The 115,343-nt window shown below is 45.6% G+C and carries 104 protein-coding genes, 1 tRNA gene and 6 pseudogenes (2 of these 111 running past the window's edge); 50 read left to right on the top strand and 61 right to left on the bottom strand.

Translation table 11 applies throughout. The features are described 5' to 3' along the window. The 6 genes and pseudogenes from ACT6PV_RS06640 to ACT6PV_RS06615 form a co-directional block, all read right to left on the bottom strand. Positions 1–171, bottom strand: partial view of an arylsulfatase gene (locus tag ACT6PV_RS06640; RefSeq protein ID WP_445115639.1) — the start only. Its footprint begins 1,509 nt before the window's first position; only the first 171 of its 1,680 coding nucleotides appear in the window; it begins with the start codon at positions 169–171; its stop codon lies off the left edge, out of view. A gap of 162 nt (positions 172–333) precedes the next feature. Next, a pseudogene (locus tag ACT6PV_RS06635) lies at positions 334–498 on the bottom strand (integrase core domain-containing protein); the annotation flags it as partial. 483 nt (positions 499–981) lie between these two features. After that, the gene (locus tag ACT6PV_RS06630) at positions 982–1,584 is read right to left on the bottom strand and encodes a nitroreductase family protein (RefSeq protein WP_445115638.1); all 603 of its coding nucleotides are present in this window, start codon (positions 1,582–1,584) and stop codon (positions 982–984) included. A 176-nt stretch (positions 1,585–1,760) separates the two neighbouring features. Continuing rightward, entirely contained in the window at positions 1,761–2,252 is a 492-nt protein-coding gene (locus tag ACT6PV_RS06625; protein WP_445117048.1) for a hypothetical protein, read from the bottom strand. 90 nt (positions 2,253–2,342) lie between these two features. Then, the gene (fumC, locus tag ACT6PV_RS06620; protein ID WP_445115637.1) at positions 2,343–3,737 is read right to left on the bottom strand and encodes a class II fumarate hydratase; all 1,395 of its coding nucleotides are present in this window, start codon (positions 3,735–3,737) and stop codon (positions 2,343–2,345) included. 169 nt (positions 3,738–3,906) lie between these two features. Continuing rightward, positions 3,907–4,911 (bottom strand): SDR family NAD(P)-dependent oxidoreductase, encoded by a 1,005-nt coding sequence (locus ACT6PV_RS06615; RefSeq protein WP_445115636.1) that lies wholly within the window; start codon positions 4,909–4,911, stop codon positions 3,907–3,909. Between the two features lie 72 nt (positions 4,912–4,983). On the opposite strand from ACT6PV_RS06615, the gene tusD reads away from it, so the two are divergent. The 6 genes from tusD to ACT6PV_RS06585 all read left to right on the top strand — a co-directional run bounded on the left by tusD (position 4,984) and on the right by ACT6PV_RS06585 (position 9,054). Then, positions 4,984–5,352: a sulfurtransferase complex subunit TusD gene (gene tusD / locus ACT6PV_RS06610; RefSeq protein WP_445115635.1), complete on the top strand. Its 369-nt coding sequence runs from the start codon at positions 4,984–4,986 to the stop codon at positions 5,350–5,352. Between the two features lie 43 nt (positions 5,353–5,395). Next, positions 5,396–5,746: a hypothetical protein gene (locus ACT6PV_RS06605; RefSeq protein WP_445115634.1), complete on the top strand. Its 351-nt coding sequence runs from the start codon at positions 5,396–5,398 to the stop codon at positions 5,744–5,746. A gap of 15 nt (positions 5,747–5,761) precedes the next feature. Continuing rightward, the gene (locus ACT6PV_RS06600) at positions 5,762–6,046 is read left to right on the top strand and encodes a DsrH/TusB family sulfur metabolism protein (protein ID WP_445115633.1); all 285 of its coding nucleotides are present in this window, start codon (positions 5,762–5,764) and stop codon (positions 6,044–6,046) included. A gap of 61 nt (positions 6,047–6,107) precedes the next feature. Continuing rightward, on the top strand, positions 6,108–6,419 hold the full coding sequence (locus ACT6PV_RS06595; protein ID WP_445115632.1) for a TusE/DsrC/DsvC family sulfur relay protein: 312 nt from the start codon (positions 6,108–6,110) through the stop codon (positions 6,417–6,419). 338 nt (positions 6,420–6,757) lie between these two features. Further along, positions 6,758–8,095, top strand: a complete 1,338-nt coding sequence (locus tag ACT6PV_RS06590; RefSeq protein ID WP_445115631.1) for a sphingomyelin phosphodiesterase — start codon at positions 6,758–6,760, stop codon at positions 8,093–8,095. A 14-nt stretch (positions 8,096–8,109) separates the two neighbouring features. Next, entirely contained in the window at positions 8,110–9,054 is a 945-nt protein-coding gene (locus tag ACT6PV_RS06585) for a lipase secretion chaperone (RefSeq protein ID WP_445115630.1), read from the top strand. A gap of 127 nt (positions 9,055–9,181) precedes the next feature. Here the strand turns inward: ACT6PV_RS06585 and ACT6PV_RS06580 are convergent, their stop codons facing one another. After that, positions 9,182–9,781 (bottom strand): YidB family protein, encoded by a 600-nt coding sequence (locus ACT6PV_RS06580; RefSeq protein WP_445115629.1) that lies wholly within the window; start codon positions 9,779–9,781, stop codon positions 9,182–9,184. Between the two features lie 116 nt (positions 9,782–9,897). Further along, positions 9,898–10,368: a DUF6231 family protein gene (locus tag ACT6PV_RS06575; RefSeq protein ID WP_445115628.1), complete on the bottom strand. Its 471-nt coding sequence runs from the start codon at positions 10,366–10,368 to the stop codon at positions 9,898–9,900. A gap of 34 nt (positions 10,369–10,402) precedes the next feature. Between ACT6PV_RS06575 and ACT6PV_RS06570 the strand changes: the two genes are divergently transcribed. Continuing rightward, a complete protein-coding gene (locus ACT6PV_RS06570; protein WP_445115627.1) occupies positions 10,403–11,272 on the top strand; it encodes a DUF2797 domain-containing protein in 870 nt (289 codons plus the stop codon). Here the strand turns inward: ACT6PV_RS06570 and lpxB are convergent. Next, positions 11,255–12,451 carry a lipid-A-disaccharide synthase gene (gene lpxB, locus ACT6PV_RS06565; RefSeq protein ID WP_445115626.1) on the bottom strand — a complete coding sequence of 399 codons (1,197 nt, stop codon included), beginning with the start codon at positions 12,449–12,451 and terminating at the stop codon, positions 11,255–11,257. The genes ACT6PV_RS06570 and lpxB overlap by 18 nt on opposite strands. 228 nt (positions 12,452–12,679) lie before the next feature. Here lpxB and ACT6PV_RS06560 point away from each other — a divergent pair, with 228 nt between their 5' ends. From ACT6PV_RS06560 to ACT6PV_RS06535, 6 genes are all read left to right on the top strand, one after another. Then, the gene (locus ACT6PV_RS06560; RefSeq protein ID WP_445115625.1) at positions 12,680–14,836 is read left to right on the top strand and encodes a TonB-dependent siderophore receptor; all 2,157 of its coding nucleotides are present in this window, start codon (positions 12,680–12,682) and stop codon (positions 14,834–14,836) included. 322 nt (positions 14,837–15,158) lie between these two features. After that, positions 15,159–16,715 (top strand): PepSY-associated TM helix domain-containing protein, encoded by a 1,557-nt coding sequence (locus tag ACT6PV_RS06555; protein WP_445115624.1) that lies wholly within the window; start codon positions 15,159–15,161, stop codon positions 16,713–16,715. Next, the gene (locus ACT6PV_RS06550) at positions 16,712–17,008 is read left to right on the top strand and encodes a DUF1634 domain-containing protein (protein ID WP_445115623.1); all 297 of its coding nucleotides are present in this window, start codon (positions 16,712–16,714) and stop codon (positions 17,006–17,008) included. The genes ACT6PV_RS06555 and ACT6PV_RS06550 overlap by 4 nt, the downstream gene beginning before the upstream one ends. 135 nt (positions 17,009–17,143) lie before the next feature. Then, on the top strand, positions 17,144–18,025 hold the full coding sequence (locus ACT6PV_RS06545; RefSeq protein ID WP_445115622.1) for a sulfite exporter TauE/SafE family protein: 882 nt from the start codon (positions 17,144–17,146) through the stop codon (positions 18,023–18,025). A 128-nt stretch (positions 18,026–18,153) separates the two neighbouring features. Beyond that, complete coding sequence (locus tag ACT6PV_RS06540; protein WP_445115621.1) at positions 18,154–19,245, top strand: 3-deoxy-7-phosphoheptulonate synthase; 1,092 nt, start codon at positions 18,154–18,156, stop codon at positions 19,243–19,245. 57 nt (positions 19,246–19,302) lie between these two features. Next, entirely contained in the window at positions 19,303–19,827 is a 525-nt protein-coding gene (locus tag ACT6PV_RS06535) for a protein tyrosine phosphatase family protein (RefSeq protein WP_445115620.1), read from the top strand. 32 nt (positions 19,828–19,859) lie between these two features. Here ACT6PV_RS06535 and ispF read toward each other — a convergent pair whose 3' ends face one another. Then, complete coding sequence (gene ispF / locus ACT6PV_RS06530) at positions 19,860–20,357, bottom strand: 2-C-methyl-D-erythritol 2,4-cyclodiphosphate synthase (protein WP_445115619.1); 498 nt, start codon at positions 20,355–20,357, stop codon at positions 19,860–19,862. Positions 20,358–20,456: 99 nt separating this feature from the next. Here ispF and ACT6PV_RS06525 point away from each other — a divergent pair, with 99 nt between their 5' ends. Together ACT6PV_RS06525 and ampC are read left to right on the top strand one after the other, a co-directional pair. Continuing rightward, complete coding sequence (locus tag ACT6PV_RS06525) at positions 20,457–21,122, top strand: A1S_1983 family putative colistin resistance protein (protein ID WP_445115618.1); 666 nt, start codon at positions 20,457–20,459, stop codon at positions 21,120–21,122. Positions 21,123–21,153: 31 nt separating this feature from the next. Next, the gene (ampC, locus tag ACT6PV_RS06520; protein WP_445115617.1) at positions 21,154–22,344 is read left to right on the top strand and encodes a class C beta-lactamase; all 1,191 of its coding nucleotides are present in this window, start codon (positions 21,154–21,156) and stop codon (positions 22,342–22,344) included. A gap of 82 nt (positions 22,345–22,426) precedes the next feature. On the opposite strand, the gene fba is transcribed toward ampC, so the two are convergent. The 3 genes from fba to ACT6PV_RS06505 form a co-directional block, all read right to left on the bottom strand. Then, positions 22,427–23,464, bottom strand: coding sequence for a class II fructose-bisphosphate aldolase (gene fba, locus ACT6PV_RS06515; RefSeq protein WP_445115616.1), 1,038 nt, complete (start codon positions 23,462–23,464; stop codon positions 22,427–22,429). Between the two features lie 129 nt (positions 23,465–23,593). Beyond that, positions 23,594–23,869 carry a hypothetical protein gene (locus ACT6PV_RS06510; RefSeq protein ID WP_445115615.1) on the bottom strand — a complete coding sequence of 92 codons (276 nt, stop codon included), beginning with the start codon at positions 23,867–23,869 and terminating at the stop codon, positions 23,594–23,596. A 143-nt stretch (positions 23,870–24,012) separates the two neighbouring features. After that, positions 24,013–25,200, bottom strand: a complete 1,188-nt coding sequence (locus tag ACT6PV_RS06505) for a phosphoglycerate kinase (protein WP_445115614.1) — start codon at positions 25,198–25,200, stop codon at positions 24,013–24,015. Between the two features lie 141 nt (positions 25,201–25,341). On the opposite strand from ACT6PV_RS06505, the gene ACT6PV_RS06500 reads away from it, so the two are divergent. The 3 genes from ACT6PV_RS06500 to ACT6PV_RS06490 are packed head-to-tail and all read left to right on the top strand — an operon-like array spanning position 25,342 to position 27,517. Further along, positions 25,342–25,725, top strand: a complete 384-nt coding sequence (locus ACT6PV_RS06500) for a DUF2237 family protein (protein ID WP_445115613.1) — start codon at positions 25,342–25,344, stop codon at positions 25,723–25,725. After that, on the top strand, positions 25,725–26,321 hold the full coding sequence (locus tag ACT6PV_RS06495; RefSeq protein WP_445115612.1) for a Maf family protein: 597 nt from the start codon (positions 25,725–25,727) through the stop codon (positions 26,319–26,321). The genes ACT6PV_RS06500 and ACT6PV_RS06495 overlap by 1 nt, the downstream gene beginning before the upstream one ends. Positions 26,322–26,353: 32 nt before the next feature. Next, positions 26,354–27,517 carry a ribosomal protein uL16 3-hydroxylase gene (locus ACT6PV_RS06490; RefSeq protein WP_445115611.1) on the top strand — a complete coding sequence of 388 codons (1,164 nt, stop codon included), beginning with the start codon at positions 26,354–26,356 and terminating at the stop codon, positions 27,515–27,517. A gap of 79 nt (positions 27,518–27,596) precedes the next feature. Here the strand turns inward: ACT6PV_RS06490 and ACT6PV_RS06485 are convergent, their stop codons facing one another. Beyond that, positions 27,597–27,815, bottom strand: coding sequence for a hypothetical protein (locus ACT6PV_RS06485; protein ID WP_445115610.1), 219 nt, complete (start codon positions 27,813–27,815; stop codon positions 27,597–27,599). Between the two features lie 205 nt (positions 27,816–28,020). Here ACT6PV_RS06485 and ACT6PV_RS06480 point away from each other — a divergent pair, with 205 nt between their 5' ends. Then, the gene (locus tag ACT6PV_RS06480; RefSeq protein ID WP_445115609.1) at positions 28,021–29,691 is read left to right on the top strand and encodes an FMN-binding glutamate synthase family protein; all 1,671 of its coding nucleotides are present in this window, start codon (positions 28,021–28,023) and stop codon (positions 29,689–29,691) included. Positions 29,692–29,848: 157 nt separating this feature from the next. Here ACT6PV_RS06480 and ACT6PV_RS06475 read toward each other — a convergent pair whose 3' ends face one another. The 9 genes from ACT6PV_RS06475 to ACT6PV_RS06435 all read right to left on the bottom strand — a co-directional run bounded on the left by ACT6PV_RS06475 (position 29,849) and on the right by ACT6PV_RS06435 (position 40,752). Beyond that, entirely contained in the window at positions 29,849–30,877 is a 1,029-nt protein-coding gene (locus ACT6PV_RS06475) for an alpha/beta hydrolase (RefSeq protein WP_445115608.1), read from the bottom strand. Further along, positions 30,878–32,047, bottom strand: coding sequence for a YdcF family protein (locus tag ACT6PV_RS06470; RefSeq protein WP_445115607.1), 1,170 nt, complete (start codon positions 32,045–32,047; stop codon positions 30,878–30,880). Between the two features lie 9 nt (positions 32,048–32,056). Further along, a complete protein-coding gene (gene murB, locus ACT6PV_RS06465) occupies positions 32,057–33,091 on the bottom strand; it encodes a UDP-N-acetylmuramate dehydrogenase (protein WP_445117047.1) in 1,035 nt (344 codons plus the stop codon). Between the two features lie 11 nt (positions 33,092–33,102). Then, entirely contained in the window at positions 33,103–33,642 is a 540-nt protein-coding gene (locus ACT6PV_RS06460) for a low molecular weight protein-tyrosine-phosphatase (RefSeq protein WP_445117046.1), read from the bottom strand. Positions 33,643–34,190: 548 nt separating this feature from the next. Continuing rightward, positions 34,191–36,446 (bottom strand): DNA polymerase III subunit gamma/tau, encoded by a 2,256-nt coding sequence (dnaX, locus tag ACT6PV_RS06455; RefSeq protein ID WP_445115606.1) that lies wholly within the window; start codon positions 36,444–36,446, stop codon positions 34,191–34,193. A gap of 68 nt (positions 36,447–36,514) precedes the next feature. After that, the gene (locus ACT6PV_RS06450; protein ID WP_445115605.1) at positions 36,515–36,979 is read right to left on the bottom strand and encodes a copper resistance protein NlpE N-terminal domain-containing protein; all 465 of its coding nucleotides are present in this window, start codon (positions 36,977–36,979) and stop codon (positions 36,515–36,517) included. A 96-nt stretch (positions 36,980–37,075) separates the two neighbouring features. Further along, a complete protein-coding gene (locus tag ACT6PV_RS06445) occupies positions 37,076–38,326 on the bottom strand; it encodes a serine hydrolase domain-containing protein (RefSeq protein WP_445115604.1) in 1,251 nt (416 codons plus the stop codon). 109 nt (positions 38,327–38,435) lie between these two features. Then, complete coding sequence (locus tag ACT6PV_RS06440; protein WP_445115603.1) at positions 38,436–39,290, bottom strand: MaoC/PaaZ C-terminal domain-containing protein; 855 nt, start codon at positions 39,288–39,290, stop codon at positions 38,436–38,438. Positions 39,291–39,360: 70 nt separating this feature from the next. After that, positions 39,361–40,752, bottom strand: a complete 1,392-nt coding sequence (locus tag ACT6PV_RS06435) for a 3-oxoacyl-ACP reductase (protein ID WP_445115602.1) — start codon at positions 40,750–40,752, stop codon at positions 39,361–39,363. 242 nt (positions 40,753–40,994) lie between these two features. Between ACT6PV_RS06435 and ACT6PV_RS06430 the strand changes: the two genes are divergently transcribed. Continuing rightward, positions 40,995–42,524, top strand: coding sequence for an acetyl-CoA C-acetyltransferase (locus ACT6PV_RS06430; protein WP_445115601.1), 1,530 nt, complete (start codon positions 40,995–40,997; stop codon positions 42,522–42,524). 81 nt (positions 42,525–42,605) lie between these two features. On the opposite strand, the gene aceI is transcribed toward ACT6PV_RS06430, so the two are convergent. Further along, positions 42,606–43,028, bottom strand: a complete 423-nt coding sequence (gene aceI / locus ACT6PV_RS06425) for a chlorhexidine efflux PACE transporter AceI (RefSeq protein ID WP_445115600.1) — start codon at positions 43,026–43,028, stop codon at positions 42,606–42,608. Between the two features lie 89 nt (positions 43,029–43,117). Here aceI and ACT6PV_RS06420 point away from each other — a divergent pair, with 89 nt between their 5' ends. The 3 genes from ACT6PV_RS06420 (at position 43,118) to leuE (ending at position 45,856) form a co-directional block, all read left to right on the top strand. After that, on the top strand, positions 43,118–44,008 hold the full coding sequence (locus tag ACT6PV_RS06420) for a LysR family transcriptional regulator (protein WP_445115599.1): 891 nt from the start codon (positions 43,118–43,120) through the stop codon (positions 44,006–44,008). Positions 44,009–44,097: 89 nt separating this feature from the next. Beyond that, the gene (tal, locus tag ACT6PV_RS06415; protein WP_445115598.1) at positions 44,098–45,087 is read left to right on the top strand and encodes a transaldolase; all 990 of its coding nucleotides are present in this window, start codon (positions 44,098–44,100) and stop codon (positions 45,085–45,087) included. A gap of 109 nt (positions 45,088–45,196) precedes the next feature. After that, positions 45,197–45,856 (top strand): leucine efflux protein LeuE, encoded by a 660-nt coding sequence (gene leuE, locus ACT6PV_RS06410; RefSeq protein ID WP_445115597.1) that lies wholly within the window; start codon positions 45,197–45,199, stop codon positions 45,854–45,856. A gap of 142 nt (positions 45,857–45,998) precedes the next feature. Here the strand turns inward: leuE and ACT6PV_RS06405 are convergent, their stop codons facing one another. The 8 genes from ACT6PV_RS06405 to efp form a co-directional block, all read right to left on the bottom strand. Further along, the gene (locus ACT6PV_RS06405; RefSeq protein WP_445115596.1) at positions 45,999–46,916 is read right to left on the bottom strand and encodes a hypothetical protein; all 918 of its coding nucleotides are present in this window, start codon (positions 46,914–46,916) and stop codon (positions 45,999–46,001) included. Positions 46,917–47,403: 487 nt separating this feature from the next. Beyond that, a tRNA-Val gene (locus ACT6PV_RS06400) sits at positions 47,404–47,480 on the bottom strand. An 18-nt stretch (positions 47,481–47,498) separates the two neighbouring features. After that, positions 47,499–49,538, bottom strand: a complete 2,040-nt coding sequence (locus tag ACT6PV_RS06395; protein WP_445115595.1) for a transglutaminase family protein — start codon at positions 49,536–49,538, stop codon at positions 47,499–47,501. A 4-nt stretch (positions 49,539–49,542) separates the two neighbouring features. Beyond that, entirely contained in the window at positions 49,543–50,499 is a 957-nt protein-coding gene (locus tag ACT6PV_RS06390) for a DUF58 domain-containing protein (protein ID WP_445115594.1), read from the bottom strand. Positions 50,500–50,502: 3 nt separating this feature from the next. Then, positions 50,503–51,417: an AAA family ATPase gene (locus ACT6PV_RS06385; protein ID WP_445117045.1), complete on the bottom strand. Its 915-nt coding sequence runs from the start codon at positions 51,415–51,417 to the stop codon at positions 50,503–50,505. 130 nt (positions 51,418–51,547) lie between these two features. After that, on the bottom strand, positions 51,548–51,850 hold the full coding sequence (locus tag ACT6PV_RS06380; protein WP_445115593.1) for a YbdD/YjiX family protein: 303 nt from the start codon (positions 51,848–51,850) through the stop codon (positions 51,548–51,550). Continuing rightward, positions 51,847–53,955, bottom strand: a complete 2,109-nt coding sequence (locus tag ACT6PV_RS06375) for a carbon starvation CstA family protein (protein WP_445115592.1) — start codon at positions 53,953–53,955, stop codon at positions 51,847–51,849. The genes ACT6PV_RS06380 and ACT6PV_RS06375 overlap by 4 nt, the downstream gene beginning before the upstream one ends. A gap of 184 nt (positions 53,956–54,139) precedes the next feature. Then, on the bottom strand, positions 54,140–54,709 hold the full coding sequence (gene efp, locus ACT6PV_RS06370; protein WP_445115591.1) for an elongation factor P: 570 nt from the start codon (positions 54,707–54,709) through the stop codon (positions 54,140–54,142). Between the two features lie 356 nt (positions 54,710–55,065). Between efp and epmB the strand changes: the two genes are divergently transcribed. The 3 genes from epmB to ACT6PV_RS06355 are packed head-to-tail and all read left to right on the top strand — an operon-like array spanning position 55,066 to position 59,988. Further along, positions 55,066–56,082: an EF-P beta-lysylation protein EpmB gene (gene epmB, locus ACT6PV_RS06365; protein ID WP_445115590.1), complete on the top strand. Its 1,017-nt coding sequence runs from the start codon at positions 55,066–55,068 to the stop codon at positions 56,080–56,082. Between the two features lie 13 nt (positions 56,083–56,095). Continuing rightward, a complete protein-coding gene (locus ACT6PV_RS06360; RefSeq protein ID WP_445115589.1) occupies positions 56,096–57,847 on the top strand; it encodes a GTPase in 1,752 nt (583 codons plus the stop codon). After that, the gene (locus tag ACT6PV_RS06355) at positions 57,829–59,988 is read left to right on the top strand and encodes an EAL domain-containing protein (RefSeq protein ID WP_445115588.1); all 2,160 of its coding nucleotides are present in this window, start codon (positions 57,829–57,831) and stop codon (positions 59,986–59,988) included. The genes ACT6PV_RS06360 and ACT6PV_RS06355 overlap by 19 nt, the downstream gene beginning before the upstream one ends. Positions 59,989–60,265: 277 nt before the next feature. Here ACT6PV_RS06355 and rpmE read toward each other — a convergent pair whose 3' ends face one another. The 4 genes from rpmE to ACT6PV_RS06335 all read right to left on the bottom strand — a co-directional run bounded on the left by rpmE (position 60,266) and on the right by ACT6PV_RS06335 (position 64,527). Next, positions 60,266–60,493, bottom strand: a complete 228-nt coding sequence (rpmE, locus tag ACT6PV_RS06350; RefSeq protein WP_445115587.1) for a 50S ribosomal protein L31 — start codon at positions 60,491–60,493, stop codon at positions 60,266–60,268. A 232-nt stretch (positions 60,494–60,725) separates the two neighbouring features. Continuing rightward, the gene (locus ACT6PV_RS06345) at positions 60,726–61,712 is read right to left on the bottom strand and encodes a bile acid:sodium symporter family protein (RefSeq protein WP_445115586.1); all 987 of its coding nucleotides are present in this window, start codon (positions 61,710–61,712) and stop codon (positions 60,726–60,728) included. A 205-nt stretch (positions 61,713–61,917) separates the two neighbouring features. After that, on the bottom strand, positions 61,918–62,319 hold the full coding sequence (gene gloA, locus ACT6PV_RS06340) for a lactoylglutathione lyase (RefSeq protein WP_445115585.1): 402 nt from the start codon (positions 62,317–62,319) through the stop codon (positions 61,918–61,920). Between the two features lie 15 nt (positions 62,320–62,334). Further along, positions 62,335–64,527 (bottom strand): AmpG family muropeptide MFS transporter, encoded by a 2,193-nt coding sequence (locus ACT6PV_RS06335; RefSeq protein ID WP_445115584.1) that lies wholly within the window; start codon positions 64,525–64,527, stop codon positions 62,335–62,337. A 181-nt stretch (positions 64,528–64,708) separates the two neighbouring features. Between ACT6PV_RS06335 and ACT6PV_RS06330 the strand changes: the two genes are divergently transcribed. Continuing rightward, on the top strand, positions 64,709–67,273 hold the full coding sequence (locus ACT6PV_RS06330; RefSeq protein ID WP_445115583.1) for a Lon protease family protein: 2,565 nt from the start codon (positions 64,709–64,711) through the stop codon (positions 67,271–67,273). Between the two features lie 202 nt (positions 67,274–67,475). On the opposite strand, the gene grxD is transcribed toward ACT6PV_RS06330, so the two are convergent. Beyond that, positions 67,476–67,817 carry a Grx4 family monothiol glutaredoxin gene (gene grxD / locus ACT6PV_RS06325; protein ID WP_445115582.1) on the bottom strand — a complete coding sequence of 114 codons (342 nt, stop codon included), beginning with the start codon at positions 67,815–67,817 and terminating at the stop codon, positions 67,476–67,478. A 177-nt stretch (positions 67,818–67,994) separates the two neighbouring features. Here grxD and ACT6PV_RS06320 point away from each other — a divergent pair, with 177 nt between their 5' ends. After that, positions 67,995–69,212 (top strand): aspartate aminotransferase family protein, encoded by a 1,218-nt coding sequence (locus ACT6PV_RS06320; RefSeq protein ID WP_445115581.1) that lies wholly within the window; start codon positions 67,995–67,997, stop codon positions 69,210–69,212. A 118-nt stretch (positions 69,213–69,330) separates the two neighbouring features. Here the strand turns inward: ACT6PV_RS06320 and ACT6PV_RS06315 are convergent, their stop codons facing one another. From ACT6PV_RS06315 to surE, 3 genes are all read right to left on the bottom strand, one after another. Then, entirely contained in the window at positions 69,331–70,263 is a 933-nt protein-coding gene (locus ACT6PV_RS06315) for a LysR family transcriptional regulator (protein ID WP_445115580.1), read from the bottom strand. 94 nt (positions 70,264–70,357) lie between these two features. Beyond that, the gene (locus ACT6PV_RS06310; RefSeq protein ID WP_445115579.1) at positions 70,358–71,191 is read right to left on the bottom strand and encodes a peptidoglycan DD-metalloendopeptidase family protein; all 834 of its coding nucleotides are present in this window, start codon (positions 71,189–71,191) and stop codon (positions 70,358–70,360) included. Between the two features lie 123 nt (positions 71,192–71,314). Beyond that, positions 71,315–72,094 carry a 5'/3'-nucleotidase SurE gene (gene surE, locus ACT6PV_RS06305; protein ID WP_445115578.1) on the bottom strand — a complete coding sequence of 260 codons (780 nt, stop codon included), beginning with the start codon at positions 72,092–72,094 and terminating at the stop codon, positions 71,315–71,317. A gap of 386 nt (positions 72,095–72,480) precedes the next feature. On the opposite strand from surE, the gene ACT6PV_RS06300 reads away from it, so the two are divergent. The 9 genes from ACT6PV_RS06300 (at position 72,481) to ACT6PV_RS06260 (ending at position 80,934) form a co-directional block, all read left to right on the top strand. Continuing rightward, on the top strand, positions 72,481–72,879 hold the full coding sequence (locus ACT6PV_RS06300) for an MCR_0457 family protein (protein ID WP_445115577.1): 399 nt from the start codon (positions 72,481–72,483) through the stop codon (positions 72,877–72,879). A 123-nt stretch (positions 72,880–73,002) separates the two neighbouring features. After that, positions 73,003–74,151: a D-alanyl-D-alanine carboxypeptidase PBP5/6 gene (gene dacC / locus ACT6PV_RS06295; RefSeq protein WP_445115576.1), complete on the top strand. Its 1,149-nt coding sequence runs from the start codon at positions 73,003–73,005 to the stop codon at positions 74,149–74,151. A gap of 111 nt (positions 74,152–74,262) precedes the next feature. Next, positions 74,263–74,811: a gamma carbonic anhydrase family protein gene (locus ACT6PV_RS06290; protein ID WP_445115575.1), complete on the top strand. Its 549-nt coding sequence runs from the start codon at positions 74,263–74,265 to the stop codon at positions 74,809–74,811. Positions 74,812–74,907: 96 nt separating this feature from the next. Then, positions 74,908–75,393, top strand: coding sequence for an NUDIX hydrolase (locus tag ACT6PV_RS06285; RefSeq protein ID WP_445115574.1), 486 nt, complete (start codon positions 74,908–74,910; stop codon positions 75,391–75,393). A 4-nt stretch (positions 75,394–75,397) separates the two neighbouring features. Continuing rightward, entirely contained in the window at positions 75,398–76,531 is a 1,134-nt protein-coding gene (gene mnmA / locus ACT6PV_RS06280; protein ID WP_445115573.1) for a tRNA 2-thiouridine(34) synthase MnmA, read from the top strand. A 12-nt stretch (positions 76,532–76,543) separates the two neighbouring features. Further along, positions 76,544–77,275: a high frequency lysogenization protein HflD gene (gene hflD, locus ACT6PV_RS06275; protein ID WP_445115572.1), complete on the top strand. Its 732-nt coding sequence runs from the start codon at positions 76,544–76,546 to the stop codon at positions 77,273–77,275. 57 nt (positions 77,276–77,332) lie between these two features. Next, positions 77,333–78,730, top strand: a complete 1,398-nt coding sequence (purB, locus tag ACT6PV_RS06270; RefSeq protein ID WP_445115571.1) for an adenylosuccinate lyase — start codon at positions 77,333–77,335, stop codon at positions 78,728–78,730. Positions 78,731–78,897: 167 nt separating this feature from the next. Then, positions 78,898–79,599, top strand: coding sequence for a VIT1/CCC1 transporter family protein (locus tag ACT6PV_RS06265; protein ID WP_445117044.1), 702 nt, complete (start codon positions 78,898–78,900; stop codon positions 79,597–79,599). Positions 79,600–79,893: 294 nt separating this feature from the next. Next, a complete protein-coding gene (locus ACT6PV_RS06260; RefSeq protein WP_445115570.1) occupies positions 79,894–80,934 on the top strand; it encodes an NAD(P)H-dependent flavin oxidoreductase in 1,041 nt (346 codons plus the stop codon). A 97-nt stretch (positions 80,935–81,031) separates the two neighbouring features. Here the strand turns inward: ACT6PV_RS06260 and ACT6PV_RS06255 are convergent. Continuing rightward, a pseudogene (locus ACT6PV_RS06255) lies at positions 81,032–81,886 on the bottom strand (peptidase domain-containing ABC transporter); the annotation flags it as partial. Between the two features lie 102 nt (positions 81,887–81,988). Between ACT6PV_RS06255 and ACT6PV_RS06250 the strand changes: the two are divergent. After that, positions 81,989–83,136 (top strand): IS3 family transposase gene (locus tag ACT6PV_RS06250; RefSeq protein WP_445114756.1). Its coding sequence is split into 2 segments (ribosomal slippage): positions 81,989–82,235 and positions 82,235–83,136, totalling 1,149 coding nucleotides; the frame shifts between segments, so codons are not numbered across the junction. Positions 83,137–83,286: 150 nt separating this feature from the next. Then, positions 83,287–84,395, top strand: a protein-coding gene (locus tag ACT6PV_RS06245) for an IS3 family transposase (RefSeq protein WP_445115569.1) whose coding sequence is annotated in 2 segments (ribosomal slippage) — positions 83,287–83,539 and positions 83,539–84,395 — 1,110 coding nt in all. Because the reading frame shifts where the segments join, the coding sequence is not laid out codon by codon here. A gap of 12 nt (positions 84,396–84,407) precedes the next feature. On the opposite strand, the pseudogene ACT6PV_RS06240 reads toward ACT6PV_RS06245, so the two are convergent. The 10 genes and pseudogenes from ACT6PV_RS06240 to ACT6PV_RS06195 all read right to left on the bottom strand — a co-directional run. Further along, positions 84,408–84,730, bottom strand: a pseudogene (locus ACT6PV_RS06240) (IS3 family transposase); the annotation flags it as partial. Next, positions 84,726–85,888: pseudogene (locus ACT6PV_RS06235) on the bottom strand (IS3 family transposase). The pseudogenes ACT6PV_RS06235 and ACT6PV_RS06240, both read right to left, overlap by 5 nt. 288 nt (positions 85,889–86,176) lie before the next feature. Beyond that, positions 86,177–87,481 carry a carbohydrate porin gene (locus tag ACT6PV_RS06230; protein ID WP_445117043.1) on the bottom strand — a complete coding sequence of 435 codons (1,305 nt, stop codon included), beginning with the start codon at positions 87,479–87,481 and terminating at the stop codon, positions 86,177–86,179. 73 nt (positions 87,482–87,554) lie between these two features. Further along, positions 87,555–88,802 carry a sugar MFS transporter gene (locus ACT6PV_RS06225; RefSeq protein ID WP_445115568.1) on the bottom strand — a complete coding sequence of 416 codons (1,248 nt, stop codon included), beginning with the start codon at positions 88,800–88,802 and terminating at the stop codon, positions 87,555–87,557. A gap of 18 nt (positions 88,803–88,820) precedes the next feature. Continuing rightward, complete coding sequence (locus ACT6PV_RS06220) at positions 88,821–89,162, bottom strand: L-rhamnose mutarotase (protein WP_445115567.1); 342 nt, start codon at positions 89,160–89,162, stop codon at positions 88,821–88,823. Positions 89,163–89,199: 37 nt separating this feature from the next. Next, positions 89,200–89,976: an SDR family oxidoreductase gene (locus ACT6PV_RS06215; protein ID WP_445115566.1), complete on the bottom strand. Its 777-nt coding sequence runs from the start codon at positions 89,974–89,976 to the stop codon at positions 89,200–89,202. A gap of 42 nt (positions 89,977–90,018) precedes the next feature. After that, on the bottom strand, positions 90,019–90,843 hold the full coding sequence (locus tag ACT6PV_RS06210; protein ID WP_445115565.1) for an amidohydrolase family protein: 825 nt from the start codon (positions 90,841–90,843) through the stop codon (positions 90,019–90,021). Between the two features lie 101 nt (positions 90,844–90,944). Then, positions 90,945–92,228 (bottom strand): L-fuconate dehydratase, encoded by a 1,284-nt coding sequence (locus tag ACT6PV_RS06205; protein ID WP_445115564.1) that lies wholly within the window; start codon positions 92,226–92,228, stop codon positions 90,945–90,947. A gap of 131 nt (positions 92,229–92,359) precedes the next feature. After that, positions 92,360–93,202 (bottom strand): fumarylacetoacetate hydrolase family protein, encoded by an 843-nt coding sequence (locus ACT6PV_RS06200; protein ID WP_445115563.1) that lies wholly within the window; start codon positions 93,200–93,202, stop codon positions 92,360–92,362. A 27-nt stretch (positions 93,203–93,229) separates the two neighbouring features. Then, positions 93,230–93,982, bottom strand: coding sequence for an SDR family oxidoreductase (locus ACT6PV_RS06195; protein ID WP_445115562.1), 753 nt, complete (start codon positions 93,980–93,982; stop codon positions 93,230–93,232). Between the two features lie 129 nt (positions 93,983–94,111). Here ACT6PV_RS06195 and ACT6PV_RS06190 point away from each other — a divergent pair, with 129 nt between their 5' ends. The 5 genes and pseudogenes from ACT6PV_RS06190 to ACT6PV_RS06170 form a co-directional block, all read left to right on the top strand. Then, positions 94,112–94,834 (top strand): FadR/GntR family transcriptional regulator, encoded by a 723-nt coding sequence (locus tag ACT6PV_RS06190; RefSeq protein WP_445115561.1) that lies wholly within the window; start codon positions 94,112–94,114, stop codon positions 94,832–94,834. A 152-nt stretch (positions 94,835–94,986) separates the two neighbouring features. Next, positions 94,987–95,133 (top strand): annotated as a pseudogene (locus ACT6PV_RS06185) (IS1595 family transposase); the annotation flags it as partial. A gap of 55 nt (positions 95,134–95,188) precedes the next feature. Further along, positions 95,189–95,566, top strand: coding sequence for a helix-turn-helix domain-containing protein (locus ACT6PV_RS06180; protein WP_445114631.1), 378 nt, complete (start codon positions 95,189–95,191; stop codon positions 95,564–95,566). Beyond that, the gene (locus ACT6PV_RS06175; protein WP_445117042.1) at positions 95,563–96,093 is read left to right on the top strand and encodes an IS630 family transposase; all 531 of its coding nucleotides are present in this window, start codon (positions 95,563–95,565) and stop codon (positions 96,091–96,093) included. The genes ACT6PV_RS06180 and ACT6PV_RS06175 overlap by 4 nt, the downstream gene beginning before the upstream one ends. A 52-nt stretch (positions 96,094–96,145) precedes the next feature. Then, positions 96,146–96,625: pseudogene (locus ACT6PV_RS06170) on the top strand (IS1595-like element ISAbe5 family transposase); the annotation flags it as partial. A gap of 150 nt (positions 96,626–96,775) precedes the next feature. On the opposite strand, the gene ACT6PV_RS06165 reads toward ACT6PV_RS06170, so the two are convergent. Both ACT6PV_RS06165 and dusB read right to left on the bottom strand, forming a co-directional pair. Then, entirely contained in the window at positions 96,776–97,282 is a 507-nt protein-coding gene (locus ACT6PV_RS06165; RefSeq protein WP_445115560.1) for a DinB family protein, read from the bottom strand. Positions 97,283–97,326: 44 nt separating this feature from the next. Next, positions 97,327–98,352: a tRNA dihydrouridine synthase DusB gene (gene dusB, locus ACT6PV_RS06160; RefSeq protein ID WP_445115559.1), complete on the bottom strand. Its 1,026-nt coding sequence runs from the start codon at positions 98,350–98,352 to the stop codon at positions 97,327–97,329. A gap of 83 nt (positions 98,353–98,435) precedes the next feature. Between dusB and ACT6PV_RS06155 the strand changes: the two genes are divergently transcribed. Together ACT6PV_RS06155 and ACT6PV_RS06150 are read left to right on the top strand one after the other, a co-directional pair. After that, entirely contained in the window at positions 98,436–99,644 is a 1,209-nt protein-coding gene (locus ACT6PV_RS06155; RefSeq protein WP_445115558.1) for a DUF1615 domain-containing protein, read from the top strand. Further along, on the top strand, positions 99,611–100,258 hold the full coding sequence (locus ACT6PV_RS06150) for an HAD-IB family hydrolase (RefSeq protein WP_445115557.1): 648 nt from the start codon (positions 99,611–99,613) through the stop codon (positions 100,256–100,258). Before ACT6PV_RS06155 ends, ACT6PV_RS06150 begins: the two co-directional genes overlap by 34 nt. 78 nt (positions 100,259–100,336) lie before the next feature. Here the strand turns inward: ACT6PV_RS06150 and proB are convergent, their stop codons facing one another. The 3 genes from proB to ACT6PV_RS06135 all read right to left on the bottom strand — a co-directional run bounded on the left by proB (position 100,337) and on the right by ACT6PV_RS06135 (position 103,235). Continuing rightward, complete coding sequence (gene proB, locus ACT6PV_RS06145) at positions 100,337–101,470, bottom strand: glutamate 5-kinase (RefSeq protein ID WP_445115556.1); 1,134 nt, start codon at positions 101,468–101,470, stop codon at positions 100,337–100,339. A gap of 29 nt (positions 101,471–101,499) precedes the next feature. Then, positions 101,500–102,720, bottom strand: coding sequence for an Obg family GTPase CgtA (gene cgtA / locus ACT6PV_RS06140; protein WP_445115555.1), 1,221 nt, complete (start codon positions 102,718–102,720; stop codon positions 101,500–101,502). A gap of 140 nt (positions 102,721–102,860) precedes the next feature. Next, positions 102,861–103,235, bottom strand: coding sequence for a winged helix-turn-helix transcriptional regulator (locus ACT6PV_RS06135; RefSeq protein WP_445115554.1), 375 nt, complete (start codon positions 103,233–103,235; stop codon positions 102,861–102,863). Between the two features lie 110 nt (positions 103,236–103,345). Here ACT6PV_RS06135 and ACT6PV_RS06130 point away from each other — a divergent pair, with 110 nt between their 5' ends. Next, the gene (locus ACT6PV_RS06130) at positions 103,346–104,197 is read left to right on the top strand and encodes an SDR family oxidoreductase (protein WP_445115553.1); all 852 of its coding nucleotides are present in this window, start codon (positions 103,346–103,348) and stop codon (positions 104,195–104,197) included. A gap of 182 nt (positions 104,198–104,379) precedes the next feature. On the opposite strand, the gene ACT6PV_RS06125 is transcribed toward ACT6PV_RS06130, so the two are convergent. The 4 genes from ACT6PV_RS06125 to uvrB all read right to left on the bottom strand — a co-directional run bounded on the left by ACT6PV_RS06125 (position 104,380) and on the right by uvrB (position 109,956). Next, positions 104,380–105,825 (bottom strand): glyceraldehyde-3-phosphate dehydrogenase, encoded by a 1,446-nt coding sequence (locus ACT6PV_RS06125; protein ID WP_445115552.1) that lies wholly within the window; start codon positions 105,823–105,825, stop codon positions 104,380–104,382. A 330-nt stretch (positions 105,826–106,155) separates the two neighbouring features. Then, complete coding sequence (gene rarD, locus ACT6PV_RS06120; protein ID WP_445115551.1) at positions 106,156–107,094, bottom strand: EamA family transporter RarD; 939 nt, start codon at positions 107,092–107,094, stop codon at positions 106,156–106,158. Positions 107,095–107,230: 136 nt separating this feature from the next. Then, positions 107,231–107,818, bottom strand: a complete 588-nt coding sequence (locus ACT6PV_RS06115) for a lipocalin family protein (RefSeq protein WP_445115550.1) — start codon at positions 107,816–107,818, stop codon at positions 107,231–107,233. Between the two features lie 116 nt (positions 107,819–107,934). After that, a complete protein-coding gene (uvrB, locus tag ACT6PV_RS06110; protein ID WP_445115549.1) occupies positions 107,935–109,956 on the bottom strand; it encodes an excinuclease ABC subunit UvrB in 2,022 nt (673 codons plus the stop codon). A 170-nt stretch (positions 109,957–110,126) separates the two neighbouring features. Between uvrB and ACT6PV_RS06105 the strand changes: the two genes are divergently transcribed. The 3 genes from ACT6PV_RS06105 (at position 110,127) to ACT6PV_RS06095 (ending at position 113,175) form a co-directional block, all read left to right on the top strand. Then, positions 110,127–110,609: a hypothetical protein gene (locus tag ACT6PV_RS06105; protein ID WP_445115548.1), complete on the top strand. Its 483-nt coding sequence runs from the start codon at positions 110,127–110,129 to the stop codon at positions 110,607–110,609. An 87-nt stretch (positions 110,610–110,696) separates the two neighbouring features. Next, entirely contained in the window at positions 110,697–111,476 is a 780-nt protein-coding gene (locus ACT6PV_RS06100; RefSeq protein ID WP_445115547.1) for an A1S_2505 family phage non-structural protein, read from the top strand. Between the two features lie 259 nt (positions 111,477–111,735). Continuing rightward, positions 111,736–113,175 carry a diguanylate cyclase domain-containing protein gene (locus ACT6PV_RS06095; protein ID WP_445115546.1) on the top strand — a complete coding sequence of 480 codons (1,440 nt, stop codon included), beginning with the start codon at positions 111,736–111,738 and terminating at the stop codon, positions 113,173–113,175. Between the two features lie 362 nt (positions 113,176–113,537). On the opposite strand, the gene tkt is transcribed toward ACT6PV_RS06095, so the two are convergent. Next, positions 113,538–115,343, bottom strand: the 3' portion of a protein-coding gene (tkt, locus tag ACT6PV_RS06090; protein ID WP_445115545.1) for a transketolase. Its footprint extends 183 nt past the window's final position; the window shows 1,806 of its 1,989 coding nt (coding positions 184–1,989); its start codon lies beyond the right edge, outside the window; its stop codon occupies positions 113,538–113,540.

The following is a 115,343-nucleotide window of genomic DNA, read 5'->3' as shown; positions in this document are numbered from 1 at the left end:
CGGAGTTTTAATTTCACTTCCATACGCACTGATGTCGGAAAAACCTAAATCATCGGCCAATATAATCATGACATTAGGTGACTGTTTAATTGGTTCCGCTGCATGAAGTATAGAAGTTGTCGTTCCGACGAAAAATAAACTTAAACCGAAGAAGCTTAGTTGTTTAAACATGACTCAATCAATCCTTTGAAATGTGAACGCACCTTGCGTTGTAATGAAATATATTGAAATTATCCTGAGAAGAGGAAAATCCATTCCCCCTTAAAAAACATAAATGATTTTATTAATTGGATCGGTAATCCTCCCGTAAATAACCGAAGTTAAAAGTAAGGATTAAGCAGCCATCAGAGGTGGCCTTCCTTTGTTTACCTGGTGTGGTCTTTCATGGTTGTAATGCCACAACCACCGAGTCGCATAATCCTGTACTTCATCCAGAGTATCAAATAAATGCTTACTCAGCCAGCTATAATGTACGGTTCGATTATAGCGTTCTGAATAGCCGCCCATTTTTATAGTCAACCTGTCAAAAAACTCATACACATGAATATAATTTCTCTTGATTCATATTTTAAATTAAATCAATTGCATGAGGAAATGGGTTGTTTGATTATAAAAAGCTTTCATTGCCACATTTTGCTTTGAAAATTTGAATAAAATCAAGTGTATGAATAATTAGGTGGTTTGACTATAGGCCTTTATTTATCAAAATCTGATTATTTTGTTAAATTATAATCAAATAATTCCTATATATCGGCACTTTTATGTCTTTAGTTGTAGTCTTTAACCTGGATAACTATGCCATTCTCGCAACAGACAAAAGAGGCGTCCTACCTTACATTGATGAAAATAAAGAATCATGTACTAAGGACAGATGATACCTGCAAAAAATCAGGAAAAATCCCTTTTGGATTCAAGGACGCTCTTTGAACTGTAGGTTTCAGTGGTTCAATGGAATCAATCTGAATGTTTTTGATGTTGCTGTTATTTAAAAACTTTAAAACGTGCAGCATTGTCAATAAAGGATTTCTCACCTGCCGGTGCTTCAACTGAACCAAATACCAATTCAGCGCGTAGTTTCCAGCTGGTTGGAATTTGCCATTTTTCATGAACATAATCATCGATAATCGGATTGTAGTGCTGTAAGGATGCACCGACTTCATTCTCAGCCAATGCAGTCCATACTGCAAATTGTGCAATACCTGTTGAATGTTCAGACCATACTGGAAAGTTTTCAGCATACAGCGGGAATTGATCCTGCATCGATTTTACAACATCCATATCTTCAAAAAACAAAACTGTCCCGACACCGGCAGCAAAACTGTCAATTTTACCTTTGGTGCCTGCTTTGGCCTCGTCCGTCGGTAAAAATTCCTGTAACTTATCAAAGACTGCAGCCCAGAACGCTTCATGTTCTGTATTAAACAACAGGACTGCCCGGGAGGTCTGGGAGTTAAACGCTGAAGGCGAATGAACAATGGCATTTTCAATAATTTCTGTGAGCTGTTCAGGGCTCTGTTTCAGTTTTCTTCCAATGGCATAAATGGAACGACGGTTTTCAATTAAAGTCTGAAAAGTATCTGGCATTTTTTTACCCTGCTTTTTGGTTTATGACTTCATGACTATAAAACGCCATGTCCCATATTAATATGACAGTTACCATAATTTTTGTTTGTTATTCTTATCTGCGCTTTTTACATCGCTCTCACTGAGCAGGACAGCGCATGTGCATGTCTACCACTGAACTGTCTGACAAAGGCCCATTAAAACCGGGCATGCAATACACTGGCAGAAACTTCATCTTTCCATAAATCACGCAGTACAGGCAGATAGAACTTTTCCCCCAGATTCACCAGTTCGGCATCAATCAGTCCATGAATTTCATGCATGAATAAATAATCCAGATCCACCGTGGTTAAATGGATCTGCTGACTGGAAAACTGCTGACGCTTTGCCTGAGCCTGTTTCACCAGCTGATCTGCAAAATTCCGGTCTTTGTATTGACTGATCGCCTGTAAGCGTAATTCAATCACACCCCAGCCACTCAGCAGTTTCTTAAAGGTTTCAAAATCCTGACTTGTTGACTCCCAGCCCATGTTTTCCAGATCTTCATCTGCGGGTAAAACCGGCAGCAGCAGTTCCATAACACTGGGGAAAATCTTTTTAAAATTCAGAATAAATTTAACAGGGTGCTCACCAGGATAGTCCTTAAACTGCACAGTGTCCTGAACATCCGTCAAATATACATCCAGCATAATCATATCATTCATCAAAAACCTGGGCGTATTGTACGCATATACACCCAGGATAAAAACCATTGCCTGCTATTTATTGCAAAGCTGCGGTTATTTCACGTTCGGATAAACCATTTTCTCCGGTTTCACCACTTCATCAAATTGCTCTGCTGTCACCAGTTGCAGTTCAACAGCCACTTCTTTCAGGGTTTTGCCCTGCTTATAGGCCGTTTTTGCAACTTTTGCTGCATTTTCATAACCAATGACCGGATTCAGCGCTGTCACCAGCATGAGTGAATTATGCAGGAAGTAATCAATCTTTTCCCGATTCGGTTCAATACCCACCGCACAGTGTTCATTAAAGCTGTTGCAGGCATCCCCCAGTAACTGGATGGACTGAATCAGGTTGTAGGCAATCACCGGCATGAATACATTCAGTTCAAAATTACCGGAAGCTCCGGCAATATTAATGGTGGTGTCATTGCCCATCACCTGAGCAACTACCATGGTCATGGCCTCGCATTGAGTCGGATTAACTTTACCAGGCATAATGCTTGAGCCGGGTTCATTTTCTGGAATATGCAGCTCTCCCAGACCACAGCGTGGACCACCAGCCAGCCAGCGAACGTCATTGGCAATCTTATTCAGACTTGCAGCAAGCGTTTTCAGAGCGCCGGAGGCAAATACAGCGGCATCACGCCCAGCCAGTGCTTCAAATTTATTCGGTGCAGTAATAAAAGGTAAATCGGTCAGGTTTGCCAGTTGCGCTGCTGCATTTTCAGCATAATCGGGATGTGCATTTAATCCGGTGCCCACTGCGGTACCGCCCAGTGGCAGCTCATATAACCAGACCAATGCCTGATCCAGTCGTTTTAAACCATGATCCAGTTGAGAAACATAACCGCTGAATTCCTGTCCCAGCGTCAGTGGCGTGGCATCCTGTAAATGAGTCCGGCCGATTTTGACAATATCCTTAAATTCCTCAGCTTTCTGATTCAGGGTATCACGCAGCTGGGTTACCGCCGGAATCAACAGCTCATTCATCTGTAAGGCCGCTGCAACATGAATCGCCGTGGGAAAGGAGTCATTAGTGGACTGAGCACGGTTAACATGATCATTGGGATGTACCGGTTTTTGTGACCCCAGTGGGTTTCCCAGCTTCTGATTGGCAATATTGGCGATCACTTCATTACAGTTCATATTACTCTGGGTACCGGAACCGGTTTGCCAGACCACCAGTGGAAACTGTGAATCCCACTGACCTGAAATGACTTCATCGGCTGCATTCACAATATAACCGGATAATTCATCCGGGATCTGCTTTAACTCAGCATTGGCGATTGCAGCGGCCTTTTTGACCAGGCCCATGGCACGAATCATTGGACGTGGCATATGCTCATGACCAATTTTAAAATTCTGAACACTACGCTGAGTCTGTGCGCCCCACATTGCATCACCGGGAACTTCCACATCTCCCATGGTGTCATGTTCAATACGTGTTTGCATATCAACCTCTTGCTTTTAAATACTTGCTTTCAACTAAGATGATTGCAGGTCTGATACAGCAACTGTTGACAGCTCATTCAGGCTATCAGAAGTCCCTGTAACTGCTATCGCGGATGTTATTAGATAGTAATCAAAGCGGTTGTTTATGTAAATAATTATCATTATCAAACTAGCTGAAATTCAGCATGTTCTGATAAAAGCGCCACTCATCTTCAATCATTTGTTTCAATGGTTTCCGGGCTTTCCATTGAAGGACATTCAGTGATTTTTCACTGATTGAGCCCAGTTGAGCCATTTCTTCAAATTCGTAAGCTGCCGGGACCGTTTTAATTTCGGTTCCGGTAACCTGTGTGGTCAATTTCAGCAATTGTGCAATAGAGGTAACTTCGCCGCTGATATCGAAACTTTCACAGACATTCTGCTGTTCCTGTAACCAGAAAAATGCGGCATGAATTGCCTCACAGACATCCAGTACATGCACAAAACTGCGCTCTGCACTCTGGTCTTTATTGTCTGCGTGTTGCTGCAATTCAATATATTCCCTTTGCAGCGCCGCCACCTGCATGGCCAGTGGCACAATATTCTTAGGCAAGGGACTGACCAGTTCGCCGAGTATGCCATTTTCAAAGGCACCAGCGACATTGGCCACCCTTAATATGGCAATGCGCCATTCGCTGTCAGTTTTGTAGGTGTCCCGGATAATTTCTTCCATCATCTGCTGGGATTTAATATACGGATTCGGATAGGTGTAATTCAGCGCCAGCTCTTCCTGTAATTCCAGACTGGACTGACCATACACGGTAAGACTTGAAATATGGACCAGATTACGGATTCCGGTACGTTGCATGGCACGGAGTAGACTCATGATACAGCTGACATTGTCATTGTAATATTCAAGTGGTTTGAGCCGGGATTCCTCCACCGCCTTAAAACCGGCACAGTGCACTACGGCATCGATGGAATACTGTTCAAAAACCTTATTTAAAGCCGGTGTGTTGCGTATATCAATTTTGACAAATGGAATATACATACCTGCAATATATTCAAGTCTTTCCAAAGTTTGTAAACTGGAGTTGGCTAAGTTGTCAACAATAACAACCTCCTGGCCCCGGGCAAGCAGGCTTAACACCATATGCGAGCCAATAAAGCCTAAACCACCAGTCACTAAAATCATTGTATACTACCTACCTGTTATCAAACTTTCATCACGCATCATAAGTGTGCGTCTGTCTTAAGCGAAGTTTACATGAGCACTCTGTTACTGATCACTTCTGCACCTGTTTCAATTCATGCCTGGCATGCACTTGGACTTGCACAGGCGCTGAAAGAGAAAAAGGAAGATTTTCGTGTATTCTTCTACCAGGATGCTGCCTCTGTTGCCAGTCATTTGCAATGGTTACCGGATGACCAGCGGGATCTGACCCGGGAGTGGCAGGAACTGTCCATCCGTTTGCCCGTCTGTGTCAGTGCTGCGCTGGCCCGTGGTATCACTGATCAGGAAAATGCACATCGACATCAGCTAGCCACCCATAATCTTGCTCAGGGCTTTGAACTGACTGGCCTTGGCGAACTGGCTGACGCAATTCAATCCTGTGAGCGTTTGATTCAATTCTAAATCGCTATTTTTTTTAGACTGTTGCAATTCAAAGGAAAATTGTTTGAAAACTGTACTCGTCATTTTGACCCAGCCCAACCTGAACAGTTTACAGGTACATGAAAGCCTGTCTGCAATTATGGTGCTTGCTGCTTTTGGCAATGAAGTCAGGGTTTTATTGCAGGATGCCGCACTCAGTCTTTTAAAACCGGGATTACCCTTTGATCCAGTACAACAGGCCTTTAAGGTTGCCTCCAATCTGGTGGACAGTTTCGAGTTTTATGATCTGACTCCCATTCTGATTGAAAATAAACACCGCAATGACAGTTTTGTACTCAAATCACAGCAACCGCTTGAGTTTGTCGACTTTAACAGTGGACTGATTCAATCTTTCGATCATGTTTTATATTGGTAAACTGAGTCTTGTCATATGTCTGAACCCACCCTGTATTTAATTCAGTCCGGTTTTAACGCCACGGATGGCATGCTCAGAAAACTTGAGCAGATTCACGCAGCGGATGATGCCATTGTCCTGATGGGTGATGCAGTACTTTATGCTGACGACAATCGAATCATGCATTTAAACCATATTTACGTATTGGAAACGGATGCAGTCATACGGGTCACTCCCCTGCCACCTCATATACAATCAATCAATTATGCTGAATTTGCAACACTGGTACTTAATTTCAGACGTTGTATCAGTTTAAAATAATGCTGTATGGCAGGCGATAATTGTCAACCTTATTTTTGGTTATTATTCAGGCGGTGCTGTTATGAATGTGGAACTGGATCAGGAAGGTCATCTGATCGACTACACCTGCTGGAATGAAGACATTGCCCAGCAACTGGCAGACAGCCTGGAATTACAGCTGACGCCCTGGCATCTGGAAATCCTGCAGGCAGTCCGTCAGTTTTATACACAGTTTGGACATTCTCCTGCCACACGACCATTGATTAAATTTCTGATGAAATCTGTTCATCCTGAAATAAATAACGCCGTTTTACAGGAAAAATTTAAAACCGGACTGGTTGCCCGTCACCTCAGTCGTCTGGCCGGAATTCCCAAACCGGCAAATTGTCTGTAACCGTACCCACTGTTAATGTTCTGTTCCATTTCCAATTCACTGTTGAAATCACTCATATGATGTCGGTACTTTCGTCAAAATCAGCCTGACAGTTTTCTGCATGTCAGATCATTTCCTATTTTTCTGGCTTTATCTGCACCTCAGATCACAATTCTTAAACAAACCATCTTTATCATCAGCTAACCACTCCTGTTGCTTTTTAAGAATTAAACCCCAGGGTTCCACATCCTTAATCAAACAACACAGGACAAAATCAGACAAGCCTCCATACATTGCTGACTTTCAGCACCAGAATGAAAATAGTTCAGAGGCGTTAAAAATTACCGGGTGATCAAAATATGAATTTTTTAAAGCAGGCAGCTGCAATACTCGCCTTATTTGCAGGTATATTCACCGCACAACAGGCGCTCGCAGACTCTTCAGTTTATGTCACCAATACTACACCGGAAACAGTGTCAGTCAGCGTCAGACATAGCAGCAATGGCCAGACACTGGAACAGGGCAGCCAATGGGGCCAGGACGTTACCGAGATTGGTCCTTATGAAACGAAAAAAATCTTACATTTTAACCGTTATCAGGGACTGAAATCCGGGACAACCTATAATTTTGACACCACACTGACTTCCGGTGATTCAACTGTTACCCTGAAACAGAGCATGACCGGTACATGGACAGGCAGTAATATTCAGCATGCTGCTGAAGGCAAGGACTTTTCCTCTGAGTGGATGAGTGATCGTGATGTTCATCGCTATGATACCGAGTACTTAAAGAAAGCTTCAGAAATGGCTTTTAAGGCTGAATTCACCTGGGGTTATGATGATTTTCATTACACCATTCACCAGAAAACTGTAAATGAACCGGTTTCAACAGACAAAAATGAATTTAAGGTACTTGCATATAACATCTATGCGCTGCCTCTTGTTGCATCTAAAATTGATGAGCGGTTGAACGAACTGCCGAAGCACTTAAAAGGCTACGATGCCATTGTTTTTGAAGAAGCCTTTGCACCAAAACGTACCGATCTGCTCAGTGCGCTCAGTGATGAATATCCTTACCAGACGCATATTCCAAAAGGTGGGTTCAACGTATTTGACAGTGGCGTGGTGATTGTCAGTCGTTATCCGATTGCCAATACCTCTGACTATATTTACCCGGAATGCAGTGGTACCGACTGTTTTGCCAATAAAGGCGTGATTTATGCTGAAATCATCAAGGATGGTAAGGCCTATCATGTGGCAGGAACCCATACAGCGTCTTTTGATACCACAGAAGCTCGTGATTTACGTCAGAAACAATTCAAACAGATCCGCAGTTTCATTGATGCAAAAGAGATTCCAGACTTTGATGCCGTGCTGATCGGCGGTGATCTGAACGTCAACAAACTACTATGGCCGGATGACTATGCATCCATGCTGAAAAATCTGAATGCCACAGCACCTGTCAGTACCGGTTATACTGCATCCACCTTTGATCCACGGGTCAATAAACTGGCCACGGCCCCGGGCTCCGGTGGCACTGAAGTGGAATATCTGGATTATGTTCTGTCATCCAATACACATCGGCAACCAGTAAAATCCAGCAATGATGTGCGGGTTCTGCGTTCAACAGCTGACCCATTGTTCATGGTATGGGATTTATCAGATCACTTTTCGGTGATGGGACATTTTAACTTTTAAACACAGGCAATACGATGAAACCTCTCTGGATGGGCGTTATTGCCATTGGACTGGTGGGTATGATCACAGGAGTGTGGATGGAGAGTACTTCATCTACGCCGGTTCCGGCACCACAGACTTCCTCCGCTGCTCTATCAGGGGCAGCAGCAACCTCACAGCATGCGAATGCATCTGCCATGGAAAATAAATTTTCACCTCAGCAGTTACAGCAACAGATTCATGATCGGCTTAAACAGTTTCAGCAGAAACCAGGTAATATTTACGCTTTTTTGAACGCCCTTCAGGATATTTGCCCGGACCAGACAGAATGTCAGAATCTGCTGAAAAAGGTACTGGCGCAATATCCTGATCAGGCTTTTGCTGAAACCATGTTGAAACTGGTTGAACGCCTGCCTGCCTATGAGCAGAAAATGCAGTCGACCATTATGTCAACCTCTATGGATCCGAAGCAGCGCTATGATGCACTGTGGAAATTGCGTGAGCAACTGCTTGGCGCAAAGGAAGCCGCACTTGGGTTTTCTGAAGAACATCACAATGCAGACTATCAGTTTGCAGTGAATGATCTGATGCAACAGGCTGCTCAGATGCCACAGCAACAGCGACTGGAAAAGCTAAACCACCTGCAGCAGCAGTTCAGCATTGACCCTCAGGCCGAAAGTCAGACTGTTCAATATGAACAGGCCCTGCAATTGTCGCTGGTCGGTGTCAATGATGCAGCACAGCGACAACAGATTACCCGTCAGTTGCGTGAATCATATTTTGACGCTGCTGAAATTGCCCATATGGAAAAACGTGATCAGCAGCTGCAACAACAACAACAACAGGTGGATCAGTATCAGCAACGACTGAGTCAGCTGAAACAGGAGATGGCTCAGTCAAAGAATCAGATGCCAGAGCAGCAATGGCAACAGCTTTATCAGCAGCGACTGGAACAGCTGCGTAAGGATGCATTTCAGTAAAAGCCTGTCACTGATTCCGAGCCACGCTATCCAGAAATAAACTGCGTTGCATTACCATTGCAAGGATCATAAAAAACCCCGACTCAGTTCAACTGCGTCGGGGTTTCCTGAGTGATGGCTTCAGTTCTTATTTTAAAAAACCGGAAACCATATTCAATACATTCTGAATATCACCATTGGCCTCGCCATGATCAGTTGCATCACCCTGTGGTGTCAGTGAGTCAATCACCTGTGGCAGTACAGAAGATATTGCCCCGTAGACTTCCTGGGTTGGTACCTGAGCCTGCTGTGCGACCTGTTCCACCTGCTGAGTATCAAACAGGCCCTGAATCTGCTGAGCAGGTACACTGGTATTACCCTGATCCGGGCTCACCCAGCTCTGAACCTGTCCACCCAGACCTGCACCCTGTAGTTTACTTAGAGCACCCTGTAATCCGCCCTGGCTCTGAATCCAGCCAAGGACCAGTGGAACGACTGCAACCAGTAAGGACTGAGCATTCAGACCACCTGCCTGCGGTGCCTGTTGCTGAGTCCCCTGAGTTCCCCCCAGACCACCCAGCACCGACCCCAGAATACCACCCAGTCCGCCCTGTTGCGACTGGCCACCACTGACCTGCCCCAACACCGAACCTAAAATTCCGCCCAGACCGCCGCCCTGTGGTGCTTGCTGCTGTCCCCCCAAAGCCTGCTTTGCCAGGATTTCCACAATATTTGTTAAATTTGTCATGAATTTTCCTTGTATCAGAGTGATAACATCGTCCTACAGCATACTGAGATTCAGTTCACTTTCCAAAATTCAATTTGTTTATTTTTGCAAGGACGATCATCAGTCCCTGTTCATTTTTACCAGCGAAATTTATTCCAATTCTCCGGATTGGCCCAGAACCTGGCGTTGAGCCAGTCCGGAACATGCTTGTAAGTGAGAATATTAAATTGCCATAATGCAAAATCCGCGTCATGCGTTGTTTTATCAATCAACTGAGTAAAACCCAGCGAACGTAACAACTGTTCATCCTGCAACCGACAGACCACCACAATCCGCTTTGCCATCAGGTCCCGCAGTTTAACAATCACCTGTGATTTCATCTGTTGGTCAGCATGAACCGGCGTTTCTGTATTGAATAATACAAAAGCCAGATCATAACGCTGCATAAAAGGCAGATTTAAAAATTCAGTTAAGTTAAAATACTGCCATTGAATTGAATGATGCGTTTTGTACTGTGACAGATTCTGTCCTATACATAATGCAGTGGTCACGGGCTGTTCAGCTGATAAATCATCCAGCATGGATGTAATGACATTTTGCTCAGCCATAACTGCACCTTTATTTTAAGTGAGTAATTAAAACATGGAACTACAGGGCATTTGCCATAAAATGCATGCAGGTCTTAAAAACCCTAGTGTAACTGATCAGCAAACTCACAAAGCAAATGTTGAATATAAATTTGTGCTGGATCGTGCAGAAACTGACCTGCCGATACAGATCGGCCAGCAAATTGAACTGGAATGGACCGGCAATATTTATTGTGTTTCCTGTGGCGTGAAAACACCAAAATCCTATGCACAGGGCCATTGTTTTAAATGTTTTAAGACCAAAGCAGCCTGTGACATGTGCATAATGAAACCGGAGACCTGTCATTATCATCTGGGCACCTGCCGTGAAGATAGTTTTGCCCATGAAGTCTGCTTTCAACCGCATATTGTCTACCTGGCAAACTCCAGCGCTCTGAAAATCGGAATTACCCGCCTGGGACAAATGCCGATCCGCTGGCTGGACCAGGGTGCAACCCAGGCCCTTCCGATTATGAAAGTCGGTTCCCGTCGTTTATCCGGCCATCTGGAAACCATGTTTGCAGCTCAGGTGGCAGACAAAACCGACTGGCGTAAACTGCTGAAAGGTGAAGCAGAACCGGTAAATCTGCCTGAAATACGGGATGAACTCGTCAAAAGCTTTGCCCCTGAAATTCAGACCATCCGTGATGAGTTCAGCCAGCACACAGAGTTTGATGAAAATATTGAATTGCTTGAAAATGAATCGGCGTATGAATTTATTTATCCGGTCAGCGAATATCCTGAGAAAATAAAATCACATAACCTGGATAAAACACCGATCATCCGGGGCAAATTAATGGGCATTAAGGGCCAGTATCTGATGCTGGACAGTGGCGTCATCAATATCCGCAAATATACCGGTTATGAATTAAAGATCAGAACCTGAAGCCTGGTGATCAAGCAAATCCAGAATTGCCTGTACAGGATCTTCACTGTTTTCCGCCTGTAGTTGCTTATGCATGGTCAGCAATTGCATCACCTGAATCTGGGCAGTTTCAATGTCCATCAATTTTTCAATTTCAGTCGCCAGTTTTTCTGCAGTCGCATCCTGCTGAATTAACTCGGCAATCACTTTCTTACCGGCAATAATATTCGGCAAAGAATAATACTGAATTTTCACCATCAGTTTTGCAATGATATAGGTAATCCAGTTCAGCTTATAAAAAGTCACCATTGGACGGTGCAGCAATAACGCCTCCAGTGTTGCAGTCCCGGAAGCCAGTGCAACAATACTGGCAGCATCCATTACCTGGCGCCCAATACCGGAATCAGTATTATGATTTTCCATTAAATGAATTTTTTCGGTCAGTTCGGCGGAATACGTTTTTAACAGGGCCTGTAGTTGCTGTTTACGCGCATCATTAATGGCGGGAATCAAAAATTCATATTCGGGATGCTGCTGATGAATAATATGCGCTGCGTCCAGTACCAATGGTCCAAGCCGTTCAATTTCTCCTTTTCGGCTGCCGGGCAATAGAGCAATGTATTTTTGATCTGCATTCAAGCCCAGTGCTTTTTTCGCCTGATCCACCGGATTCTGCAAAGGCAACTGCCCGGCCAGCGGATGTCCTGTAAATGCAGCAGCAACCCCGAATTTCCGGTAAAACGCTTTTTCAAATGGAAACAGGCAGAGTACCAGATCAATACTGGCCTTAATGCCATGCACACGCCCCTGACGCCATGCCCATACCGATGGACTGACATATTGTACTGTCCTGATGAGTAAATTTTTCTGTTTGATACTTCTGGAAAGACGCAGATTAAAATCCGGCGCATCAATGCCAATAAAAAGATCCACCGGCTGAGCCGTCCACTTTGCCACCAGGCCATCCCGCACGGCAAACAGTTTTTTCAGGTCTTTCAAAACCTCGACAATGCCCATCACCGAGAGTACATCCATTGGATAAAAGCTTTTGAACCCCTCCGCAATCATCTGAGGGCCACCGATTCCCTCAAATTCAGCATCAATTCCCTGCTCCCGAAAACTGCGGATCAATTTTGCGCCCAGCGTATCTCCAGATACCTCACCCGCCACCATACCAATTTTAAGCTTTCGATTTTGCAAGATTTATATCCCCGCCCAGCATTCAGGCCATTTTAGCATATCCCGGCATCATTACCGGTATTTCCAATAGTCACGAATTTTAGTGATTGAGTGAGCTATATTTTTGATTAAAAATAAAATAATGATTTTCAGTTCATTTAAACCTTTAAAATATTGATGATTGAACAGTTGCAAGCACAGCAGCTGCATAATATCATAAACGATAATCATTTCTGTTCAGACCACCCGATGCCCAACGCTTTTACACGCCCTTATTTCAGACTGTCCATGATCAGTCTGGCCATGCTATACATCCATCACGCTCAGGCTGAAGATCTACAGAATTTACCAACCATTAAAATTCAGGCAACCTCAGTATCTGAAGATCAGCGTTCTGAAGCAAGCAAAGCCTATACAATCAAAAACTCCAGCAGTGCATCAAAGTTAAAACTGGCGGTTAAGGAAACCCCACAAACCGTCAATGTGGTGACCCGCCAGCAAATGAATGACTTTGCGCTGAACAATACCCGGGATGTGCTCAGAAATACACCGGGGGTTACTGTCAGCAACCAGGAAACTGAGCGGACGGTTTATATGGCGCGCGGTTTTGAAATTTCCAACCTGCTGACCGATGGAACTGGTTTTCCGGCAGCAAGTGGAGAAAATTATAACAATACCAACCCTGATACTTATTTTTATGACCGGGTTGAAGTGGTTAAGGGGGCTGATGCCCTGACCAATACCTTTGGTGATCCAGGCGCTACAATTGACTATATCCGTAAGCGTCCCACCCGGGAGTTACGGGCCAATGCCGGAATCAGTCATGGTTCATGGGATACCCAGCGTTATCAGGCTGATGTGTCCGGTTCACTGACGGCTGATCAGCGTGTGCGTGGCCGGATTATGGGCTATGAACAAAGCGGTGACTCTTATCTGGATCGATATACTTCAGAAAAAAATGGTTTCGCAGGCGTTATTGAAGCAGATCTAAGCGATACCACCCTGTTCACTGCAAGATACAGTCAGCAAAAAAACAAACCCAATGCCAATAACTGGGGTGCATTACCCCTGCTGAATGCAGAGGGCAAACAACTCAGCTATGACCGTAAATACAACCCGAATCCGGACTGGACACATTGGGACAACAACACCCGAAATACTTTTCTGGAACTCAGACAACAGCTGAATGATTACTGGACAGCAAAACTGACTTATAATTATACGGATACTGAACACAACAGCAGACTACTCTATTACGATGGCTACCCGGCAACAGACGGTTCCGGTGTATCACTGACCGCCTGGGGCGGTCAGGAAAAGCAGGAAAAACATTTTACAGACCTGAATGTTCAGGGAAGCTATGAATTGTTTGGCCTGAGGCATGAAGCAACTGTGGGTTACAGCTACATACAGAATAAACAGCATGATCAGCAGACTTCCGGCACAATTGATGACCCTTCGGTCATGAATTCGACCACCACGAACTGGGCCAGCTGGACGCCACAGTCCGTCAGCTGGTCAGAATTCGGTGATGCCGCTGACTATCAGCAGAGAGTCAACTCCCTGTACGCCGCAACACGCCTGCATCTGAATGATGATTTAAAATTACTGCTGGGCGCAAACTATGTGCAGGCCAGCAGTAAGGGCTCCAGTTATGGCGCTGCAATGGATTATGATGAAAGCAAAGTCTCGCCCTATGCCGGTATAACCTATAACTTCACCCCTGAATATACCGGATATATCAGTTATACCTCTATTTTCCGGCCACAAACCACCATCGACCAGAACACCCGACAGGTTGCAGCTCCCATTAAAGGCAAAAGCTATGAAATGGGTATTAAAAGTGCATGGCTGGACGACCAGCTGACCGGCAATCTGGCCATATTCAGAACTGAACAGAGCAATTATCCACTGCGTGGTTCAGATGGCCCGCCAATAAACCGCACCTATGAGATCAGTGATTTACGCTCACAGGGGGTCGAGGCAGGCCTGGCCGGACAACTGACAGATCATCTCAATTTATCTCTGGGTTATACCCAGTTCAGTATGAAAGATATGAAAAATGGAGGGGAAGCACGAAGCTACAACCCGAACCAGACCCTTAATCTGTCAGCCACTTACAGCGTACCTGTACTACCCGGCCTGAAAGTGGGTGCAGGCTTGCAATGGCAGGATGCCATTAAACTTGCTGTCGATCATGCTGATCCGGATATCAATGGGACCATTCAGCAGGATGCCTACGCACTGGTCAATGTCATGGCAAGCTATGACATCAATGATCATATGACTTTGCAGGTCAATGGCAACAATATCACCAATAAGAAATATTTATACAGCTTCCCTGACGGGCAGGCATTTTATGGACCATCGGCCAATTATAGTATGGCGATGAATTTTGAATATTAATCCACTTCATTGAACTGAGTTAAACATACTGATCATGATGCCCAGAAACATTCCATACCCACTTGCCGTAACCTGGCGTTTTATGATCGCCTTCGTACTGGGGTATGCATGCACTTATTTTCTGACACTGAGTCTGACTGTGCTGTTCTCCGGATTGCTGGGCAACGCTGAAGCCATTTTTCTCGCAGCCTGCATTGCCATTTTATTTTATGCGGCTTTTGTCATTACAAGCTTCTGTATTCATTCACTGCTTAAACTCACGGTTTGCAGCGTTTGCTTGTGTGCGCTGCTGTTTGTACTGTTCAGATTTACAGGTTAATTCATGCAAAAATCCATTCGTCAATCCATGGCATGGTTACACGGCTGGCTCGGACTGGTCTTTGGCTGGTTATTGTTTGCCATTTTCCTGATGGGCAGTGCATCCTATTATCGGCATGACATCAGTCTATGGATGCAACCACAACTTGCCGACATACAGGTGAACCAGCCCGCGGCTATTCAGACGGCCAGTCAATATCTGCAAAAAAATGCAGCAGATGCTCAGACCTGGTATATCAATATTGCCACGCCGGCACATCCGGTGAATGATATTTTCTGGCAAAAAGCAGATGGTGGCTATGATAAAAAGACCCTGGATGCCCGTACAGGACAGGAGCTAAACCTCTCTGCCACTCAGGGGGGTGATTTCTTTTATAACTTTCATTTCCAGCTGACCGGCATCCCAATCATGCTGGGCCGGATGATTGTGACTTTTGCTGCCATCATGATGCTGATTATTCTGATTGCAGGCATCATCACTCATAAAAAGATTTTTGCTGATTTTTTTACCCTCAGAGCGTTTAAGGGACCACGTTCCTATCTCGATTTTCACAATGTCAGCTCAGTGATTGCGCTGCCATTTTTTCTGACCATTACCTTTACCGGGATTGCCATTCTTTTTTATACTTTTTTCCCATGGGGAATGAAAAAACTATATCCGGATCAGCCTTTTCAGTATTTTGAGGAGATCCGCAGCGTTGTTCAACCGGCAGCGTCCGGACCCCATCCGGCCCGGATGCTGCCAATCCTGCATTTTGTTGAAGCCGCCCAGAAGCAATGGGGACATACCGAGTACAGCAATATTATTGTAAAGAATCCCAATACCAGCAATGCTCAGATCACCCTGACTGAACTGAAAGACCAGTCCATCACCAAAGATCAGGCACAGATCCGCTTTAATGCCATTACCGGAACAACACTTGCCAATACCCGGAACACCAGTGCAATTGCCACCCTGAATGCCGGGGTTTATGGCTTGCATACCGCGACTTTTGCGCAGCCCCTGTTACGCATGGCGCTGTTTATTTCCGGCTTACTGGGCTGTCTGATGATTGCTTCAGGCTTATTGCTCTGGAGTCTGAAACGTCAGCTGCAGCATAAACAGCAGACCTTTCATTTTGGACATTATCTGGTGAACAGGCTGAATATTGCGACATTTGTCGGGTTGCCAATTGCCATGCTGAGTTATCTGTACAGCAACAGAATGATCACGGTTCAGGCCAATGGACCAAATTATGAAATTTACATTTTTTTTATGAGCTGGCTATTGAGTCTGATATTGGCACTTGTCACCCGGCAGCAATATCTATGGCAAAGTCAGTTGAAGATTTTTATTGTGATGGCAATCTGCCTGCCCTTTTTTAATCTGTATACGCTGATGGATAACCAGGTGATTCAGAATATTCGTCAATATGGGGCATTTCTGCAAGTGGACCTGATGATTTTAGGTTTTGCAGTGCTGGCTATATTCTTACACCAGAAGGTGGCACCCATTCAAATCAGAACACGAAATAAAATACTGAAAAAGATGCAGCAACAGGCCGTTCAGGAGAAATCATGAGTATACAACTGCTTTGTTTTCCGCTCATGATGATTGCCTGTTATCTGTTGTTTATGGTCAGTCAGAAACAGCTGGCCGGCACGCTTCAATCAAAATGGTATCTGCTGGCCACTCACCGTCAGCTGACCCGCTGGATCGCCTGGCTGATACTGCTTATTTCAACAGGCTTACTGATGAGCCGCTATGGCCGCAGCATCGGATTGGTCAGTCTGTTTGTTTTTTTAACACCGTTTTTGCTGCTGCTGATTTTATCTGTCAATGATTTAAAACAGAAAATAAAGCCCCGGCGCTAAAACCTGACAGCTCAGATCAATGCAGCACATTCATTTTCTTTAGCACTTTTTTGCATAAGTAAATCAGCAATCGTGACAAACACTTATCTGAAAAAATCATAAGATATACGGGTTTTTTCATATTTGGCATGCAGCATGGTTGGTCCAGTTGAACTTATTTTAGCCGGTGTACTGGTGGGTTTTTGTGTGGGAATTACAGGCGTCGGTGGCGGTTCACTGATGACCCCCATTCTGATCAGTCTGTTCAGGATCGAACCCCACATTGCCATTGGTACAGATTTGCTCTATGCCGCAATTTCCAAATTCTGCGGTTCACTGGTGCATGCCAGAAAACTGAACATTGTATGGCCCATTGTCATCTGGCTGGCCCTGGGCAGTGTTCCGGCATCCTTTATAACGCACTGGGTGCTGGATCATTATTTAAGCCAATCCACCCATTATAAGGCAGTCCTCACGACGGTCCTCGGTTTTATGCTGACGCTGACCGGCTTTTCAATTATTTTCAGAGGCCGGATTGAACAGTTTTTTAATAAATTCAGAAACCGTGAACAGCTGAACCCTGAGCAGGCACAGGATTTCACCGGGAAACGCAGATTTTATGTGCTGATCATGGGTATAGTGCTGGGCGTATTTGTAACCCTGTCTTCAGTCGGTGCCGGTGCATTCGGCATTATGGCCTTAATTATCATGTTCCCCAATCTGCCCATGATCCGGATTATCGGTTCCGACGTTGTACATGCAGTTTTACTGACCTCCGTTGCCGGGCTTGCGCATATGTCGTCGGGAAATGTCGATTTTACTTTACTCGGTTGGTTACTGGCAGGCTCAATACCGGCAATTGTGATCGGCACACTGATCAGTTCCCGGATGCCGGAAAAACTCATCCGCAGAATTCTGGGCATTACCCTGCTGGCGCTGGGATTAAATTTCATCCTGCATCCGGTTAAAAGCAAGCCTGCTGAAAAACCTCAAACGGCTGTTGCAGTCAGTCATCTGTCTGAAAGCCACGCCAGCTGAACTGGAAACAATGAAATATATGTAAATATCGCCGTTTAAAACCGGTTTGATCACAAAAACCAGGAACAAATCATGTTATATTCAGGCAACTGAAAATAATTCTGTAGCATCCCATACCAGTGACAGCAATGAATACACTCAATTCGAACTCTCTTGCCTCCTCCGACATTGATGACGTCAATGTGCAAAGCATTCAGCCACTTATAACACCGGCTGAACTCAAAGCTGAATTACCCCTGAATGAAAAGGCTTACCAGACCGTATTGCAGGGACGTGAAACCGTTCGCAATATTCTGGATGGCAAAGACAAACGTCTGTTTGTGGTGATTGGTCCCTGCTCCATTCATGACCCGGTTGCTGCACATGATTATGCGGATCGTTTAAAAATCCTCAGCGAAAAAGTGAAGGACACACTTTATATTGTCATGCGGGTGTATTTTGAGAAACCACGGACCACCATTGGTTGGAAAGGTTTAATCAATGACCCGGATATGAACGATTCCTTTAATATTGAAAAGGGATTACGGATTGGGCGTAAGTTATTGCTTGAACTCAATGAGAAAGGTTTACCCTGTGCCACAGAGGCACTCGATCCCAACTCACCACAGTATTATCAGGATCTCATTTCCTGGTCAGCCATTGGTGCACGGACCACGGAAAGCCAGACACATCGTGAAATGTCTTCCGGGCTGTCCTCTCCGGTCGGTTTTAAAAATGGTACGGATGGCGGTTTAACAGTTGCGACCAATGCCATGCAATCCGTCCAGCATGGACATAGTTTCCTGGGATTGAACAATCAGGGGCAGGTTTCCATTATCCGGACTCAGGGAAACCCATATGCACACGTTGTTTTACGTGGCGGCAATGGCAAACCGAACTATGATGCAGGTTCTGTTACAGAAGCAGAAAATGCACTGGCCAAGGCCAAAGTCAGTAACAAAATCATGATTGATGCCAGTCATGCCAATTCCAACAAGGACCCCTACCTGCAACCGCTGGTACTGAAAAACATTACCGAACAGATTCTGGACGGCAATAAATCCATTGTTGGCATTATGGTGGAAAGCCATATCAAGGGTGGCCGTCAGGATATTCCTGAAAATTTATGTGATCTGGAATATGGTCAATCTGTGACAGACGGCTGTATTGACTGGGAAACCACAGAAAAAGTCCTGCTGGATATGGATGCTGCCTTAAAGACTGTATTGGCCGATCGATAAAACCTGCTCCGACGCCATCCCGGATGGCGTTTTTACTGAATGGCTGATTAGAAATTTATGAATGATATTGAAAACGAGTTAACCCGGATTCCCGGTTTTCAGTTTGTGCATTCACATTTATTGACTTCTGCACAGCCATCTGCTGACCAGTTCCGACAGATCCGGGAATACGGTGTGGATACGGTAATTAATCTGGCCTTTTCAGATGCCGATCTACGACTGGACAATGAAGATAAAATTTGTGTGGAAATAGGCCTGAACTATATTCAGGTTCCCATTCTATGGGAGACTCCGGCAGATGATCAGTGTCTTTTCATTCTGGATATGATTGATCATCTGGTTCAGGAAAAAACCATATGGCTGCACTGCGCCAAGAGTTATCGTGTCAGTAGTCTGATGTATCTGTACCGGCAATACTATATGGATATGGACCAGGCCGCCGCCCATGAACTCATGCAGCAGATATGGGAACCCAATGAAACCTGGACCGGACTGATCCATGCAGTCGCCTTACAGCTTCAGGGGCGAAAAGCCACCCGGGAACTGCAGCAATCGCTCATGCATGTGGATCATTTTATCTGAGCTGAGGGAGTTATCCCTCAGACCTTATTGTTTTATGGCTTCGGATCATGATGCACAATCAACACCGTCGCTGTACAGAGAATACCTTCCTGACGTCCGGTAAAACCGAGTTTTTCAGTCGTGGTCGCCTTAACGCTGATCTGGGTAATATCTGCATTGAACAGATCGGCAATGCTCTGCCGCATCGCCAGATGGTATTGAGCAAGTTTCGGCCGCTCACAGGCAACCGTAATATCTGCATTGTTGAGCTGATAGCCTCTATCCAGAATCAGCTGATAAACATGCCGAAGCAATGTCCGGCTGTCTGCGCCCTTAAATTGTGGGTCGGTGTCTGGGAAATGCTGACCAATATCCCCCAGCGCCAGCGCCCCCAGTAATGCATCACAAAGTGCATGCAGTACCACATCACCATCGGAATGTGCTTTCAGCCCCTGGGTATGTGGAATCTGAACCCCCGCCAGTGTGACAAAATTTCCTGCTTCAAAGGCATGTACATCCATTCCCTGTCCAATACGGATTGGTAGCATCACCTGAGACTCCTTTTACAGATTTTAAATTTGAAAATGTTGTATAAATACTTGCGATTTCGCTATAGTACCCATGCAGACATTATGAAAGTATAAGCGATCATGCTGTTGAAAACCGAAATTAATTTGATGAAAAACATCGTTTCAGTCCTGTTTATGAACACCTTGATCAGTATTGCCGGGATGAGTGTTTCCCATGCACAGCCGATCCAGTGCGATGCCCCGGTTTCATCAAAAATCCTCAATCAATTATGCGCGCCCGGGCTGGAAGATTTGCGTCTGCAACTCAATGAAAAATATCTGACCGCCTGGCTGGTGACAGATGCACCGACTCATCTGCTGAATGATACCCATGCCCTGTGGTTTAAACGACTGCAACAATGTAAAAACAGCAGCTGCCTGCAACAACAATTAGACCTGCGTCTGGAAGACCTGAATTTTTATACCTCCATGAACCAGAGCCTGACGCAGCATTTTCTGAAATACGAAAATGGGGTAATTGCTGCACAACCGGCGTATTTGCAGGTGCATCAGCTGACCCGGGACCGTATTAAAATTGAAGGACTGGCCTACCGGAACCCGAATAATCGCATGGAGACTCAGGCTGTTTCCCTGTTGGCCTATACCACTCCGGAAAAAAAGAATGAGATTGTGGACAATGAACATGACTGTAAATATCAGATGAATTTCCAGAAAGCCATGTTAATCGTACAGACCACCCAGAAAGGCTGCGAACGCTTCAGTGGCATTTATCGATTGTATGATTAAAACAATCATCTCCTGACAACAGGCCTAACTTATGTTTTTAAACAGCAGACAATTGCTGGTTTCACTGATTTTTTTAAGCTGCATCAGTCAGGCTGCTCATGCTGTCTCTGATCAGCATCAATACATTCAGGCCAGGGTCAATCAGTACTTTCTACCCCTGATGAAAAATTATGATGTGCCCGGCATGGCAATAGGCATCATTGATGCAGGGGAAAAATATGAGAACTACTATGGTGTCAGATCCCGGCAGCAGCATTTACCGGTAACCCGCCAGACATTGTTTGAACTGGGTTCCGTCAGTAAACTGTTTACTGCAACCACCGGTGCTTATGCTCACAGCCTGGGTAAATTATCCTTTCAGCAGACCGCCGGTCACTATTGGCCTGCCTTAACAAACAGTCAGATCAACCAGGTCAGCATGCTGGAACTGGCCACCTATACCAGCGGAAATCTGCCTCTGCAATTTCCTGATGCAATCAAGACAGATCAGCAGGCTTTGCAATATTTTAAAACATGGAAAGTGAAAGATCCGCCAGGCCATTATCGCCAATATTCCAATCCCAGTATCGGTTTGTTCGGTCAGCTGAGTGCAATGTCCATGAACACGTCGTTTTCTGCACTGCTACAAAAGAATATTTTCCCTGCACTGAAGTTAAAACAGACTTATATTGATATTCCTGCACATCAGCAAATGAACTATGCCTATGGCTATGATGAACAGAATCAGCCAATTCGTGTCAGTGCCGGTGCATTCGATGCGCAGGCCTACGGAGTTAAATCGACCCTGCCGGATATGCTGCAATTCCTACAGGCCAATCTTCAGCCGGAACATTATGCCACTCATATTCGCCAGGCACTGCTCACAACACATCAGGGGTACTTTCAGCTCGGTAAAATGACACAGGCACTTGGATGGGAAGCATTTGCCTGGCCGGCTTCACTGCAGACCCTGCTGGACAGTAATTCAGAACAGATTGTGATGAAAGCGAATCCTGTGATTAAAATTACTGAGCAAAGTAACGGACCGAAAATTTACCATAAAACAGGATCAACTAACGGCTTCGGCGCTTATATCGTGTTTATTCCTGAGCAAAAAATTGGACTGATCATGCTGATGAATAAGAGGATTCCCAATACAGAACGGATCCGGGCAGCCTATGCTGTACTGAATGCCATTCAGACCCATAAAAAATCAGATATCAGTCCGTCTTCATCCAGATAAACCGTGCATCCCTGATTCCAATGACCATACATAAAAAAGCCCACAAAACTGTGGGCTTTCAGCAACCATAAATGATGCCGCGTTATTTATAACGATCAACCATTTTTTCCAGCGAAATCGGACGAATTTTATCGGCATTGCCCGCAGTACCAAAGGCGGTATAACGGTCAATACAGATCTGCTTCATGGCATCGACAGAAACAGCAAAGTATTTACGTGGATCAAATTCACTCGGTTTTTCAGCCAGGAAACGACGAATGGAGCCTGTGGACGCCAGACGCAGGTCGGTATCGATATTGATTTTACGGACACCGTGTTTAATGGCTTCAACCAGTTGTTCAACAGGCACACCATAGGTTTCCTTAATATCACCGCCATATTCGTTAATCACCGCTAGCCAATCCTGAGGTACTGAGCTGGAACCATGCATCACCAGATGAGTGTTGGGCAAAGCCGCATGAATTTCCTTAATCCGATCAATCGCCAGAATATCACCCGTCGGTGGGCGTGTAAATTTGTAGGCACCATGTGAGGTTCCCACAGCAATCGCCAGTGCATCAACATTGGTATCCGCAACAAACTGACGCGCTTCTTCCACGGAGGTCAACAGCTGGGAATGATCCAGTACGCCTTCTGCACCAACGCCATCTTCTTCACCGGCCATTCCGGTCTCAAGACTGCCCAGGCAACCGATTTCACCCTCTACTGACACACCACAGGCATGCGCCATGTGTACAGTTTCCCGGGTGACTTCCACATTATATTCATAAGTTGTCGGTGTTTTACCATCTGCACCCAGCGAACCATCCATCATTACCGATGAAAAACCCAACTGAATTGAACGCTGACAGACACCGGGATCTGTACCGTGGTCCTGATGCATCACTACAGGAATATGAGGCCATTCTTCAATTGCAGCCAATATGAGATGACGTAAAAATGGAGCACCGGCATATTTACGGGCACCGGCAGAAGCCTGCACAATCACAGGTGAATTTGTTTCATCTGCGGCCAACATGATTGCACGCATCTGTTCCAGGTTATTTACGTTGAATGCTGGTACGCCGTAGTTGTGTTCACCGGCGTGATCCAAGAGCTGGCGCAATGAAATAAGAGCCATAATGTCCTCCCAGGTAATGCCCATATTCTACATGGGGAATTATTTCAATTCAGTAAGTATTCATCTTATTTCAAAAAAAATCCCTGCATTTGCAGGGGCTTTTAATGAAACCACAACAAAAAATCACACTCAGTGTGCTGCTTTTTCTTCTTCTGTCGCCGGTGTTGCAGCATCTGCAGGTGCATTGGCTTTTTCTGCGGCCACGTCAGTATTCTTTTCATCCATCACAGGTTGATCAATGCCATCAATAGCCGCCTGCTGTTCAGCTGAAACCTGTCCACTATCCGCAGGCGTTGCTGAGGAAGCAGTACCCTGTTCAGATTCCGGTGCTTTTTCCTGTTTCGAGCAGGCAGTCAGGGCCAGGGAAGTCATCAGCAATGCTGCAAGCGTTAGTTTTAATTTCATTACATTTTCCATCGTCAGGTGACTGAATACACAATACTTTATTGCAGTTATATTACATTTTTATGAATATGAAAAGTATCAACATGTTAAAAGACTGGAATCAATCCGCCTTTTAACACGCTGATTAACATTAAACCAGAAGATCAGGCACGTTCAAGTAATACCGCAACAGCGGGCAGGGTTTTGCCTTCGACAAACTCAAGGAATGCTCCGCCTCCGGTAGAGATATAACCGATCTGATCAGCAACCGCATATTTATCAATCGCCGCCAGGGTATCCCCTCCACCGGCAATGGAAAACCCTGCGGATTCAGCAATGGCCAGCGACAGCGTTCTGGTGCCTTCACCAAACTGATCCACTTCAAATACACCGACCGGACCATTCCATAAAATTGTACTGGAAGATTTTAAAATTTCAGCAAATGTGCGGGCTGTTTCAGGACCGACATCCAGAATCATATCGTTATCAGCAACATCCGCGACATTTTTTATAACTGCTGTAGCTTTTGCCAGTGACCCCAGAAAGTCTGCAAAATCAATCTCTGATGCATCAGCGACGACAACATCGGTTGGTAAGGGTACAGATACTTTTTCAGCAATGGTTTTTGCTGTGTCAATCAGGTCTGCTTCATAAAGTGATTTGCCGACATTAAAGCCCGCTGCCGCCAGGAAAGTGTTGGCAATACCGCCACCGACAATCAATTGATCACAGAGGGCTGAAAGCGAAGTCAGCACATCCAGCTTGGTTGATACCTTGGAGCCTGCAACAATGGCCACCATCGGCTTTGCCGGCGTCTGCAGGGCACGACCCAATGCATCCAATTCAGCCGCCAGTAAAGGACCTGCTGCTGCAACAGCGGCAAAACGGGCTACACCTTCTGTTGAGGCTTCTGCACGGTGGGCTGTACCAAAGGCATCCATGACAAACACATCACAAAGTGCCGCATACTTCCGGGCAAGTTCAGGACTATTCTTTTTTTCACCCGGATTAAAACGGCAATTTTCAAGCAGCACCACCTGACCGGCAGAGACGTCCACACCGTCCAGATAATCGGTCAGCAATCTGACCGGCTGGCCCAGCGCTTCAGTTAAATAAGCAGCAACAGGCGCCAGTGACTGTTCCTGTTTAGGCTCGCCTTCAACAGGACGACCCAGGTGAGAATACACCATTACCGCAGCGCCCTGTTTCAGCGCCATCTGAATTGTGGGTAATGCCGCACGCAAACGTGCATCACTTGTAATCACACCATTTTTAACAGGAACGTTTAAGTCTTCACGGATAAGCACACGTTTACCGGTTAAATCGAGGTCAGTCATACGCTGAAAATTCATGCATTGCTCACTTGAATGAATATAAAAATCGCATAAATTCTATATGATTGTGCAAAAAAAGGTTAGCTTCTTTTGCAGAAAAGCTGTAGAAAACTTCTGTTTTGATTATCATGGTTCATATCCCTTTAAGATTTTGTCATTATGTCTATCCATCCAGATCCTCAAATCAATCGCTTAAATGTTTTGGGTGAACCATTGGCGAGCTGTTGCTATGACCCCATTACAGGCTATTTCCGTGATGGTTTCTGTCATACATCGCCCATAGATGCCGGACAGCATACGGTCTGTGCGCAGATGACTTCTGAGTTCCTGAGTTATTCACAAAAAACTGGCAATGACCTAATTACCCCCTTACCCGAGCTTGGCTTCCCCGGCTTAAAGCCTGGTGATTACTGGTGCATCTGTGTGACCCGCTGGGTTGAGGCCCTGCAGGCAGATATGGCCCCTCCGCTGAAAATTCGCTCCTGCCATCAGGCAGTACTGGCCTATGTCCCGCTGGATGTGTTACTGGAATATTCAATCTGATGATCAAACACACTGAAATTATTCTGGCGTCCGGCAGTCAGACCCGCAGGGATCTGATGAATCGACTGGGATTGCAATACCGCTGTATTGCACCGGATATTGATGAGTCACCACACGGTGAAATCCATGCCGATGAACTGGCCAGGCGGCTGGCTTTTGAAAAAGCACAGCTGATCGCCGGGCAGTATCCGAATGCCATTGTGATCGGATCGGATCAGGTAGCATGGCGTGAACACGCACCGCAGGACTTTATTGGCAAACCGCTGACTGTAGAACATGCCATTGCACAGTTACAGGCCAATTCGGGACAAAGCCTTTATTTCAGTACTGCACTGAGTGTGCAGCAGCAATCCAGCAGCTTTGAACACACCCTGGTTGAGCAATATCAGGTAAAATTCAGAACATTGCAACTGGACGAAATCAAACGCTATATTGCCCAGGATCAGCCACTGCAGTGTGCCGGCAGTTTCAAATGTGAGCAACTGGGCATCAGTCTATTTGAACAGATGATCGGTGCTGATCAGACTACCCTGATGGGCATGCCGGTGATGCAACTGTGCCGTATTCTTCGTCAGTTGGGTATTCCACTGCCTTAACCCATTTCCCAGATAAATATTCCAGGTTACTTATGTCTTTTTTTTCGGATATTCCCGGTGCGATCACCGAACAGCAATTCCTTTCAGAATACTGGCAACAGAAACCCCTGCTGATCCGCAATGCCCTGCCTGAGCTTGCAGATCTGCTTGAACCTGCCGATATTATGGCACTGGCACTGGAGGAGAATGTCACAGCACGACTGATCCGGCAAAAGGATAAAAACCCAGATATGTGGTCAGTCAAACCATCCCCCCTGTTAAAGGGGGATTTTCAGAAGCTGCCAAAACAATGGACCCTCATGGTACAGGCTGTGGATCACTATTCGCTGGAGCTGGCTGAATTATGGGAAAAATTTTCATTTATTCCGCAATGGCGGCGTGACGATATTATGGTATCCCATGCTCCAAAGGGCGGTTCTGTCGGAAAGCATTTCGATTTTTATGATGTCTTCCTGGTTCAGGGCTATGGCCATCGTCGCTGGCAACTGGGACAGAAATGCGATGCCAGTACAACATTTATTGCCGGGCAACCCTTAAAACTGTTGCCGGAAATGGACGTATATTTCGATGAAGTCCTTGCACCGGGAGATTTGCTTTATGTACCACCCGGCCTTTCACATTATGGCATTGCCGAAGATGACTGTCTGACTTATTCCTTTGGTTTTCGTATGCCGGGCATTGCCGATCTGATGGACCGGATCAGTGACCAGTTTGCAGGCCATGCATTGTTCAGAAATCCGCTGATGGATATTCAGCGTCAGGCACCCACCTCAGTAGGACAGATCACGAACGCTGAACGCAATTATTTAAAAGCAGAACTTTTACATGCGCTGGAACATTCAGCCTTACTGGATGATGCCATCATGTCGCTCATTACTGAGCCAAACTATCCTGATAACATTCCTGAAGCTGATGAAATCACTGCCACGGAACTGGAAACAGTACTTGAACAGGGTTATTTACTCAGAATGGAACCGGCATCACGCCTGATTTATACCGAACAGGATAATGTGTCTGAGTTCTGGGCCAATGCCGAAAAACTGGAGATCAGTGAAACATTCGTTCCCTGGCTAAAACAACTGGCAGATGGTCAGACACTGCAACTGAATGCCGATCTGGCCGGACAACATCAACTGGAAGATATTGCAGCCTTAATCAGCACCTCTATTCTGATGCTTGTGCCTGATGAACAATAAGACGAAATATCAACAGCCAATCTCCGACCTGCAAACACAGGCCGGATCTTTCATATAATGTACATATTTTATGTGCATCTTACGAATGTGCAGCAGTGGAACCTGTACCATGGTGAGAGTCGTTATGATCATGTCCCTGTAAATGCTGCTTTAAGGATTCATTTTCCTGTTTCAGTTTTTTATTGTTCAGATATAAAACAAACAATCCAATATAGGCAATGACCACCACCGCGCTCACATAAATTGCTAAAAAAGTAATGTCAGGATTAATGAGCTGACCCATGTATTTTTCAATCATTTTGTCTTCCTACTTCAATGAACGGTGAAAGAATCGAACTTCAGTTTAACTCATATACAACTCTGATGCCCAATTCAATGAATGAAAGGTAAATCATTTATAAAACCGGTGTGGAATCATTCTCATGTCTAACAAATTATTACTTGAGCTTTCGCTGTATTCCTGGCACCTTATCATGTTAAAAGTAAATGGATAATTCTCATCAATGGCCAGTCCTGCTCAGATCATCAGATACAAGCTACTCAATACTTTTTTTTCCCGTCATTCCGTCTGGTTTTCCTCCATTTTACTTACCCTTTATTTGACATGGGTGATTTTTTTTAGCTCAAATCACTATATTTCCTATCTTTTTTCAGACAACTCCATCAATATTCTATGGCTGATCTGCATTCTGCTTTCACTGCTCGGTTTATATGATTTTTTACAAAGCCGACATGCCATTTTAAGAAACTACCCGATCCTTGGACATTTCCGTTTTATATTTGAAGCGATCCGCCCTGAAATCCGCCAGTATTTTATTGAGTCGGATGAAGACGCCTTACCCTTTTCACGCTCTCAGCGCAGCCTGGTCTACCAGCGGGCCAAAAATCAAAATGCAGATAAGCCTTTTGGTTCCATCATTGACGTCTATCAGGACGATTATCGTTTTTTTATGCATTCCATGCAGCCCTGTAAGCCTGTCGATATTGAAACATTCCGTATTCAGATCGGCAGTCCGCAATGTCAGCAGCCGTATCATGCATCCATTCTGAATATCTCCGCAATGAGCTTTGGCAGCCTGAGTGCAAATGCCATTCGTGCCCTGAATAAAGGTGCATCCATGGGCAATTTCTACCATGATACCGGTGAGGGCAGTATCAGTCCCTATCATCTTGAATATGGCGGTGATCTGGTGTGGGAACTCGGCAGCGGCTATTTTGGATGTCGAAGCCTGGACGGTCAGTTCGATGATGAAAAATTTGCCAGACAGGCAGTGCTGCCTCAGGTCAAAATGATTGAAATCAAACTCTCTCAGGGGGCAAAACCCGGTCATGGCGGTATTTTACCCAAAGATAAAATCAGCCAGGAAATTGCTGAAATCCGCGGTATCTCCCGTGATCATGACTGCGTATCACCTGCCCGGCATTCTGCGTTTAGCACACCGATTGAAATGATGAAATTCATCCAGCACCTGCGTGAGCTGTCTCAGGGGAAACCGGTGGGTTTTAAACTCTGTATTGGTCAGCCGTGGCAATTTATGAGTATTGTGAAAGCCATACTACAGACCGGTATTGTCCCGGATTTTATCGTGGTGGATGGTTCTGAAGGGGGTACCGGTGCCGCACCCATTGAACTGATTGATCATATGGGAACACCATTAAGAGAAGGCTTATTGTTTGTACATAACACGCTGATCGGAGCCGGATTGCGTGATCAGATTAAAGTCGGTGCCAGCGGCAAAATTATCAGTGCATTTGATATTGCCAGTACAATGGCCATTGGCGCCGACTGGATTAACTCTGCACGTGGTTTCATGTTTGCAGTCGGATGCATTCAGGCTCAGAGCTGTCATACCAATCAGTGTCCCGTCGGTGTGGCGACTCAGGACAAGGAACGTCAGAAAGCCATTGATATCCCTTCAAAATCTGAACGTGTCACCAATTTCCAGAAAAACACCCTGAAAGCCCTGGCAGAAATGATAGCTGCTGCCGGATTGAAACATCCGGCTGAAATTAAGGCACACCACCTGGCGCAGCGGATTAATGACCGGGAAATTAAAAATTATGCCCAGCTGCATTTCTGGCTGAAAAAAGGTGAACTGTTAAGCTGTGAAAATAAGGACGATGAAAACTTTTATTTCAGAATGTGGAATATGGCCTCTGCTGAAAAGTTCTGAACAGCTGTGCTGAGACGGTCATGTGTATACCCACATAATCATGACAAGCCTTCCCTTTCCGAACATAAAAAATCCAGCTGATGCAATCTATGCATACAGCTGGATTTTTTATGCCTGATCATCAGATTCAGTCATTGATGTCAGCAGGGCTGAATGTTCAATAATAGTAACCGCTGGAATGTGCATGCAGAAAGGCCGGAATCAATCCGGTCAATGCGGCACGGATATCATCCCGCTCATTGATCAGCTGATGCGAACCTTCCTCCAGCATGAGCAGGGTCTGCAATCTGAATTTTCTGCGAATAAATTCAATGTTGTAACGCCAGTCCACCGTCTGATCGAGTGCGCCCTGAGCCATCCAGACCGGAATACGGCAAGCCGGCCGTTCTTCCATTTCCTGCATCCATTTGGACATCGCCAGAATCCAGTCCATTCCCATCATCCTGGGTTGCAGTGGGTCCTTTAAACGGACAAAACGCAGGAACTCAGGATTATGATTATTGTGTCTGAAATGACGGGGCACTTCCCGTTTAATCCGGCGGATAATACCCAGACCAATGGAATTGTGCCACCAGGCAGATTTGGCTGGTCGGATCAACGGTGACAATAACAATACCCGCTCCACAATGGGATTTTTACGGTGCTGTGCGAAATCAAGCAAATGGTGCATTAAAATAGCGCCACCGGTACTCTGCCCGATCCCCAGCCAGGGCTGCGGCAACTGGTCCGCCCGTTTTACATATTGATGGACCGCATGTAAAACCTGTTGATAGTGGTCAAAATCCTGAATGTTTGCCGATGGCCCATCACTCAGACCATGCCCGGGCAAGTCATACGTCAGCACACTGAAACCCTGCTCCACTAATTCCTTAATGATAGGCTGATAAATACCGCTGTGCTCCAGATAACCATGGATCAGGCAAACCGTGCCTTTAATATCTGAAAGCGGCGGCTGAAATACCTGGACATGCAGTTTAAACATCGGCATCTTGATATAACCCTGCCAGTGTTCACACTCAATTCGGTCAAAACCATACAGCCGCCGATAAGCCTGTATTTCACGCGCCGGTGTATAGGGCTGATTTAAATTCAGCGGCTGCAGCGACTCAGGCGTCAGCTCGCGGCTGGGCACAGGTAGATCAAATTGTTTTAATACGGTTGGAGTTAAAAATGGAATACCTGACATTTATGGCACCTCCCGACAGCCACCGGAACCGAAATACATATCCCGTATGGTGGCCAGTAGTTCATAGTTTGCACGACGGCTGTGATCATAGTTCTGCTGCCCCGGTTTCCATTGTGTCAATTGTGTCGGCATCGGCGCTTCAACCGGTATGGTTTCAATGCCATTCAGGGCAAATAAACGGCGTGTTCTTGGCATATGATAACGGTCAGTAATCAATAACACCGTTGGTGCTCCGCCCTTTTTTTGTAATAACAACGAACTGAACCGGGTATTTTCACAGGTATTCATGCTCCTGTTTTCCAGTAATCTGGCATCTACATGGTGTTTCATCAACCAGGTCTGCATATAGGGGGCTTCAACACCACTCAGCACAATGGGTAGTCCGGTTTTTTTCTCCATCTCAAGCGTGGTTTCCAGTCGCAGACGGGTATATTTATTCACAATAATATCTTTCTGATTTTTATCCAGTGTCAAGCCTCCCCCCAATACAACAATGGCATAGGGTTGTGAAGGTGTTTTCTTTTTTTCCTGATTCTGGGCATTGATATAAGCAATATCCCTGGACAATTGCGGATCAGATTCAGCATATTTGCTTGCAGTTTCTGCACTGACTTTATAGGTTTTTAAAAAATTCAGATAACTGTCCATGAGCATCTGATCTTCACTGTCCTTAATATCCGCCAGCTCAGGGTTGGCATCCGCTGAATGGGGTGCAGAAGCCAGCACTGAATGATCAACCGAATGCTGTTCAGCGGCCAGGCCAGGCTCAAGCTGTTCACTTACAGATGGAATAACGGGCTTTTTCTGTTGATGCAGACCGTGTTCCTGTTGCATTTTAATCTTCGACAGTAAAATTTTATAACGGATCTGCAGAATATTTAACCTGTGGGCATCATTCTGTTCCAGCTGCTCTTCCATCAGTTGCAGGTAAGCCTGGCGTGCAATCCATAAACTGGAGCCAGGTTCAAGGTTTTCCTCTTCGGTCAGGGCCGCCATTTGCTGGCTTTTTGCTGCGACCTGATTCACTTCAACAGGAACCATCGTATTTAAAATTCTGACCATAAGATTTGCATAAAATGGCGTATAAAGTAAAACCACCAGGCAGCCCAACAGAACAAACAAAATTGCAATTGTTCGTGTCAGTCGGATCATCCAGTGCAGTTTTGCCATATTGATCAATTAATCCAGATGGACCTGTATTAAACCTGAGTCATTAAATAATACAGGCTCAGGTTCCAGCCGTATGTTAAATTTTTCATATACATCATATTGTACAGCCTGATAAGTTGCTTTGACTTCATTCAGTGTAGCACCGGTATAATTCACCAGTACCAGCGCCTGTTTATCAAACATTCCCACCGGCCCCAGCTGTTTGCCTTTCCATCCTGCCTGATCAATCAGCCACCCTGCTGCAATTTTTACCTGATCATTGTTCTGCGGATAATGTGGAATATCCGGAAATTTTACAGCCAGTTGTTTAAAAACAGACAGGGCGATCACCGGATTCTTAAAAAAACTGCCTGCATTGGGAAATTGTGCCGGATCAGGTAATTTTTGCTGACGGATCAGCATCACCTGTTTCTGCAGGTTTTCTGCAGTCAGCTCATCCTGCATGGCTGCTTTTAAATCACCGTAACTGACTTTTAAATCGGCTGTTTTTAATAGCCTGAAGCTGACATGCGTAATGACATAACGGTCCGGGTTATCCTTAAAAATACTGTGGCGATAAGAAAAATGACAATCCTGTGCGGTAATTGAGCTGAACTGCTTCAATACCCGGTCATACACGTCCACAGCGCTGATAAACTCGCCCACTTCCACACCGTATGCACCAATATTCTGTACCGGTGAAGCACCGACCATGCCTGGAATTAAGGCCAGGTTCTGCAAACCATAAAGTTGCTGCGTTGTGGTCCATAATACAAAATCATGCCAGTTCTGCCCTGCACCGACCCGGATTGTCTGACTGACAACATCTTCTGCCACAGATTCAATGCACTGAATATGCATGTGCATGACCAGTGCATGAATCTCCGGAGGTAACAGCAGATTACTGCCACCGGATAGCACCAGCAGATTCAGTTGTTTTGTTTCTGCAAAATCGATGGCCCTGACGACATCCTCAGCGGAATGAACCTGAACATAATAAGCGGCGACTGCATCCAGCCCCAGCGTGTTAAAAGGTCTGAGCTGAACCTGTGACTGAATCTGCATCGCTGGTTCCATCATGCCTGACGACCATAATGAGCATCTGTCTGATGACCGGCAATCTGTTGTAATACCCGAACCCAGGCCTGACTGCTGGATTCACACTGATCCAGTACCCGTTCAAAATCATCTGCACCGCCATAATAGGGATCCGGCAAAGCTTGCGCCGGGAAAACGAGATCATGCGCACTCATCATGGCAAGGGTGGCTTTCGGCTGACTGAATACATCATCCTGCATGGCCTGCTGTTGCAGATGTTGAATATCCTTATAATTTTCAAAATCCATAGCCAGAATCAGATCAAATTCCAGAAAGTCCTGTGTCTTCAACTGACGGGCCCGCAAACCGGACAAATCATAGCCCCGTGCAGCTGCATGTTTCTGACTGCGCTGGTCCGGTGCCTTGCCTGGATGATAATTACTGGTACCGGCCGAATCGACGTGAACATTCAGTTGCTGTCTGTCACAGAAATTCCTGAGGACCACTTCCGCTGTCGGAGAACGACAGATATTTCCCAGACAGACACATAATACTTTATATGGTGTTGCAGACAGCACAAAGCCACCCCCGGGCATCAGTTTTTTGATCATGCTTTATGTTAAGGGATTTACAGTGTGAATCCCATAGTACTGTAAAACAATCCTGTTTAATTTATGATGAAACCCGAATCAGGCTGGTGCTCAGTTCATATTGCACATGCAGTAACATCGGATGGTAAAATTTCTGCCGTCTCAGCCGGATGGTGCATGTTATGCCCCAGGGTAAAAACAGGATATTTCAGGAAATACCACAGCTTCAACTCCAATAGTGGGTGCCAGACCTGCTTCTCTCTGGATGCCGGTCTGATGTATGCTCATTTCAATGATGTCAAGGCTGATCCGGGCGTTAATATACAGAGCTTCAGACTTTTAACCCGATTCCAAGCGGTCTGCTGAAACCGGAACTGGGTAAAATTGATGTTGATGATGCCATTGCGCCGGTTGTCACCGCCGGGGTCAAAGTCAACATTACCAAAGACTGGTCTACAATCACTTCCGTCTCTTATGTCACTTTTCGGTATCGGCTATTCAATGAAGGCGATCAAATAAGAATCTGATCGTGTTTTTTATGATTTCAACTGAATATTTTTAATTTCAGCGCTGAATGTCTCCAGCAGACTCTGAACCACCGGTTCCTGCTGCAACATTTCTGCGGCACGATCAAAGGCATTATTTTTTCTTTGATTCTGCATCATATAAGGCGTCGTTTCAGTCACTTCCTCATAATTCACACTGAATCGGGTTTCAGGCCATTGCAGCTTTAAGGCAGCTTCAAGTGTCAGCTGACATTGCACCAGTAATTTCTCATACTGCCGGGGAATCCTCAGACAGGATTCAGCATTGATCTGTCCGGTCATAATGCCCTGTTGGGCCAGTTCATGAACTGCCGGAGACAGATGGCTGTTTCTGAACCAGTATTCCCATTTATCCACAGTCCATTCACCGTCAAGCTGCTGCTGCTGAAGCTGCAGCATCTGCTGAGGTGTCTGTATCTGCTCAGTGATCATTTGCTGATCCTGCACAGAAGCAGTCAGGGCTTCCTGTAAATGTGCATCCGGCACAACTGATACAGCTGCCGTCAGAAGCTCTACATTGTCTGTCACAGCTTCAGCAGCATTCATTTCAGGCGCTAAAAAAAACACATCCTGATCAGATGCAAACAGATCGACCATCTCTGTAGTCATGGTCTTATTTTCAGATACTGACAACGCCTGCTCAGACATTTCATCAGTAAATAAGGTTAAATCCGGTGCTGCATCCAGCGTCTTTGCCTCAACCTGTTGTATCATCTGTGGCTGTGACTGCCTCGGTTGCCGGTCCTGCTGCTCAGACTCAGATAAAATGTTGTCTGGAACAGACTGAACCAGCTGGGCATGATCAGCTTCGGCATTACGCTCAGTTTTTGCAACCGGCTCAAATAATCCACCATGGTTGAGCTCAGGCGCTATCACTTCAGTCATGATCTGCTGAGCCACGGATTGCTGTGATTCCGCAGTTTCCATCGGTACCGGCACGTCCATTCCTGGTGTTGCTGCTCCTTCCACAGGCTGTGCAACGCGTTGAGCATCATGCGGATAATCCGCATCGCCCTGCTCTGAATCGGCTGATATCACCTGGTCTGGTTCAGAGGATGGTTTGTCATTTGCACTGGCAGTATCTTCAAATTCCGCAGATATGCTCGCAGCAACCTGTTGTTGTGTGTCAGCAGATTGCACTGCCACCGGCACCTCACCGTCCTGTATCGGCCTGAATGCCAGCAGACGCAGTACAGTCATTTCAAAACCCTGTTCCTGTGTTACGGCAAGCTGCAAATCTGCCCGTCCCTTGCAGGCAACCTGGTAATACAGCTGTAAATCCTGAGCAGAAATACACCGGGATAACTGCATGATTTTCTGATTAATTTCAGCACTGTATTTCAGGCTTAAATCCGGTAAGTACTGTAACATCGCCAGTTCATGCAGGGTTGAAATCAATTGATCCAGCACCAATGCAACATCCAGTGCCTGTTGTCGCAATTGTAAAAGTAACTGGCTGACCCTTGCGGCAGAATTCTGATGAATCGCCAGCATCAGATCATAAATAATACTCCGGTCAATCAACCCCAGCATGTCCTTGACATCCTGCCCACGCACCGCGCCCTGGCCATAGGCAATGGCCTGATCCGTCAGGGACAGCGCATCCCGCAGGGAACCCTGGGCCGATTCAGCAATTTGCCAGATGGCATCCTGCTCGGCAGAGATATGTTCCTGATCTAAAATCCGGCTTAAATGATGGGTAATTTCATCCACTGCCAATGGACGCAGACTGAATTGCAGACACCGTGAAATCACCGTAATCGGCAGCTTTTGTGGATCTGTGGTTGCAAACAGGAATTTAACGTGTTCCGGCGGTTCTTCCAGGGTTTTTAACAGTGCATTGAATGAATGCGTTGACAGCATATGCACTTCGTCAATCAGATAAACCTTGAAACGCCCCTGAGTCGGTGCATAAGGCACATTGTCCAGTAACTCACGGGTGTCTTCCACCCGGGTACGTGAAGCAGCGTCAATCTCGATTAAATCGATAAACCGGCCTTCATTCACCGCCTTACATGTCGGACAGACTTCACAGGGTGTTGAGGTAATGCCTGTTTCACAATTCAAACATTTTGCCAGAATCCGGGCAATGGTGGTTTTGCCCACCCCACGGGTCCCGGTAAACAGATATGCATGATGTAAACGGCCACGATCCAGGGCGCTGGTCAAAGCACGGGAGACATGATTCTGACCAACCAGCTCGGCAAAGTTACGCGGACGATATTTACGTGCAAGTACCTGATACATGGGTGCTCCTGATGACAGGTCTTAGCATACTGTTTTTTTACGGAAGAGTGAACGCATAATCCTGAAAATCAGATCATATCCAGAATAAAATCTTCCCGTACCGGATAAGGCATAGCTGTTTTATCTTCAAGAATTTCGATCTGATGCTGATCGGCATCCAGATAAAGTAAATTGCGGGTCTTAACATTCATCAGTTGCAGCCGGGTCTGTGCTGCATCCACAAATCGAAGATGACCTGTAAAGCTTTCCACATCATCATGGTCACTTAAATTTTCGCATTTCATTTCATAGGTCATATCCGGGTTTAACACCAGGTCGACCGCAGTTCCCGGACAGCCATCACAGCGTGTGATACAGGCTGAACATGGGGTTGTACCCTGATAACTGCCACTCCAGCTGGCTGCAGCAGTCTGTTGTTGCTTTGCATTTTCAGCAGCAGTTTTTGATGTGTCATGATGACCCGTATGAGACTGCTCCTGGCAGCCCAATAAAAAACCGCTTGCAATGAGTGGCAATAAAACTGGCTTTTTCATATGAATCATCAACCATTAAATATCGCAGATAAAATAGCATAATTATGGGAAGATCACAAAGTCATACACTGAAAGGACAGCACTGCGCCCTCCGTGTTAAAACCAGCCCTTGCGTCCGTTCAGAATGGCATCTGCACAACGCAGTGCTTCCTGAGTCAACCCCCACAGACGATAGTCCCCGGTAATGGAGCCTATATTAAAATTATGCGTATAGGCAAAACTCAATTGACGCTGTGGATCACACCATGCAGCGGAACCATTATAACCGATATGACCAAAGCCTTGCTGAACATGCTTTCCAAGGGTGATAACCCTGTGATAACCCAATCGCCAGTGCATTGGAATAGGCATGACCCGATCACGTCTGAGTGTCTGCACCCGGCTTAAAGCCGAAAACACATCTGGATGGATCATTTGCCGGTCATTCCAGTTACCCCGGTTAGCCAGCAGCGTATACACCCGGGCCAGACTGTCTGCCGTAAATGCCCCATTTGCAGCAGGAATAACCGCCTGCAAGCCTTCATTGCTGAAAAAACTGAAATTTTTCATGCCTTTCGGCACCATGGCATCCACAAAATCCTGAGGATTCTGACCAGTGATTTCAATCAGTCGATCAGCCATACTGAGCTTCTTTTTCTGACCACTGCGCTGCGTGGTGGCTGTTGCTTTTTTCAGGCCGGAAAAAGGTACTGCAACCCGTGACAACTGATCTGTCGGCACACCAAAATAGGCGCCATCCAGTGCCAGTGGTTCCACCAGCCAGTTCTGCATGAGTGCTGCCAGTGTTTTCCCGGTTGCTTTTTCCATAACACCACCGACCAGCCAGCCGAAACTCAGCGCCTGATAAGCAATGTCCTCTCCAGGCTCAAAACGTGGTACAGCACCTTCCATCACCTGAAGCATATGCGGCCAGTCTGACATTTCTACTGCATTTTCAATCATATTGCGGATGTCATATAAGCCACTCTGATGGCTCAGAATATGACGTAAAGTAATGGCCTGCTTACCATTACGGGCAAATTCCGGCCAATAGTGGGCAACAGGGACATCATAGTCCAGCAAACCTTCACTGACTAAAATATGTGCCAGTGTTGCCAATATACCTTTTCCGGTGGAATAACAGATCGACAGCGTGTTTTCCTGCCAGTTGTCCGTCGCTGATTTTTTGCCGGTATGGATATTGACCACTTGCCGGTCCTGAAAATAAACCGCCAGTGCTGCCCCGCCCGAGGCCAGACGTCCATACTGAAAACGGCTGAATTGAGCAGCCAGATCAGCAAATCGCTCATCCACGAATCCCGTATACTGATGTGTATCTGCAAAAACAATGTCCCTGAGGCGGCTCATTTTCCATCATCCATTTTTATGCGCAATTTGAAAAACGATCAGTCATTTTCCGCTCAGGCTCATATTGTCTGCTGAATAGTCATGACTTAAATATCGTTGAGTCATTCACTTACAGGGTCTTCACCACACCGGATACATGTGGTTTATGTGATTTTTCATTGCGGATCAGGAAGTCGGTTTCTCCGGCATTTTCAGCCACCAGCAACTCCACTTTTGACGGCAGAAACATCGGCAGTTTAAACGTCACATCAGCCTCATAGGCAGCCGGCAAATCCAGATCTGCCAACACCCGCGCCTTACTCCATAAACCATGTGCAATTGCCTGTTTAAAACCGAATACTTTTGCAGTGACTGCATGAAGATGAATTAAGTTAAAATCACCTGAAATCAACGCATAGCGGCGACCGATGTTTTCCGGCACACTCCACTGTTCCCGGAGTTCATAAGCTGGAACTATCTCGTTTTTATTTTTTTCAGCAGGTGTGGCATCAGTTTTCTGACGGCTCAGATAGGTCATACTGCCTTCCATTACGACTTCTTCACCGGCTTTTACAACAGTAATAAAATCGAATTGTACCCCTTTATCATGCGGCCGCAGCTCACCAAATTCGGATGATAGGGTCAGCTGTTCATTCACACCAATTTTACGACGCTGTTTTACTACATTGCGGATATGCACCAATCCCAGCATGGCAAATGGAAATGCTTCCGAAGTCATCATCTGCATTTGCAGGCTCTGAGAAAGCACCGCCAGATAGATGGCAGGCACATAACCATTATTTTTAAACCCACAAATTTCGTTATAGGCCTTGAGATGGTTCTGATCCACTTTCAGGCGATCCACCACATATTTCACCTGCGGCAGGACTTTTTCACCGGTAGGTTTCTTAAAAATCAGTCCCTGAATGACTTTCGGATAAGCCATATATGGTTTTGGAAGCTGGCTAAAATGGCGAGTATTCATATCAGACCTTTTAATTTTTTGTTGATGATTCAAAAAAAGGGATGACATTGCATCCCTTTAATCAGTGACATCAGGCGCCGAGTAAGCTCTGACCACAGACCCGGACTATATTGCCATTTAATCCTGTTGAAGCAGCTGAGGCAAATAATGCAATGGTTTCTGCAACATCCACAGGCTGTCCGCCCTGACTCATGGAGTTCATACGACGGCCGGCTTCACGTATGGCAAATGGAATCGCTGCTGTCATCTGGGTTTCAATGAAACCCGGTGCCACCGCATTAATGGTCATTCCTTTTTTCAGCATGGGTGCAGTAAATTTTACCAGACCGATCACACCGGCCTTGGAAACAGCGTAGTTGGTCTGCCCCAGATTTCCTGCAATACCTGAAATTGATGATACACAAATAATACGGCCATTTTCGTTCAGCCCATCATTATTCAGTAAGAAATCGTTAATCCGCTCCGCAGCAGTCAGATTGATATTGATCACCAGATCCCACAATTCAGGCTTCATATTGGCCAGGGTTTTGTCACGGGTAATACCGGCATTATGTACAATTACATCCAGACCGCCCTGAGTGGCCGTTACCGCCTTGATTTTTTCTCCTGCATCTGCTGCTGTAATATCCAGCGCCAGCACTGACCCACCGATTTCAGCGGCGACACGATCCAGATCAGCCTGTTGCTGCGGTACATCCAGACAGATGACATGTGCACCATCACGTGCCATGACATGAGCAATGGCTTCCCCGATCCCACGGCTTGCACCTGTAACCAATACGGTTTTACCGGCCAGTGGCTTGCTCCAGTCAACATCCACCACACTGGCTTTTGAAACCCGGATGACCTGACCTGACACATAGGCAGAGCGCGGAGAAAGCAGAAAACGTAACGTAGACTCCAGATTGGCTGAGGCAGCCTGATCCACATAAACCAGTTGAGCTGCAATGCCTTTTTTAAATTCCTTGCCCACGGATTTCACAAAACCTTCCAGCGCACGCTGAGCAATGGCCTGCTGAACACTGCCGGCAGATTCAGGAGTCAGACCAACAACAATCACACGACCGGACGTCTGGATCTGCCGGGCAATCGGGTTAAAGAATTTATACAGTTCATGCAGTTGTTCTGAATTCTGAATACCGGATGCATCAAAAACCACGGCCTTAAACTTTGACTCTTTATCACCTTCATTGAATGCACTTAAAGTCAGTCCTGCCCTGGCAGCAACCTGCTGAAGCTCACTGTTGTTACCGGCATAGCTGTTGGCATGAATATTACTGAGTATCTGGGCAATATCAGCGGATAATGAACTGCCCGGCGCTGCGCCAAGTAATACAGCGCCATGAATGACCGGGGTCGGTGCTTCAAAACGATCCAGTTCAACCGGTGACGGCAATCCCAGGTTTTTGATAATGAAATTACCAATAGGAGATTTTGCAAATACTTGGTATTGATCAGACATTTTATTATCTCACTGCAAATTAATTTTTTGAATCAATCCGGAAAAATAAATGCTGATGCCCATGTCAGGTCAGCCATGCATATTTTAACAGACGTATTCGTTTCCGTTTAATCATACTTGAGATAAAGTTTTGATGTCTTGACCTGAATACATACTGAAACGTCATCTTAGTCAATTCGACACATAAAACGATTATGTTATTGTATACTCAGAAATATCGTAAACATGCTTGGTAAAGCCTTATGAACAAAACAACTCAGAAGAATTCCACGACTGATAATCCGACAGCGGAAACTGTGTCAAATACATCAAAACCACGGACCCGTGCCACCAAAAGCACCGGCACAGCGTCCAGCACAACTGCTCCCAAAACACCCCGTACACGTTCTACTGCCGCTTCCACGCGCAGTAAAACCGCTGCTGCAAATTCAGCCAAAACTGGATCTGCCAGCTCACCTGCAACAAAAGCTTCTGCCAAACAGGATAAAACCATGAGTCAAAATACTGTTCGTCGCGTTGCCATCATTGGTGGTAACCGTATTCCATTTGCACGTTCAAATGGTCCATATTTTAAAGCGTCCAACTCTGACATGCTGACAGCAGCCCTGAATGGACTGGTGGAACGCTTTAATCTGCAAGGGCAACGTCTGGGTGAGGTTGCAGCAGGTGCAGTACTGAAACACAGCCGTGATTTTAACATGACCCGTGAATGCGTACTGAATACCCAGCTTGCACCGGAAACTCCGGCTTATGACATTCAACAGGCCTGTGCAACAGGTCTTCAGGCCGCGTTCCAGGTGGGAAATAAAATTGCATTGGGACAAATTGAAGTCGGGATTGCCGGTGGTGTGGACACCACATCCGATGCACCTATTTCTGTCGGTGATGGACTACGTAAAGCACTGCTGGAACTGAACATAGCAAAAACAACCAAAGACCGCTTAAAAGCCCTGTCTGCAATTAACTTCAAACATCTGCTGGATGCGCCGAAAAATGGTGAGCCACGTACCGGTTTGTCCATGGGGGAACATCAGGCAATTACAGCACTTGAGTGGGGCATTTCCCGTGAAGCCCAGGATGAGCTTGCTGCCACGTCCCATCAAAAAATGGCCAAAGCTTATGAAGCCGGTTTCTTTGATGACCTGATGACGCCATTTCTGGGACTGGAACGTGATAATAACTTACGTCCTGACTCATCTGTGGAAAAACTGGCAAAACTGAAACCTGTTTTTGGTAAAGGCGAAAACGCCACCATGACAGCAGGTAACTCCACACCATTAACCGATGGTGCATCCGTGGTATTACTGGCTTCTGAACAGTGGGCAAAAGACAATGGCCATGAAGTACTGGCCTATCTGAGCTTCTCTGAAACAGCTGCCGTTGACTTTGTTGTGAAAAAAGAAGGCCTGCTGATGGCACCGGCTTATGCGGTACCACGTATGCTGAAGCGGGCTAACCTGAAACTTCAGGATTTTGATTATTACGAAATTCATGAAGCCTTTGCATCTCAGGTATTGTCTACTCTCAAAGCATGGGAAGATCCGAAATTCTGTAAGGAACGCCTGGGACTGGATGCGCCACTGGGTTCCATTGACCGTTCAAAACTGAATGTAAACGGTTCATCACTGGCGGCAGGTCATCCATTTGCTGCAACAGGTGGCCGTATTCTGGCGACTGCTGCGAAACTGATTCACCAGAAAGGCTCTGGCCGTGTGCTGATTTCAATCTGTGCAGCCGGTGGTCAGGGCGTGACGGCAATAGTGGAAAAATAAGTCCATCCACTGACTTTTATGACAAAATAAGCACCCGCAATGGGTGCTTATTTTATGGCAGGGCTGATAAAAACAATTGACTCATGTAGAACCCTTACTGTCCAGTCGCATTTCAACATAGTCATAGCCCCATTGAAAAATAAAGGTATACACCAGAATACACAGGGTTATACTGAAATCAAGCAATACGGCTTCAATCAGTGCCATCTTCATGGCATAAGCCACCATTGGAATAGTGATCAGCATAAGCCCGCCCTCAAAACCGAGCGCATGCCAGATACGCACAGCAACAGTTCTTTTCAGCTGACGACTGGCTTCAAACTTTTCAAAGAAATGATTAAAGACCATATTCCATATTACGGAAGTCAGTGCCATGACGACTCCCAGGGTACCGGAAAGCTCCAGTGGCACTTCAAAAATAAAACTCAATGCCATCGCAATGATGATCAGCAGAATAATTTCATAGCTGAATGCATGGATGATCCTTCTTTTTGAAATCAGCATATCTAATTGCTCAATTTAAACTCGACAATCGCTATTTTATTTTTATAATATTGATAAATCGAGTCAGATCCTTTCAGAATTATTGATAGATGAATATTAACCAGGAACAGCTCACCATCTTTAAAACCGTGATTGAAAACGGTTCCTTTTCAGCTGCCGCCAGAAAACTGGGCAAAGTCCCTTCTGCGGTCAGTATGTCCATTGCACAACTGGAAATAGACCTGAACATCAATCTGTTTGAGCGTTCAGGCAGAGAACCGACTCCCACCTTACAGGCCCTGACCCTGTATGAAAAAACTGAGCAGCTGTTAATAGAGATGAATCAATGGAAACAACAGGCCAATGCACTCAGCACAGGCCTGGAGTCTTCACTGAATATTGTCATTGTCTCCGAACTGCTGCACATCCACTGGACTGATTATATTGCACAGCTGGAACAAAAGTTTCCGGAGTTACAGATCAATATTTACTCTGCACCACAGGAAGATGCCCTGCAGCTGCTGATGAACCAGTCTGCCCAGCTTGCCTTGATGTTTGAGCGGGAACATCTACAAAGCAGCGAACAGTTTGTCGAGTTAAAACGGATTTCACTGGTGCCTGTTGCAGCCTGGGAGCACCCACTGGCGCAGTCTGAACAGGTCAGTTTTGAACAGATTTTACAGAGCAGGCAAATTGTGGTGGCCAGCCGTGACCGGCATATTCGCCCTGAACTGTTATATTCAAAAAAATACTGGCGAACAGACAATCATCATTCTGCATGCACCATGATTCTGCAGCAACTGGGCTGGGGCGTTTTACCCAGCGACATGCTGGATGAAAACCCCATTTTTAAAAAACAGTTAAAAATTTTAAACTTTTCAGATTTCACCCCCAGATTTGAATATTATGTCGACCTGGTATGGAGCCGTGAAAATGCATTGGGAGCCGCTGCCCGTTTTTTGATTGATCACATCAGAAATCAAAGAATTTATACAAAATAATGTATATTTACCGGGATTTCCTGCTTTAGAAAAAAGCACATTATGTTATAAATAATAATATAGATACCTGAATCAAGAATTAGATCACAATGACTCAATCCGCATTAGACCAGCTTAAAGCATTGACCACCATTGTCGCAGACACGGGTGATTTAAATGCAATTCAGCAATTCCGCCCCCAGGATGCAACCACAAACCCCTCATTAATTACCGTTGCTGCCAATTTACCTGAAAATAAGGAATTGATTGAAGCCGCTTATATTCAGGCAAAATCTGAAGGCTATCATACAGATCAGCTGATTGAGCGCAGCATTGACATTCTGACTGTCAGACTGGGCGTGGAAATTCTTAAGATTATTCAGGGCCGTGTCTCCACAGAAGTCGATGCAGCACTGTCCTATGACACAGAAGCAACCATTGTCAAAGCAAAGGAATTACTGGCGCTGTATCAGGATTATGGCGTCGATCAGGATAGAATTCTGATTAAAATCGCCTCAACCTGGGAAGGCATTCAGGCAGCCCGGGTGCTGGAAGCAGAAGGCATTCACTGCAACCTGACCCTGTTATTCGGCTTACACCAGGCCCGCGCATGTGCCGATGCCGGTGTTACCCTGATCTCGCCTTTTGTTGGCCGTATCCTGGACTGGTATAAAAAAGCGGAAAATGTTGAGCATTATCCAGTTGAAAAAGATCCAGGCGTATTATCGGTCAGACACATTTACCAATATTACAAACAGCACGGTATCCAGACTGAAATCATGGGCGCCAGCTTCCGCAGCGTCGATCAGGTGCTGGGACTTGCAGGCTGTGATCTGCTCACGGTTGCTCCTGCACTGCTGGCAGCACTTGAACAGGATCAGCGGACTGTACAGCGGCAACTGACTGCTGAAACTTCACAGCAATCGGCTGCCGGTATTCATGAGGTCCTGGACAAGGAACAATTCAAGAACCAGCTGGAAACTGACCTGATGGCATTTCAGCTGTTACAGGGCGGAATCGATGGTTTCATTAAGGCCCGTGAGCAACTCAGCACCCTGTTACGTCAGTCTTTCGGTATAGATGCAACCATCAGGACTTAGTACCGGCATCCATTGAAGTCGATTTGTCCTGAACAATTGTCATCTCCCATGAACAGATCGACTTTCACTGCTGTTTTGATTCATCCCTTTATCCATCAACGAGAAGACTGTGTTCGGTATCACCGATATTGTGACCTATATCATTGGCGCGGTTTTTATTGTGATATTACCCGGCCCCAATACTCTCTATATCATGTCCATTGCTTCAAGGTCCGGCATCCGGGCAGGCTATGCCGGCGTATTGGGTATTTTTGCCGGAGATGTTGTACTGATCTTATGTACAGTACTGGGGGCAGCTTCATTGCTGCATGCTTTTCCCTGGCTATTTATCATCCTGAAAATGGCCGGCGCCCTTTATTTGTTCTGGCTGGGTATAAAGTTGCTCATTTCCGGCTGGCACACATGGCACAGCAAAATGGATCATGAAACCAGTGCTGCGCCATCATCGTTATCTGTACTGAAACAGCCCCATCCATTCAGAACTGCACTGACCATCAGTATTTTAAACCCCAAAGCCATTGTGTTTTATCTATCGTTTTTCATACAGTTTGTCGATCCGGCTTATCCCTATCCTGCTGTAAGTTTTGCCATATTGTCAGTAATCCTGCTGACACTCAGTATGGTCTATTTAAGTATGTTAATTTTTTCAGGGATCAAACTCGCTGCTTTTTTTAATCGCAGATATAAAGTAACCGCGGTTGCCATAATCTGCATTGGACTGCTGTTCTGCGGTTTTGGGCTGAAACTGGCGACCTCAAGCCTCGGCTGAACACACGTGATTCATCGTTGTAAAAAGCCCTGCATTTCAATACAGATTCAGTCACAACAGCCCCTGATGGTTGTAAAATAACGACAATAGTTTGAAATATTATACTCAATTATCTTTTTTCAAATTTAAAAGAATTAAATTATTACTTCTTCTCTGTTGCAATAATCTTGTTCGCAATTTCCTGTATCTGATCAGGCTTAAGATTTTGACCATTGATCTGATAATAATTACTGTCATTCACAAAGGTTAGTTTTTCAATTAAGTCTGATGACAATTTTTCATACCGAGCAGGTGTATTTTGATTTAATGCTATATTCAGGGATTCAGCGATAAATTGATGAGACGATTCGCCAGCCTTTAAATAGGATTGCTCAATTTCAACTTTCTGGTTTGCACCTTCATAGAGCTTATATATACTGTTCCAGCCATTCTCACTGTCATAGCGACCAAAATTCTGAGCACCTGTCAGCTTCAGTCCATAATCATTTAGAATCTGATCATTCGTACCAGCAAAATTGTCAAGTTGAGATGAGATTTTTTTAATACCTTCCTTCTGTAGATTCTCCCGGGCCTTTTCCAGTTCAGAAAATTCACTGACTCGCAGTCCCCCACTTAAACTGCCCTTTTCATACAAGTTTTTAATCTCGCCTTCAGCCCCTTTTCGGCTGACGGGATCAAGATTATTCAAAGAGGTATATACCACACCATTATTTTCGGCACCCTTCTTCATGATTTCAGAAAAATTAACCAGGGCCACAAAAGAACTCCTGTCCATTCTTCCCTGATTATCCCTGGTATCCTTCGTTACATTTAAAGGAACATCTTCCTGATTCCCGTTTTCAATGGCTGGCTCCTCCTTTGATATTTCTTTGTGCAGCAATCCATTTCCATTGGTTGTGGTTTCCTCCTTTTTAATAAAGAAGAGTAAGGTAACGGCCACCACTATAAAAAAACATAAATAAAGAATGTGTTTTTTTGCTAATTTCATTTCATCAACTCCATGGCCATCCTGCTGATAAATTACAGTTTGTTGCAGTAGTTTGAGTTGTTCGAATATCATTAAATGAAAATCTTATTGTGTGATGTCCACCGACGGTCCAATCAGTATGCACACCTAAGCCTGAATCTACAAAACCTGCATAGGCCCGGCCGAGTCCTATTGATCTTACTGTATCCCTTTTCGATCTCTGCCATGACCTTACCCATAAATCATGTTTATCGTTCCGTACCAACTTACGGATTCATTATGGACGCCAATATCTTATGGAGTTGCTGCGACACAATTTTCCCGGCTTGCCATAATGGGAAGCTTGCCTAAAAGTGCAGTCAAATTCCCTTGTTATACCACGAGTACATGAATATCGCTGACCATTGAATATAATCTCTATGCGATATGCATCACCTCCTTTTCTCGGTTTTGGTATTTTCATTTTTAGGCGTAAATTATGCCGTATTTTCGGCATTTTTCTCAATAAATACTGCAAATAGCAGGCAACAAAAAAGGTTTGCAAGCACATGAAATTCCTTGCAAACCTTTGATGTGTATATGGTAGGCATATCCAGACTCGAACTGGAGACCTCTACGATGTCAACGTAGCGCTCTAACCAACTGAGCTATACGCCTAAAGTTCGAGCATCATATTCATTTTTCAGAATCATGACAAGTTTTTTTCGATGATTTCAGTCTATCAGCGCATTCTTTAAGCAATAACTGCAATTGTTCAATATGTTCATCAGCTGAATCCTGCTGATAGACAATTTTCTGAAATATTTCATTCGCCTGCCTGAAAGGTTGCTGCTGATCAACCTGCCCGGCCAGACGCAACATCCATTGCTGAAACGTTTCTGCATCCCTTTTTCGGTCTTTCTGAGCCAGTTGTCTGGTAAAACGATTCAACACACGATCTACAGCAGTGACCTGACTGGCCGTCCGCAGTTTCATCACCAGAAAATAAAGAGCGCCAATGAGCAGTCCTCCCAGTATCAGCATGATGGCGTACGCATAACTGGCATTCAGGCCCAGTTGACTCAACCAGCCATTCTGCTTGTCCGCATCATAACCGACCACTTTACTCTGCCATTGATAACTGGCGTAATCACTCCATACCCGCAGTGTTCTCAGCATGGAAAATTGCCGGTATTGCCAGGCAGATGTGGTTCCCTGCCCAAAAACCTCACGCTCATTGCCCATGTAGTCCTGCATACCCAGATCAATTCGCTGTGGCGCAATGATGGCGGTCGGATCAATCCGCTGCCACTGCCCATTCAGTAATACTTCACTCCAGGCATGCGCATCAAGCTGACGCACTTCCCAGCTCTGGGCATCCGGTGCCAGTTGTCCTCCCTGATACCCCACCACCACCCGAGCCGGAATTCCAGCATAACGCATCAGCATGACAAAGCTCGAGGCATAATGTTCACAAAAACCCTGTCTGGACTGAAACAAAAATTCATCAATTCTGTTTTGTCCCAAGCGTCCCGGGCTGAGGGTATAAACAAAATTCTGGTTTTTATACCATTGCAGAACAGCAGCAATATAACGCTCAGGATGATGATGAACCGAGTCAAATAATTGTCGTGCCAGTTTTTGTGCTGCTGGATCACCATGTTGCAGATAAATCTGATTAAACCGATATTCAAATGCTGAATTCTGTACTGGCTGTGACTGGTCCGGATGATTACCCAGCCAGGCAAATGAAAGCGGCTGTGCGCTCTGCAGCTGACGTTCCAGTGTAATTGACCCATCGTGATGCAGCTGCAAACCAGACTGTAAGGGAATGGAGTGTTCCAGTGCCATGATCCATTGCACCCGATTGTCACCCGCCAGGTATTGATAATCCAGCGACTGTGTTGATTGTTTTAAAATGGGTGCTTTTCGGACTTGCCGGTTTAAAAAGCTGCTGGTCCACGTGGTGCCATCATATTGATCCAGCACCATCGCACGCCAGTACAAATTCTGACGATCCGGCAACTTCTTCATATCACCACGAATGCGGAAAGCCAGCGCGGAAGACTGCGATAAACTTGCAATATCCCCTGGAGACATCCGGTCACTGATGCCTGTTACGCCTTTATCACTGGCTATGGGAATTTGCCAGAGTGGTGGCAACCTCGGAAAAAACAGGAAAAGCAGTACAAAGAATGGAATCGCCAGTGCAACAATATGAGCGACATGCCGAGCATCGGCTCTGAAATGTCCCGGGTGGTTATCACTGTCACCCCGCGAAAATGCCTGGGTCTGCACCCGATATAATCCGACAAGACCACTGGTTAAACAGCACAGGACCAATAAGGCCATCCACATAGACTGACTGTATAAAAATAAACTTGCGCTGACGAATAACGCAAAATTAAACAGGACAATGACATCCCGCTGCTGCTGTGTTTCCAGTGCTTTGGCATATAAAAAAGTGGCTAAAACAGCCGTTCCGGCCCCCACACCCAGCAGACTCTGATAGTCCAGATAGATCACAGCCAGTGACATCACAACAAAAAGGATTTTGATGACCCTGGACACCAGGCTCTGCTGATTTTGCACTCCTGTATTTTTTTGATAGCGCCACACCAGCGTCAGCAACATACACAGGAAAATCAGCGCCAGTGGCACTGGAATAAATGCAAGTTGAGCCAGCCAGATGAGACTCAGGACCACAATCATTGATATTTGAATGGAACGATTCATGATCTCATGCCTGCGCCAGCAATTTCCGGGCCTGTAAATACTGTGATGCGCCCTGTCCATAAGCCAGTTCTGCCCGGGGTAAGATCAGCTGATACTGAATCTGCCGCTGTTCACAGCTATCCACCAGCCCCATCATCAGACTGAGCTTTTGTTCGTGTGACTGATTGTGTGGCTGCTCCTGTGAGTGTTCATGTAACCGGGCAGGCATGTGTGCATAATCAATGCTCAGGCGCTGTTTATCCTGCTGATCTTCAAACTGTCTGACATAAAGTCCCTGCCCCCTTGCAAGCTGTTTCCAGGACACCGCCTGGAAGGAATCACCCGCCTGAAACAAACGCAGGTCATGAAATTCGTTCATGTCCGGCAAGCCTCTATTTGCAAAAGCATGATCTTCCCACTGAAAATCCTGTGCCCTGGGGGCAATCCAGATTTCATCAGACAGATAAAAATAAGTCCATGCCCGGACCAGTCCCAGTGGATAGGTGGAATAAAGCAAAATCCGCGGCATAGGGTACACACCACGCTGATCAGCCAGCAGATGTATCTCCGTAGTCTGGCTTAAGCCCTGCACCATCAGTTGCTGCAGTTGATCACCACATTTCAGAAACAAATATCTGGGGGTGCTGGTTTGCTGTTTAAAAAACAATCTGAGCGTCAGTGCCTCCCCGACACGTCCTGTTTCAGGCAGGGTAATTTCGACGGATAAGGCATGCAATTGTTTAAAGGTGAGATAAAAACTGATACACAAAATGGCGCTGATCAAAAAACAGAAGCCGAGTACCAGATTATTGGCATAGTTGATCCCGGCAACAAAGGTGATCAGTATCAGCACAACATATAAAAGCCCCTGCTGATCAATAAATACCAGCACATCTTTTTGTTTCAGAGTCCTGCCAGCCCGGTATTGAAAACGCCGGTTCAGCCATGTCTGTAATTTTGCCCGGAAGATCATACTGGCCATCCATCAACCATTGACGGCAACTTTCTGCATCAGCAGCAAGGTTTCTGCTTCGCTCAGCCCGATACGGTGTGCTGTTACAGCAACAAAAACGGCCTGCACATCATCCGCTGTTACAAAAGTGCGTTTCCCAACCAGGGCATACGCCTGCGCGGCCTGTTTCAGTGCCAGTACACCACGAGTGGATAAACCATGCCGGCCTTTCCGGGTTTCCTCTGCCAGGTCCAGTAAGTAGCCCAGTACCGTTTCACCCACAGCGACCTGCTTTGCCCGTGCCTGAAGTGCAATGATCTCCTGCCGGCTGAATATCGCATTGAATGTGGTAATCAAAGTATGCCGGGAATTTTGCTGTAACAACAGTTTTTCAGCAGACCGTGAAGGATAGCCCAGTGTCAGCCGCATTAAAAAACGGTCCAGCTGAGACTCAGGCAAGGCATAGGTACCGCTCTGAAATAATGGATTTTGTGTGGCAATCACCCAGAACGGCTGAGGCAGTGGATGACGGATCCCATCCACCGTTACACAGCCCTCCTCCATGGCTTCAAGCAACGCACTCTGTGTTTTCGGACTGCAGCGGTTAATTTCATCCGCCAGCAAAATCTGAGTGAAAACCGGTCCATGCTTAAACTCAAACCGGTGCTCCTGCTGATTAAACATGTTAATGCCAATCACATCACTGGCCAGCATGTCACTGGTAAACTGAATGCGCTGAAAGTCCAAACCGGTCAGATGGGCAAGGCTGCCGGCCAGCGTGGTTTTCCCCAGACCGGGTAAATCTTCAAAAAGCACATGGCCACCGGCCAATAGACAGCTGAGTGCCAGCCTGGTCTGCTGGCTTTTATCCAGGATGATCTGATTAATCTGTATCAGAAACTGGTCTGTTTTCTCATGAAAAATCAGCAGTTCAGCATCAGATTGCATGATTTCATCATGATACTGACTTTTTTTCATTCCCCGGATCACCTTTATTCCCCAATAAAAAACGGTGTATGGCTAACATACACCGTTTTTCACTTTTTCCAAAGAAATCAATTGATTTCCTGTTTAAACTTTAACATGGGCACTTTTTCATACCGCCACCTGCTCCGGGATAACGGGCATCCACACAGTAACGATAGAATGTTTTGGCATCCATTGGGGTTAAATCGGGATGATGCTGCTGCATATGCTCCAGATAACCAGTGTAATCAGGCACACCGACCATCAGCCGGAAACTTTGCTGCAGACGCTGCCACAGTGTGGCGATGCGGGACCAGTTTTTCGGATTCAGAATTAAATCCTTCTGCGACATGATGGTCATTTTAATCAACCGGACCATCATTGCCTGGCCCTGACGGGCAATTTTCAGTTTCATGGTGATTTTGCTCCTGAACTGACACTGACATCATCAGAGGTCACATAAACAGCCGGTGCTTCATTGACGGTCGGCTCCCGGCTGGCCAGCGCCCGACGGATCACTCCGATGGAGGCAATCACCATCACCACGGCAACGATCATAAAGAAACCGCACAGTATCGCATTGACCTGATTGGATAATATGACAGTCTGCATTTCAGTCACGGTTTTTGCAGGGGCCAGCATTTCACCCCGTGCGAGCGCATCGGAAAAGCGATTTGCCTGTGACAAAAAGCCAATTTTCGGATTTTCATGAAAAATCTTCTGCCAGCCAGCGGTCATACAGGTAATTAACAGGAAAATTGTAGGCACAATGGTCACCCACACATATTTTTCTTTTTTCATCTTAAACAGGATCACTGTCCCAAGAATCAGCGCCATCGCTGCCAGCATCTGGTTGCCGACACCGAACAATGGCCACAATGAGTTGATTCCACCCAATGGATCAACCACGCCCTGATAGACAAAAAACCCCCATCCGCCCACGGCAACCGCGGTGCCCAGTACGTTGCCGATAAATGACCCGGATTTTTTAATGGCAGGAATCACAATGCCGACAGTATCCTGCACCATAAAACGACAGGCCCGGGTACCGGCATCCACCGCAGTCAGAATAAACAGTGCTTCAAACAGGATGGCAAAATGATACCAAAAAGCCATCATCGAACGATTATTAAAGATTTCCGTAATAATATGCGCCATACCAATTGCAAATGTCGGAGCGCCACCAGTACGTGACAGAATGGTCGACTCACCAACTTCCTGTGCCAGCAGGCTCAGACTTTCCGGTGTCACCACAAAGCCCAGCTGACGTATGGCCTCAGCAGCGCTTTCCACCGTGGTACCCAGCACGGCTGCTGGCGCATTAATTGCAAAATAAACCCCCGGTTCCAGTACTGTGGCGCAGATCATGGCCATCACTGCCACAAATGATTCCATTAACATACCGCCATAACCAATCATGCGGATATTGACTTCATTGTCCACCAGTTTGGGGGTAGTCCCACTTGAAACCAGCGCATGGAAACCGGAAATGGCACCACAGGCAATGGTGATGAACAGAAACGGAAACAGACTGCCTGAAAATACCGGCCCCGTCCCATCAATAAAATGCGTCACCGCAGGCATTTTCAGCATGGGCAGCGCCACCATAATGCCAACCGCCAGTCCGGCAATCACCCCGATTTTCAGGAATGTAGACAGATAATCCCGTGGAGCAAGCAGTAACCACACCGGCAAAACCGATGCAATAAAACCATAAATAATCAGACACCAGGTCAGCTGTGTGCCCGTTAGGGTAAAGAAGGGTCCCCAATAAGGATGCTGAGCAACGTCTCCGCCATAGACAATGGCAAGCATCATCAGGACAAAACCGATAATGGAAACCTCAGCAATTTTGCCCGGACGTAAATAACGCATATAAACGCCCATGAACAACGCAATGGGAATGGTGGCTGCAATACTGAATACGCCCCACGGACTATGTGCCAGTGCCTTGACCACCACCAGCGCCAGTACCGCCAGGATAATGATCATGACGCCCAGTGCGCCGAGCATGACAATGATCCCGGCAAAGGAACCAAGTTCCTGTTTGGCCATTTCACCAAGCGAACGTCCATCACGGCGGGTGGAAATAAACAGCACCAGGAAATCCTGGACCGCTCCGGCAACCACCACACCAATCAGTAGCCAGATGGTCCCGGGCAAATAACCCATCTGCGCCGCAAGAATAGGGCCGACCAGTGGTCCGGCTCCGGCAATCGCAGCAAAATGATGCCCAAAAAGGACGTATTTATTGGTCGGCACATAATCCAGGCCATCTGCCAGGCGATGTGCCGGCGTCAAACGCCGTGAATTCAGTTCAAATACCCGATTGGCAATAAACAGGCTATAGAAACGATAGGCAATGCTGTATACACATATTGCGGCCAATACCAGCCACACCGCATTCACATGCTCACCCCTGCTGACCGCAAGTATCCCGAAAGATACTGCACCGATCACGGCGACTACAGCCCACATCAGCCTGGACATTGCTGTAGATTTCGTCTGAATATTTTCCATAAAGACCTCATATCCTGATTACAAAACGCAGTCCCATTGTTGTTATTTCCATCATCAGATGACGCTATGCTCTAGACTTTACTCCTTATGTTGTTGTTTTCATCTAATACTTTGGCATAAAAAAACTGGCATAAAAAAGGGATGATTTTCATCATCCCCTCGATCATAGTCTATTTATGCCGCATTATGCACGTTCTAAATATTCCCCGGTACGGGTATCCACACGCACACTTTCTTCCTGCTGTACAAATAATGGCACACGAACTACAGCACCGGTTTCAAGTTTTGCAGGCTTACCACCGCCACCTGAAGTATCACCACGGACACCCGGATCAGTTTCCACAATTTTCAGGACCACAAAGTTAGGCGCACTGACGGTCAATGGCACACCATTAAATAACATGATGGTGCATTTTTCATTGGAATCGTCTTTTAACCATTTGGCAGCATCGCCCATGGCGATTTTATCGGCAGCAATTTGTTCAAAGCTTTCCGGGTCCATAAAATTCCACAGTTCGCCGTCGTTGTACAGATAGTCCATTTCAACTTCAACAATGTCAGCCCCTTCCAGGGTTTCATTGGATTTGAATGTTTTTTCCAGTACTTTACCGGTTTTCAGGTTACGCAGTTTGACCCGGTTAAATGCCTGACCCTTACCCGGTTTTACATATTCGTTTTCCATGATTGAACATGGGTTGCCATCAAGCATTACTTTAAGACCCTGCTTAAAGTCATTTGTAGAATAATTGGCCATGAAAGGCGTGCTCCAAACTTACTAACTTAATCTATTCATGCAAAGCGTCTATCGATAATTCATAAACAATACGACCATGAATATTTCTGATGATGCAGACTGATATGCGGATATTCAGCATTCTAAATGAGCAACAGCTGACGAAGCAATGAAAAAATATCCCTGTGCCGTCATATTACAGGTAAAATTCCCTGCATTGTTCTCAGTGAAATCTGATACAGACGCATCTTTTCCGGGATATGTACAAACACGGCATCATGTGCAGAAATCTCAGCAACTGCGAGCATTTCAGCTTCGCAATACAAGGCTGTATGAATGTCTTTAGACCCTTAACCATCCTTATTTTAACACCCGGCATGATAAACTATTTATACCAAGAGCAAAACTGGCAATCACAACTCAATGATCTGATTACCGACCCACAGGACTTACTGCAACGGCTGCAGCTGTCACCGGACCAGCTATTATCGGGCGCTCTGCTCGCCTCCGAACAGTTCAGACTGCGTGTGCCACATGCATTTGTCAGCAGAATGGTTCCGGGCAATCCCCTGGACCCATTGCTGTTACAGGTTTTGCCTCATCATCTGGAACTTGAGGAACACGAAGGTTTTGTCACAGATCCACTGGCGGAAGAAGCCGCCAGTCAGCTACCCGGTGTTTTACATAAATACACATCCCGCTTTTTACTGACCCTGACCGGTGCCTGTGCCGTCCATTGCCGTTATTGTTTCCGCCGTCACTTTCCCTACCAGCAGAACCAGCCCAGAAATAATGACTGGCCGGACATCCAGCACTATTTACTCAGTCATCCTGCGGTTAACGAGATCATTCTCAGTGGCGGTGATCCCCTGACCCTGTCAAATGCCCGACTGAGCCTGTGGGTGAAACGCCTGGAATCCCTCAGTCAGATTAAAATTCTGAGAATTCATTCACGTGTCCCGATTGTCATCCCGAACCGACTCGACGAAGAGCTGGTTTCCTTATTGAAAAACAGTAGGCTACGCATAATTCTGGTGGTACACTCAAACCATCCTGCCGAACTGGATGATCTCACCTGTGCACAACTCAGACAGTTGGCACAGCAGAATATCCTGGTGCTGAATCAGTCTGTTCTATTGAAAGGGGTCAATGATTCTGCCCGGGTGCTGACCGAACTCAGCCACCGGCTTTTTGAAGCGCAGGTCATGCCCTACTATCTGCATGTACTGGATAAGGTTAAGGGTGCGCATCATTTTGATCTGCAGGCTGATCAGATTGATGACATTTACAAGCAAATGCTGGCCGCTTTACCCGGTTATCTGGTGCCCAGACTGGTCCGGGAAATCGCAGGCGAAAAAAACAAGACACCGCTGTATGGAGTTTCAACCTTTTAGAGTTCAACAACAAATGATAAATAAAGAAATCTCAGAAATTTTCCAGTCTCCCACGGTGCTGAAAAGGGATCGGCTGAGTTTTTCAGAAGCCACTGTTCAGGCCATGAACAGCTGGGCTTCTTCTTTATCCATTATGCAACTGGGGGATACTTCCGAATCTGTATTCAAGGCAATTTATGAGATTTCAGAGTTGCAATGCAGTGAAACGCTCAGGTTTGACCTGATCCAGGTGCTGCACCCCTTTGTGGAAAATGTACTGGCAAGCCTGGAAAAGCATTTTATTAATCAGGGGCTTTTTCACTCCGATCGCAATGAACACATTATAGAACTCACCACCCGGCTGCGTACTTATTTTGCCAGTATCTATATCAATATTGTCCATCGCAGTCATCAGCAGCTCAGCAACCAGAAGTTTTCATTTCTGAAATTCAACCATAAAAAAAATCTGAAAACCGCACGCACCCTGGCCAGTTATTATGCTCTGCAACAGTTAGGCTTGTTACTGATACAACAGCAAATGCTGTATAGCAACGCACTGGCCAACCAATGGCATACCACGCATCACCTGTTTGACCTGGCCGTAAAAAATGATGAATTTTTAATTAATGTCAATCAGTTGCAGGGAACTCATCACGTTGTTCAGAATATTCTGCAGGCCTACGCCCAGGTACTTCTGCTGGATATTTTCAATACTCATCAGATCCGGCCTTCTGAAATTCAGGCATTGTACCAGTGCAGTTTTGACTGGGCAAAAATGATTCAGGTATTGCCCCGTGAAACCACATTATCCCGCTATATTGTAGATACCAGCCAGGATTATCCACCCATTTACAACCGCAGACAGCACAGCAACCTGCACAGTAATCTGTATATTTCGACTCAGAGTCTGCTGGAACACATCAATAGCACCATTCAAAAGGATTCTGCCTATCTGTCCCGTAATGAAAAAATTCATTTATCAGCTGCCCTGAAATTTCACGTTCAGAATGTACTGGGAACCAGCAGTGAGCGTAAACATGAACGTTATGAATATTCTGCACAATTGCAGGTCTGTTTCAGTCTACTCACGGCGCATTTTTATTTGTCCAGAGCGCGAAATTTTTATGAAACCCTGCACCTCAAAAATAATTACAGTTTCCAGTCTGAATCAAACGTGCAGTCGAATATTGCCGGCAATCATGACGCTGAAAACACCCGGAATATCCGGATGCTGGACCGTGAAGCCAGACAGATTTATCAGACCCAGGTCCTCGATATCAGTATTAATGGTTATCGGGTCCGCTGGGCAAATGAAGCCCCGAAAAGTCTGCGGACCGGCGAATTCATCCTGGTCAATGAAACCATGCAGAACAAGTGGAAGGGTGCCATTATCCGATGGATTAAACAGTCAATCCATAAAACCTATGAACTGGGGGTCGAAATTCTGGCTCAGGATATCTATCCCTGCGCTGTCAGGGTAACAACTGACCGGGCAAATATAAACTATCACCCGTGTCTGCTGTTACAAACCCAGCAGCTGGACAGTATCAACACCTCACTGATTCTGCCGAATTTACCTTTTTTCAAAGAACAGCAGGCAGTCCATCTCCGCCTGGCCGATCAGGACATTAAAATCCATCTGATCAGGACACTGTTAATCACTCAGAGCTTTATACAACTCAGTTTTGAATTGTTGAATGATGAGCAACAGACGTTAATTGATCAATTTATTCATCAACAAACAACCGATTTAAACAATCAGGACGTATGGGAAGCCTTGAAGTGAGAAATTTATTATTATCCCGAAAACTAAAGCTATCAGAAACCAGGCTACTGGTGATTGATGATAACCAAATCCGATATAATAAAATTCTTGAAATATTTCAAACTCAGAAGCACCTGGTCCAAGCAACCCTGCTGGATGATTTAGCCAGTTTCGAAAAACAACTGAATATCTGCTGGGATATCATTATCTTTGGACAGGCCTATGACCTGAAAATTGAACAGGCCATTACCCTGATCCAGGCTTCATCGCAGATCGATATTCCTGTCCTGCTGCTCAGACCGGAGGATTATCAGGCGGAACAGTATCCACGTTATATCCATAAGGGTGTGTATGATGTGGTTGACCCGGCAGCTGCAGAATCCTTCTATGCCGGTTTAATCCGGGCCTTGTCCTATAGCCGGCTGCTTCAGGCCCAGTTTCATTTACTGAATGATCTGGATTATGCAAAAAACCAGGCACAGGCGCTGGTCCATGAACAGAATAAAGCCATCGCCACGCTTCAGGAAGGCATTCATACCCAGGCCAACGCAGAATATCTGAAACTGTTCGGCCTGAGCAGCGAAGAAGAGATCATTGGCCTGCCCATCCTGGATATTCTGCAACCCAATGATGTCAATGATTTCAAAACCCGGTTTAAAAAAATCAGTCAGGGACAATTTGAATTTTCCCGTTTTGAAATGGACAGCCAGAACGTCCAGGCCGGTTTTAAAAACCCACTCAAAATTGAGTTTTTACCCTCAGCTGAAGATGACACCATTCAGATCACCATTGAAACACCTTCCACGACCCCTGATCCTACCCCCGGGAAGAATCATGCGACACATACCGATGAATCACCTTATCAGAAAATTCATCGTGGCCTGATGCAGCAACCCGCCAGGGCAAATGCGCTGGTTCTGTTCAGCCTGGCCAGTTGCCCGGATGAAATCCTGCATCTGAACTGGGACACCAGTAAAGCCTATTTCTATCATCTGAGAGACTTCATTCAGGCCCAGACCAGTCATCTTCCATTCCGACTGGATACTGCCCTGTATGCCGTATTGTTACAGGCAGAATCCGTGTCCAGTCTTGAATCACGGATTTCCGGCCTGGCTGCATTGGAAAAACCACAATTACTGACGGTACATGCCCGCACCTTTCCCCTCCAGCTGAAACTCGGATATAGCCTGTTTGACACCCATAGCTTTACAGAAGCCGGTTTTGAGCAGATTCTGGCACAGGCCTACAACACCCCACTGCCAAAACGTGAAACTGCGTCTGACCGGCAACTTGAGGCAACCCTCCAGGAAACCAGGATTGAGCTGCTGCCGGATCAGCAGATCCAGGCCACGATGTCACAACAGAATGCGCCTGAGCCAATACTGAATACCGAACCTGTCATTCATGAATCTCCTGTTCTGCTGCAGATTCAGCAAAAACTTAAAAAAGGTGAAATTCATCTTAAATATCAGCAGCTGTATGATAAAAAAGATACCGAACTCTATAGCTATGAAGTGACCAGTGGTTTTATTTATGAAAACCAGTGGAAAAAAACCTGCGGCCTGGTGGAACTGGATGAAGATGTTGAATTGTCCATTCAACTGGATCGCTGGATTTTGGTTGAAGCCTGTAAACAACTGCATAACTTCATCAGTCAGTATCCGGAAGCAAAATTAATTGTCAATTTAAACCGGCATATTTTATTTAAGGATAAACAGTTCCCGGAGCTGGTGTCCAAGCTGATTACCATTGTCGGCAGTCGGCTTTCACATCCACTGATTCTACAGTTTGACGAAGAAGATATTGCCCGGAATCTGGCCGAGTCTCAGAAACAGCTTGCCCTGATCCGCACGCATGGCGCTGAAATCGCATTGCGCAACTTTGGTTCCACCATTTCCAGTGACGCTATTCTCAGACAAATTGATATTTCCTACCTGGCACTGGACGAAAAATATACCCAGATGCTGCATCAGGAAACCGCCATTCCACAACTCCAGGAACTGGTGGAAAGCTACCATGCCATCCGACCGGTTGAACTATTACTGCGGAATTTAAATGACATGAACTCATTTGCAAATGCCTGGAATGTGGACGCACGTTTTCTGACAGGAGAATATTTCCAGAAAAAACTGGATCATTTAACCGACGTACAGGATCAGTAAGAAGCTGTGAATTATGGCTCCCGACGGCGTCCTGGATCCGCACCCATAATTTGCTCCGGGGCCACAAACAGCACTGATACTGTATCGGTATGAATCGCATTCGTTCAGCAAATAATCCAGGAACAATGATGAGTTGAGGATGGTGGTGAGTTAAAAGCTACGGATCGGAGGACAACTGTGCTCATCACTGCCGACCCCCTTCGACACAAAAAATCTTCACCCATATATCCATAAAAAAACGGGCAAATGCCCGTTTTTTTTCTTTTGCATGACATGATCAGTCACGTTTAATTGAACGGGACATTCCTGCAAAACGCTGTTTGAATTTGTCAATACGGCCACCCGTATCCACGTTCTTCTGTTTACCGGTATAGAATGGATGACAGGCTGAACACACGTCAAGGTAAAGTGTTTCCTTACCCATTGCAGAACGGGTTTCAATAACGTTACCACATGAGCAGGTTGCAACGAGTGTTTCATATTTTGGGTGAATATCGGCGCGCATGGTCGATTCTCCTAAGTTAAGAAAGGTTTTGCTGTCATCGCAATTGATCACTCTCAGATATATCTGAGGCAAGGGCTAATCAGTTACCCAACGGATAAACGTAATCAGCAGATCAACACCACAACAGACCATTTCTTTTGGCCCACCGAGACGGCTTCCGTCAGGGCTAAGCACAACAAGTGAGCAGTATTATACGCTAAACTGCTGCAATATGCGAATAATTCCAGCCATATTACTGGTCTGTATCTGTATCCTGCCGCCTGGCCCAATGAGCGGCAATCACCCCACACACCATCAGCTGAATCTGATGGAAAATCATAATCGGCAGGACAATCATCCCCATGGGCTGTCCTGCAAATAGAATCTGTGCCATGGGCACACCACTGGCCAGGGTTTTCTTTGAACCACAAAAGAATATTGCAATCTGATCGGCCCGGTTAAAACCCATCCATCTGGGAATATACAGTGCCAGTAACATGATAATGGTTAACAATCCCGAACAGGCCAGTATTAAATAAAACAGGGTCAGACCATGTACCTGCTGCCATAGCCCGGCCACCACAGCACCACTGAATGCACCGTATACCACCATCAGAATACTGCCCTGATCAAAAACCTTCACCAGCGCCGGCATTCTCTGCATATAGGGAAATATATAGCGACGAAGCAGCTGACCGGCAACAAACGGAACCAGCAGCAGCATGACAATTTCAATGATGGAAGATGTAACATCATATTCATGTCGGGCTTGCCCAAAAATAAACAGACTGACCAGAATCGGGCTGATCAGCATACCCGCCATATTGGAAAATGATGCACTGCATACCGCCGCAGCCACATTCCCCCGGGCAATGGACGTAAATGCAATGGACGACTGTACTGTAGATGGCAGAAAACACAGAAATAGAAATCCCCAGTACAATTGTTGTCCCAGCAAGGGCAACAGAAGCGGCCGGGCCAGTAATCCCAGCATCGGGAAAACCACAAAAGTCAAAGCAAACACCACACTGTGTAATTTCCAGTGCAGGATACCCTCAATGATGGCTTCTCTTGATAACTTTGCACCATGTAAAAAAAACAGGATCACAATGGCAATGGTGGTCACCACCCCAAAAATGTCGGCAGCCCGGCCATAAATGGGAAACAGGCTTGCGAGTATCACCGTGCTGATCAGCAATAGCGTAAACCGGTCCAGCGCCAGTGACTTCAATAGTTTCATCTTCAACATCCTGTGGTTCTGCCGCTGGTGACTGCTGCCGTTGGCTGGTTCTGTGGGTTATGCTGTGGGTGGTTATCCACCATTGGAAAGCCCAACAGAATTCATTTACCCCATGGCAAATAAATCCGGCTGGGCCGGGGTCAATTCAACTGTATTCAGCTCACATACGGGCTGACGGGTTTAAACACCGCAATAATAGCCTGATCTAATTGTTTCGTGCATGCTGATCCTGCTGAATCAATTCAATTTTATAACCATCCGGATCTTCAACAAAGGCAATCACGGTAACACCACCCTTCATGGGGCCGGCTTCCCTGACTACCTTGCCACCCCTTGACCTGATCTCTTCACAGGCCTGATAAGCATCATCCACCCCAATGGCAATATGGCCATAGGCATTGCCCATTTCATAAGATGAAGTATCCCAGTTATGAGTCAACTCCAGAACGGTATGCTGCTTTTCATCGCCATACCCCACAAATGCCAGGGTAAAACGGCCCTGTTCATAATCGCGTTTGCGAAGCAGTGTCATGCCGAGCACTTCAGTATAGAACTTTAATGATTGTTCCAGATTACCTACCCGTAACATGGTATGTAACATGCGCATAGCTATTTACCTTTTTCACTTTTGAGTCTGTTTCTGATGTTCACTTAATAATTTTGCCACCCACACCACCAGAATTAAAATCGGGATTCCGATCAGCGTCGTCATTAAGAAAAACTTCGGATAGCCAATATTACTGACAATGGTCCCTGAATATCCACCCAGTATTTTCGGTGTCAAAGTCATCAGGGAACTGAAAATAGCATATTGCACAGCAGTAAAGGAAACACTGGTTAAACTGGATAGAAAAGCAATAAAGGCGGCACCGGCAAGCCCTGAAGCCAGATTGTCGACAACGATGGCAAAATACAACCAGTTTGAACTGTATGGCTTAATGACTTTACCCGAAATCTCAATATTATCGCCTGCCTGAGGGTTGACCGGAGCAATCGGGTCCACATCAATGGATAAATGGTCCACCTGTGCGGTATCGGCTGGATTGACCCGATATGCCAGGTGAGCACTGGCTGCTGCCGCACTTAAGCCCGAATCAATTGCCTTAATGCCAATCACCTTATGCTGCGCATTTGCCAGCAATTTACCGTCAATAACACCACTGAAAGCTCCCTGGTCATCAATCTTTACAGGGTATTCCCCGGCATCCAGCGTATAGACAATGGCCTGGTCCTTATGTTTCAGATGAGAGAGAGCCACACCATTCAATTGTCCCTTAACCACCACATTCTGCTTCAACTCTTCACCGGATAACTGATTGTCCTGAGAGATCGGCAATAATAACATCTGTGCATGTCCAGACTGTTTCAGATAAGGCAGATTCACCTGTTTCATCGCCTGTGGATCCTGTACAAACCCAGCCTGAACCTGTATATGATCTGTTTCAGCCAGAATGCGGGCAGGCACCTGAAGCTTAAAATATCCGACTTCATCGCTCTGAACGCTATATTGCTGTGTACCCACCTGAATCTGTACATCAGATAAGGACTGTCCTGATTTAACCAGCCCAATAAAGATTAAATTGGTTGAGCTGGCCAGTACTGCACCGACAAACATTAATTTCATAATGTTCATGCGCTGTGCCAGCAAACCACCCAGAAAGCCCCCGACCAGGCTGAACACCACCCCATAAATTTTGACGGCTTCTGCAATCTGCTCCTTGCTGAAGTTTAAATCCTGATAAAAGACATTGGAAATAACCCCGGCAATAATGTCAGAAATACGGTAAAAACCAATGAGCAGCAGCAATACCAATGCCAGTTTCAGCCCATAGCGCTTAAAAAAATCTGCAATCGGTGCTATCCAGGTTTCAACAGCCATCTGCTTATTGACTGCACCCAGTTGAACAAGTGCATAACCAACACTTAATGCAACAGCACCTGATCCAATAAATCTGACCGCTTCAAGGCAGAATAATAAAAAACTGTCTTTAATCTCCAGTGCCTGACTTAAAGCTTCGGTTAAGTTTCCTGAGAAAATATAACTCACAACAAAACCGCTGACAGCGACAAAAAATACAGCAACCAGCCGATAATAATCGCTGCGCTGATACTGCTTATAGATGCGATCAACCTGTGGCTCACGAATCACCAGTGTGGTGATGATGCCCACCAGCATAACTGCAGCCATCGCCAGATAGGTATATTTCCATGCCTCGTAAATATAATTGCCTTTGGCTGTCCCCAATGATGCTGCCAGAAATAATGCGCCCGCACCGGCAATGATCATCCCGATCCGATAGCCGGCATTATAGGTGGATGCCAGAATGGTCTGCATTTCTGTTTCAGCCAGTTCAATCCGATAAGCATCAATCACAATATCCTGTGTGGCCGCTGAGAACCCCAGCAGGACTGCACCGGCAGCCATCTGAATCAGATACCCCTGGCCAAGCGATGGATCTGAAAATGCCATAATACAGATGGCACAAATAATCAGACACTGTGCAATCAGTAACCAGGCCCGACGACGCCCCAGACTTTTTGTCAGTACAGGAACCGGGAGCTCATCAATCAGCGGTGCCCATACAAATTTAAAGGAATAACCCAGCGCCGCCCAACTGAAAAAAGTCACAGCACTTTTATCAATCCCGGCCTCACCCAACCATAAGGACAGACTGGAAAAAATCAGTAAAATAGGGATCCCGGCTGAAAAACCGAGGAACAGCATAATAACGGCACGGCGGTCTAAAAATGACTTAAAAGCAGATAACCACCCTTTGGGCTGCGTCACAGTCCGGTCAGTTGTATGTGTAGTCATAACCTGTTATTTTCTATAAAATGAAATAATGCTATTCAAACGCTTAATACACATTGTTTGCAACGTTTTTTACCAAATCCGCACTTAAAATTGCCGATATTTTCTGCAAGTAAACTTGATATTTCCCCCCAAACCTGTATACCTTTAACTTTTCAACCGTATTCTGCCCTGGATTTCACCTGTGACTCAAAGACACGATCAAATCACCGCTGGTGCTTTATCCAATACCACCACAATTACACCGAATATAGAAAAAAATGAACACCTTCCTTCCGTATTTGATCAGTCAAATATTCAGAATACGCTGATCCAGACCCGGCTGCAGCCGGAACAACTGACCCATGTACCCGACGCATCCACCATTCCGTCCTCAACCCGCAGAATTAAGCCGCTGAATAATTTTCTGGGTCAGGACCGTGCCCGGGCCTCTGTAGAGGCCGGTATTGCCCTGCCTTACTCGGGTTACAACATTTTTGCAGTCGGGACCTCAGGCCTGGGTAAACGTACAATGATCAAGCGTTTACTGCAACAACATGCCAAAAACATGGCAACACCGGATGATTGGGTCTATGTCAATAATTTCAAGCATGCCCGTCAGCCAATTGCCCTGCATTTTCCAGCCGGTCAGGGAACGAAATTCCAGACCCAGCTGCACCAGGCCTGGCAAACCATTTTAAAACAACTTGAAAGACGTTTCAGTGCAGAAACCTATCACAACCGGATTGAACGAATTCGCCAGATCACCGGTGAAGAACAGCAACAGGCGCTGGTCGAACTGACCCGTGAGGGTGAGCAATTGGACCTGAAACTGATTAACCGCAATGATGAGCATTGTTTTGTTCCCACGCATTTCATCAATGACAAAATTCAGGAAATGACCCAGGAAGAAATCAATGCCCTGAATACCCGACAGCGGGCAGAGATTGCATCCAACATCCGTTATATGGACAAGAAGCTGGAACGGCTTGGCCTGCAACTGGGCAATCTGGAAGATGACGCCCGGGATCAGGTGTCTGAGTTGAATCGGGATATTGCCAAACAGGTCGTTACGCCCCGCCTCAATCTGATTTTAAACAAACACAAAGAAGTTCAGGGGCTTGAGCAATATCTGCGACTGTATGCAACCGATATCATTGATAATGTTGAAATGATCCTGAACCAGGAAGAAGAAGAATTCTCTCCGGCATTATTCAGTCGTATACCTTCCCGCTATCAGGCCAATATTGTAGTCAATAACAAACCCGGCAGCGGCGCACCCGTCATTTTTGAGGATTTCCCGACTCATTACAACCTGTTGGGACATGTGGAACAACTGACGCATAACGGAACCATCACCACGGACTTCACCTTAATCCGGCCAGGATCACTGCACCGTGCCAATGGCGGCTTTCTGATTCTGGAAGCAGAACAGCTGCTTGAACAGCCCTATGCCTGGCAGGGTCTGAAACGTGCGCTGAAATCCGGCCAGTTGCGACTGTCTTCCCTGGAACACATGCTGACCCTGACTGGCAGTATTTCCATAGAGCCTGCGTCAATTCCACTGAATTTAAAAGTCGTGCTGCTTGCCGAACCTGAAATTTATTATGAAATTCTGGAAGTTGAACCTGAGTTGGGCAGTGTTTTTAAAATCCGCGCAGATTTTACCGACACATTACAACGTAATGACAATAATGAACAAGCTTATATGCAGCTTATCGCTGACTATGTGCAACAGGATAAATTGCTGCCCTTTGATCGTACCGCACTGGCGGCATTGCTGACGGATTCCAGTCGTCAGGCAGAGGACCAGAGTTCACTTTCCCTGCATGCGCTGACACTGGGTGATCTGATTCGTGAGTCTCATTATCATGCGGTACAGGCCGGGCATAAAATGGTTACCGAGCAGCACATTAATACCGCACTTAAACATCGCCAGTATCGATTGGGATATTTACGGGAGCTGTACTGGCAGGATCTTTCCCGCGGGACCCAGCTGATTGAAACCCGGGGGCACCGCTTAGGTCAGATCAATGCCCTGTCCGTGATTCACTATGCCGACGTGGAATTTGGCCTGCCTTCGCGTCTGACTGCATCAGTCTATCAGGGTGGCGGTGATATTCTCGATATCGAACGCAGTGTGGAACTGGGCGGTTCATTGCATGCCAAAGGTGTTCTGCTGATGTCCAGCTTTTTAAAGGCACATTTTGGGCGTGAGCAAATTCTGCATTTCTCCGCCGCACTGGCCTTTGAACAAAGCTATGGTCAGGTGGATGGTGACAGTGCCACCGTTGCCGAGCTTTCCGCCTTGATTTCTGCCATTTCACAACTGCCGATTGATCAATCCTGGGCAATTACCGGTTCGATGAACCAGCTGGGTCAGGTACAGCCAATTGGCGGAGTCAATGCCAAAATTGAAGGCTTTTTTGACGCCTGTAAACTACAGGGCTTCTCAGGCAGACAGGGCGTCATCATTCCCCGTCAGAACATGCAGCATCTAATGCTCAGGCAGGATGTCATTGACGCTGTGACCGATGGGAAATTTCATATTCACGCCATAGAAACCATTGACCAGGCACTGGAAATTCTAATGGCCCGCCCGGTGGGCAGTCTGAACAGCAAAGGACGCTACAGCAAAGGCTCGATTTATGATGCAGTCATGCAACAGCTTGAATACTGGCAGGCCATTGAAGACGGCTCAGAGCAGGAACAGCCGGCCACTAAGAAAGCTGCCAAAAAGAAAAAAGTGAAAAATCAGAGCAAGCGGTAAAAGCAGAAGCTGCTGAAAAAAATCCAGCCCCGACACGAACTGCAAATAAAACACTGACGATGAAGACAATAAAAAAGGCATCCAGAAAAAATAAACGTTAAAAAGATGAATCCTGTCAGCCTGATTCAGGATCTGCCATATTCCACATCCTGAAAAAAAGCACCCGGATCCGGGTGCTTTTTCATTTCTCATTTGTCAGCGATTAAGCTTCCGGTGCAGGACTGTACTGCTCCACCAGCGATTTCAACTCGCCCTTCTGAAACATTTCCAGCATAATGTCACTACCGCCGATCAACTCACCATTGATCCATAATTGCGGGAATGTTGGCCAGTTGGCAATCTGTGGTAAAGTTGTACGAATATCCTGATTCTCCAGAATATTGACATAGGCAAATGGACGACCAATCTGGCTAAGTGCCTCTACTGCACGTGCAGAAAAACCACACTGTGGAAATTGCGGCGTTCCTTTCATATAAAGCAGGACTGCATGTCTGGCAATCTGATCCCGGATTAACGCTTCTGTATCACGTACTTGTTCAGTCATTAAAAAATCCTCAACTCATCTGCCTGCATTATACCTGAATCCACCATAAAAAATATGCCCTACCTGCTAAATCAATCGCGGTTCAATCGATTTTTAATATGCACTGGGACTTTCAATATGCCTCAAATTTTGCTTATATAAACTTTCTCATTTCCCACTGACAGATAAGGGTTCGTTATGAACAACCTCAACCTCGCTCCGATAAAAACTGATCAACCCACGCATTTGATGCCTGTATTCAGCCGTCAGCCGATCAGCTTTGTCCGAGGCCGGGGTTCTTATCTGTACACAGAAGACGGGACCGAATATCTGGATGCACTGACCGGTATTGCCGTCTGTGGCCTGGGTCATGCACACCCGGTACTGGCGGAAACCATTGCTGATCAGGCTTCAACCCTGATTCATACCAGTAATATTTATGAAATTCCCTGGCAGACAGCCGCAGCACAGAAACTGGCCGAAGTGTCAGGCATGGAAGAAGTTTATTTTTCAAACAGTGGTGCAGAATCCAATGAAGGCGCCATTAAAATTGCCCGTAAATTTGGCCATATGCAGGGCGTGAGTACTCCCAGAATCATTGTTGCCGACCAGGCTTTTCATGGCCGCACCCTGGCCACACTTTCTGCAACTGGCAACAAAAAAGTTCAGGAAGGCTTTGCACCATTGGTGGAAGGCTTTATCCGCGTCCCTTTTGGCGACATTGAAGCCATTGAAGAGGCTGCACTGCATCATCCTGATATTGTTGCCATTCTGATTGAACCTATTCAGGGTGAAGGGGGCGTCAATACGGCATCACAGGGTTTTGGCTATCTGGAAGACATCCGCCGCATCTGCAATCAGCACAACTGGCTGATGATGCTGGATGAAATTCAGACCGGCAATGGCCGTACCGGTAAATATTTCGCCTACCAGCATACTGACATCATTCCCGATGTAGTCACCACCGCCAAAGGATTGGGCAATGGTTTCCCGATTGGTGCCGTCATGACCCAGGGCCGTGCTGTGGGTGTACTCACTGCCGGCAGTCATGGCTCCACCTACAGCGGCACTGCATTGGGTTCACGTGTGGTCTATACCGTGATTGATCTGATCCAGAAAGAAAATATCATGGCCAATGCGGCAAAAATCGGCGCCTGGCTGGCTGAGCAATTACGCAGCCAACTGGCAGACCAGCAGGTTATTGTCCGTGGTTTCGGCATGATGATCGGTATTGAACTACCGAAAGACTGTGCTGAACTGGTCAATATTGCACGGGACGAACAGCATTTAATTATCAATGTCACCTCGGCAAATGTCATTCGCTTATTACCTGCCCTGAACATGAACCAGCAACAGGCAGATGATTTACTGCAGCGCCTGCTGCCTGTGATCAGAAACTTTTTAAATGCTTCATAAACAGCTTCTAACCATCCGATATACAAAAAGCCGCATAATGCGGCTTTTTGCTTTCTGTACTGTTTGTATATGATTCAGTCAGTATTCAGAATCAGATCCCGGCTGAATACTGATGATGCTAAGAAGCCTGTTTATAGATTCTGCCATTAGGTAAATGACCGAAATACTGCTTTAATGCATCCAGACAGCGGTTAATTTTCATCGGCTGCTGTTCACGATTTAAAATCATGGCCTGTAAATGAAAGACCGGTAACTTCCACTCTGGCAATACTTCAACCAGCGTACCATTCATCAGCTCTTTCTGTACATCCAGATAAAGAATCCGGGCAATACCATGACCATGCTGACACAGTGATTTAGTCACAAACACATTGTTGGACTGCACACGACTGTTCATTTCCAATCCAATTTCTTCACCGGTGGTCCGATGACGGAAAGAAAACTGCTGATAGTTTTTCATGATATTGATTGGAATCAGGTCATGATTGACCAAATCTTCAGGACGTGAAATCGGTGCGGTCTGGTTTAAATAACTCGGTGATGCCACCAGTACCTGATCCACCTGAGCCAATGGCAAGCAGGTTAAATGGCTGGCCTCTTCAGGATTGGCATACATGCGTATTGCAATATCAATCCGTTCCTGGATCAGATCAATAAACTGATAATCCGCTTCAAGATAAACAGTTAATCCACGGTGTGCGGCCATCCAGTGTGACAACGCAGGAACAATATGTGTTGCTCCCAGTTCCGGAGTCGTGGCAATGCGTAAATCACCGACTAGGTCATCCCTCAATTCATTGATTCGGATTTTCCCACGCTCTGCTGCTGCCAGCATTTCCCGGCAACTATAGAAAAAAGCCTGTCCTGCTTCCGTCAGACTGAGTTTTCGTGTGGAACGGTGCAGAAGCGTGACTTCCATATCCTGTTCCAGCGAACGAACCTGCTGACTTACAGCGCTGGTGGTAATGCCCAGGTCTCGGGCGGCACCACTGAATGAACTTTTTTCAACGACACAAGCAAATACACCCATTGCCCGAAGTTGATCTAACATAAATTTCCCTCTGAAATTATGCATTACCTTGCTTTTAAGATAAAAACAACCCATTGTATTTTATACGAAGAAATACGTATTTGCATAAAATATTTTAATTAACAGGCAGAATGCTTGCAGGGTCAATCGGTTTCCCATTGAGCCGTACCTGAAATTCGAGCATGGTCCGATTGGCACCTGTGGAACCCAACTCTGCAATTTTTTGCCCTGCTGTAACGTTTTCTCCGCTCTTCACCAGCATTTTACTACTATGTGCATATGCAGTGATATACCCATCGATGTGTTTAATCAAGACCAGGTTACCATATTCTTTCAAACCATCTGCCGCATAAACCACCTGTCCGTCTGCTGCAGCAAAAATCGGATCACCCGGATTGCCGCCAAAACGGGTCCCTTTGACATTACTGTTCGGGCTAAAACCCGCAATAATCGGACCATTGGACGGTTTTACCCAGCGTAAGGCTGTTGACTGCACTGGCGTAACCGGAGCTGTTGCAACAGCAGGAGCTGTCGTGGACGGCGTTACAGCAGGTTGTGGCTGACCGGTCGGCAACTGAATGGTCTGCCGCTTAATCTGTGATTCTGACCCTGTCAGCGCTTTGGTTGTTGAGCGGTTGCTGCTATAGCTTCCTGATTTTTTCAGACGCAGCGATTGATTAACATAGATACGATACGGTGGTGCAATATCATTCATTTCAGCAATACTGACATAATCCAGACCATAACGTGCTGCAATGCCACTGAGATGATCCCCTGAACGCACAGTGTAATACTCAGGCGCATTGGCATAGCGTACAGGATTATTAATCTGGGGTTTTGATGCACAGCCTGTAATGATCAGGATGGATGTCACAACAGCTGACCATAAAATCGTATTGATCCATCCCCTGGGTATATGGATGGCGTTCTGTGATCGAACCAGAAACATTGACTTCCCTCTTTAACATCTACATATTGAAATTTCATTGACTGCACTAAGATTAGCAAATAAAGAAAACACTTTTCCCATTTAATTTTGCTTTTTCACAAACTTATAACATTTGCGCCAGGTTCATTGCTCTGTTTCATACAGCCAGGATCGCAGGCTTTTTAAAATACCGTAATTGGTTGCATCCATCTGAATGGGCGTGATACTGACAAAACCATTGGCAATGGCAAAAAAATCTGACTGAATATCCGTCATATTTTCCCGGGGTTCTGTCACGGCTTCCCCGGACAGACCAATCCAGTACATTTGCCGTCCTCTTGGGTCGACATGACTGCTGATGGGTTTGGATTGCATCCGGCGTCCCTGATAGGTAATCTGCGCACCTTTTATTTCAGCAACATCCGGAATATTAATATTAAAAATATGTCTGGGCGGAAGCTGCGGCAAACCACCCGCAATAAAATCATGCACCCATTGTGCTGCCAGTTCATAACTTTCAGGACTTTCATAGGACCGTACATCACTGCCTGCCAGTGAAACCGCTATAGCCGCCTGCTTCATCAGCCGCCCCTCAAATGCTGCACCGATCGTTCCCGAATACAACACATCATCCCCCAGGTTAGCGCCACTGTTAATGCCACTGACCACCAGATCAAACTCAAAATCAAACAGACCGTTCATGGACAGATAAACACAGTCTGCCGGGGTACCATTGATCGCCCACATATCCGGTGCAATCTGAATCGGTCTCAATGGCCGATCCAGTGTCAGGGCACTGGAATAACCGCTTCGTTCACTTTCGGGAGCAACCACAACCACTCGTCCCAATGGCTGCAATGCTTTTGCCAGCGCCTGGATCCCCGGTGCAAACACACCATCATCATTAGCAACCAAAATATTCACATATATTCCTGAGTCATCATAAAATCAGTTATAAAATCATTGTGGACTCAAACCGGTAATAACACGCCAGGCCACGCAGTCCGTATTTATAGCAGCTTTTGATAAAGAAATAATGCGCACTCATGCATTTCATTATGAAAGTTTTCTTAATATCATTCCAATGCACAATCATTGTCATTACAAAACCAAACAACACTTACCCAATATAAAAATAGTTGAAAACTGCCGGATCAGACACAATGGTTGCCCACATCAACAACATCAGCCAGACCATACGACATGCAGGCTGGCCAATTGGCCTACATCATCAATACATTTCCTCTATGTTATTCACATCAAATTTCTTTATCCTATCAAATCATCAAGTTAAATTACTCAGGTCAATTATGCATTCAAATTTCATCAAATTGCTTACAGTCGGAATTCTTGCTTCCACTATGACATTCATGCCTCAGGCCTTTGCTGCAGACAAAAAAGCACAAAAACATGATGAAAATATTGAAGTTACCCAGCAACAGGTGACCCAGGAAGAATTGGCAGCCATTTATGTGTTGTCTGAAATCTGCCCTTCACTGGTAAAAAAAGACCAGAAATTTGATCAGGGCTACAGCCGCCTGGTGAAGGATTATCTGCCGGATGAACAGCATCCGGAGGCAGCACTGATCAACCTAAGCAAACAGGCCAGCTTCAAAAAAGTACTGAATGAAGCCCGCCAGGATGCAAAAAAAGCCGGCGATAAAGGAAACCTTGCCGTATGCAGTGATGTCAGCAATTACCATTCATAAAATAAGTCAGTTACAATTCAGTAAGAAATAAGCCCTCTTCCTGCATGGAAGTCGGCCAGGCTTTGTCCTAAAATGCCTGACTTATACCAATATTCAGCCATACCAAGATTGGAACGACCCAGAATGACCCGAAAAAGTGCCTTTGCTGCCCTGCTGCTGTTACCGTCATTGTCTTATGCAGCAACAGTCCTGTCCACACCGCCGGAATTAAATAATAAATCTTATGTGCTGATGGATTATGAAACAGGCCAGATCCTTGCTGCAAAAAATGAAGATGAGAAGCTGGCGCCTGCCTCCATGACCAAAATGATGACCAGTTTCATCATTGAGCAAAAACTGCTGAAAGGCGAATTGACCGAAGGTGAAAAGGTCCGTATGAATGAGTCTGCATGGTGTCGGGGCAGCAGTTCAGAGTCCTGCATGTATGTTCCTTTAAACGGTACGGCAACGGTTCTTGAAATGCTGCGTGGTATTATTGTCCAGTCGGGTAATGATGCCTCCAAAGCCATGGCTGAACATATTTCAGGCAATGAAGGCACCTTTGCGCACAGCATGAATCAGGAAGCAAAACGCCTGGGTATGACCAATACGCATTTTATCAATGCCACCGGTATGCCGGCAGACGGCCATTATTCCACAGCAAAGGATATGGCAACCCTGGCCAGACATATCATTCATGACAGTTCAAAATATTACCCGATTTACTCTGAAAAGGAATTTACCTTTAATGGGATTAAACAGGGTAACCGCAATGCGCTGCTGTATACCGACCCAAGTGTCGATGGCCTGAAAACAGGTCATACCAGCGAAGCAGGTTTCTGTCTGACTACATCTTCCAAACGCGGGCCAATGCGGTTGATTTCGGTCATTTTTGGTGCCTCATCCATGAATGATCGTGCCAATCAGACCCGTTCCCTGCTGGCCTGGGGTTATTCAAACTTTGAGACTGTCAGCCTGCAACCTGCCAATCGGGTACTGGCCAGAACCAGAGTTTATTTTGGTAAAGAGAATGAAGTCGAAACCGGTCTGGCTGAAAACTTCAATGTCACCATGCCAAAAGGTCAGGCCAATGCCATTAAGACCCAGCTGACCCTTCAGCCAAATCTGAATGCACCCCTGCAACGGGGCCAGGTGGTGGGTAAACTGACCGCCACCCTGAATGGTAAAGTGATTGCAGAAAAACCACTGGTGGCCCTGAAGGCAGTGGAAGAAGGCAATTTCTTCTCACGTATGATTGATCACATCAAATTATTCTTCAGTAATCTGTTCTGACTGGCGCCTTAAACGACGACCCGTTAAAACAGCAACAAAGCATTCATATCTTCGCGATCTGGATGCTTTTTTATTTATAATCGTTGTTATTTCCCATGATACCGCTGACTTATGAACAACAATATCCGTCCCTACCTGGAACACTCTCCTGAAATTTCTTCAAACTGTTATATTGATGATATGTCAGTCGTTATTGGTGATGTCAGCCTCGCTGAAAATGTATCAGTATGGCCTTTTGCCGTGATCCGTGGTGATGTCAACAGTATCCGGATTGGCAAAAACAGCAATGTCCAGGATCACTGCATGCTGCATGTCAGTCACAAAAATGAGGCCAGACCGGATGGTTCACCGCTGGTAATTGGCGAGGATGTCACCATTGGCCACCATGTTAATCTACATGGCTGTCGCATCGGTGACCGGGTTCTGATTGGCATCAATACCGTAGTACTGGACGATGCCATTATTGAAGATGATGTCATGATTGGCGCGGGCAGCCTGGTCCCGCCACGCAAGCGACTGGAAAGTGGTTATCTGTATGTGGGCAGTCCTGTACAGAAAATCCGCCCCCTGACCGATAAGGAAAAGGAATTTTTGTCTTATTCGGCGAGGCATTATGTCAAGGTGATGAATCACCATAAAATGCATCAGACTACCGGATAACTCTGTTCTGCCCTGGTGATGTGTACAACTGTAAATATCGACATAGCCAGCAAGCGTTAAATTTTGTAGAATACGCCTTTTAGCATGGTGCTTTTTATGACCGCCTGGACTCCTCATGTAACTGTCGCCACCGTCGTTGAAAAAGACGGAAAATTTCTGTTTGTAGAAGAACAGACTGAAGGTGTGGTACATACGGTATTCAATCAGCCAGCCGGACATGTTGAATCCGGTGAGACGCTGACTGAGGCAGCCATCCGTGAAACACTGGAGGAAACCGGTTATACCGTACAGATCGATACACTGATCGGCATCTATAGCTACACGCCTCCCATGTTCCCGGCACAGACCTATTATCGTTTTTGTTTCCGGGCACAGATCAGCAGCTATGATCCCGATGCACTCCTGGATACAGGCATTGTCGGTCCGGTGTGGATGAGTCCGGAAGAGCTGCGTGATACCGCCCGTGCCCGCAGCCCGCTGGTGCTCAGAGCCGTACAGGATGCCCAGTCCGGTCAAAGTCACCCGCTTTCGCTCATTTATGAGCACCAGAACCTCCCTTTCAATTCAAATCTGGATGCCTGATCCTATGCAACAACGTGTCATCGTCGGTATGTCTGGTGGTGTTGATTCATCTGTTTCTGCTGCACTGCTTCTTCAACAGGGTTACCAGGTTGAAGGACTTTTCATGAAAAACTGGGAAGAAGATGACGGCACGGAATACTGCACGGCAATGGAAGACCTGGCCGATGCGCAGGCAGTCTGTGACAAAATCGGAATCAGACTGCATACAGCCAATTTTGCCATGGAATACTGGGATCGGGTTTTTGAACACTTCCTGGCCGAATATGCTGCCGGTCGTACACCTAATCCGGACATTCTGTGCAATAAGGAAATTAAATTCCGTGCATTCCTGGACCATGCCGTACAGCTGGGTGCAGACTTCATTGCGACGGGGCATTATGCCCGCCGTGGTGAAAGCCGGACCAATTCCCGGGGTGAGCAGTATGCTCCCTTGTTGCGGGGTCTGGACAACAACAAGGATCAGACTTATTTCCTGCATGCGGTACATGGTCGTGAAATTAACAAAACCCTGTTTCCTGTAGGCGAAATTGAAAAACCACAGGTGCGGAGAATTGCGGAACAGCTGGATCTGGCGACTGCCAGAAAAAAAGATTCCACCGGGATCTGTTTTATTGGTGAACGCCGCTTCAACGATTTTCTGAAACAATACCTGCCAGCCCAGCCTGGTAAAATTGTGCTTGATTCAGGAAAAGAGGTTGGTGAACATCACGGCTTAATGTACTATACGCTCGGTCAGCGTGGCGGTATTGGTGTTGGTGGCATGAAGGGGGCCGAAGAAGGTGCCTGGTTCGTTCTGCACAAGGATATCGAGGGCAATCGCCTAGTGATTGGACAGGGGCATGAACATCCACTCATGCTCAGTACCATTTTGTGGAGTGAAGCCATTGACTGGGTGGCCGGGGAGCAGGATATTCCTGACTCAGGCCTGCACTGTACCGCAAAAACCCGCTATCGTCAGACTGACCAGTACTGTACCATTTTCAGGGATGACACTGTGCCCAATGGCGTTCGTGCAGTATTCAAAGAACCGCAAAGAGCTGTAACACCGGGTCAGAGTGTTGTGTTCTATGCAAATGAAATGTGTCTGGGCGGTGGTGTCATTCATCATACCAATGCGCCGACACCCGATTTTATTTAAAGGAAATCAGGCATGGTTGAGCAACCCTTTCAACAGCCTCATACTTTGAATCAGCGCCAGAACCGTGCGCTGGCGCTGGCAGCCGTATTCCAGGCCGCTCAGCTGACCCATATGACAGCCATGTCAGGGCGACAGAGTATCGGTGAAAGCGGTAATTTCTATTTTGAACAGCTCATTAAAGCCAGTCTGAATATCCGTGCGGCCAACAATACGCCCTGCTGCATCCTGGATTTTTTCAGTCAGCCCACAGATATTTCACTGGGCCTGAGAACCCTGGAAAGCAGTATCAGCCAGCCATTTACCACTTCCCCAAAATCCAGAATTCCCAGATTATCCAGTGCAAAATTGCCTATGTCCTATGCCATGTCGCTGCTTGCACTTGAAAAGAAAGTCTACAGCCAGCCTGAATATGTAAAATTGATTGAAAAATCTCAGCAGGCCATCCTCAAACAGTTGTCATTTTTTGATCATGATTATCTGCATCCCAGTATTCTGGCCAATCTGGCCCAGACCTATGTGGACACAGCCGGTCAGATTACTCCCCGGATTCTGGTGCGTGGCAGTGCAGAAGCATTTAAGGATGCGGCACATACCAACCGGATTCGGGCCTGCTTATTTACCGGTTTACAGTTTGCACATGTATGGCGTCAGCTCGGTGGCAGTTCATGGAATATGATGTTCAGTAAACGCAAACTGCTGCAGGATATTCAGGACCTTGCCCGTTTACAGTATCTTACGGTTTAGACCCGGCATGCACCCCTTTCGTTTTTTCGGTTTAATTTCAGAATCCAGGGAATCTTTATGAACACTTTAACCGCACTTTCCCCACTCGATGGACGCTATGCAGCCAAATGTGATGCACTACGCCCCTACCTCTCTGAGTTTGGCCTGATCCATGCCCGTGTGACAGTTGAAGTGCGCTGGTTGCAGGCACTGGCCAACCGTCCTGAAATTACTGAAGTTCCACCCTTCTCTGCTGCAACCGATTCAGCCCTGAACGCCATTGTGACGGATTTTACAGAAACGGATGCAGAACGGATCAAGGAAATTGAGCGGACCACCAACCATGACGTCAAAGCCGTTGAATATTTCCTGAAAGAGAAAATTGCCCACATTGATGAATTAAAAAATGCTGGTGAATTCATCCATTTCGCCTGTACATCGGAAGACATTAATAACCTGTCACATGCCTTAATGCTGAAAAATGGCCGTGAAGTCCTGCTGACTGCCATGCAACAGATTATTGACTCACTCGTCAGACTGGCAGAAACACATGCCGATCAGCCCATGCTGTCACGTACGCATGGTCAGACGGCAAGCCCAACCACACTGGGTAAGGAAATGGCCAATGTGGCCTATCGTCTGGCACGTCAGATCAGACAGTTTAATCAGGTTGAATTACTGGGCAAAATCAATGGTGCCGTCGGTAACTACAACGCCCACCTGTCTGCTTATCCTGAAATTGACTGGCCGGTACACGCTCAGGCCTTTGTGGAATCACTGGGGCTGAGCTTTAACCCCTATACCACCCAGATAGAACCACATGACTACATGGCGGAACTGTTTGATGCGCTACGCCGCTTCAATACCATTCTGATCGACTTTAACCGTGATGTATGGGGTTATATTTCGCTGGGTTTCTTCAAGCAGAAACTCAAGGATGGTGAAGTCGGTTCTTCCACCATGCCACACAAAGTCAACCCGATTGATTTTGAAAACTCGGAAGGCAACCTGGGCATTGCCAATGCAATACTGGCGCATCTGGGCGAAAAACTGCCAGTGTCCCGCTGGCAGCGTGATTTAACCGATTCAACTGTACTGCGGAATATGGGCGTTGGTTTTGCACAGAGTTTAATCGCCTTTGAAGCCTGCTCAAAGGGAATTGGTAAACTTGAACTGAATGCGACCCGTATTGCAGAAGATCTGGATCATGCCCAGGAAGTGCTGGCAGAGCCGATTCAGACAGTCATGCGTCGTTATAACGTCGAAAAACCCTACGAGAAACTGAAGGCACTGACCCGTGGTCAGGCCATGACACGTGACATGATGGTGGATTTTGTCAATGGTCCTGAACTGGCACAGGTTCCTGCCGCTGATCGGGTACGCCTGGCGGAGCTGACCCCTGCCACCTATACGGGCAATGCCACTGAACAGGCTAGACAGATTCAGGCACTGATTGCTGAAATCACTAAAATCTAAAATCATTCTGTGCAAAAAAACATGAATAAAAACGAAGCTCCGGCTTCGTTTTTATTTACTGCAGATCATAAAATCGGTCAGGACAATTGATAAAATCCGTTATGACAATACGCCTGAATTCCATTATGCTGATCATCAAAAGACTATAGCAGCCGAACATTATGAATATGCCGCATTCCCAGCACACAGAACAACATTATATTCACAGAACCGGCTGGCTACGCGCAGCTGTACTGGGAGCAAATGATGGCATTATTTCAGTCACCAGTTTAGTCATGGGAATGGCCGCCAGTGGTGCTTCTACACATACCCTGCTGATTACCTGTATTGCCGGCCTGATTTCCGGTGCCACCTCCATGGCCGCAGGTGAATATATCTCCGTCAAATCACAATCGGACATTGAAGAAGCCGATTTAAAATTTGAAGCACGTGAACTGGAACGCAATCCACAACTTGAATTAAAGGAACTGACTCAGATTTATATCCAGCGTGGTCTGACCGCCGAACTGGCCCATGAAGTCGCTGTCCAGCTGACCCATAAGGATGCACTGGAAGCTCATGCCCGCGATGAAATTGGAATTAATGAAATCACGGCTGCACGCCCCTTGCAGGCTGCTTTTTCTTCGGCCCTGTCGTTTTCCCTGGGCGCACTCTGCCCCATGCTTGCAATTTTAATCAGCCCTGAACAGCAGCTACAACTGACTGTGCTCATTACAGGAATCATTTCACTGGCCGTTCTCGGTGCGTTGTCCAGTTACTATGCCGGAACTTCCTTACTGAAAGGCAGTGTCAGAGTGACGCTATGGGGAATCCTGGCGATGGCATTTTCCAGCTGGATTGGCTCCCTGTTTCAGGTCAGCCCATTGTAAATGCCCCAGGAAGGCCAATGTTCAGTCATCCAGTCTAAAAAGGTTAAAAAGGTTAAAAAGGTTAAAAAGGTTAAAAAGGTTAAAAAGGTTAAAAAGGTTAAAAAGGTTAAAAAGGTTAAAAAATTTAATCCTTCAACAGTATTCCTGGCTTGATCAACGTTATTTATTGTCTATTTATTCAACATTCCCCTGGAAATATGTTAAAACAAACATATTTTCATAAAAAATAGTGAATATTATTTGCTATTAAAAGTAGCCGTGGCTACTTTATAGAAAAGAGGAAAGAGCCCGGATATGACTTTATTACAAAGACTGGAGATTCAGCATCCTATTTTTCTGGCACCAATGGCTGGCGTGTCCACCCCACAACTGGCCGCAGAAGTGTCCGGCATGGGTGGACTCGGCTCCCTGGGACTGGGTGCAAGCAGTGTTGAAACTGCGCGTAAGCAAATTCAGGAAACCCAGGTCCTGACGTCCGGACCCTTTCAGGTCAATTTCTTTTGCCATCAGCCCGGTCAAAACCCTGCTGAAATCAGCCAGCGCTGGATTCAATACCTCAGCCCTGAATTTGCAAAATTTGGTGCTGTCCCTCCCGCTGAGCTGCAATGTATTTATCCCAGTTTTCTGGATCATGATGATTTCCTGCAACTGGTACTGGACACCAGACCCCGTGCAGTCAGTTTCCATTTTGGCATTCCACATCCTCACCAAATTCAGCAACTCAGGCAAGCCGATATCATCACCATGGTTTCAGCGACGAACCTGGCTGAAGCCCGTGAGATTGAAGCAGCCGGAGTTAACGTTATTATTGCTCAGGGCATCGAAGCCGGCGGACATCGCGGTATTTTTAATCCCCACATGGATGGCGCCATGCAAACCTCGGACCTGGTTCAGTTAATCAAACAGCATTGCACTTTGCCCGTGGTGGCTTCGGGTGGCATCATGAATGGTCAGCAGGCGAAAATCATGCTGCAGCTGGGGGCTGAAGCCGTTCAGTTGGGCACTGCATTTGTACAGTGTAAAACATCAGCAGCCAATGCGGCATATCGCAGTGCTTTATTTGACCATCCCCTGACACAAATAACCGACAGTATTTCCGGCCGCCCTGCCCGTGGGCTGGTCAATCATTGGCAAACCCGCATTGATTTACCCGAACGTCCACAGGTTGCGGCTTATCCATATGCCTACGATCTGGCCAAACAATTAAATGCACTGGCAAATCAGCATGGTGACAGCGGTTATGGGGCCTTCTGGGCAGGCAGTAATGTTGCTCAGATTCGTGAAATGGAGGCTCAGGAACTTATGCATCAATTGGTACTGGAGATGGGGCAATGAATGGAATCAGAATAAAATTTGAATGATTTGCTTCAGTGTCCTTAAACTAAGAACCAATATTTTCAATCCAACTGTTCTTGAAAATTATGTATAATATTTAGTTCAAAGATTTATGAGTTTGATCACTAACAATACGACCATTATTTAAAGTAATAATGCGATCAACCGATGAAATCGTCTCCAGGCGATGAGCAATAATGATTCTGGTGATATTGAGTGACTTAATCATGCCGTTAATTTCTTTCTCTTTTATGATGTCTAGATGACTTGTTGCCTCATCCAAAAATAGAATCTTAGGTCTTCTATACAATGCTCTTGCCAATAATATTCTTTGCTTCTGTCCTCCAGACAGAATATTACCCATATCACCTACTAACGTTTGATACCCCATAGGCATTGCCATAATTTCATCATGTACTGATGCCATTTTTGCGCATTTTTCTACAAAATCTTGCTGAGCACCATCATTAAAAAAACTAATATTTTCTAAAATGGAACCTGCAAACAACACATCATCTTGGGCAACATAGGCAATAAAATTTCTGAGTTTATTAGAACCAATATTCTTTATGCTTTGCCCACCAATTTTAATTTCACCATGTTCAGGAGCTAAATTACCCAATAGTAGATTCATTAGTGTTGTTTTACCACAACCTGTAGGGCCTACAATTGCTACAGATTGTCCTTTTGGAATATTAAAGTTGATGCCATGAATGATCCAAGATTCATCTTCTGAATACCTGAATCTTAGAAATTTAACATCAATTTCTGTTTTTTGTAGTTCTAATGATTCGGGAACAAATAAATAGCTATCAGTTTTTTCTTGATCAGTCAAGACGATATCTGCCAAACGTTCACCATGTAGACTGAGCATCTTTACTTCAACATACTTATCAATTAGAGAGCTAACTCGACCACCGAACTGATTTTTATAGGCAAGAAAGGCCATTAATTGGACTGCCACCACTCTCCTGGACAAATATCGTCTATGAATAGCCACTAAGTTTGTCGATACCGAATAGTTAGATAAAATAGCTAATTAAGAGGTGTTTTTATGAGTGGCAAACGATTTACCGAAGAGTTCAAGATTGCAGCAGCGCAGCAAGTCATTGAGAAAGGCTACAGTGTTGCAGAGGTTGCGGGAAGATTAGGCACAACGACCCATAGTGTTTATGCTTGGGTTAAGAAATACTTTCCTAAAACACCCCAAGCTACTGCTCTTGAAGATCAAACCAAAGAGTTGGCTCGATTAAAGAAAGAGCTGCAACGAGTTACAGAAGAGCGTGATATCTTAAAAAAGGCCGCGGCGTACTTCGCCAGCCAGTCAAAATGAGGTACGCCTTTATCAAGGATCACCAGCAGGTCTGGTCAATTTATAGAATGTGCTCGGTACTGGAGGTTCATCCCAGTGGCTATTATGCATGGTTGAAACAACCTTTGAGTGCTACAGCCAAACGTAGCAAACAACTGTCAGGCCTGATTAAACAGTTTTGGTTAGAGTCAGGCGGTGTATATGGCTATCGCAAGATTTTCTGTGACTTGCGTGATATTGGTGAGCCTTGTGGAGTTAATCGTGTACATCGACTGATGCGACAGGAAGGCTTGAAATCCCAACGTGGCTATCGAAAACCAGGATATTCAAAGGGCTATCAACCTATTGTTCAAGCCAATACATTAGATCGGCAGTTTAATCCTGCACAGCCAAATCAAGCATGGGCAACAGATATCACTTATATCCGTACTCATGAAGGCTGGCTGTATTTAGCTGTTGTGATTGACCTTTTCTCAAGGTTAGTCGTTGGCTGGTCTATGAAACCAATGATCACTAAAGAGCTAGTTCTTGATGCTTTATTGATGGCAGTTTGGCGTAGATCGCCAACAAATAAAGTATTGGTTCACTCTGACCAAGGTAGCCAATATACCAGTCATGAATGGCAAGCCTTTCTGAAGCAACATGGTTTGGAAAGCAGCATGAGCCGTCGCGGCAACTGTCACGATAATGCTGTGGCAGAGAGCTTTTTCCAATTACTGAAACGAGAAAGAGTTAAACGGAAAATATATTCAACGCGTGCTGAAGCTAGATCAGATATATTTGAGTATATTGAGATGTTCTACAACGTGAAACGTCGCCATGGTGCTAACGACCAGCGGTCGCCAAAGGACTTCGAGACGTTTTATGAAATGAAGCTGGCGTGTATCTAGATTCTTAGTGGCTATTCACACTTCCCATTTATTGAGACACTTCTAAACTGGAGTTTTCTGATTAAATAAGTTCAGGAGACATGTCCACTTCCCTTAAACTGAGACATCCATAATTGGAGTTTTCTGATTAAATAAGGTCAGGAGACAGTCATGAAGAAATCACGATTTACCGAGAGCCAAATCATCAGCATTTTGAAAGAAGCAGATGCTGGGATGAAAGTGGATGATATCTGCCGTAAGCATGGTATTGGCAATGCCACCTATTATGTCTGGAAAAGCAAATACGGCGGTATGGAGGCATCTGACGTTAAGCGCATGCGTGAGCTGGAAGAAGAAAATGCCAGACTTAAAAGGATGTTTGCGGAACTCAGTCTGGAGAACCATGCCATGAAGGAACTGTTCTCAAAAAAGGGTTGGTGACAGCAGATCAACGAGAATGCGTTCGTATTCTGGCTTCACTTGGGTTAACTGTATTACAGGCCTGTCGCCTGAGTGGACTAAGTCGAGCCAGCTATTATCGGCAAAGTACGAGCTGGCGCAAACGGGATGCTGCTGTCATTGATGCATTAAATCAGGTGTTAAAACAATCTCCCCAGTCTGGCTTTTGGAAGTGTTTTGGTCGCATACGTCGGCAGGGCTATGACTGGAATCATAAACGTGTTTATCGAGTGTACTGCCAGATGGGATTGAACTTACCCCGTCGACAGAAACGAACGTTGCCCCAGCGTATTGCACGACCACTGCAAGTGGTTGCACAAGCCAACCATCAATGGGCGCTGGATTTTATGAGTGACAGTCTGTATTGCGGTAAACGATTCCGTACCTTGAATATAGTTGATGAGGGGACTCGCGAATGTCTGGATATAGAAGTAGACACATCGTTACCGGCTGAGCGTGTTGTCAGAGTATTGGATCGACTGGCTCAACAACGTAGCTTGCCGAAGCAGCTTCGTGTTGATAATGGTCCCGAACTAATATCTGCGCGATTGCTGGACTGGTGTAAAGATCAAGGCATTGAAGTGGTGCATATACAACCTGGGAAGCCACAGCAGAATGCTTTTATTGAGCGATTTAATGGTTCGTTTAGGCGAGAGTTTCTCAATGCGTATTTGTTTGAGAATTTGACTCAGGTCAGAGAAATGGCGTGGTTATGGCGTCTGGATTATAACGAGCAAAGACCACATGAAAGTTTAGGCAATTTACCCCCTGCGGTGTACAGGGCAAAACTGGAAAACTCCAGTTTAGAAGTGTCTCATTAATTGGGAAGTGGACAGCAGGACATGAATACGTTCGTATCCGTACCGGACCCGCGTTTCCGCAATTTCCCTGATCCGTTGTGTAATCACACGATCATCCTTACAGGATTGGTAGTGGTAAACCGATGTGCTTTGTTCAATCAGATTACAGCTGCGTCTCAGACTGATACGGTAAGCATCAGGCAAGTGATTGACCAACTGACGTTTCTGGGCCGGCTTTAAAACTTTTTTCGCAGGACATCCTGCAGCATTTCCTTATCCAGGCTCAAATCAGCCACCAGTCGCTTCAACCTCTGGTTTTCCTCCTCAAGCTGCCGCAATCTCCTGTAGTGGTCAACAAATATTGGACACAGTTTTAAGTTTTTCCTCAGCTGTCTGAGGGCTCATGCCATTATTAAATTGATGTGGCCGTATCTGATTGTAATAATCCATCAAATACTGGCCTATATCAACTCTTGCTTCTGATACAGACCGATAACCTGTTTTAGGCATCCATTCTGTTTTTAAACTACGAAATAATCTCTCCATAGGTGCATTATCCCAGCAGTTCCCGCGACGAGACATACTTTGCTGCATACCATAATCCTGAAGTTTCTTGCGGAATTCATAACTCATGTACTGACTGCCCTGATCACTGTGAAACATAAGGCCTGCAGGTTTACCCCGACAGAACCAGGAATGATCTAATGCTTTTAATATCAATGTTCTATCAGCACGTTCTGAGAAAGACCAGCCAACAACTCTCCTTGAAAATAAATCGAGGACTACTGCTAAATACCCCCAGGCAGATCCTGTCCAGATATATGTAATATCACTGCTCCAGACCTGATTTGGTGTTTTAGGACTAAACTTCCGATTAAGCACATCAGGAATCGCAATATGTGCAACTGAACACTTTGAGTATCTGGGTTGACTCGGCTGTTTGGAAATTAATGCTGACTCACGCATCAACTTGCGTACCAAATAACGTCCAACAGAAATACCCTTGTTTAACAGAGCACTGCGTATGCCTCGACTGCCAGGAGAGCCCCGGCTTTGTCTAAAAATCTCACATACATGAACTTTTAGCCTTAAACGGGGCTGATTAATTTTCCTCTTCGCGCTAAGAAAATGATAGAAACCTGAACGTAAAATACCAAATGCCCGGCAAACCATTTCAACAGGTTGTGACTCTCTTAAACGGTTAATCAATGCATATGTTTGAATTCGTCGGACATTAAGAGAGCTGTAGCTTTTTTAGAATATCTTTTTCCTGTTCTAATCGATGGATACGTGCTTGAAGCTGTTGTATTTTCTGCTGTTCTGGCGTTAATGCTTTGGAAGCCGGGGTTTTGCCTTCACGTTCAAAACGCAATTGATCAACCCATCTGCGTATTGCTGTTTCACCAATTCCCAAAGAACGACTGGCCTCAAGCATAGAATAACCCTGGTCTAAAACAAGGCTCGCAGCTTCAAGTTTATATTCGGGACTAAAATGTACGTCTTTGTTTCTTCATGGTTCACCTCTTAGGTGATTAGATTACCACCTAATTTGGTGTCCAACTTGATTAAACCACTACAAGGTCAGTTGCCATTGCAGAGCAAATTATGAGCTGAAAATGTCAACAGACCCTAATCAAGAGAAATTATATTCATGTGTATGAGTTTTTTGACAGGCTGACTATACCTAATTTAAGTTGATCCTTTCATTTTCCCAAACAACCCCATCAAAAATAGCGCTGTAAAAGCGCTATTTTTGATGGGTACATTATAAAACATGGATGATTTTATGGATAATTTCCGGCTTAAAAATCCATATTAAACTTGACTCCACCCACCCAGGCATCTCCATAGGCTTTATTGGCACCAATATTTTTAATATATTGAATGTTGGGACGTACGGTCAGCCAATTGGTCGCTTTCAGACCATAATAAATTTCTGCATCCCATTCACTATCAAAGCCCCGGCCATCAACACTGCCCCTGAAATTCACAGCATCCGTATTGACGCCTATACGCACCACACCGATCCCAATTTCATCTTTTGGTCGGGCATCCAATGGGCCCTTATAAACCAATGCTAAATTTTCAGCATCAGAATATGCGCCGGTCTTGCTGTCATAGAAGGTGGCTTGTCCCATCACAGTTAAACCACGGGAAGGATCTCCGTGATGTGTCGTAAGTTGTTGTTTTCCTGAAAGCCAGGCCGCCCATTTATGATTATCTGCATCAAAATCTGCCGGAACATATGGCTGTGTGTAATCCACTTTTACGTTCTGGGCATCGACAGTACTGAATAAATATCCTGCACGGTATTCACCCGGTAATGCCAACTGGGTGGATAATGCTTTGGGTTGCCACACGATTTCAACTGGAATAATCGCGCCATCTGAACCATCTGTGCTTAAATTAAAACCATCACTCGCGGATGTTGCGTTGGCATTCACCGTGTTTCTTTCATAAACTCCGATCTGAGTAAACAGTTCAGGCCGGATGTTATATTTAATGCGTGTAGCCCACTGACTGACAGGGCCATTATACCATTGGTCGCCGGCCCAGTTTCCGACTTGTCCGCCACATAATGCCAGGTTTTCAAACTCACAGTCAAAGTTGGCAAAGTCTTCACCCACACCGAAACGACCGACCTTGACATCCAGTTTCTGATCCAGAAATTTCTTTTTAATCCAGAGGTCAGTCAATCGCCAGGTTTGTCCACGGCCATAGATTTCCTGCGTCTGGTTAAATTGCGGTTTCATCGCATCAGATTCCTGATTCAGCGACTGACCACCACGATGTGTAATGGTGAGCTGTGCTTCTGTATCCTGCCAGTTCAACAGTTTATTCAGATCCAGATGTGATCCAAATGTCCATTGATCGGCATAGGCACTGCCTTTCCCGGATCGATCTGCATCCATGACCCCTACAAATTGACCGGTATATCCAACTGTAAAATCAACACCCTGATTTTTAAGCTCAGTTCTTTTGCCATTCCAGTCACCCAGCATCCACGGACTGTCTGTGTCAAAAGCGGAACCTGCAAAAGCAGAGATATTGATTGTACTGAGTAGACTGATTAGCAGGATATTTTTTTTCAATACCCTGAGATTCATCATTTGTTTCATTTTGATTTCCCTATCGCAGAAATGTTGTCCCTGTATCTGTATGATTACGCATTAAAAAAATCTATGTTAATGCGCTGTTTACCGTATTATTGGTTGTGGTCATTTTCTTATAATTTGCTGCATACAATATAACGGCGATAAAGCAAATTAAAGGTAAGACATAAGCCATATGCGTTCCATAATGATCCGCGATTTTGCCCATGAAATAAGGCATGATTGCACCACCCACAATGGCCATAATCATGAAGGAACTGCCAATTTTTGTTTTTGACCCCAGATTTTTAACACCCATTGCGAAAATGGTCGGGAACATAATTGACATAAAGAAGAATACTGAAATAGCTGCAATAACAGAGATATACTGCATGCCGGATAAAATCAGCACACACAATACAGTATTCACAATGGCATAGACCATGAGCAGTCTGGATGCAGATATTTTTGACATGATTCCGGTACTGACAAAACGTCCCACCAGGAATGCAAGCATGGCAATTGACAGAAAATATGCACCGGTTTTACTGCTGCTGGCCGGCCATGTTTCAACCACGAGATTAATAAAGAATGCACCCACACCAACCTGAGCACCAACATAGACCAATTGTGTCAACACACCAAATTTAAATTCAGCATGTGACCATAGGGATGCATTATTCGTTTTTGCATTTTCGGCATCCAGTTTCGCTTCATTCTCGCGTAAATCCGGTAATTGCGTTTTAATAAACAGAATAATTAAAATAAAGACAATCAGCGCAATACCGATATAGGTATAGGTTACAGCGCCCAGTCCCTCTGAACCTGGATTACTGCCTTCATTAAAAAAGAACAATCCACCGATCAATGGACCAAAAAATTGCCCCAGGCCATTGAATGACTGAGACAGGTTTAACCTTTGTTCCGCAGTTTCAGGACTCCCCAGAGCAGATGAATATGGATTGGCAGCTGTTTCCAGGCAACCTAACCCTAAAGCCAGTACAAATAAGGCAAACAGGAAAAATCCAAAAGTCATGACACTTGCAGCAGGAACAAATAATAAAGCGCCGATGGCATACAGAGATAATCCAAGAATAATCCCGGCTTTATAGCCCTTTTTATTGATATACAGTCCTGCAGGTAATGCAATAACAAAATATGCGCCGAAGTATGCGGCCTGCACCAATCCGGATTGCGCTTTGGTAATATGCAAAGCCTCCTGGAAATGTTTATTTAAAACATCAACCAGTCCATAAGATAACCCCCACATAAAAAATAAGGTGGTTACCAGTATAAAGCCAACTCTAAATTGTGGCTCAGTGATTTTAAGCTTCATAATACTGTCCCTGTACGTTTAATCGTTGTGGTTCAGATCAAATATTTTTTGCATTTCGATCCATTTTTCACCATCTTTCGCACTTTCTAAAACCTGCTGGAATTGCGACATCAGATTTTCCCATTCAATATTTCTGGGTTCGGATGCCGCAATTTGCTCAGCCTGGTCCACATCATATTCATCCACGGTGTCCATAATCATGAAAAGTCGATTTTCAACTTGCCAGATCTGCATCTCCAGCACACCGCGCTTTCGAATATTTTCAGCAATTTCAGGCCAGATCCTTCGATGAAATTGCTGATATTTCTTTATTTTCTCATCATCCTTGATTAAATCGAGTGCCAGACAAAATCGTTTCATAGCTGCTCTCCCTAAAAAGAAAGGCCGTTTCAGAACATCAGTCCAGCGCCCGATCCAAATGGGTATATCCACCGTCAACAAACAGCAGCTGTCCTGTGGTATGTGATGAAACATCAGATAGTAAAAAAACAGTCGTATCCGCAATTTCTTCTACAGTGGTCATGCGATGTCCCAGAGGAATGTTCTGACTGATTTGTTTTAATTTCTGTTCAGGATCCGGAAAACTATTGATCCATTTACGATAAAGCGGTGTCATCACTTCAGCAGGCAGAACGGCATTGACACGGATTCCATCATTCCTATATTGCGCAGCCCATTCACGTGTCAATGCTAAGCGTCCACCATTGGATGCAGCATAACCGCTGGTATGTCCCTGCCCTGTCACAGCAACTTTAGAGCCGATATTGACAATATTGCCTTTGCTTTGTATTAAATGAGGAATGCAATAATGCGCCATGACAAAATAATGAATCACATTTTTTTCCAGTGATTTCCTGAAGGCTTCAACACTGTCTTCAAGACCAATATTGTCATTCACACCGGCATTATTGACCAGGCCATCAATGCGTCCATAGCGCTGAACTACACCCTGGATCTGCGTTTTACACGCGTCTTCATCCATCAGATCCAGCTGATGAAAAGAATAAGGAACCTGTTTCTGCTTGAGCTCAGTTTCAAATTCTGCAGTTAAGACTGAACGTCCAAAAATAGCAACCGTTGCGCCTTCTTCTGCCAGACGCAGCGTGATTGCACCACCAATACCTGAACCACCGCCCGTCACAATGAAAACTTTATCTTTCAGATGTAAGTCCATCTTTACCACTCCTATTACTTTGATTCTTAATCAAGTCAATATTTACAGTTTATATAAGCGACCCGGAGTACCGACTTCAATCTGAAGACGTTCTGACTCACTCCAGTTTCGTGTCCATTCATTCCAGAAATCAATTAAAGTTTCATAAGAATGTGTTGCATAGGAAACCGGCCAGTCTGAACCCCAGACCAGGCGTTCAGTACCGAATAATTCCACTGCAACATCCAGGTGATTCTGAAAATCCCGGGCCTTGCAACCCGCACCACCTTCAGTCACCAGACCGGATATTTTTAAATTGACATGTGGCAATTCTGCAAGTTTCTGCATGCATGCTTTCCAGTTCTGAAAACCCGCGGATGTATACATCAGTGGTTTGGCCAGATGATCAATAACCAATTCATATTGATCATGGCGCTGACAAAAGCGGACTGAAGCTTCCATATCTTTTTGATGAATCAAAACACCATAAAGCAGTTCAGCCTGTTGAATTTTTTTCACACCTTCGTTGAACTTCTTATGATTCAACATATAGTCACTCGGATCTTTTTCATCCTGTAACATATGCCTGAATCCTTTTATTCGTGCATTGTTTCTGAACATTTCAAGTTGTGAATCTACATCTTTTTCAAAATCCAGCCAGGCAATAATGCCCTTGATTAACGGTTCCTGTTCTGCCAATGCATTCAGATAGTCATTTTCTGCAAAACTTGGGCGCGCCTGAACAACAATTAAGCCCTCTATTTTTTCCGGTAATTCAGGCAACAGGTGTTCAGGTAACATGTCTCTGGCGATTGATGTTAAATTGCCCGATATCCAGGGAAATTCTTCTGGCGTGTATTTCCAGAAATGAACATGACTATCAATCATTCAGCTTATCCTTATGCTCTTCTGCCATTTTTTCCCGTTCGTGTACATATCATGTTTCCTTTGATATGAATCGTTTAGCCCGCCTGGACAGGAGCTGGTCCCTATTCACCATTTCCAAAGAGATATTCCTGAATTGAAGCCTGTTTCATTTCAATGGAAAAACCGGGCAATTTCGGAGGCATGTAGGCCGCATTTTCAATTACACACGGTTCGATAAAATGTTCATGCAGATGATCCACATATTCGGTTACACGAGCTTCCTTAGACGCTGAAAACCATAAATAATCAATCATGGATAAATGCTGAACATATTCGCAAAGCCCTACACCACCTGCATGTGGACAGACTTTCAGGTTGTATTTGGCTGCCATTAACAACACAGACAGAACTTCATTGATTCCACCCATTCGGCATGCATCAATTTGTACAATATCAATGGCTTCACGCATGATAAATTGTTTGAACATAATTCTGTTCTGGCACATTTCCCCGGTTGCAACCTGAATAGGCGCTACAGCCAGACGGATGGCACGGTGTGCTTCAACATCATCCGGAGATGTCGGTTCTTCGATAAACCATGGTTCAGCAAATGCAAGCTGTTTCACCCAGTCAATCGCCTGCTGACGTTCCCAGATCTGATTGGCATCAATCATTAATTGTCTGTCTGGACCAATAATGTCACGTGCAATTTTTACACGGCGTTTATCTTCTTCCAGATCACGACCCACTTTTAACTTGATATAGTTAAAACCTTCATCAACAGCTTCCTGACATAAACGCGCCAGTTTTTCCTCACTGTAACCCAGCCATCCCGCTGACGTGGTGTAGCATGGATAACCTTCTTTCAACAGAATCTGTTCACGTTCATCTTTGCCCGCAGCGTTGTTCTTTAACAGCGTTAAAGCTTCATCCGGTGTAATACAGTCGGTCAGATATCTGAAATCGATACAACTCACGATTTGTTCGGGTGTCATGTCAGCAACCAGTTTCCAGACCGGTTTGCCCTCGCTTTTCGCCCATAAATCCCAGATTGCATTGACAACTGCGCCAGTGGCCAGGTGCATTGCACCTTTGTCTGGACCAATCCAGCGTAACTGACTGTCGGAAGTTAAATGTCGCCACATTAAAGCCGGATTTTTTCTGACGTCATCAATGTCCAATCCAACCACCAGATGACGCATTGCCTCAATGGCCGCGCAGCAGATTTCATTGCCACGACCAATGGTAAACGTTAAACCATGACCGGATAACTTTTCATTTTCTGTTTTTAAAATGACATAAGCTGCTGAATAATCAGGATCCGGATTCATCGCATCCGAACCATCCAACTGCTGTGAAGTCGGGAAACGAATATCCAGCACTTCCATATCCATTATTTTAAGCATATCTATCGCCTATCCTTGAAATTTTTTAGACAGCGCTTTTTCAGACAACACTTCCCCCGGCATTCAGCATGAATGCTCTGAGAAATTTGAAGTCCAATCAAGCCATAAACTGATTATTCAGCTGAACCTGCTTATTCAGCTGCAATAACTTTTTGCTGTTGCTCGCCCAGGCCATCAATGCCTAATCGCATGGTCTGCCCGGCTTTTAAATAAACCGGCGGTTTCTGCCCTAAGCCAACGCCAGGCGGTGTGCCTGTTGAAATCACATCACCTGCCTGTAAACTCATAAACTGGCTGAGGTAACTGACGATTACAGGAATATCAAAAATCATGGTGCTGGTATTGCCATTTTGATAACGGTGACCATCCACTTCCAGCCAGAGATTAAGATTATGAGGATTCTCGATTTCATCCTTTGTCACCAGCCACGGACCTGTTGGACCAAAAGTATCGTTTCCTTTCCCTTTATCCCATGTTCCAGTCCCTTCCAGCTGGAATGCACGCTCAGAGACATCATTAATGACGCAGTAGCCTGCAACATGATCCATCGCATCTTCCTTGCTGATATAGCGACCACTTTTACCAATTACGACACCCAGTTCAACTTCCCAGTCGGTCTTGACAGAGTTCCGCGGAATTTCCACATCATCATTTGGTCCAACCACTGCGCTGGTCCACTTATTGAATATGACAGGTTCAGCTGGAACTTCAGCACCGGTTTCTGCCGCATGGTCTGAATAATTCAAGCCAATGCAGATAAACTTGCCGATATTGGCAACGCAGGCACCTAAACGCACATTTTCAGGAGCTTTAGGTAAAGAGGACAAATCAGCTTCCCGAATCTGATCCAGTGAGTGCGAAAGTACCTGACCATTAATATCCTGGACAATTGAAGATAAATCACGGATATGACCGTCGGCATCCAGAATACCTGGTTTTTCATTGCCTTTTTCACCAAATCTGAGAAGTTTCATGATCTTTTCCTTGAATATGTTCCTAAATTAATTCGACCATCCACCGTCAATCATATTGATTGTGCCGGTGGTAAAAGCAGACTCATCACTTGCCAGATACAGGACCAGAGCAGCAATTTCTTCTGCCTTACCCACACGTCCCATCGGTTGTCTTGAAACAAACTGTGCATACACTTCATCTGCTGTTTTATTCTGCTCTTTTGCCTGAGTTTCAATACGCTGATGCAAGGATGGTGATTCAACAGTTCCGGGACAGATCGCATTACAGCGAATCCCTTGTGTAATATAGTCTGCAGCAATCGCTTTGGTCATTCCCAGAACTGCTGCCTTGGTTGCACTATATGAGAAACGGTTAGGAACACCCTTAATGCTTGAAGCAGCAGAAGACATATTAATAATGGATGCAGTACCAAGGGTTAACATGGATGGTAAAAAAGCACTGATCATGTGATACATGGAGTGAACATTAATATCAAAAGCACGTTGCCATTGATTTTCATCACATTCCAGAATATTACCGACCGGGACCCAACCCGCGCAGTTAAACAGTACATTCACGTCCGGGTGTTTTTGAGCAAAAGCCTGAATTTGTTCTTTATCTGTCACATCCAGGGATTCGATCTGGATACTGCTGTCTTCATTTTGCAGTTGTTTGAGTAAATCCAGGTTAATGTCAGTTGCAATGACTTTTGCACCTTCCTTAGCAAATGCCAGCGCCGTGGCCCGGCCTATTCCCTGTGCTGCGGCGGTGATTACACAAGTTTTATTTACTAAGCGCATACACTTTCCTTGTTTTTACACTATAATAACTTTTGGATATATATTGGTTGGACCAAATATTCGGTCTAACCAATTTAAGCGATTTTATTTTTTTTGGCAACACTGATTTTGAAATAAAAGTTGAATTTTATGCAGCCAACTCGTATCTATCAAAATATTTTTAATAAAATTCAGCAGGATATTGAAAATGGGGTTTACCAGGTCGGGGCCAAATTACCGCCTGAACGGGATCTGGCTCAGCAATTAGGCGTCAGTCGTACATCTGTACGTGAGGCAATCATCGCACTGGAAGTCTGTGGAATCGTCGAAGTGAAGCTGGGTAGCGGTGTTTATGTCCAGAAAACGCAGGTAGACCACGCTCAGGTCCATACCGAACTGGACACCAATATTCATCCCCTGTTATTGCCCTATTTAAAAGAAGAGAATGCCATCACCCCCTTTGAGGTACTGGAAGCGCGCTTACATATCGAGCCATTTTTAGCAGAACTTGCTGCCAGAAATCGGACCAATGATCAACTGGAAAGTATTAAAGAAGCTTTTTTTATGAATGTTCGTGATAATCTGGAGCATTCACATGATCATATCGGCGATCGTTTATTTCATATCCGTATCGCAGAAGCAAGCCAGAATAACGCTTATGCGTTCTTTCTGAAATTTTTACTGGGGCAACACTATACTGAGCTATTCAGTCGTATGCGTACCCTGTATACCTCTGAAGACATGCCTTTAAGATCTCAACTGGAACATCAGGAAATTTTATATGCGATTCAGAATAAAGATGGCGTGACTGCAAAAACTGCGATGAAAAAGCACATACAGAATGTGATTAAAATTTTTTCCAGGAAGGTTTAAGGTTATTCGGTTTTTCCCTGCCTGAAGTAACCGCCGGACTATGGCAATAACGCCAGTAATGCCTTCCGGCACCCCCCGCCAACAGCCTGATCTGAATTTTTCTGTTTAATTTTTGGGGCTGTACTAGATTAGCAATGTGCTAATCTATGAAAATGAAGCTAACCAATTGTAAATTAAATAAGAAAACTCAATTAAAGTTGCTGGAGTTTTTCGTGCTCGGTGTAACTGCAAGAGCTGCTGCTGATTTATTAGAAATTCATCATAATTCGGCTGCTCTTTTCTTTACTAAAGTTCGTATAGCAAGATGCACTTTTTGAGCTACAATAGACAAACCCCTTTAAATTGCTTATCCATATGCCAAAGATATATTCAGAAGATTTACGCCGGAAAGTCATGGAATTCTACCGAAAGAGTGGTCATAAATCGAATACCTGCACGACGTTCAATATCGCCCGCACAACATTGGATGACTGGATTCTGCTTGAACAGCAGACAGGACAGCTGGCTCAGCCTAAACTTGTCAATGTGGGCAGACCTTCAACCATTAAGGATCTGCCTGCTTTCAAAGTATTTGTTGAAAATACAAAGTTCTCACAGGCAAAAGACCTGGTTCCACTCTTTAAAAACCAGTTCGGATATGCAGTTTCCTATGATGTCATATTGGCAACGCTTCATAAACTGGGATGGACGCATAAAAAAAGAGTTTCCTCTACAGACAGGCCTGCAAAATAAGCAGAACCGTATTTCAGTGGATTCTTCCTCAGTGGGAACAGGAATATGGCAGGGAAAATATTCTGTATATCGATGAATCAGGAATCAATACAACTGACACGGCAGAATATGGCTGGTCATTTAAGGGGAAACGCTGTCAGGATTTAAAGTCAGGCGGTCATGGAAAAAGAATGAGTATGATCAGTGCGGTAAGGTCGAGTGCTCCCTGCAGTTTTCTATCACCGCTGGTTTTTCAGGGTTCATGTGACAGACATTTATTTACAGGGTGGCTTGATTATTTATTTCGGAATTTACCCGGGTCAGGGTATCTTTTGATCCTGGACAATGCATCCATTCATAAAGGCCGGGAAATAGAACAGCTTGCTGAAACGTATAATGTACGGATCGCCTACCTTCCGGCATATAGCCCTGATTTGAATCCGATTGAACAGGCATGGTCTGTACTGAAAAGGAAAGTCAGGAATATTGTAAGTCAACAGAATATTTCCATCTGTGAGGCTCTGGATATCGGATTTAAAGAAATGTAGCCCTTAATTTGCATGTGGCTATAAAATTATTGCTTATTATTTAGAGATGGAAGCTCTCGAAATATTTGATGGTGAGATTGAGTTAGATGAAAGCTATTTTGGCGGCACTCGTAAAGGTAAGCGTGGTCGTGGTGCTGCTGATAAAATGATAGTTTTTGGATTATTAAAGCGTAATGGAAAGGTCTATACCGTTGTTGTTCCAGACACTAAATCCAGTACCTTAATGCCTGTAATTGCAAAGAAAATAACACCTGATAGCATCGTCTATACTGATCAATGGCGTAGTTACAATGCTCTGGATGTTGCGGGGTTCTGCCATCATAGAATTAATCATTCTACTCACTTTGCAAATGGGAAAAATCATATTAATGGGATCGAAAATTTTTGGAATCAAGCGAAAAGAATACTGCGAAAATATAATGGTATTCCAAAGGAATCATTTCCCTTGTTTTTGAAAGAATGCGAGTTTAGATTTAACTATGGAAGCCCAAAACAACAATTGAAAGTTTTGCGATTTTGGACTGGAATTTAAACCTTATCTAGTACAGCCCCTAATTTTTTAATTGATTATTTTATGCATTTATAAATAGTGACACTAAAAAATATGAGTATAAAACTAATCTGCCAGCCTCCTAAAGATTCTTTATTTTATTCAGCCAGCCTGGCTGAAATGATTTGTGTCTTATCCCTTCGACTGTTCAGCAAGCATTCGCACCAGATCAAGTTCCGGGCATGGATAGCCCATCATGGTTAAAGCTGCAGTTACCTGCCCACGGTGATGCGTACCATGATTAAAAACATGTATCAATGTTGCAGCATAAGGTAAAGTCAGTTGCTTGCCGGTCACTGCTGTATACGTCAGCTGCCCATCCAGTGTTGTCGGATCCAGTTGATCCAGCAATGAAATCCAGTGAACAGACTTTTGCTGTAATTCATTGAGCAGGGCCTGCTGTTCCGTATGTATAACGGTATCCAGTGCCAGTGCAAGTGATGTACCCGCTTTAAAACGCGAATACCAGATATAATGCTCGCCCAGTAATAAATGATTCAGCGTTCCGGCAATACTTTTAAAAAATAGACCTGCATCTCTGTGAAAATCATCAGCTGGTATATCCTTCAACTGCTGATTCAGCCGGTCAGTGGCCCAATGATTATACTGTGCTAAAAGCAAAAGATGATTCCGGATCATTGCTCTGTCTCCCTGTCCTGATCTTTTTATTTATCCAGATCTATTTATCCGGGTTGCAGTAAATTCAATGATTCCACCTGCACATCACTCATCAAATTACCCTGCTCAAGCAACTGATTAAAATAGGCTTCCACTACCTGTGCCTGCTGAGCCGTACTTTCCACCCGATACATCTGCTGCCGGAACTCATTACTGCAACGCAAGCCCTTGGTATACCATGCGATATGCTTACGTGCAATACGACAGCCGGAATACTCTCCGTAGAACTGATAAAGTTCTGTCAGATGCCCAAGCAAAACATCCCGGACTTCCTGAATGGATGGTGCAGCCAGCTGTTCGCCTGTTTGCAGGTAATGGGCAATTTCACGGAAAATCCACGGACGGCCCTGTGCTGCCCGGCCAATCATGACCGCATCTGCACCAGTATAATCCAGCACATATTTTGCTTTTTCCGGGCTGTCAATATCACCATTGGCAATCAGTGGAATTGACAGCATCTGTTTGACCTCCCTGATCAGATCATAGCGGGCTGTATTCAGATACATGTCTTCCCGGGTCCGGCCATGCAATGCTAATGCCGCAATCCCCGCCTGTTCAGCACGTTTTGCCACATTGCATATATTTTCATGACCGTTGGAAAAACCCAGCCGGGTTTTTAAGGTGACCGGTACATCCACAGCGGCCACAACCGCATCAAGAATCCGGGCCACCAGTTCTTCATCCTTTAACAGTGCAGAACCTGCAAGTTTATTACAAACCTTCTTTGCCGGGCAGCCCATATTAATATCAACAATCTGTGCGCCATTGGCCACCTGATAACGCGCCGCCTCAGCCATCTGCGCAGGTTCTGAGCCGGCAATCTGTGCTGAAATCGGGGCCAGTTCGCCATCAAAATTAGCCCGGTACAGACTCTTTTTTGTCATCCTTAAGGTCTGGTCTGAACTCATCATTTCACTAACCGCATGCCCCGCTCCAAAATACTTGCACAATTTCCTGAAGGGCTGATCAGTCACGCCCGCCATCGGAGCAACAATTAAATTATTTGACAGTTGATACGGACCAATATACATATATATTCATACATTTTATGACCGACATAGTATACTTCATCGGCTTATTTGACTCACTCTTTTCTGAATGTGTTTTCATCCCTATGCAAAAATCTGTTCAACATGCCATGTTGCTGCGTCCCACCTGTTTACTGGCCCTGGTGCTGAGTTTGTCCGGCTGTGGTAATGGCTCATGGTGGTCAGATGACAATGAGGCCAGACTGGACAGTGAGCAGATCCGCAAACTGATTCCGACACGGGTCAATGAGCGTAAATCCTGGGCGCAGGATATTTTTGAGATTTCAGATGAGCTGAACATTCCCCGAACCCGGGAAAACGTCTGCACGATTATTGCCGTGGTGGATCAGGAATCCAACTTTATTGCCAACCCCAATGTCCCCGGACTGGGCAATAAAGCCGTGAAGGAAGTCAGTACCCGCTTAAAGGAAAAATTTGAGGATAAACTGGGCACCACCCTTGGTGGAACCATTGCAGATTATTTTGAAGACGTGTTACAGAACCAGCCATCGCCTGAAAACAACTACCTGAAGCAGATGAGCAAGGTCAGAAATGAACAGGAACTGGATGTACTGTACCGTGAAATCTTTGCCTATATGTCCAGACATTATCATGTCAGTGCCTTAACCGGCGCCGCTAAGTTTGTCGGTCAGGATTTTGCAGAAAAACTGAATCCCATTACCACGCTGGGTTCCATGCAGGTACATATTAACTATGCCAGGGAAAATAAACGCAGCCACATGAGTACCAATGAATTACGCGATGATTTATATACAGAATACGGCGGTTTGTATTATGGCATTCACCGGCTGATGATGTACCCGGCAGCCTACGATAAACCAATTTATCGTTTTGCTGACTATAATTCAGGGATGTATTCAAGCCGTAATGCTGCATTTCAGAAAATGATGGATAAAATCGCCGGCGCCAGCCTGGCCCTGGATGGTGATTTGCTGTCTTATGATAAAAACGGTGATCCACGCCCGACAACCACGGATACTGAAAAAACCCTGATGGCATTATTTGCCTCAAATAATGTACTGATCACCCCGAGACAGCTACGCAATGACTTAAAAAAAGAAAAAGAACAGCGTTTCGAAAAAACCCCCACCTATATTGCAGTCACAAAGTTATACCAGCAGAAAACCGGAAAAGCACCGATTTACGCTATAATGCCTGAAGTGGTAATTTCGGGTCCGAAACTGAGTAGAGATTATAATACCAACTGGTACGCAAGCCGCGTAAACGGACGATATGAGACATGCATGCAACGCGCAAAACACATAAAAACCTAGCTTTATTTGATTTTGACGGAACGCTGTACCAGAAGGACAGTTTTACCGGTTTTATTTTTTATGCCCTCTCCAGCCGTCATATCGTGAAACAGGGGATTAAAATACTCCCCTGGATTCAGGCTTATTATCTGAACATTTATCCCGCCAGTGCCATGCGCGCCCGATTATTTAAAGCCATGTTTACAGATGCAGATGCCGGTGAAATTCAGGAACTGGCCTCAGAATACGCGCCCCGGCTGCTGGGACAGCTGAGTCCGCACCTCTACCGGCAATTACTCCAGCATCAAAATAATGGTGATGATGTGGTAGTGGTCTCCGCATCCCTGGACCTGTACCTTGAACCTGTCTGTCAGTTACTGGGAGTTGATTTAATTTGCACTGAAACAGAAATTCAGGAGCGGAAACTCACCGGGAAATACGCCACAGCAGATTGCAGTTGTGCACATAAAAAGCATCGTGTGCTTAAAAAATATGATGTCAGTCAGTATGCAAATATTTATGCCTATGGCAACAGCATGGAAGACCTGGATATGTTCAGCCTGGCCGATCATATATATATGGTCGGTGAAAATACCGAGTTACCCCGGCTGGACGACCAGAAAAAACTTGCCTGAATCGGACAGGAATATGGTACAAACCAAAACAGATCACCCGAGCGGATTACATTCAGCTCCGGCGCAAACAGATCATATCTAGTAAATTGCCATATGATTACGGTGAATCATTTCCAGTGAGCGGGCTTCGCCCAACAGCTGATGCACCTTGTCCGAAGACAGACCTTTGACCATTTCAGCTGAACGCGAACTGAAATTAACCCGTCCCACAGCAACACGCTGACCATACTGATCCACACACTCCACCACATCGCCGCGCTCAAAGTGACCTTCCACTGCTTTTACACCCACCGGCAACAGACTGCGATGATCTTCCTTAATGGCTTTTACAGCGCCATCATCCAGTACCAGCCGACCGGCTGTCTGCAAATGCGCTGCCAGCCATTGTTGATGGGCTGTAATCCGGTCATTATCGGTAATAAATAATGTTCCCAGCATCTCGCCATTCATTAATCGGGTCAGCACGTGATCACTTTCACCACTGGCAATCAGGGTTGGACAGCCTGATTTCGCGGCCAGACGGGCCGCACGAACCTTGGTCAGCATGCCACCACGGCCGAACTTCCCCCCGCCACCGGCCATGTCAAACAGGCTTTCATCCAGCGCACGGACTGTGGAAAACAGTTTTGCATTCGGATTGGAGCGTGGATCCGAGTCAAACATCCCCGGCTGATCAGTCAGAATAATCAGTAATTCTGCATGCACCTGACCCGCTACCATCGCGGCCAGCGTATCATTGTCACCAAAGCGAATTTCATCCGTGGATACCGTGTCATTTTCATTGATGACCGGAATTACTTTCCAGTCAATCAGATTCTGCAGGGCATCACAGGAATTTAAATAACGACGGCGGTCTGCCAGATCATCATGGGTCAGCAACACCTGAGCCGTCTGGATGGAATGATTCATCAGCACACTGGACCAGAGCTGGATTAAGCCCATCTGACCAATGGCAGCACAGGCCTGGAGACTGGGTAGATCGGTGGGGCGGCTGTCAAGCTTCATACGGACCATCCCTTCAGCCACAGCACCGGAAGACACAAGAATCATTTCATGTCCTGCGTGATGCAGATCTGCAATCTGTTTCGCCCAGTGCGAAATTGCCTCTACATCCAGCCCCTGCCCATTTGCCGTGAGTAAAGATGATCCAATTTTAACCACAATCCGCTTACAGGCTGTAAGCTGACGCTGCCCATCCACCACTTCTATCATCCTGCCCTCAATTACGCTTTCACAGCGGATTAACGTACGTAATATACTTCCATTTCGCCATCATCACCGTCTTCGTCATCATCTTCATCATCGTCTGCCAGTAAACCTGCAAGACGCTGCTGACGGCGCATTTCACGGTATGCTTCTTTGGCTGCAAGGGTCTGTTCACGTGTTTCAGCTTCAAGCTGATCACGGAATGCCTTCATTTCTGCTGCATACTCAGGATCTTCAACTTCACGCTCACGCTGTTGTTCAATCTGGTCCATGAGGTAGTACACCACCGGTTTTGTGCCTTCTTCCAGCAAACCGGAAGTCTTAAATACCGGACCATCCCACTGCAGCTCGTCCAGTATGTGGTTACACCATTCTTCCCGGGTATCCTCATCCAGCTGATCCACTTTGTTCAGCACCAGCACCACAGGTAATTTTGCCAGCGTCGGCGAGAACTTCTCCAGTTCCTCCAGGATTGCCCTGGCATTATGCGCAGGGTCAGAACCGTCAATGGGCTGTACATCAACAATGTGCAGCAGAATACGGGTCCGTGCCAGATGTTTTAAAAAGCGGATACCCAGCCCGGCACCTTCTGAAGCACCTTCAATCAGCCCGGGGATATCGGCCATCACAAATGAACGATGGCGGTCCGCATCGACAACGCCGAGATTTGGAACCATCGTGGTAAATGGATAATCCGCCACTTTCGGTTTTGCTGCCGAAACGGCACGAATAAAGGTGGACTTACCGGCATTCGGCATCCCCAGCAAGCCGACATCTGCCAGTACTTTCAATTCCAGTCGAATTTCACGGTATTCCCCTTTGATCCCATGCGTGCATTTACGTGGCGCACGATTGGTCGAGGACTTGAAATGCGTATTGCCCAGGCCACCATCTCCACCGACCGCAACCATGACCTTCTGGCCATCTTCAATCAGGTCACCAATAATGTCACCGGATTCAGTATCGACAATTGTGGTTCCCACAGGAACCATAAGCGTTACGGATTCACCGCCACGACCGGCACAGTTTGCCCCGGAACCGTTTTTACCGCGCTCCGCACGGAATTTACGGGTATAACGATAATCCACGAGTGTGCTGGTGTCATCATCTGCCTGGACATAGACACTGCCGCCACGACCACCATCCCCTCCATCCGGACCACCGAATGGTACAAATTTTTCACGGCGAAAACTGGCTACGCCATTGCCACCGTCGCCAGCCTCTACGGTAATGACTGCTTCATCAACAAAGCGCATGCTGCCAATCCTCTGAACACTTTAAAACCGCATATTCTGACATATTTTACTGAATTTCTCGAATGGTATTGTTCAGTCAAACATGAATTTTTTGTTTATCATCACATCAGTAATTCAGTTATGGATCAGCTGTCCATGCTTTAATGTCTCACCTGCGCTTTATTGTCCAGGATTTCCGGCAGACTGCGTTCTATCCAACCCACCAGATAATTTAATTTTTCGGCAGCCTGTGCACCCAGAATCGTCAGCTGATATTCAACTTTCGGCGGCACCTCAGGATAAACCGTCCGCAGAATAAAGCCATCCTGTTCAAGTACTCTCAGGGTCTGAGCCAGCATTTTTTCACTGACCCCCTCTATGCGATTTCTTAATGTGCTGAATCGTTGCACTCCGTCACTTAAACAGCGTAAAACCAGCACAGACCATTTACTGGTTAAATGTTCCAATATTTGACGTGATGGACATTCACTCGATAAAACCTGACCAATCAGTTTACTTGTTGTGTAGGTATTCATTGAATCTCTCCAGGCGGGAATAAACTTACTTTAAGGTACGTACTTACATTAAGTAAGTTAATATAATAACATCAGTCATACAGAAGCAACAACTTTAAAAGGTGAAATAAATGAAATATGCAATTACTGGTGCTACAGGACATCTTGGTCATCTTGTTATTGAAACACTGTTAAAGGCCACCTCAGCAGATAATATTGTGGCGTTGGTCCGTAATGACAATAACACTGAAGATTACAAGGCGAAAGGTATAGAGACACGTCCATTTGACTACGACAAGCCTGAGACTTTAGCACCTGCACTCCAGGGCATAGACAAATTACTGCTCATTTCGGCCACTGAGCTTGGCCGCCGTACCATACAGCACAAAGCCGTGATTGATGCGGCTCTGCAGGCAAAGGTGCCTTATCTTGCCTATACCAGTTTATTCAGCGATGCACTGGGAATTACCAGGGAACATCGTGAAACTGAAGAGCTGATTCATCAAAGCGATTTAAAATATACCATTCTGCGTAATAACTGGTATAGCGACAACTATCTGTCCAATGTTCAGCATGTTGCAGATGAAGGCGTACTGTATGGCAGTGCTCAGAATGGAAAAATAAGTTCTGCTGCCCGTCAGGACTATGCCGAAGCAGCAGCAAAAGTTTTATCTTCCGAAGGACATGAAGGCAAAACCTATCAACTTGCCGGTTCAACAAGCTTTACCATGACGGAGTTGGCCGGTTATATTGCAGAAGCTTCAGGCAAACCGGTCAGATACCAGGACATCAGCCCGGAAGACTACAACAAGGCACTTGTAGGTGCCGGTTTACCGGCTGGATTGGTTGACGCAATTGTAGATGCAGATGTCCAGGCCTCAAAAGGTGCAATGTACAGTGACAGTAAAGATCTTGAACAGATTCTTGGCCGTAAAACCACTTTAATTCAGGATCAGGTTAAAGCGCTGTTCAACAAAGCCTGATCTTCTCCCATACAGGCCTCATAGCAAATCAATGACAGATCCAGTATCCACCCTCAGAGGTGGATATTTTTTTGCGCAGTAAAAAATACTGTCACCCATTCCATTCATAAAAAAACCCTGACTTTCGTCAGGGTTTTGTTTTATGGATTTTCTGATCAGATCTGCATCATGTGATGACTCATTTATGCAGGAATTTTTGGATAATACACACCACACATCTGTTCAGCAATACGCAGGACCTGACAGCTATACCCTACTTCATTATCATACCAGACATAGGCTGTCAGACGTGTACCGGACGCAATGGTTGCCTGAGCATCATACACCCCTGCTGTACGGGAACCGATAAAGTCGCTTGATACCACTTCTGTAGAGTTGGTATAGCCAATCTGACCCTGCAGACCTGAGTTGATTGAAATCTGACGGATATATTCATTCACTTCTTCACGATCTGCAGCTTTTTCAAGCGTCAGGTTCAGAATTGCGAGTGAAACGTTAGGCGTTGGAACACGTACGGAGTTACCCGTCAGTTTACCCTGTAACTGCGGCAATGCCTTGGCAACTGCCTTGGCCGCACCTGTTTCAGTAATCACCATATTCAGGGTTGCAGCACGACCACGACGATCCGCCTTATGATAGTTGTCAATCAGGTTCTGGTCATTGGTAAATGAATGCACGGTTTCAACATGACCGTTCAGTACTTTATATTTTTCATCCAGTACTTTCAGTACCGGTGTAATGGCATTGGTCGTACAACTTGCAGCAGAAATAATTTTGTCTTCATCCAGAATATCGGCCTGATTGACACCAAACACAACGTTTTTCATGTCTCCCTTACCTGGTGCTGTCAATACAACACGGGCAACACCGGGGCATTGCAGATGCTGACTCAAGCCATCCATATCACGCCATTTACCGGTGTTGTCAATCACCAGCGCCTGGTCAATTCCATAGGCAGTATAATCCACCTCAGACGGGCTGGAGGCATAGATCACTTTAATGAAATTACCATTGGCAATAATCGCCTCGTTTTCTTCATCTATGGAAATTGTCCCGGCAAAAGTCCCATGAATGGAATCACGACGCAGCAATGAGGCACGTTTTGCCAGGTCACCATCTGAAGATTTACGAACCACAATGGCTTTCAGCGCCAGGCCACGGCCAAGACCGGACTGACTGATCATTAAACGTGCAAGGATACGGCCAATACGACCAAAGCCATATAGCACCACATCTTTTGATGTTTCAGAGGTTGCATTACCTTTAACCCCTTCAACGGCCTGCGCAACAAAAGCGTCAATATCCCCGCCTTTTTCCTTGTAGGCAACGGCAAGCTTACCGATATCCACCTCAGCAGAACCAATATTTTCAACTTTCATTAACGCTTCCAGAATCAGGAAGGTATTGACCACAGAAAGTTCAACATCAACCACACGAGTATGACGGTGTGTTTTTAAAATCTGAATCACTGAACGATTAATTAAAGAACGTCCGTATACAGAAACAACAATGTTTTTTTCACGGTACAGGCGACCGATTAACGCAATCATGTATTCCGCAATTTCTTCACGGTTTTTCCAGCGGCTCTGGTGTTCTGCATGCAGGGCGATGATAGTGTCTTTGCTCACAGCTACGTCCTCTAATCTCTAATCAGTGTATTAATTTAAAAGCCCCGTAATTGTAAAGGAATTCTCATTAAGATTGAATCAAAAGCTGATAATGGGGAACACTTTTCCTGTCATATGCCCTGTAAACCGGTCAAATCATACGCCACAACCTCCCGTATTAACCTCTGCATTCGGATTGAAGAAACTGATGACACAGTTCCATGAAAACTCAGATCAGCAGATGTTCAGTCATCCTGATCCCTGCTCCAGTCCTGGAGATCCATAAAATGCAGTCCCTGTGACGGACGCAGGAAAACATTGCCTCAGTTTTTATTCCTTACCTTCCGTTCTTTAATTTTTATTCTTTAATCTGTCTTCAATACGCAGCATATTACGGATCAGCTGCTGTTTCTTGCACCTTTGCTGATACAGATGCCAGCCACCTTCGGCAATCAGTAAAGCCACAGCACCCCAGATGGGAATATAGGTCAGCCATTCTGTCGAACTGATGCGCTCACCCAGTGCCAGTGCTGCCAATACAAGTAACACCGGTTCCAGGTAACCAAGCAACCCAAACAGGACCAGCGGCAGATGCCGGCTGGCCAGCATATAGCTCCCCAGTCCAATGGCACTGAGCAATCCCAGTCCCATAAGCACCAGTGGCATGACAGGCTGCCCGGCAAACTGCGCCGGTATGGAATGCCCAGCCAGTATAAAATAAACAGCAACAGGCAGAATAATCATAATATCCCACCAGAACCCACCCAGATGGTCTGTTTTCAGTTGCCGGCGTAATAAAAAATACCCCGTATACCCCACTGCCACCATAATCGTTTCCCAGGCAATACTGCCCTGACGCCAGATTTCATGTCCTACACCTGTCACAGCCAATAGTACGGCAGCCCACTGAAATCTTGAAAGTTTTTCCCCATATATGCAACTACCTGCCAGCACCAGCATCAACGGCAATAAAAAATATCCCAGCGAAACCTGTAAACCGCGCCCATTCATGGGGCCCCAGAGAAACAGCCACAACTGGATGGAGGTCAGTACGGAAGATAAAATCAGCAGCAATAAAAAACCAGGATGAGCCAATAAGCGCTGAAAAATACGCCTCACCTGTATAAAATCACCACTCCACCACATAAACAGGCTCAGAAATGGCAATGTCAGCAGCATACGCCAGCCAAAAGTCTGTTGACTGTCAAGGTTTCCCAGTAATCCGGTATAAAAATAAAGTATGCCAAAAGTGACCGATGCCATGACAGACAGCACTATCCCCTTAAACATCCCTCACACCTCAACCTATTGTATTGCTACGCCGCAATATCGCATAAAGCCTAACAGAGTGGGCGCTGCTTTTTCATGGCTGACAGTCTGTCAACTGAGCCTGATGGGCCAAACACGCAATTTATGGCATCCGGAATTATTGCGTGAGCTGCTGGGTATGCATCACATCCTTCACATCATAACCCGCGGACTGTGCATACTTCAGATATTCATTGACCAGTGTTTCATCCGGATGCGGATCCCTTGCAAGAATCCACAGATACTTACGTTTTGGTTCCCCGATCAGCACCATCTGATAGTCATCTTCAAGTTTTAGTATCCAATAGTCACTGCGGCCGACAGGAAGCCAACGGACCACTTCCGGTAAAAAACTGACTCTGAACTTACTATTAAAGGGTTCGTTACTGACAAAAGCTTCGCCCAGGGAACGTATGAGTTCACCATTATGGCCATGGCAACGGTTATCAATTGCGATATTTCCGTTTTCATTCACGGTATATCGCACACTGACATCCCTGACGCATTTATTCTGAAAGTATGTGGGCTTGCGTACAACTTCGTACCACAACCCCAGGTATTTATCCAGCTCCACCTTTTCTGCAACCGGCAGGGTTTTACCCTGCGCATGGCTCACACCGCTAACCGTCACGCCGGCCAGTAACACGCCACCCAAAACAATCTTGACCAGGCGGACTCCGCCTGACCGGGTTAAATTATTTTTCATGATGATCGAATTAACACCTGTGTTTTTTAATTCTTTCCACTTTAAAGATATAGCGATTCATCCGATCAAATTGTAGCGATATGTATCTGAATTGAAGATAAAATTTCTCCCGGATTTTACTGAAGCATCCGGTTTTTAAGCCTGACAATTTCATCACGGAGACGGGCTGCCTGCTCAAACTGTAGCTCCTTTGAAGCTTTCAGCATTTCCTTTTCAAGTCTGGAAATATGTTTTGCAAATAGTTTAGGATCCGCCAGAATATGCTGTTCATCTGCACTTAACGCACGGCTCTGATCAGAGGCATTCAGTTCCTGCTGATCATCATTCAGTACTTCACCGGTATCAATTTCACGGACAACCTGACGGACAGCACTGCGTGGCGTAATGCCATGTTCTGCATTGAACTCAAGCTGTTTATTCCGACGCCGTTCAGTCTCATCCATCGCTTTTCGCATGGAGTCAGTGATCCGGTCAGCATACAGAATCGCCCGGCCTTTTACATTCCGCGCTGCACGTCCAATGGTCTGTATCAATGAGCGTTCAGAGCGTAAAAAACCTTCCTTGTCTGCATCCAGAATAGCCACCAGGGAAACTTCGGGCATATCCAGCCCTTCGCGCAGCAGGTTAATACCGACCAGCACATCATGAATTCCGGTACGCAACTCATGAATAATTTTTACCCGCTCCACCGTGTCAATATCTGAATGCAGATAGGCCACCTTCACGCCATATTCCTTTAAATAGGAGGTCAGATCCTCTGCCATACGCTTGGTCAGGGTTGTAACCAACACCCGCTCATTCAATGCCTTACGGATATTAATTTCAGACAGGACATCATCCACCTGTGTCAGCACCGGTCTGACCTCAATCTCAGGATCCACCAGTCCGGTTGGCCGGACCACCTGCTCTGCCACCTGTTCGGATTTTTCCAGTTCATATTTTGCCGGAGTCGCACTGACATAAATTGTTGTCGGAATAATCCGCTCCCACTCTTCAAATCTCATCGGTCGGTTATCCAGTGCGCTGGGCAGACGGAATCCATAATTGACCAGATTTTCCTTGCGTGAACGGTCGCCCTTATACATGGCCCCGATCTGCGGCACAGTCACATGTGATTCATCAATAATCAGCAGTGCATCATCGGGAATATAATCAAACAGGGTCGGCGGTGCATCCCCTGCCGGACGGCCTGATAAATGGCGGGAATAATTTTCAATGCCATTGGTATACCCCAGCTGCTGCATCATTTCCAGATCATAACGGGTCCGTTGTTCAATTCTTTGTGCTTCCAGTAATTTGTCATGCTCCTTAAAAAAAGCCAGCTGTTCCTTCAGTTCATCACGGATGGTAGCAATCGCCCGTTCCAGATGATCCTTAGGCGTGACATAGTGACTTTTGGGATAAATGGTCACCCGGGGTACTTTACGAATCATTTTTCCGGTCAATGAGTCAAACCATCGGATGGAATCCACTTCATCATCAAATAGTTCAATCCGAATTGCCTGTTGATCTGATTCAGCCGGGAAAATATCAATAATTTCACCGCGGATACGATAAGTCCCCCGCAGGAACTCCAATTCATTCCGACTATATTGCATTTCCACCAGGCGGCGAATGATCTCTTCACGATTGATCCGATCGCCCTGCACAATATGCAACAGCATGCTCATATAGGCATTGGGATCCCCCAGACCGTAAATGGCTGACACTGACGCAACAATAATGGCATCGCGACGTTCCAGTAATGCACGGGTTGCAGAAAGACGCATCTGATCGATATGGTCATTAATGGCAGAATCTTTTTCAATAAAAGTATCTGAAGACGGGACATAGGCCTCAGGCTGGTAATAGTCATAATAACTGACGAAATATTCAACGGCATTGTTCGGGAAAAATGCCTTGAACTCACCATATAATTGCGCAGCCAGGGTTTTGTTATGCGCCATAATAATGGTCGGACGCTGCAGCTGTGAAATAACATTGGCCATGGTGTAGGTTTTACCGGAACCGGTAACCCCAAGCAGCAATTGATCGTGATATCCCTTGTGTACCCCCTGTACGAGTTTTTCAATCGCCTGAGGCTGATCACCGGCAGGCTGATAGTTGGTTACGAGTTCAAAAGGCTGATGATCACTCACGGGCGGACTCTTTATTCAAAATGATATGACTTAACATGAAAGCTACTACAGCGTACAAAAATCTGATCCCCAGAGCAAATTGATCAGCATCAGCCATACCTGCAAAAATGCACGATCTTCACACCAGGGAAGGACATGATAAAAGTTCCTGAATCATCAATATACGCTTGATGAATTCATATAAAAACAATAATGAATACCCGGGTTTCACTTTTCACCATGGGTTTCAGTGGTTTTATCTCTCTCACAATGGGTTATTCACATTTACCCAACTGGCTTTGGTTGGAGCTTTTATTCATTTATCAATAAAAAACAATCTGCTTTATCATTTTACAGAGCGATTAGGGAAAACCTCCCTTTCCATTTATATGCTGCATTTACCATTACTGCAAATATATACATTGGGGTATAAATTTATATACGGTATAACACATTCTTCCACTTTATCCGAAGCAATATTATTGGCCAAAGAACTGGATCAGTTCAGCCCAGGGTTCATTGTCATCTTCCTGATGCTATTGATACCACTCAGTCTTTTTTCCCAGGAAAAAATATTTACACCTTTGCAGCTTAAAATTTCAGAAAGACCCATTTCCATTAAAATGAAGGAAAATGGAAATAAAGGCAGCATAACGCCAGGGCCACAGGACTGAAGTTTACTCATTGCCGGATGAAAAGCCTTGACCCCACTACAATTCAGCTGCAACATGAAGTGACACTGATTGCACCTGTAAAATGCCATGACCTACCACTATCATGATGAGACCCTTATAAAAAACCTGCCGGAAGACAGTGTTTTTGTCTTTGGCAGCAATCTGGCAGGTACGCATGCCGGAGGGGCGGCTAAAACTGCACTTCTGCATTTTGGTGCCATCAAGGGCGCAGGTCGTGGCTGGGCTGGTCAGAGTTTTGCCATTCCGACCATGAATGAACACCTGCAGCAAATGCCGCTGTCCCATATCCAGCACTATATTGACGATTTTAAAATTTATGTCAAAAACCACCCAAAAACCAGATTCTTTATTACAGCCGTCGGTTGTGGTGTAGCCGGCTATAAAGTCGAGGAAATTGCACCGATGTTCAGGGGCATTGCCCATAATGTCATTTTCCCTGCCTCTTTCCATGCCTTTGTGGAAAAAACCCTGCCAAAACTCAGTCAGCAACTATTACAGACCATTTTTCAGGACACGATTATCTTTCATGATGATCCGACGACAGCCATCAGGCAATTACCCCTGAGCGAAGCTGAAAAAAGCCTGGCCATCATTGCGGTCAATACGCCAATGTATCCCTGTGACAGCAATGGCCGTGATCGCAGTTATGAAATCAGCGATATTCTGAACACGCTCAACCATAAAATTTTCCAGTTCAATCACAGCTCAGAAGACTCCATGATTTTTGGTGGTGCAATTTTAGCTCTGCTGGAACTTTATCAAATCAATGAGAAAGACTTTATTGATGTATGGAATGGTGAACGCGAAGTTTCACGCCCAAAAGCCGCCTGTAAATCCAGGAAATAAACGGCTGCTGTCTCCCCCCCTGAAAAATCCATATCAATTGACGGTTTTTTGTCTTTTTTCATCACACTGTCGCTCTTACAGCTAATGATTCATTAGATCAATTTAATAAAACATAATCTCCTAACACACTAAGCCATAAGTATAATAGTTTATTTTTGTGAAACAATTAACATAAATAACTGTTATTGCTTTTGATATCACATTATTCTTGGTGGTATATTTTAGAAATATTAATCAGAGTGAAATAGGGATATCTTAAATGGACATACTGGAGCCCTCAATATTTGATTTATCACCTATTCCCATGCGACTGGAAAATTATCGTGAAGTAAAAAAACAATTTGATCTATGGCGGGATCAGGGTGTAACCGACCTCAGGCGCTTTTTAAAAGAAGAATCTTCACGAGTGGTACACTGCATCAATAAAATCAGAATTGTTCAAGTGAACCGCCGTACACTTGAAATATTCGAAGCCGAAGATTTGCAACAATTCCGTGATAGTCTCAGCACCATATTCCAGCAGGATATGCGGCACTCACACATTATGGCATTGGTTTCCCTCTGGGAAGGTCAGAGCGAGTTTTCAGAGATCATGACGCATTACACCCTTTCGGGCAAAATGCTGGATATCAAGTTAAATGCTGTGATATTACCCGGCTCAGAACAGACCCTTGAATCTGTGTTACTGACCCTGGAAAATATTACCGACTACCAGAACGCCTGTCGTCTTGAAGAAAAAAATCGACGTCTGGCAGAATCCAGATTCACCTACTCTCCAACTTCATTGTGGGTGGAAGACTTCAGTCGGGTGAAAATGCGCATGGATCAGCTGCGCCGGATTGGGATTGAAGATTTCCGGACTTTCCTGGATGTACATTCAAATTTTGTCAATCAGTGCATAGAAGACATTTTATTACTGGATGTCAATCAGGCCACACTGGACCTGTTCAAGGCGGACAGCAAGGAAATGCTGTACAAAAATCTGAATAAGGTATTTGCCCGGGAAATGTACCGGACCTTCAGGGAACAGCTGATTGAATTGTGGAATGGCAGAACCCATCACCAGTGCGAAGCCATCAACTATGCGCTGGATGGCTCAATCCGCAATGTATTGCTCCAGTTTACCGTTTTTCCCGGTCATGAACATGACTGGAGTCTGGTTCAGGTCGCCCTGACTGATATCACCGCGCGTAAAAAAGCAGAAAGTTATCTGGAGTATCTGGGAAAGCATGACATTTTAACCAAACTGTTTAATCGCTCTTTTTATACAGAAGAATTGAATCGTCTTGAACGCGGTATTCTGAAACCGGTATCTTCCATATTCCTGGACATGAATGGACTGAAGCAAATCAATGACACCTTCGGACATGACATTGGTGATGATCTGCTCAGGCGTATGGGAGATATTTTAAATCGGGCCATCAGTCATACCAACTACACAGCGTCACGGATCGGTGGCGATGAATTCGTCGTGCTGTTACCGGGTGCAGATACCCGGGTGGTTGAATCAATCATGATGACCATGGAGGAATTACTGAATATAGACAACCAGTATTATTCAGCACATCCGATCAGTGTTGCCATGGGACACGCCACCACACTTGATGGTGAAAGTATAGAAGATATGCTGAAACGGGCAGATCAACGCATGTACCAGAAGAAAAAGGATTTTTATGCCTACATCCAGGCTGAAACATGATATTTTCAGCCTTTAATGGATAAAACCTGCACCGACATAGAAGACCATACTGTCATTAAAGACCACTGGGAAGGCTGTGGAGAGTTTCAGGTTGAATGCATTGATTTCCATAACTGTGACCGTCTCAATCTGACCGCACTGGAACGGCAGAATGTTTCTTATGTATAATCGGAAGATTTTTCAGATAAAGTTTTTAGATAAAACAACATTAAAATCAAAAGGCTGAATCCTGTTGCACAGAATTCAGCCTTTTTCATGCACAGCTGATCTCAGCCGACTTATCTTACTTACTGCTTTACACAAGCCTGGCTTTTACATGCCGACTATACACGCTCAGAATAGATAGATCAGCCATATGCTGTTCAGACCGTTAATTCCCTGACCGCAGCAACAACTGCTTCCGTTGTAATCCCAAAGAACGGGAAAAGATCTTTTGCCGGAGCAGACTCACCGTAAGTGGTCATGCCAATCACACGGCCATCCAATCCGACAAATTTCCACCAGTAATCCACATGTGCAGCCTCTACAGCCACCCGGGCACGAATATGCGCCGGTAATACCGCTTCACGATAAGCCGCATCCTGTTTTACAAACTCCTCAGCACATGGCATGGAAACGACACGTACGCCTTCAAGTTGTGTATGTGCCTCCATCGCCAGCGAGACTTCAGAACCGGTTGCAATAATAATCGCTTTCAATTCGCCTTTTTCTTCAGCCAGCACATAACCACCCTTTGCAATCTGTTCAATTTGCGTCTGGCTACGCGGCTGGAATGGCAAATTCTGACGGGAGAAAATTAATGCTGTCGGTCCTTCTGCATAGGTCAATGCAGACTTCCATGAAACTGCTGCTTCAACGGTATCGGCAGGACGCCACGTATTTAGATTTGGTGTTCCACGCAATGATGCAATCTGCTCTACAGGCTGGTGTGTCGGACCATCTTCACCCAGACCAATTGAATCGTGGGTATAGACATGAATCACACGCTGCTTCATCAGGGCAGACATCCGCACCGCATTACGTGCGTATTCCATAAACATCAGAAAGGTCGCCACATAGGGAATAAAACCACCGTGCAGCGCGATCCCGTTGGCAATGGCTGTCATACCGAACTCACGTACACCATAATGAACATAATTACCGGCAGGGTTTTCCTCTACGCTTTCACTGCCTTTCCATAGCGTCAGATTGGAACCGGCCAGATCAGCAGAACCGCCCAGTAATTCAGGAAGCAACGGACCAAAGGCCTGAAGTGTATTCTGGCTGGCCTTACGGGTCGCAATAGTTTCTGCACGGGCATTGGTCTCTGAAATAAATGCATCCGCCTTCGCCAGAAAATCTGCCGGTAAATCACCCCTGGTACGACGCAGCAATTCCACTGCTTCAGTCGGATATTTCGCCTGATACGCAGCCAGTACATCATTCCAGGCTGCTTCTGATTTCGCCCCTTTATCCTTTGCATCCCATGCTGCATAAATGTCAGCAGGAATCACAAATGATTCTTCCTTCCAGCCCAGTGCTGCACGGGTTAAGGCAATTTCATCACTCCCCAGTGGCGCACCGTGGCAGTCTTCCTTGCCCTGCTTGTTCGGTGACCCCAAGCCAATAATGGTTTTACAGATGATTAATGTCGGTTTTGCTGTTTCAGCTTTTGCTGCAACAGTCGCCTGACGAATGGCGTCCGCATCATGGCCATCAACCCGTAATACCTGCCAGCCATATGCATGAAAACGCTGTTCTGTATCATCAGAGAACCAGCCTTCCACTTCACCATCAATTGAAATGCCGTTGTCATCATAATAAGCAATCAGTTTGCCAAGCCCCAGCGTTCCCGCCAGGGAACACGCTTCATGGGAAATCCCTTCCATTAAACAGCCATCGCCCAGAAAACAATAAGTAAAATGGTCCACAACCTGAATATCTTCTTTATTGAATTGTGCCGCCAGTGTTTTCTCAGCCAGTGCGAAACCAACTGCATTGGCAATCCCCTGACCCAATGGACCTGTTGTGGTTTCAATCCCCGGTGCATAGCCCAGCTCAGGGTGACCCGGTGTTCTGGAATGTAACTGACGGAATTGCTTAATGTCTTCAATGGACAGATCATAGCCCGTTAAATGTAATAATGCATATTGAAGCATTGAACCATGACCATTTGACAGTACAAAGCG

It is taken from the genome of Acinetobacter sp. WZC-1, from assembly GCF_052544965.1.
Note: the sequence above shows the minus strand (reverse complement) of the source record. Positions and strands in the feature narration are given on the sequence as shown.

Bases quoted from the DNA above. Each gene is read 5' to 3' on its own strand.
- ACT6PV_RS06630 (WP_445115638.1), bottom strand. From the start codon at position 1,584: ATGCCAGATACTTTTCAGACTTTAATTGAAAACCGTCGTTCCATTTAT.
- ACT6PV_RS06625 (WP_445117048.1), bottom strand. From the start codon at position 2,252: ATGCTGGATGTATATTTGACGGATGTTCAGGACACTGTGCAGTTTAAG.
- fumC (WP_445115637.1), bottom strand. From the start codon at position 3,737: ATGCAAACACGTATTGAACATGACACCATGGGAGATGTGGAAGTTCCC.
- ACT6PV_RS06615 (WP_445115636.1), bottom strand. From the start codon at position 4,911: ATGATTTTAGTGACTGGTGGTTTAGGCTTTATTGGCTCGCATATGGTG.
- tusD (WP_445115635.1), top strand. From the start codon at position 4,984: ATGAGCACTCTGTTACTGATCACTTCTGCACCTGTTTCAATTCATGCC.
- ACT6PV_RS06600 (WP_445115633.1), top strand. From the start codon at position 5,762: ATGTCTGAACCCACCCTGTATTTAATTCAGTCCGGTTTTAACGCCACG.
- ACT6PV_RS06595 (WP_445115632.1), top strand. From the start codon at position 6,108: ATGAATGTGGAACTGGATCAGGAAGGTCATCTGATCGACTACACCTGC.
- ACT6PV_RS06590 (WP_445115631.1), top strand. From the start codon at position 6,758: ATGAATTTTTTAAAGCAGGCAGCTGCAATACTCGCCTTATTTGCAGGT.
- ACT6PV_RS06585 (WP_445115630.1), top strand. From the start codon at position 8,110: ATGAAACCTCTCTGGATGGGCGTTATTGCCATTGGACTGGTGGGTATG.
- ACT6PV_RS06580 (WP_445115629.1), bottom strand. From the start codon at position 9,781: ATGACAAATTTAACAAATATTGTGGAAATCCTGGCAAAGCAGGCTTTG.
- ACT6PV_RS06575 (WP_445115628.1), bottom strand. From the start codon at position 10,368: ATGGCTGAGCAAAATGTCATTACATCCATGCTGGATGATTTATCAGCT.
- ACT6PV_RS06570 (WP_445115627.1), top strand. From the start codon at position 10,403: ATGGAACTACAGGGCATTTGCCATAAAATGCATGCAGGTCTTAAAAAC.
- ACT6PV_RS06560 (WP_445115625.1), top strand. From the start codon at position 12,680: ATGCCCAACGCTTTTACACGCCCTTATTTCAGACTGTCCATGATCAGT.
- ACT6PV_RS06555 (WP_445115624.1), top strand. From the start codon at position 15,159: ATGCAAAAATCCATTCGTCAATCCATGGCATGGTTACACGGCTGGCTC.
- ACT6PV_RS06550 (WP_445115623.1), top strand. From the start codon at position 16,712: ATGAGTATACAACTGCTTTGTTTTCCGCTCATGATGATTGCCTGTTAT.
- ACT6PV_RS06545 (WP_445115622.1), top strand. From the start codon at position 17,144: ATGGTTGGTCCAGTTGAACTTATTTTAGCCGGTGTACTGGTGGGTTTT.
- ACT6PV_RS06540 (WP_445115621.1), top strand. From the start codon at position 18,154: ATGAATACACTCAATTCGAACTCTCTTGCCTCCTCCGACATTGATGAC.
- ACT6PV_RS06535 (WP_445115620.1), top strand. From the start codon at position 19,303: ATGAATGATATTGAAAACGAGTTAACCCGGATTCCCGGTTTTCAGTTT.
- ACT6PV_RS06525 (WP_445115618.1), top strand. From the start codon at position 20,457: ATGCTGTTGAAAACCGAAATTAATTTGATGAAAAACATCGTTTCAGTC.
- ampC (WP_445115617.1), top strand. From the start codon at position 21,154: ATGTTTTTAAACAGCAGACAATTGCTGGTTTCACTGATTTTTTTAAGC.
- fba (WP_445115616.1), bottom strand. From the start codon at position 23,464: ATGGCTCTTATTTCATTGCGCCAGCTCTTGGATCACGCCGGTGAACAC.
- ACT6PV_RS06510 (WP_445115615.1), bottom strand. From the start codon at position 23,869: ATGAAATTAAAACTAACGCTTGCAGCATTGCTGATGACTTCCCTGGCC.
- ACT6PV_RS06505 (WP_445115614.1), bottom strand. From the start codon at position 25,200: ATGAATTTTCAGCGTATGACTGACCTCGATTTAACCGGTAAACGTGTG.
- ACT6PV_RS06500 (WP_445115613.1), top strand. From the start codon at position 25,342: ATGTCTATCCATCCAGATCCTCAAATCAATCGCTTAAATGTTTTGGGT.
- ACT6PV_RS06495 (WP_445115612.1), top strand. From the start codon at position 25,725: ATGATCAAACACACTGAAATTATTCTGGCGTCCGGCAGTCAGACCCGC.
- ACT6PV_RS06490 (WP_445115611.1), top strand. From the start codon at position 26,354: ATGTCTTTTTTTTCGGATATTCCCGGTGCGATCACCGAACAGCAATTC.
- ACT6PV_RS06485 (WP_445115610.1), bottom strand. From the start codon at position 27,815: ATGATTGAAAAATACATGGGTCAGCTCATTAATCCTGACATTACTTTT.
- ACT6PV_RS06480 (WP_445115609.1), top strand. From the start codon at position 28,021: ATGGCCAGTCCTGCTCAGATCATCAGATACAAGCTACTCAATACTTTT.
- ACT6PV_RS06475 (WP_445115608.1), bottom strand. From the start codon at position 30,877: ATGTCAGGTATTCCATTTTTAACTCCAACCGTATTAAAACAATTTGAT.
- ACT6PV_RS06470 (WP_445115607.1), bottom strand. From the start codon at position 32,047: ATGGCAAAACTGCACTGGATGATCCGACTGACACGAACAATTGCAATT.
- murB (WP_445117047.1), bottom strand. From the start codon at position 33,091: ATGCAGATTCAGTCACAGGTTCAGCTCAGACCTTTTAACACGCTGGGG.
- dnaX (WP_445115606.1), bottom strand. From the start codon at position 36,446: ATGTATCAGGTACTTGCACGTAAATATCGTCCGCGTAACTTTGCCGAG.
- ACT6PV_RS06450 (WP_445115605.1), bottom strand. From the start codon at position 36,979: ATGAAAAAGCCAGTTTTATTGCCACTCATTGCAAGCGGTTTTTTATTG.
- ACT6PV_RS06445 (WP_445115604.1), bottom strand. From the start codon at position 38,326: ATGAGCCGCCTCAGGGACATTGTTTTTGCAGATACACATCAGTATACG.
- ACT6PV_RS06440 (WP_445115603.1), bottom strand. From the start codon at position 39,290: ATGAATACTCGCCATTTTAGCCAGCTTCCAAAACCATATATGGCTTAT.
- ACT6PV_RS06435 (WP_445115602.1), bottom strand. From the start codon at position 40,752: ATGTCTGATCAATACCAAGTATTTGCAAAATCTCCTATTGGTAATTTC.
- ACT6PV_RS06430 (WP_445115601.1), top strand. From the start codon at position 40,995: ATGAACAAAACAACTCAGAAGAATTCCACGACTGATAATCCGACAGCG.
- aceI (WP_445115600.1), bottom strand. From the start codon at position 43,028: ATGCTGATTTCAAAAAGAAGGATCATCCATGCATTCAGCTATGAAATT.
- ACT6PV_RS06420 (WP_445115599.1), top strand. From the start codon at position 43,118: ATGAATATTAACCAGGAACAGCTCACCATCTTTAAAACCGTGATTGAA.
- tal (WP_445115598.1), top strand. From the start codon at position 44,098: ATGACTCAATCCGCATTAGACCAGCTTAAAGCATTGACCACCATTGTC.
- ACT6PV_RS06405 (WP_445115596.1), bottom strand. From the start codon at position 46,916: ATGATATTCGAACAACTCAAACTACTGCAACAAACTGTAATTTATCAG.
- ACT6PV_RS06395 (WP_445115595.1), bottom strand. From the start codon at position 49,538: ATGAATCGTTCCATTCAAATATCAATGATTGTGGTCCTGAGTCTCATC.
- ACT6PV_RS06390 (WP_445115594.1), bottom strand. From the start codon at position 50,499: ATGGCCAGTATGATCTTCCGGGCAAAATTACAGACATGGCTGAACCGG.
- ACT6PV_RS06385 (WP_445117045.1), bottom strand. From the start codon at position 51,417: ATGCAATCTGATGCTGAACTGCTGATTTTTCATGAGAAAACAGACCAG.
- ACT6PV_RS06380 (WP_445115593.1), bottom strand. From the start codon at position 51,850: ATGAAACTGAAAATTGCCCGTCAGGGCCAGGCAATGATGGTCCGGTTG.
- ACT6PV_RS06375 (WP_445115592.1), bottom strand. From the start codon at position 53,955: ATGGAAAATATTCAGACGAAATCTACAGCAATGTCCAGGCTGATGTGG.
- efp (WP_445115591.1), bottom strand. From the start codon at position 54,709: ATGGCCAATTATTCTACAAATGACTTTAAGCAGGGTCTTAAAGTAATG.
- epmB (WP_445115590.1), top strand. From the start codon at position 55,066: ATGATAAACTATTTATACCAAGAGCAAAACTGGCAATCACAACTCAAT.
- ACT6PV_RS06360 (WP_445115589.1), top strand. From the start codon at position 56,096: ATGATAAATAAAGAAATCTCAGAAATTTTCCAGTCTCCCACGGTGCTG.
- ACT6PV_RS06355 (WP_445115588.1), top strand. From the start codon at position 57,829: ATGGGAAGCCTTGAAGTGAGAAATTTATTATTATCCCGAAAACTAAAG.
- rpmE (WP_445115587.1), bottom strand. From the start codon at position 60,493: ATGCGCGCCGATATTCACCCAAAATATGAAACACTCGTTGCAACCTGC.
- ACT6PV_RS06345 (WP_445115586.1), bottom strand. From the start codon at position 61,712: ATGAAACTATTGAAGTCACTGGCGCTGGACCGGTTTACGCTATTGCTG.
- gloA (WP_445115585.1), bottom strand. From the start codon at position 62,319: ATGCGCATGTTACATACCATGTTACGGGTAGGTAATCTGGAACAATCA.
- ACT6PV_RS06335 (WP_445115584.1), bottom strand. From the start codon at position 64,527: ATGACTACACATACAACTGACCGGACTGTGACGCAGCCCAAAGGGTGG.
- grxD (WP_445115582.1), bottom strand. From the start codon at position 67,817: ATGACTGAACAAGTACGTGATACAGAAGCGTTAATCCGGGATCAGATT.
- ACT6PV_RS06320 (WP_445115581.1), top strand. From the start codon at position 67,995: ATGAACAACCTCAACCTCGCTCCGATAAAAACTGATCAACCCACGCAT.
- ACT6PV_RS06315 (WP_445115580.1), bottom strand. From the start codon at position 70,263: ATGTTAGATCAACTTCGGGCAATGGGTGTATTTGCTTGTGTCGTTGAA.
- ACT6PV_RS06310 (WP_445115579.1), bottom strand. From the start codon at position 71,191: ATGTTTCTGGTTCGATCACAGAACGCCATCCATATACCCAGGGGATGG.
- ACT6PV_RS06300 (WP_445115577.1), top strand. From the start codon at position 72,481: ATGCATTCAAATTTCATCAAATTGCTTACAGTCGGAATTCTTGCTTCC.
- dacC (WP_445115576.1), top strand. From the start codon at position 73,003: ATGACCCGAAAAAGTGCCTTTGCTGCCCTGCTGCTGTTACCGTCATTG.
- ACT6PV_RS06290 (WP_445115575.1), top strand. From the start codon at position 74,263: ATGAACAACAATATCCGTCCCTACCTGGAACACTCTCCTGAAATTTCT.
- ACT6PV_RS06285 (WP_445115574.1), top strand. From the start codon at position 74,908: ATGACCGCCTGGACTCCTCATGTAACTGTCGCCACCGTCGTTGAAAAA.
- mnmA (WP_445115573.1), top strand. From the start codon at position 75,398: ATGCAACAACGTGTCATCGTCGGTATGTCTGGTGGTGTTGATTCATCT.
- hflD (WP_445115572.1), top strand. From the start codon at position 76,544: ATGGTTGAGCAACCCTTTCAACAGCCTCATACTTTGAATCAGCGCCAG.
- purB (WP_445115571.1), top strand. From the start codon at position 77,333: ATGAACACTTTAACCGCACTTTCCCCACTCGATGGACGCTATGCAGCC.
- ACT6PV_RS06265 (WP_445117044.1), top strand. From the start codon at position 78,898: ATGCCGCATTCCCAGCACACAGAACAACATTATATTCACAGAACCGGC.
- ACT6PV_RS06260 (WP_445115570.1), top strand. From the start codon at position 79,894: ATGACTTTATTACAAAGACTGGAGATTCAGCATCCTATTTTTCTGGCA.
- ACT6PV_RS06230 (WP_445117043.1), bottom strand. From the start codon at position 87,481: ATGAATCTCAGGGTATTGAAAAAAAATATCCTGCTAATCAGTCTACTC.
- ACT6PV_RS06225 (WP_445115568.1), bottom strand. From the start codon at position 88,802: ATGAAGCTTAAAATCACTGAGCCACAATTTAGAGTTGGCTTTATACTG.
- ACT6PV_RS06220 (WP_445115567.1), bottom strand. From the start codon at position 89,162: ATGAAACGATTTTGTCTGGCACTCGATTTAATCAAGGATGATGAGAAA.
- ACT6PV_RS06215 (WP_445115566.1), bottom strand. From the start codon at position 89,976: ATGGACTTACATCTGAAAGATAAAGTTTTCATTGTGACGGGCGGTGGT.
- ACT6PV_RS06210 (WP_445115565.1), bottom strand. From the start codon at position 90,843: ATGATTGATAGTCATGTTCATTTCTGGAAATACACGCCAGAAGAATTT.
- ACT6PV_RS06205 (WP_445115564.1), bottom strand. From the start codon at position 92,228: ATGCTTAAAATAATGGATATGGAAGTGCTGGATATTCGTTTCCCGACT.
- ACT6PV_RS06200 (WP_445115563.1), bottom strand. From the start codon at position 93,202: ATGAAACTTCTCAGATTTGGTGAAAAAGGCAATGAAAAACCAGGTATT.
- ACT6PV_RS06195 (WP_445115562.1), bottom strand. From the start codon at position 93,982: ATGCGCTTAGTAAATAAAACTTGTGTAATCACCGCCGCAGCACAGGGA.
- ACT6PV_RS06190 (WP_445115561.1), top strand. From the start codon at position 94,112: ATGCAGCCAACTCGTATCTATCAAAATATTTTTAATAAAATTCAGCAG.
- ACT6PV_RS06180 (WP_445114631.1), top strand. From the start codon at position 95,189: ATGCCAAAGATATATTCAGAAGATTTACGCCGGAAAGTCATGGAATTC.
- ACT6PV_RS06165 (WP_445115560.1), bottom strand. From the start codon at position 97,282: ATGATCCGGAATCATCTTTTGCTTTTAGCACAGTATAATCATTGGGCC.
- dusB (WP_445115559.1), bottom strand. From the start codon at position 98,352: ATGTATATTGGTCCGTATCAACTGTCAAATAATTTAATTGTTGCTCCG.
- ACT6PV_RS06155 (WP_445115558.1), top strand. From the start codon at position 98,436: ATGCAAAAATCTGTTCAACATGCCATGTTGCTGCGTCCCACCTGTTTA.
- ACT6PV_RS06150 (WP_445115557.1), top strand. From the start codon at position 99,611: ATGCATGCAACGCGCAAAACACATAAAAACCTAGCTTTATTTGATTTT.
- proB (WP_445115556.1), bottom strand. From the start codon at position 101,470: ATGATAGAAGTGGTGGATGGGCAGCGTCAGCTTACAGCCTGTAAGCGG.
- cgtA (WP_445115555.1), bottom strand. From the start codon at position 102,720: ATGCGCTTTGTTGATGAAGCAGTCATTACCGTAGAGGCTGGCGACGGT.
- ACT6PV_RS06135 (WP_445115554.1), bottom strand. From the start codon at position 103,235: ATGAATACCTACACAACAAGTAAACTGATTGGTCAGGTTTTATCGAGT.
- ACT6PV_RS06130 (WP_445115553.1), top strand. From the start codon at position 103,346: ATGAAATATGCAATTACTGGTGCTACAGGACATCTTGGTCATCTTGTT.
- rarD (WP_445115551.1), bottom strand. From the start codon at position 107,094: ATGTTTAAGGGGATAGTGCTGTCTGTCATGGCATCGGTCACTTTTGGC.
- ACT6PV_RS06115 (WP_445115550.1), bottom strand. From the start codon at position 107,818: ATGAAAAATAATTTAACCCGGTCAGGCGGAGTCCGCCTGGTCAAGATT.
- ACT6PV_RS06105 (WP_445115548.1), top strand. From the start codon at position 110,127: ATGAATTCATATAAAAACAATAATGAATACCCGGGTTTCACTTTTCAC.
- ACT6PV_RS06100 (WP_445115547.1), top strand. From the start codon at position 110,697: ATGACCTACCACTATCATGATGAGACCCTTATAAAAAACCTGCCGGAA.
- ACT6PV_RS06095 (WP_445115546.1), top strand. From the start codon at position 111,736: ATGGACATACTGGAGCCCTCAATATTTGATTTATCACCTATTCCCATG.